Origin of the sequence: Microbacterium phyllosphaerae (assembly GCF_050628115.1) — a bacterium.
Lineage (GTDB): Bacteria > Actinomycetota > Actinomycetes > Actinomycetales > Microbacteriaceae > Microbacterium > Microbacterium phyllosphaerae_A.
Window position 1 is genome coordinate 2,312,464 of sequence record NZ_CP192502.1, and the last position, 111,563, is coordinate 2,424,026.

General features: G+C 68.4%; 110 protein-coding genes, 2 tRNA genes and 1 riboswitch (2 of these 113 only partly in view). Of the genes, 70 read left to right on the forward strand and 42 right to left on the reverse strand.

Annotated features, from left to right (window positions below):
- From ACQ4LY_RS10890 to ACQ4LY_RS10910, 5 genes are all read right to left on the reverse strand, one after another.
- On the reverse strand, positions 1–625 hold the 5' portion of the coding sequence (locus tag ACQ4LY_RS10890) for a sensor histidine kinase (RefSeq protein ID WP_431071355.1). It extends 1,070 nt beyond the left edge of the window; the window shows 625 of its 1,695 coding nt (coding positions 1–625); the start codon lies at positions 623–625; its stop codon lies off the left edge, out of view.
- Between the two features lie 56 nt (positions 626–681).
- Positions 682–1,368: a response regulator transcription factor gene (locus ACQ4LY_RS10895; RefSeq protein WP_042539813.1), complete on the reverse strand. Its 687-nt coding sequence runs from the start codon at positions 1,366–1,368 to the stop codon at positions 682–684.
- A gap of 100 nt (positions 1,369–1,468) precedes the next feature.
- On the reverse strand, positions 1,469–3,109 hold the full coding sequence (locus ACQ4LY_RS10900) for a DNA repair helicase XPB (protein ID WP_431071358.1): 1,641 nt from the start codon (positions 3,107–3,109) through the stop codon (positions 1,469–1,471).
- An 11-nt stretch (positions 3,110–3,120) separates the two neighbouring features.
- Positions 3,121–4,836, reverse strand: a complete 1,716-nt coding sequence (locus ACQ4LY_RS10905) for a helicase-associated domain-containing protein (RefSeq protein ID WP_431071360.1) — start codon at positions 4,834–4,836, stop codon at positions 3,121–3,123.
- Positions 4,837–4,846: 10 nt separating this feature from the next.
- Entirely contained in the window at positions 4,847–5,122 is a 276-nt protein-coding gene (locus ACQ4LY_RS10910; protein WP_341954928.1) for a multidrug ABC transporter ATPase, read from the reverse strand.
- Between the two features lie 139 nt (positions 5,123–5,261).
- Here ACQ4LY_RS10910 and ACQ4LY_RS10915 point away from each other — a divergent pair, with 139 nt between their 5' ends.
- Complete coding sequence (locus ACQ4LY_RS10915; protein ID WP_056312551.1) at positions 5,262–5,642, forward strand: cold-shock protein; 381 nt, start codon at positions 5,262–5,264, stop codon at positions 5,640–5,642.
- On the forward strand, positions 5,626–6,294 hold the full coding sequence (locus ACQ4LY_RS10920) for a DUF3027 domain-containing protein (RefSeq protein ID WP_431071363.1): 669 nt from the start codon (positions 5,626–5,628) through the stop codon (positions 6,292–6,294). Before ACQ4LY_RS10915 ends, ACQ4LY_RS10920 begins: the two co-directional genes overlap by 17 nt.
- Positions 6,295–6,371: 77 nt before the next feature.
- Here the strand turns inward: ACQ4LY_RS10920 and serC are convergent, their stop codons facing one another.
- Positions 6,372–7,484, reverse strand: coding sequence for a phosphoserine transaminase (gene serC / locus ACQ4LY_RS10925; RefSeq protein ID WP_431071365.1), 1,113 nt, complete (start codon positions 7,482–7,484; stop codon positions 6,372–6,374).
- Between the two features lie 99 nt (positions 7,485–7,583).
- Between serC and ACQ4LY_RS10930 the strand changes: the two genes are divergently transcribed.
- From ACQ4LY_RS10930 to ACQ4LY_RS10945, 4 genes are all read left to right on the forward strand, one after another.
- A complete protein-coding gene (locus tag ACQ4LY_RS10930; RefSeq protein ID WP_056312544.1) occupies positions 7,584–8,285 on the forward strand; it encodes a metal-dependent transcriptional regulator in 702 nt (233 codons plus the stop codon).
- 275 nt (positions 8,286–8,560) lie between these two features.
- Positions 8,561–9,376 (forward strand): M23 family metallopeptidase, encoded by an 816-nt coding sequence (locus tag ACQ4LY_RS10935; RefSeq protein ID WP_082488462.1) that lies wholly within the window; start codon positions 8,561–8,563, stop codon positions 9,374–9,376.
- 327 nt (positions 9,377–9,703) lie between these two features.
- On the forward strand, positions 9,704–10,201 hold the full coding sequence (locus ACQ4LY_RS10940) for an HNH endonuclease (RefSeq protein ID WP_056313609.1): 498 nt from the start codon (positions 9,704–9,706) through the stop codon (positions 10,199–10,201).
- Positions 10,202–10,236: 35 nt separating this feature from the next.
- A tRNA-Arg gene (locus ACQ4LY_RS10945) sits at positions 10,237–10,310 on the forward strand.
- Here ACQ4LY_RS10945 and ACQ4LY_RS10950 read toward each other — a convergent pair.
- On the reverse strand, positions 10,272–12,086 hold the full coding sequence (locus ACQ4LY_RS10950) for a 2-isopropylmalate synthase (protein ID WP_431075671.1): 1,815 nt from the start codon (positions 12,084–12,086) through the stop codon (positions 10,272–10,274). The genes ACQ4LY_RS10945 and ACQ4LY_RS10950 overlap by 39 nt on opposite strands.
- A 160-nt stretch (positions 12,087–12,246) precedes the next feature.
- Between ACQ4LY_RS10950 and ACQ4LY_RS10955 the strand changes: the two genes are divergently transcribed.
- Positions 12,247–12,915, forward strand: coding sequence for a FadR/GntR family transcriptional regulator (locus ACQ4LY_RS10955; protein WP_431071368.1), 669 nt, complete (start codon positions 12,247–12,249; stop codon positions 12,913–12,915).
- A gap of 16 nt (positions 12,916–12,931) precedes the next feature.
- On the opposite strand, the gene ACQ4LY_RS10960 is transcribed toward ACQ4LY_RS10955, so the two are convergent.
- From ACQ4LY_RS10960 to idi, 8 genes are read right to left on the reverse strand one after another with little or no spacing between them, the layout of a single operon-like run.
- Positions 12,932–15,118 (reverse strand): MMPL family transporter, encoded by a 2,187-nt coding sequence (locus ACQ4LY_RS10960; protein WP_431071370.1) that lies wholly within the window; start codon positions 15,116–15,118, stop codon positions 12,932–12,934.
- 45 nt (positions 15,119–15,163) lie between these two features.
- Positions 15,164–16,051, reverse strand: a complete 888-nt coding sequence (locus tag ACQ4LY_RS10965) for a prenyltransferase (RefSeq protein WP_431071372.1) — start codon at positions 16,049–16,051, stop codon at positions 15,164–15,166.
- On the reverse strand, positions 16,048–16,392 hold the full coding sequence (locus ACQ4LY_RS10970) for a lycopene cyclase domain-containing protein (protein WP_431071374.1): 345 nt from the start codon (positions 16,390–16,392) through the stop codon (positions 16,048–16,050). Before ACQ4LY_RS10970 ends, ACQ4LY_RS10965 begins: the two co-directional genes overlap by 4 nt.
- Positions 16,389–16,733 (reverse strand): lycopene cyclase domain-containing protein, encoded by a 345-nt coding sequence (locus tag ACQ4LY_RS10975; RefSeq protein WP_431075672.1) that lies wholly within the window; start codon positions 16,731–16,733, stop codon positions 16,389–16,391. The genes ACQ4LY_RS10970 and ACQ4LY_RS10975 overlap by 4 nt, the downstream gene beginning before the upstream one ends.
- Positions 16,733–18,334: a phytoene desaturase family protein gene (gene crtI, locus ACQ4LY_RS10980; RefSeq protein WP_431071376.1), complete on the reverse strand. Its 1,602-nt coding sequence runs from the start codon at positions 18,332–18,334 to the stop codon at positions 16,733–16,735. The genes ACQ4LY_RS10975 and crtI overlap by 1 nt, the downstream gene beginning before the upstream one ends.
- Positions 18,331–19,236, reverse strand: a complete 906-nt coding sequence (locus tag ACQ4LY_RS10985) for a phytoene/squalene synthase family protein (protein ID WP_431071378.1) — start codon at positions 19,234–19,236, stop codon at positions 18,331–18,333. Before ACQ4LY_RS10985 ends, crtI begins: the two co-directional genes overlap by 4 nt.
- Positions 19,233–20,318: a polyprenyl synthetase family protein gene (locus ACQ4LY_RS10990; RefSeq protein ID WP_431071381.1), complete on the reverse strand. Its 1,086-nt coding sequence runs from the start codon at positions 20,316–20,318 to the stop codon at positions 19,233–19,235. The genes ACQ4LY_RS10985 and ACQ4LY_RS10990 overlap by 4 nt, the downstream gene beginning before the upstream one ends.
- On the reverse strand, positions 20,315–20,836 hold the full coding sequence (gene idi, locus ACQ4LY_RS10995) for an isopentenyl-diphosphate Delta-isomerase (protein WP_431071383.1): 522 nt from the start codon (positions 20,834–20,836) through the stop codon (positions 20,315–20,317). Before idi ends, ACQ4LY_RS10990 begins: the two co-directional genes overlap by 4 nt.
- Before the next feature lie 76 nt (positions 20,837–20,912).
- Here idi and ACQ4LY_RS11000 point away from each other — a divergent pair, with 76 nt between their 5' ends.
- On the forward strand, positions 20,913–21,557 hold the full coding sequence (locus tag ACQ4LY_RS11000; RefSeq protein WP_431071385.1) for a MarR family winged helix-turn-helix transcriptional regulator: 645 nt from the start codon (positions 20,913–20,915) through the stop codon (positions 21,555–21,557).
- 1 nt (position 21,558) lies between these two features.
- Here the strand turns inward: ACQ4LY_RS11000 and ACQ4LY_RS11005 are convergent, their stop codons facing one another.
- From ACQ4LY_RS11005 to ACQ4LY_RS11015, 3 genes are all read right to left on the reverse strand, one after another.
- Positions 21,559–21,903, reverse strand: coding sequence for a histone-like nucleoid-structuring protein Lsr2 (locus ACQ4LY_RS11005; RefSeq protein WP_431071387.1), 345 nt, complete (start codon positions 21,901–21,903; stop codon positions 21,559–21,561).
- 61 nt (positions 21,904–21,964) lie between these two features.
- Positions 21,965–22,291 carry a DMT family transporter gene (locus tag ACQ4LY_RS11010; RefSeq protein WP_431071389.1) on the reverse strand — a complete coding sequence of 109 codons (327 nt, stop codon included), beginning with the start codon at positions 22,289–22,291 and terminating at the stop codon, positions 21,965–21,967.
- A 10-nt stretch (positions 22,292–22,301) separates the two neighbouring features.
- Positions 22,302–22,369: riboswitch (guanidine-III (ykkC-III) riboswitch) on the reverse strand.
- A 69-nt stretch (positions 22,370–22,438) separates the two neighbouring features.
- Positions 22,439–23,296: a LuxR C-terminal-related transcriptional regulator gene (locus tag ACQ4LY_RS11015; RefSeq protein ID WP_431071391.1), complete on the reverse strand. Its 858-nt coding sequence runs from the start codon at positions 23,294–23,296 to the stop codon at positions 22,439–22,441.
- 109 nt (positions 23,297–23,405) lie between these two features.
- Here ACQ4LY_RS11015 and ACQ4LY_RS11020 point away from each other — a divergent pair, with 109 nt between their 5' ends.
- Positions 23,406–23,753 carry a DUF485 domain-containing protein gene (locus tag ACQ4LY_RS11020; RefSeq protein WP_056312521.1) on the forward strand — a complete coding sequence of 116 codons (348 nt, stop codon included), beginning with the start codon at positions 23,406–23,408 and terminating at the stop codon, positions 23,751–23,753.
- Positions 23,750–25,387 carry a solute symporter family protein gene (locus ACQ4LY_RS11025; RefSeq protein ID WP_431071393.1) on the forward strand — a complete coding sequence of 546 codons (1,638 nt, stop codon included), beginning with the start codon at positions 23,750–23,752 and terminating at the stop codon, positions 25,385–25,387. Before ACQ4LY_RS11020 ends, ACQ4LY_RS11025 begins: the two co-directional genes overlap by 4 nt.
- A 91-nt stretch (positions 25,388–25,478) precedes the next feature.
- On the opposite strand, the gene ACQ4LY_RS11030 is transcribed toward ACQ4LY_RS11025, so the two are convergent.
- Entirely contained in the window at positions 25,479–25,994 is a 516-nt protein-coding gene (locus ACQ4LY_RS11030; RefSeq protein WP_431071395.1) for a methylated-DNA--[protein]-cysteine S-methyltransferase, read from the reverse strand.
- A gap of 199 nt (positions 25,995–26,193) precedes the next feature.
- Between ACQ4LY_RS11030 and ACQ4LY_RS11035 the strand changes: the two genes are divergently transcribed.
- The gene (locus ACQ4LY_RS11035) at positions 26,194–29,913 is read left to right on the forward strand and encodes an AAA family ATPase (RefSeq protein ID WP_431071397.1); all 3,720 of its coding nucleotides are present in this window, start codon (positions 26,194–26,196) and stop codon (positions 29,911–29,913) included.
- A 269-nt stretch (positions 29,914–30,182) separates the two neighbouring features.
- On the opposite strand, the gene mscL is transcribed toward ACQ4LY_RS11035, so the two are convergent.
- The 3 genes from mscL to ACQ4LY_RS11050 are packed head-to-tail and all read right to left on the reverse strand — an operon-like array spanning position 30,183 to position 31,518.
- Positions 30,183–30,605, reverse strand: a complete 423-nt coding sequence (gene mscL / locus ACQ4LY_RS11040; protein WP_431071399.1) for a large conductance mechanosensitive channel protein MscL — start codon at positions 30,603–30,605, stop codon at positions 30,183–30,185.
- Positions 30,606–30,631: 26 nt separating this feature from the next.
- Positions 30,632–30,904 (reverse strand): FmdB family zinc ribbon protein, encoded by a 273-nt coding sequence (locus ACQ4LY_RS11045; protein WP_431071401.1) that lies wholly within the window; start codon positions 30,902–30,904, stop codon positions 30,632–30,634.
- A 17-nt stretch (positions 30,905–30,921) separates the two neighbouring features.
- Positions 30,922–31,518, reverse strand: coding sequence for a 5-formyltetrahydrofolate cyclo-ligase (locus ACQ4LY_RS11050; protein WP_431071403.1), 597 nt, complete (start codon positions 31,516–31,518; stop codon positions 30,922–30,924).
- 40 nt (positions 31,519–31,558) lie between these two features.
- On the opposite strand from ACQ4LY_RS11050, the gene galU reads away from it, so the two are divergent.
- The 6 genes from galU (at position 31,559) to ACQ4LY_RS11080 (ending at position 36,991) form a co-directional block, all read left to right on the forward strand.
- Complete coding sequence (gene galU, locus ACQ4LY_RS11055; RefSeq protein WP_431071405.1) at positions 31,559–32,446, forward strand: UTP--glucose-1-phosphate uridylyltransferase GalU; 888 nt, start codon at positions 31,559–31,561, stop codon at positions 32,444–32,446.
- 45 nt (positions 32,447–32,491) lie between these two features.
- Positions 32,492–33,103 (forward strand): GNAT family N-acetyltransferase, encoded by a 612-nt coding sequence (locus ACQ4LY_RS11060; RefSeq protein ID WP_311244459.1) that lies wholly within the window; start codon positions 32,492–32,494, stop codon positions 33,101–33,103.
- Between the two features lie 78 nt (positions 33,104–33,181).
- Positions 33,182–34,027 carry a hypothetical protein gene (locus ACQ4LY_RS11065; protein WP_431071407.1) on the forward strand — a complete coding sequence of 282 codons (846 nt, stop codon included), beginning with the start codon at positions 33,182–33,184 and terminating at the stop codon, positions 34,025–34,027.
- Positions 34,028–34,076: 49 nt separating this feature from the next.
- Positions 34,077–34,149: transfer RNA gene (locus ACQ4LY_RS11070), tRNA-Ala, on the forward strand.
- A 215-nt stretch (positions 34,150–34,364) separates the two neighbouring features.
- Complete coding sequence (locus tag ACQ4LY_RS11075) at positions 34,365–35,330, forward strand: TIGR03885 family FMN-dependent LLM class oxidoreductase (RefSeq protein WP_431071409.1); 966 nt, start codon at positions 34,365–34,367, stop codon at positions 35,328–35,330.
- Complete coding sequence (locus tag ACQ4LY_RS11080; RefSeq protein WP_431071411.1) at positions 35,327–36,991, forward strand: alpha-amylase family protein; 1,665 nt, start codon at positions 35,327–35,329, stop codon at positions 36,989–36,991. Before ACQ4LY_RS11075 ends, ACQ4LY_RS11080 begins: the two co-directional genes overlap by 4 nt.
- A gap of 12 nt (positions 36,992–37,003) precedes the next feature.
- On the opposite strand, the gene ACQ4LY_RS11085 is transcribed toward ACQ4LY_RS11080, so the two are convergent.
- Entirely contained in the window at positions 37,004–37,909 is a 906-nt protein-coding gene (locus ACQ4LY_RS11085) for a PfkB family carbohydrate kinase (RefSeq protein ID WP_431071413.1), read from the reverse strand.
- A 117-nt stretch (positions 37,910–38,026) separates the two neighbouring features.
- Complete coding sequence (gene pgi, locus ACQ4LY_RS11090) at positions 38,027–39,706, reverse strand: glucose-6-phosphate isomerase (RefSeq protein WP_431071415.1); 1,680 nt, start codon at positions 39,704–39,706, stop codon at positions 38,027–38,029.
- Between the two features lie 72 nt (positions 39,707–39,778).
- Here pgi and ACQ4LY_RS11095 point away from each other — a divergent pair, with 72 nt between their 5' ends.
- Together ACQ4LY_RS11095 and ACQ4LY_RS11100 are read left to right on the forward strand one after the other, a co-directional pair.
- Positions 39,779–40,804 carry a hypothetical protein gene (locus ACQ4LY_RS11095; protein ID WP_431071417.1) on the forward strand — a complete coding sequence of 342 codons (1,026 nt, stop codon included), beginning with the start codon at positions 39,779–39,781 and terminating at the stop codon, positions 40,802–40,804.
- Between the two features lie 49 nt (positions 40,805–40,853).
- Positions 40,854–41,186: a hypothetical protein gene (locus ACQ4LY_RS11100; protein WP_431071419.1), complete on the forward strand. Its 333-nt coding sequence runs from the start codon at positions 40,854–40,856 to the stop codon at positions 41,184–41,186.
- Between the two features lies 1 nt (position 41,187).
- Here ACQ4LY_RS11100 and ACQ4LY_RS11105 read toward each other — a convergent pair whose 3' ends face one another.
- A complete protein-coding gene (locus tag ACQ4LY_RS11105) occupies positions 41,188–41,799 on the reverse strand; it encodes a flavodoxin family protein (protein ID WP_431071421.1) in 612 nt (203 codons plus the stop codon).
- A gap of 78 nt (positions 41,800–41,877) precedes the next feature.
- On the opposite strand from ACQ4LY_RS11105, the gene ACQ4LY_RS11110 reads away from it, so the two are divergent.
- On the forward strand, positions 41,878–42,108 hold the full coding sequence (locus ACQ4LY_RS11110) for a hypothetical protein (RefSeq protein ID WP_431071423.1): 231 nt from the start codon (positions 41,878–41,880) through the stop codon (positions 42,106–42,108).
- A gap of 21 nt (positions 42,109–42,129) precedes the next feature.
- Here the strand turns inward: ACQ4LY_RS11110 and ACQ4LY_RS11115 are convergent, their stop codons facing one another.
- The 3 genes from ACQ4LY_RS11115 to ACQ4LY_RS11125 are packed head-to-tail and all read right to left on the reverse strand — an operon-like array spanning position 42,130 to position 43,608.
- Complete coding sequence (locus ACQ4LY_RS11115) at positions 42,130–42,732, reverse strand: GNAT family N-acetyltransferase (protein WP_431071425.1); 603 nt, start codon at positions 42,730–42,732, stop codon at positions 42,130–42,132.
- A gap of 34 nt (positions 42,733–42,766) precedes the next feature.
- Entirely contained in the window at positions 42,767–43,207 is a 441-nt protein-coding gene (locus ACQ4LY_RS11120) for an ImmA/IrrE family metallo-endopeptidase (protein WP_431071427.1), read from the reverse strand.
- A 23-nt stretch (positions 43,208–43,230) separates the two neighbouring features.
- Positions 43,231–43,608, reverse strand: coding sequence for a helix-turn-helix domain-containing protein (locus tag ACQ4LY_RS11125; RefSeq protein ID WP_431071429.1), 378 nt, complete (start codon positions 43,606–43,608; stop codon positions 43,231–43,233).
- Positions 43,609–43,702: 94 nt separating this feature from the next.
- Here ACQ4LY_RS11125 and ACQ4LY_RS11130 point away from each other — a divergent pair, with 94 nt between their 5' ends.
- Genes ACQ4LY_RS11130 through ACQ4LY_RS11140 form a run of 3 tightly spaced genes read left to right on the forward strand, consistent with a single transcriptional unit; the run spans position 43,703 to position 45,345 of the window.
- The gene (locus ACQ4LY_RS11130; RefSeq protein ID WP_431071431.1) at positions 43,703–43,927 is read left to right on the forward strand and encodes a hypothetical protein; all 225 of its coding nucleotides are present in this window, start codon (positions 43,703–43,705) and stop codon (positions 43,925–43,927) included.
- Positions 43,928–43,978: 51 nt separating this feature from the next.
- Positions 43,979–44,908 (forward strand): aldo/keto reductase, encoded by a 930-nt coding sequence (locus ACQ4LY_RS11135; RefSeq protein WP_431071433.1) that lies wholly within the window; start codon positions 43,979–43,981, stop codon positions 44,906–44,908.
- Between the two features lie 38 nt (positions 44,909–44,946).
- Entirely contained in the window at positions 44,947–45,345 is a 399-nt protein-coding gene (locus ACQ4LY_RS11140) for a PLDc N-terminal domain-containing protein (RefSeq protein ID WP_431071435.1), read from the forward strand.
- Here the strand turns inward: ACQ4LY_RS11140 and ACQ4LY_RS11145 are convergent.
- Genes ACQ4LY_RS11145 through ACQ4LY_RS11155 form a run of 3 tightly spaced genes read right to left on the reverse strand, consistent with a single transcriptional unit; the run spans position 45,342 to position 47,593 of the window.
- Positions 45,342–46,268: an epimerase gene (locus ACQ4LY_RS11145; RefSeq protein WP_431075673.1), complete on the reverse strand. Its 927-nt coding sequence runs from the start codon at positions 46,266–46,268 to the stop codon at positions 45,342–45,344. The genes ACQ4LY_RS11140 and ACQ4LY_RS11145 overlap by 4 nt on opposite strands.
- Positions 46,269–46,324: 56 nt before the next feature.
- A complete protein-coding gene (locus ACQ4LY_RS11150; RefSeq protein ID WP_431071437.1) occupies positions 46,325–46,954 on the reverse strand; it encodes a DUF4166 domain-containing protein in 630 nt (209 codons plus the stop codon).
- A 9-nt stretch (positions 46,955–46,963) separates the two neighbouring features.
- Complete coding sequence (locus ACQ4LY_RS11155) at positions 46,964–47,593, reverse strand: TetR/AcrR family transcriptional regulator (RefSeq protein WP_431071439.1); 630 nt, start codon at positions 47,591–47,593, stop codon at positions 46,964–46,966.
- 110 nt (positions 47,594–47,703) lie between these two features.
- On the opposite strand from ACQ4LY_RS11155, the gene ACQ4LY_RS11160 reads away from it, so the two are divergent.
- Entirely contained in the window at positions 47,704–48,510 is an 807-nt protein-coding gene (locus tag ACQ4LY_RS11160) for a sugar phosphate isomerase/epimerase family protein (RefSeq protein WP_431071441.1), read from the forward strand.
- Positions 48,510–49,649, forward strand: a complete 1,140-nt coding sequence (locus ACQ4LY_RS11165) for a Gfo/Idh/MocA family protein (protein ID WP_431071443.1) — start codon at positions 48,510–48,512, stop codon at positions 49,647–49,649. Before ACQ4LY_RS11160 ends, ACQ4LY_RS11165 begins: the two co-directional genes overlap by 1 nt.
- Before the next feature lie 31 nt (positions 49,650–49,680).
- On the opposite strand, the gene ACQ4LY_RS11170 is transcribed toward ACQ4LY_RS11165, so the two are convergent.
- Positions 49,681–50,877 carry an ROK family protein gene (locus ACQ4LY_RS11170; RefSeq protein ID WP_431071445.1) on the reverse strand — a complete coding sequence of 399 codons (1,197 nt, stop codon included), beginning with the start codon at positions 50,875–50,877 and terminating at the stop codon, positions 49,681–49,683.
- 114 nt (positions 50,878–50,991) lie between these two features.
- Between ACQ4LY_RS11170 and ACQ4LY_RS11175 the strand changes: the two genes are divergently transcribed.
- The 8 genes from ACQ4LY_RS11175 to ACQ4LY_RS11210 all read left to right on the forward strand — a co-directional run bounded on the left by ACQ4LY_RS11175 (position 50,992) and on the right by ACQ4LY_RS11210 (position 59,260).
- Complete coding sequence (locus ACQ4LY_RS11175) at positions 50,992–52,101, forward strand: Gfo/Idh/MocA family protein (protein WP_431071447.1); 1,110 nt, start codon at positions 50,992–50,994, stop codon at positions 52,099–52,101.
- Positions 52,098–53,627, forward strand: coding sequence for a sugar ABC transporter ATP-binding protein (locus tag ACQ4LY_RS11180; protein WP_431071449.1), 1,530 nt, complete (start codon positions 52,098–52,100; stop codon positions 53,625–53,627). Before ACQ4LY_RS11175 ends, ACQ4LY_RS11180 begins: the two co-directional genes overlap by 4 nt.
- The gene (locus tag ACQ4LY_RS11185) at positions 53,624–54,706 is read left to right on the forward strand and encodes an ABC transporter permease (RefSeq protein ID WP_431071451.1); all 1,083 of its coding nucleotides are present in this window, start codon (positions 53,624–53,626) and stop codon (positions 54,704–54,706) included. Before ACQ4LY_RS11180 ends, ACQ4LY_RS11185 begins: the two co-directional genes overlap by 4 nt.
- Positions 54,703–55,770, forward strand: coding sequence for an ABC transporter permease (locus tag ACQ4LY_RS11190; protein WP_431071453.1), 1,068 nt, complete (start codon positions 54,703–54,705; stop codon positions 55,768–55,770). Before ACQ4LY_RS11185 ends, ACQ4LY_RS11190 begins: the two co-directional genes overlap by 4 nt.
- Positions 55,771–55,772: 2 nt before the next feature.
- Positions 55,773–56,981, forward strand: coding sequence for a substrate-binding domain-containing protein (locus ACQ4LY_RS11195; protein ID WP_056513624.1), 1,209 nt, complete (start codon positions 55,773–55,775; stop codon positions 56,979–56,981).
- 83 nt (positions 56,982–57,064) lie between these two features.
- Positions 57,065–57,916 (forward strand): sugar phosphate isomerase/epimerase family protein, encoded by an 852-nt coding sequence (locus ACQ4LY_RS11200; protein ID WP_431071455.1) that lies wholly within the window; start codon positions 57,065–57,067, stop codon positions 57,914–57,916.
- Positions 57,917–57,944: 28 nt separating this feature from the next.
- Positions 57,945–58,970 carry a sugar phosphate isomerase/epimerase family protein gene (locus tag ACQ4LY_RS11205; protein WP_431071457.1) on the forward strand — a complete coding sequence of 342 codons (1,026 nt, stop codon included), beginning with the start codon at positions 57,945–57,947 and terminating at the stop codon, positions 58,968–58,970.
- The gene (locus ACQ4LY_RS11210; protein ID WP_431071459.1) at positions 58,967–59,260 is read left to right on the forward strand and encodes a Dabb family protein; all 294 of its coding nucleotides are present in this window, start codon (positions 58,967–58,969) and stop codon (positions 59,258–59,260) included. Before ACQ4LY_RS11205 ends, ACQ4LY_RS11210 begins: the two co-directional genes overlap by 4 nt.
- A gap of 22 nt (positions 59,261–59,282) precedes the next feature.
- Here the strand turns inward: ACQ4LY_RS11210 and ACQ4LY_RS11215 are convergent, their stop codons facing one another.
- The 5 genes from ACQ4LY_RS11215 to ACQ4LY_RS11235 are packed head-to-tail and all read right to left on the reverse strand — an operon-like array spanning position 59,283 to position 64,344.
- Positions 59,283–60,266 carry an NYN domain-containing protein gene (locus tag ACQ4LY_RS11215; RefSeq protein WP_431071461.1) on the reverse strand — a complete coding sequence of 328 codons (984 nt, stop codon included), beginning with the start codon at positions 60,264–60,266 and terminating at the stop codon, positions 59,283–59,285.
- Complete coding sequence (locus tag ACQ4LY_RS11220) at positions 60,259–61,254, reverse strand: Gfo/Idh/MocA family protein (protein WP_431071463.1); 996 nt, start codon at positions 61,252–61,254, stop codon at positions 60,259–60,261. Before ACQ4LY_RS11220 ends, ACQ4LY_RS11215 begins: the two co-directional genes overlap by 8 nt.
- Positions 61,255–61,292: 38 nt before the next feature.
- A complete protein-coding gene (locus ACQ4LY_RS11225; protein WP_431071465.1) occupies positions 61,293–62,348 on the reverse strand; it encodes an LLM class flavin-dependent oxidoreductase in 1,056 nt (351 codons plus the stop codon).
- A gap of 14 nt (positions 62,349–62,362) precedes the next feature.
- Complete coding sequence (locus ACQ4LY_RS11230; protein ID WP_431071467.1) at positions 62,363–63,655, reverse strand: O-acetylhomoserine aminocarboxypropyltransferase/cysteine synthase family protein; 1,293 nt, start codon at positions 63,653–63,655, stop codon at positions 62,363–62,365.
- Positions 63,652–64,344, reverse strand: a complete 693-nt coding sequence (locus tag ACQ4LY_RS11235; RefSeq protein WP_431071470.1) for an alpha/beta hydrolase — start codon at positions 64,342–64,344, stop codon at positions 63,652–63,654. Before ACQ4LY_RS11235 ends, ACQ4LY_RS11230 begins: the two co-directional genes overlap by 4 nt.
- 119 nt (positions 64,345–64,463) lie before the next feature.
- Here ACQ4LY_RS11235 and ACQ4LY_RS11240 point away from each other — a divergent pair, with 119 nt between their 5' ends.
- From ACQ4LY_RS11240 to ACQ4LY_RS11300, 13 genes are all read left to right on the forward strand, one after another.
- On the forward strand, positions 64,464–65,876 hold the full coding sequence (locus tag ACQ4LY_RS11240) for an NtaA/DmoA family FMN-dependent monooxygenase (protein ID WP_431071472.1): 1,413 nt from the start codon (positions 64,464–64,466) through the stop codon (positions 65,874–65,876).
- A 167-nt stretch (positions 65,877–66,043) separates the two neighbouring features.
- A complete protein-coding gene (locus ACQ4LY_RS11245) occupies positions 66,044–67,678 on the forward strand; it encodes a TIGR04028 family ABC transporter substrate-binding protein (protein WP_431071474.1) in 1,635 nt (544 codons plus the stop codon).
- Positions 67,679–67,700: 22 nt separating this feature from the next.
- Positions 67,701–68,648 carry an ABC transporter permease gene (locus ACQ4LY_RS11250; protein ID WP_431071476.1) on the forward strand — a complete coding sequence of 316 codons (948 nt, stop codon included), beginning with the start codon at positions 67,701–67,703 and terminating at the stop codon, positions 68,646–68,648.
- Positions 68,645–69,538: an ABC transporter permease gene (locus tag ACQ4LY_RS11255; RefSeq protein WP_431071478.1), complete on the forward strand. Its 894-nt coding sequence runs from the start codon at positions 68,645–68,647 to the stop codon at positions 69,536–69,538. The genes ACQ4LY_RS11250 and ACQ4LY_RS11255 overlap by 4 nt, the downstream gene beginning before the upstream one ends.
- Positions 69,535–71,163: a dipeptide ABC transporter ATP-binding protein gene (locus ACQ4LY_RS11260; RefSeq protein WP_431071480.1), complete on the forward strand. Its 1,629-nt coding sequence runs from the start codon at positions 69,535–69,537 to the stop codon at positions 71,161–71,163. Before ACQ4LY_RS11255 ends, ACQ4LY_RS11260 begins: the two co-directional genes overlap by 4 nt.
- Positions 71,160–72,179, forward strand: a complete 1,020-nt coding sequence (locus ACQ4LY_RS11265; RefSeq protein ID WP_431071482.1) for a putative FMN-dependent luciferase-like monooxygenase — start codon at positions 71,160–71,162, stop codon at positions 72,177–72,179. The genes ACQ4LY_RS11260 and ACQ4LY_RS11265 overlap by 4 nt, the downstream gene beginning before the upstream one ends.
- A complete protein-coding gene (locus ACQ4LY_RS11270) occupies positions 72,176–72,796 on the forward strand; it encodes a CMD domain protein (protein WP_431071484.1) in 621 nt (206 codons plus the stop codon). Before ACQ4LY_RS11265 ends, ACQ4LY_RS11270 begins: the two co-directional genes overlap by 4 nt.
- A complete protein-coding gene (locus tag ACQ4LY_RS11275) occupies positions 72,793–73,389 on the forward strand; it encodes an alkylhydroperoxidase domain protein (protein WP_431071486.1) in 597 nt (198 codons plus the stop codon). Before ACQ4LY_RS11270 ends, ACQ4LY_RS11275 begins: the two co-directional genes overlap by 4 nt.
- A gap of 130 nt (positions 73,390–73,519) precedes the next feature.
- Positions 73,520–73,822, forward strand: a complete 303-nt coding sequence (locus tag ACQ4LY_RS11280; RefSeq protein WP_431071488.1) for a hypothetical protein — start codon at positions 73,520–73,522, stop codon at positions 73,820–73,822.
- Positions 73,822–75,099 (forward strand): putative T7SS-secreted protein, encoded by a 1,278-nt coding sequence (locus ACQ4LY_RS11285; protein ID WP_431071490.1) that lies wholly within the window; start codon positions 73,822–73,824, stop codon positions 75,097–75,099. Before ACQ4LY_RS11280 ends, ACQ4LY_RS11285 begins: the two co-directional genes overlap by 1 nt.
- A complete protein-coding gene (locus ACQ4LY_RS11290) occupies positions 75,096–75,581 on the forward strand; it encodes a hypothetical protein (protein ID WP_431071492.1) in 486 nt (161 codons plus the stop codon). The genes ACQ4LY_RS11285 and ACQ4LY_RS11290 overlap by 4 nt, the downstream gene beginning before the upstream one ends.
- On the forward strand, positions 75,578–76,063 hold the full coding sequence (locus ACQ4LY_RS11295) for a hypothetical protein (protein WP_431071494.1): 486 nt from the start codon (positions 75,578–75,580) through the stop codon (positions 76,061–76,063). The genes ACQ4LY_RS11290 and ACQ4LY_RS11295 overlap by 4 nt, the downstream gene beginning before the upstream one ends.
- Positions 76,060–76,344 (forward strand): WXG100 family type VII secretion target, encoded by a 285-nt coding sequence (locus ACQ4LY_RS11300; protein ID WP_431071496.1) that lies wholly within the window; start codon positions 76,060–76,062, stop codon positions 76,342–76,344. The genes ACQ4LY_RS11295 and ACQ4LY_RS11300 overlap by 4 nt, the downstream gene beginning before the upstream one ends.
- 4 nt (positions 76,345–76,348) lie before the next feature.
- Here the strand turns inward: ACQ4LY_RS11300 and ACQ4LY_RS11305 are convergent, their stop codons facing one another.
- On the reverse strand, positions 76,349–77,293 hold the full coding sequence (locus tag ACQ4LY_RS11305) for a quinone oxidoreductase family protein (RefSeq protein ID WP_431071498.1): 945 nt from the start codon (positions 77,291–77,293) through the stop codon (positions 76,349–76,351).
- Between the two features lie 9 nt (positions 77,294–77,302).
- Positions 77,303–81,205 carry an ATP-dependent RNA helicase HrpA gene (gene hrpA / locus ACQ4LY_RS11310; RefSeq protein WP_431071501.1) on the reverse strand — a complete coding sequence of 1,301 codons (3,903 nt, stop codon included), beginning with the start codon at positions 81,203–81,205 and terminating at the stop codon, positions 77,303–77,305.
- A gap of 25 nt (positions 81,206–81,230) precedes the next feature.
- Here hrpA and ACQ4LY_RS11315 point away from each other — a divergent pair, with 25 nt between their 5' ends.
- From ACQ4LY_RS11315 to ACQ4LY_RS11330, 4 genes are all read left to right on the forward strand, one after another.
- On the forward strand, positions 81,231–82,418 hold the full coding sequence (locus tag ACQ4LY_RS11315; protein WP_431071503.1) for a heparan-alpha-glucosaminide N-acetyltransferase domain-containing protein: 1,188 nt from the start codon (positions 81,231–81,233) through the stop codon (positions 82,416–82,418).
- 9 nt (positions 82,419–82,427) lie between these two features.
- Positions 82,428–83,264 (forward strand): aldo/keto reductase, encoded by an 837-nt coding sequence (locus ACQ4LY_RS11320; protein ID WP_431071505.1) that lies wholly within the window; start codon positions 82,428–82,430, stop codon positions 83,262–83,264.
- Positions 83,265–83,340: 76 nt separating this feature from the next.
- A complete protein-coding gene (msuE, locus tag ACQ4LY_RS11325) occupies positions 83,341–83,913 on the forward strand; it encodes an FMN reductase (protein WP_056313590.1) in 573 nt (190 codons plus the stop codon).
- Between the two features lie 18 nt (positions 83,914–83,931).
- Positions 83,932–85,749, forward strand: a complete 1,818-nt coding sequence (locus ACQ4LY_RS11330) for a thioredoxin domain-containing protein (RefSeq protein ID WP_431071507.1) — start codon at positions 83,932–83,934, stop codon at positions 85,747–85,749.
- A gap of 4 nt (positions 85,750–85,753) precedes the next feature.
- Here the strand turns inward: ACQ4LY_RS11330 and ACQ4LY_RS11335 are convergent, their stop codons facing one another.
- Positions 85,754–85,972, reverse strand: a complete 219-nt coding sequence (locus ACQ4LY_RS11335; protein ID WP_431071509.1) for a hypothetical protein — start codon at positions 85,970–85,972, stop codon at positions 85,754–85,756.
- 200 nt (positions 85,973–86,172) lie between these two features.
- Between ACQ4LY_RS11335 and hisC the strand changes: the two genes are divergently transcribed.
- Genes hisC through ACQ4LY_RS11350 form a run of 3 tightly spaced genes read left to right on the forward strand, consistent with a single transcriptional unit; the run spans position 86,173 to position 89,134 of the window.
- Positions 86,173–87,246, forward strand: coding sequence for a histidinol-phosphate transaminase (gene hisC, locus ACQ4LY_RS11340; RefSeq protein ID WP_431071511.1), 1,074 nt, complete (start codon positions 86,173–86,175; stop codon positions 87,244–87,246).
- The gene (locus ACQ4LY_RS11345; RefSeq protein ID WP_431071513.1) at positions 87,243–88,652 is read left to right on the forward strand and encodes an amino acid permease; all 1,410 of its coding nucleotides are present in this window, start codon (positions 87,243–87,245) and stop codon (positions 88,650–88,652) included. The genes hisC and ACQ4LY_RS11345 overlap by 4 nt, the downstream gene beginning before the upstream one ends.
- 2 nt (positions 88,653–88,654) lie before the next feature.
- Positions 88,655–89,134 (forward strand): Lrp/AsnC family transcriptional regulator, encoded by a 480-nt coding sequence (locus ACQ4LY_RS11350; RefSeq protein ID WP_431071516.1) that lies wholly within the window; start codon positions 88,655–88,657, stop codon positions 89,132–89,134.
- 14 nt (positions 89,135–89,148) lie between these two features.
- On the opposite strand, the gene ACQ4LY_RS11355 is transcribed toward ACQ4LY_RS11350, so the two are convergent.
- A complete protein-coding gene (locus tag ACQ4LY_RS11355) occupies positions 89,149–90,702 on the reverse strand; it encodes a dolichyl-phosphate-mannose--protein mannosyltransferase (protein ID WP_431071519.1) in 1,554 nt (517 codons plus the stop codon).
- Between the two features lie 48 nt (positions 90,703–90,750).
- Here ACQ4LY_RS11355 and rsmI point away from each other — a divergent pair, with 48 nt between their 5' ends.
- The 11 genes from rsmI (at position 90,751) to ACQ4LY_RS11410 (ending at position 104,355) form a co-directional block, all read left to right on the forward strand.
- Positions 90,751–91,572, forward strand: coding sequence for a 16S rRNA (cytidine(1402)-2'-O)-methyltransferase (gene rsmI, locus ACQ4LY_RS11360; protein ID WP_431071522.1), 822 nt, complete (start codon positions 90,751–90,753; stop codon positions 91,570–91,572).
- Entirely contained in the window at positions 91,569–92,177 is a 609-nt protein-coding gene (locus tag ACQ4LY_RS11365; protein WP_431071525.1) for a class I SAM-dependent methyltransferase, read from the forward strand. Before rsmI ends, ACQ4LY_RS11365 begins: the two co-directional genes overlap by 4 nt.
- A gap of 160 nt (positions 92,178–92,337) precedes the next feature.
- Complete coding sequence (locus ACQ4LY_RS11370) at positions 92,338–93,441, forward strand: LacI family DNA-binding transcriptional regulator (RefSeq protein WP_431071528.1); 1,104 nt, start codon at positions 92,338–92,340, stop codon at positions 93,439–93,441.
- Positions 93,442–93,770: 329 nt separating this feature from the next.
- Complete coding sequence (locus ACQ4LY_RS11375; protein WP_431071531.1) at positions 93,771–95,441, forward strand: ABC transporter substrate-binding protein; 1,671 nt, start codon at positions 93,771–93,773, stop codon at positions 95,439–95,441.
- Complete coding sequence (locus ACQ4LY_RS11380) at positions 95,438–96,418, forward strand: ABC transporter permease (protein WP_431071535.1); 981 nt, start codon at positions 95,438–95,440, stop codon at positions 96,416–96,418. The genes ACQ4LY_RS11375 and ACQ4LY_RS11380 overlap by 4 nt, the downstream gene beginning before the upstream one ends.
- Positions 96,415–97,329, forward strand: a complete 915-nt coding sequence (locus ACQ4LY_RS11385) for an ABC transporter permease (RefSeq protein WP_431071537.1) — start codon at positions 96,415–96,417, stop codon at positions 97,327–97,329. The genes ACQ4LY_RS11380 and ACQ4LY_RS11385 overlap by 4 nt, the downstream gene beginning before the upstream one ends.
- Entirely contained in the window at positions 97,326–99,050 is a 1,725-nt protein-coding gene (locus ACQ4LY_RS11390; RefSeq protein ID WP_431071539.1) for an ABC transporter ATP-binding protein, read from the forward strand. The genes ACQ4LY_RS11385 and ACQ4LY_RS11390 overlap by 4 nt, the downstream gene beginning before the upstream one ends.
- A gap of 32 nt (positions 99,051–99,082) precedes the next feature.
- Positions 99,083–100,252 carry a glycoside hydrolase family 1 protein gene (locus ACQ4LY_RS11395; RefSeq protein ID WP_431071541.1) on the forward strand — a complete coding sequence of 390 codons (1,170 nt, stop codon included), beginning with the start codon at positions 99,083–99,085 and terminating at the stop codon, positions 100,250–100,252.
- A 43-nt stretch (positions 100,253–100,295) separates the two neighbouring features.
- Positions 100,296–101,837, forward strand: coding sequence for a molybdopterin-dependent oxidoreductase (locus ACQ4LY_RS11400; protein WP_431071543.1), 1,542 nt, complete (start codon positions 100,296–100,298; stop codon positions 101,835–101,837).
- A gap of 38 nt (positions 101,838–101,875) precedes the next feature.
- Positions 101,876–103,468: a methionine--tRNA ligase gene (metG, locus tag ACQ4LY_RS11405; RefSeq protein ID WP_431071545.1), complete on the forward strand. Its 1,593-nt coding sequence runs from the start codon at positions 101,876–101,878 to the stop codon at positions 103,466–103,468.
- A gap of 2 nt (positions 103,469–103,470) precedes the next feature.
- On the forward strand, positions 103,471–104,355 hold the full coding sequence (locus ACQ4LY_RS11410; protein WP_431071548.1) for a TatD family hydrolase: 885 nt from the start codon (positions 103,471–103,473) through the stop codon (positions 104,353–104,355).
- On the opposite strand, the gene ACQ4LY_RS11415 is transcribed toward ACQ4LY_RS11410, so the two are convergent.
- The gene (locus tag ACQ4LY_RS11415) at positions 104,337–105,614 is read right to left on the reverse strand and encodes an MFS transporter (RefSeq protein ID WP_431071552.1); all 1,278 of its coding nucleotides are present in this window, start codon (positions 105,612–105,614) and stop codon (positions 104,337–104,339) included. The genes ACQ4LY_RS11410 and ACQ4LY_RS11415 overlap by 19 nt on opposite strands.
- A 73-nt stretch (positions 105,615–105,687) precedes the next feature.
- Between ACQ4LY_RS11415 and rsmA the strand changes: the two genes are divergently transcribed.
- The 6 genes from rsmA to mmsB form a co-directional block, all read left to right on the forward strand.
- Positions 105,688–106,557, forward strand: a complete 870-nt coding sequence (gene rsmA / locus ACQ4LY_RS11420) for a 16S rRNA (adenine(1518)-N(6)/adenine(1519)-N(6))-dimethyltransferase RsmA (RefSeq protein ID WP_056513500.1) — start codon at positions 105,688–105,690, stop codon at positions 106,555–106,557.
- 9 nt (positions 106,558–106,566) lie between these two features.
- Positions 106,567–107,634: an L-glyceraldehyde 3-phosphate reductase gene (gene mgrA, locus ACQ4LY_RS11425; protein WP_431071554.1), complete on the forward strand. Its 1,068-nt coding sequence runs from the start codon at positions 106,567–106,569 to the stop codon at positions 107,632–107,634.
- A gap of 13 nt (positions 107,635–107,647) precedes the next feature.
- Positions 107,648–108,580, forward strand: coding sequence for a 4-(cytidine 5'-diphospho)-2-C-methyl-D-erythritol kinase (locus tag ACQ4LY_RS11430; protein ID WP_431071557.1), 933 nt, complete (start codon positions 107,648–107,650; stop codon positions 108,578–108,580).
- Positions 108,581–108,704: 124 nt separating this feature from the next.
- A complete protein-coding gene (locus ACQ4LY_RS11435; RefSeq protein WP_431071559.1) occupies positions 108,705–109,718 on the forward strand; it encodes a LacI family DNA-binding transcriptional regulator in 1,014 nt (337 codons plus the stop codon).
- A 155-nt stretch (positions 109,719–109,873) separates the two neighbouring features.
- Entirely contained in the window at positions 109,874–111,394 is a 1,521-nt protein-coding gene (mmsA, locus tag ACQ4LY_RS11440; protein WP_431075674.1) for a multiple monosaccharide ABC transporter ATP-binding protein, read from the forward strand.
- Positions 111,391–111,563: the 5' portion of a multiple monosaccharide ABC transporter permease gene (mmsB, locus tag ACQ4LY_RS11445; RefSeq protein ID WP_431071562.1), read on the forward strand. 1,186 nt of this gene lie beyond the right edge of the window; 173 of the gene's 1,359 nt are visible here — the first part of the coding sequence; it begins with the start codon at positions 111,391–111,393; the stop codon falls past the right edge of the window. The genes mmsA and mmsB overlap by 4 nt, the downstream gene beginning before the upstream one ends.

The following is a 111,563-nucleotide window of genomic DNA, read 5'->3' on the forward strand; positions in this document are numbered from 1 at the left end:
CGACCTGTCCGAGCCGGCGGAAGGTGAGCGTGACGAGTCCTCTGGTCAACAGGGCCGCCAGGAGGATCGTGACGAGTGCGACCGTGATGTAGATCCCGAAGTACTGGCCGATGATGCGGTCCGCGTACTCCAGCGGCATCGCCACGATCTGGATGCGCAACGATCCGTCGCCCTCGCCGGGCACCCGCGCCACGGCCGCCCGGAAGCTCGTGCCCTTCGTGCCCTCCATCGTGAACGGGGTGTCCTCGTTGTTCTGCACTGCGAGCGGCGAATACGTCGAGGGGAACAGGGGAGCCCCGTTGGCGGAGTTGCCCGTGGTCGTCTGCAGCACACCCTCGGCGTCGTAGATCGCGACGAAGAAGTCCCTGGGCGAGTCGGTGGGGGTGTAGACGGTCTTGCCGTCCTCCACCGTCACCTCGAAATAGCGGTTGGCAAGATCGGCCGACACCAGAGCCGGGAGCTGGGAATCGATGTTGTCGATCAGCGAGTTGCGCAGGATGGGCACAGTGCCGAGCCCGGCGGCCAGGAGGCCGAGCGCGAGAACGGCGACAGTGACGCCCGTCACCTTCGCGCGCAGACTGATCGACCGCCACCAGCGGGTGACCCCGTCAGGCTTGTGTGCCATACGGACCTCCCGGGATACGGATGCTGTGCGGCGTCAGCGAACGGCGGTGAGCCGGACTACTTGCCGACCTTGAGCATGTAGCCGAAGCCGCGCTTCGTCTGGATCACGGACTCCTCGGTGTGCGGGTCGATCTTGCGGCGGAGGTACGAGATGTAGCTCTCGACGATGCCGGCGTCGCCGTTGAAGTCGTACTCCCAGACGTGGTCGAGGATCTGCGCCTTCGACAGCACCCGGTTCGGGTTGAGCATCAGGTAGCGCAGCAGCTTGAACTCCGTCGGGCTCAGCTCGATCGATTCCTTGCCCACGTGCACGTCGTGGGTGTCCTGGTCCATCGACAGCTCACCGGCGCGGATGATCGACTCCTCGTCGGCCTGCATCGTACGCCGCAGGATCGCCTGGGCACGAGCGACGATCTCGTCGAGGCTGAACGGCTTGGTGACGTAATCGTCGCCGCCGGCGTTGAGGCCCTCGATCTTGTCGTCGGTGCCGTCCTTCGCCGTGAGGAACAGGATCGGTGCGGTGAACCCGGCGCCGCGCAGGCGCTTGGTCACGCTGAAGCCGTTCATGTCGGGGAGCATGACGTCGAGGATGATGAGGTCGGGCTCCTCCTCCAGCACCGCCGAGATCGTGGCGGCGCCGTTGGCGACGGTCTTCACCTGGAACCCGGCGAAGCTGAGACCTGTGGAGAGCAGGTCGCGGATGTTGGGCTCGTCGTCGACGACCAGGATGCGCGCATCAGTCATGACCCCATTATGGTGACTTCGGCCATGCGGATGCTGATTATCCTTCGGAGCGGCGGTTTCGCCCACCGCGTACCCCGACTGCCTGACGCCCGGCGGGAGGTCAGGCAGCGATCGCGTCGGCATCCATGATCGTGTAGCTGTACCCCTGTTCGGCGAGGAAACGCTGGCGGTTCTGCGCGTAATCCTGGTCGATCGTGTCGCGCGCGACCAGCGTGTAGAAGCTCGCGGTGCGACCGGACTCCTTGGGGCGCAGGAGCCGTCCGAGTCGCTGCGCCTCCTCCTGGCGAGAGCCGAACGAACCGGAGACCTGGATCGCGACGGACGCCTCGGGGAGGTCGATCGAGAAGTTCGCGACCTTCGACACGACGAGCAGCGAGATCTCTCCCTCGCGGAAGGCGCGGTACAGCTCCTCGCGCTCGTCGATGGGCGTGGCACCGGTGATCTGCGGCGCGTTCAGCGACTGCGACAGTGACTCGAGCTGGTCGAGGTACTGACCGATCACGAGGATCCGCTCGTCCTTGTGCTTGGCGATGAGCTCGCGCACGGCGTCGATCTTCGCGGGGGCCGACGCGGCCAGGCGGTAGCGTTCGTCGTCGGTCGCGGCGGCGTACTCGAGCCGGTCGTCCGGTGGCAGATCGACCCGCACCTCGTAGCAGACGGCGGGGGAGATGAAGCCCTGAGCCTCGATCTGCTTCCAGGGCGCGTCGAAGCGCTTGGGGCCGATCAGGCTGAACACGTCGCCCTCCCGGCCGTCTTCGCGGACGAGGGTGGCGGTGAGGCCGATCCGTCGCCGTGCCTGCAGGTCGGCGGTCAGCTTGAACACGGGAGCGGGGAGCAGGTGCACCTCGTCGTAGACGATGAGACCCCAGTCGAGAGCGTCCAACAGGGCCAGGTGAGCGTACTCGCCCTTCCGCTTCGCCGTGAGGATCTGGTAGGTCGCGATCGTGACGGGCTTGACCTCCTTGGCCTGACCGGAGTACTCGCCGATCTCCTCGGCGGTGAGACTCGTGCGCTTGAGCAGCTCGTCGCGCCACTGGCGCGCGGAGACGGTGTTGGTCACGAGGATCAGAGTGGTCGTCTTCGTCGCCGCCATGGCGCCGGCTCCCACGATCGTCTTCCCTGCTCCACACGGCAGCACCACGACGCCAGACCCGTCTTTGGAGAACGCGTCGACGGCATCCTGCTGATACGGACGGATCGCCCAGCCGTCTTCCGCCAGCTCGATCTCGTGCGGGGTGCCAGGCGTGTATCCGGCGAGGTCCTCGGCGGGCCAGCCGATCTTCAGGAGCTCCTGTTTGATCTGGCCGCGTGCCCAGGCGTCGACGACGAACGTGTCGGGTGAAGGGTGACCGATCAGCAGCGGCTGGATGCGCTTGTTGTTCGCGACCTGGGCGAGCACTGCGGGGTCGGTCGAGCGCAGGATGAGGGTGCCCTCGTCGTCGCGCTCGATCACGAGACGTCCGTATCGGTTGACGGTCTCGCGAAGGTCGACGGCGACCGACGGGGGCACGGGGAAGCGCGACCAGCGGTCGAGCGTCTCGAGCATGTCCTCGGCGGTATGCCCGGCGGCGCGTGCGTTCCACAGGCCGAGTCGCGTGATGCGGTACGTGTGGATGTGCTCGGGTGCGCGCTCGAGCTCGGCGAAGATCGCCAGCTCGTGGCGGGCGCTCTCGGCATCGGAGTGGGCGACTTCGAGCAGCACGGTGCGATCGCTCTGGACGATCAGGGGTCCATCAGACATAGCTGTCCAGTTTACTGCGCGATCACGGTGGCGGCGCGGATGCTCGACACCGGCAGCGTGCGCTCGACGTCCGCCGCACGATCTCGCCCGCGAAGGCGGCCGCCGCCGAGGCCCGTCGCCTCGAGGATCAGCTCTCTCGTCGACCCGTCCGGCATGCCCACGCTCACGCGCAGCACCGCCTTCGCTCGCACGGCGGCTTCGAGCTCGCGGTCCAGCCACGCGGCATCCGCATCCGGGCCCTGATGAGAGCGCAGGGCGGCGATGAGCGGCGCGTAGTCGACCGCCGTCTCGGAGGCCGCCTCGATGACGGGGTTTCGCTCGCCGGTGATCGCGCTGCCGTCCTCGGCGACGAGCGTCGCCGGGTAGCGAGCATCCGTCAGCGCCCAGTACACGGTGTCGCGCCCGACGCGTGTCGAGAGCGCGGCGACGTGCTTCGCCAGCGCGAGCGGGCGCAGCCCCTGGTCGACCGCCATCGCCTCGATCAGATGCGGGTCGCTGCTCTCGATGCGGGTGCGTCCGGTCTCGGAGTCGGTGGACACCCGGACCAGTCCGTGTCGCTGCGTCGTCTGCGTGATGAGGTACCGCAGCGGCTGGGGGATGCCGGTGAGCGACAGGGACTCGAGGAACTCGATGATCGAGTCCTCGCTCTCCCCGGCGACGAGCGCATGGGCGATCGACTCGGGAGTGAAGCGGTAGGTGGACGCCTGTGCCGCGGATTCGCGGGCGGCGATCGTGCGCAGACGGACATCGAGTGCAGGGGCGAGCGGGCCGGGGGAGATCGCGCTCAGATCGTTCTGCAGGAAGATCCGATCGACCTCGCTCGGAAGAAGGTCAGTGAGCGGGGCGGAGTCGATGCTCCCGCCCTGCCGAAGCGATGCAGCCCATGCGGGCTCGCTGCCGTCGTCGGTGATCAGTCCGAGCAGGCGCGCACGCTCGAGAAGAGCCTCGCCGCGTTCGGGCCAGGCCGGATCCCAGGGGTGCGCCTGCGACCAGGTGGTCGGGGGGAGCCAGCCTTCATGGTCCGTGCGCACTCCTCGGGGAAGCGCGTCGCGGAACCCGGTCACCAGAGTGCTCCACCGATCGGCCACTGACGACCGGAGCCACTCCTCTGCGCGCGCCGTCGTGCGCAGACGTCGGCCGTCGGGTGCGACCAGGCCGGACTCGACGGCGATGGCGATGAGCGCATCGACGGATTCCGCGGCGACACCGGATTCGCCCAGCAGACGCTTCTCGCCGGCGCTGACAGTGCCCCCGGCGAGCAGAGCGAAGGGCTTCTCGCGTGCGAGGAGCAGCAGATCGGCGAGAGCGGCCACGGTCGTGAAAGCGCGCTCAGCCGCGTGAGCAGTGTCGGCCTCGTCGGCCGCCGGCGGTGGCGAGACGTCGAGCGGGGCCGGTGCAGCACGGTCGGCGAGAGCCGCGATCACCGGAGGGAAGGGGGTGCCGTCGGGCCGGAGAAGCGCGAGGCTCTTGAGGGTCTCACGCTGCGGCGTCGTCTCGACGGCGGTGTCGGCAGCTGCAGCTGCAGCCACCAGCGCCGTCGCCTCGTCGCGCGTGAGCGAGGGGAGGATGCGGGCGAGGGAACCCGGGTCGAGCAGTGCCTCGGCGGCGTCGAAGAAATCCTGCCACCCGGCATCCGGGCGTACCCGTCGGGCGGCGAAGAGCGAGGCCAGCTGCTCGTCGCTCGCCGCAGAGAGCCATTCGGCCAGCGGTCGGGCGTGCGTGCTCATGCCGGATGCCTCAGGGCCGCGATGCCGCGCGCCCCTTGCGGATGAAGCTCATGATCAGGAGCGCGATGATCATCACGAAGGCCACGGGCAGGCCCCAGTACGGGATCGCGGCGATGAACGGCCAGACGCCCGCACCGAAATCCTCCTGCTCCATGCCGACGGCGGTGCCGATGATGATCGCGAAGAAGCAGATGATGGATGCCGCGGCGAGTCCGAGTGCCGAGAACGCCAGGATGCGATCGATACGGCGAACGGGAACCTCAGGTTCGGGACTCTTGGTACTCATCACTCTCAGCCTACTCGCTGCGGCGCCGCGTGGTTCCGCACTCTGACCTACGGATTCCTCCGCCTGCGACCGGTAGGCTGGAGGTGGGCGCACACGTGCGTCCGATCCAGCTCCACACCGACTCAGCGAGGTTTCTCCCATGCCCACCGGCAAGGTCAGGTTCTACGACGAAGACAAGGGTTTCGGCTTCATCGCCACAGATGACGGCCAGGACGTCTTCCTGCACGCCTCAGCAATGCCAGCGGGCGCGGCTGTGAAGGCGGGTGCACGCGTGGAGTTCGGTGTCGCCGACGGCAAGCGCGGACTGCAGGCCCTGTCGGTGCGCGTGCTCGATGCGCCGCCGAGCCTCGCGAAGGCGAAGCGCAAGCCCGCCGACGACATGGCGATCATCGTCGAGGACCTCGTGAAGCTCCTCGACGGCATGGGCGGCGACCTTCGTCGCGGCCGTTACCCCTCTTCCGCTCAGGGCCGCAAGATCGCGGCAGTCCTGCGCAAGGTAGCCGATGACCTCGAGGCCTGAGGTGGACCAGCGTCTGATCGACGCCCACGATCTCGCGCTCGCCGCGCTGCACGAGATCACTCCGGCGTCGACCGTCGGACCCGCTGCCGGCTACCTCCCCGAGGAGGACGGGTCGGTGTCGCTGCGCTTCGAGAACCGCCTCCCCGGATATCCGGGCTGGTTCTGGACCGTCACGGTCGCCCGCGTCGACGACGAGGAGCCGACGGTCCTCGAGGTCGAGCTGCTTCCCGGTGACGGTGCGCTGCTCGCCCCCGAATGGGTGCCGTGGGCCGAGCGCCTCGCCGAATACCGCGCGCACCAGGTGGAGCTCGCCGAGCAGGCCGCCGCGGCTGCCGCTGACGATGTGGTCGTGGGCGACGCCGACGACCAGGAGGCCGACGAGGACGACGAGCTCGACGAGGAACTCGAAGAGGACGAAGATCTCGACGACGACGACGACGACGACGATGATGATGACGATGACGACGAGCTCGACGAGGCTGAACTCGCCGCGGAGCCGCGCGTGCTGCACGCGGGCGACCTCGACGGCGTCGACATCGATGAGCTCGACGACTCGGCAGTGGACGACGACTCCGAGGACGACGAGGATTCCGACGACGACTCCGACGACTCCGACGACTCCGACTCCGACGACTCCGACGACGAGGAATGACTCGCGGCTGACAGCGACGTGAAACAGAAGAGGGGCCGCGTGAGAACGCGGCCCCTCTTCTGTGCGATGACTCGGTGTCAGGCGCCGGCGTTCGCGAGCACGAAGTCGAGCGAACGCGTCAGCTGCCGCACGTCGTCGGGCTCGATCGAGACGAAGGTCGCGACGCGGAGCTGGTTGCGGCCGAGCTTTCGGTAGGGCTCCGTGTCGACGATGCCGTTGGCGCGCAGGGTCTTGGCGACGGCTGCGGCGTCGACGCTGTCGTCGAAGTCGATCGTGACGACCACGGGGGAGCGATGCGCGGGATCCGTCACGAACGGGGTCGCGACGGCCGACGCCGCAGCCCAGTCGTAGAGGATGCCGGAGGATTCCGCCGTGCGAGCGCCCGCCCAGGCGAGGCCGCCGTTCGACAGGATCCAGCTCAGCTGGCTGTCGAGCAGGTGGAGGGTCGTGAGCGCCGGTGTGTTCAGCGTCTGGTTGAGACGCGAGTTGTCGACGGCGTTCTTCAGGCTGAGGAACTCGGGGATGTACCGGTCGGAGGCGGCGATGCGCTCGATGCGGTCGATCGCGGCGGGCGACACTGCGGCGAACCAGAGGCCTCCGTCGGATCCGAGGTTCTTCTGGGGGGCGAAGTAGTAGACGTCGGCCAGCGCGGCGTCGAAGTCGATGCCGCCCGCGGCACTGGTCGCGTCGATGACCGTCAGCGCGCCATCTGCGGCGACGCGCTCGATGGGAGCCGCGACGCCGGTGGACGTCTCGTTGTGCGGCCAGGCGTAGACGTCGATGCCGTCGACGATCTCAGCCGCGGTGCGGGAACCCGGTTCGGACTTGCGCACGTCGGGTGCCTCGAGCCACGGAGCGGCGGCAGCAGCGGCGAACTTGCCGCCGAACTCGCCGAACACGAGGTTCTGGCTGCGCCGTTCGATCAGCCCGAATGCTGCGGCATCCCAGAATGCCGTAGATCCGCCGTTGCCGACGATGATCTCGTAGCCCTCGGGAAGGCGGAAGAGCGCGGCGAGCTGCTCGCGAACGCTGCCGACCAGGTTCTTGACCGGAGCCTGTCGGTGCGAGGTGCCGAGCAGAGTCGGTCCTGCGGCGAGCAGCGCATCGAGCTGCTCGGTGCGCACTTTCGAGGGACCGCAGCCGAAGCGGCCGTCAACGGGCAGGAGGTCACGGGGAATCTCGATCGCCATTCGTCGATTCTACGGCGTGACCCTGCGGTCGCTTCACCGCGTGACGCCCCGATGTCCGCGCGGGAATGTAGGCTTGCCTAAGAAGACCCGGAGGGCCACATGACGGACTTGATCGACACCACGGAGATGTATCTCCGCACCATCCTCGAACTCGAGGAGGAGAACATCGTGCCGCTGCGTGCACGCATCTCCGAGCGCCTCGGTCACTCGGGTCCCACGGTCTCGCAGACCGTCGGGCGCATGGAGCGCGACGGCCTCGTCGTCGTCTCCGAAGACCGCACGCTCGAGCTGACAGATGCCGGTCGCCGCAAGGCCGTCGACGTCATGCGCAAGCATCGGCTGGCCGAACGCCTGCTGTCCGACGTCATCGGTCTCGACTGGGCCTACGTGCACGAAGAGGCCTGCCGCTGGGAGCACGTCATGAGCGAGCAGGTCGAGCGTCGACTCGTCGAACTGCTCGGCCACCCGACCGAGTCGCCGTACGGCAACCCGATCCCCGGGCTCGACCAGCTGGGCGACACCCCCGCCCGCACGTTCGACGAGGGCGTCATCGGTCTCGTGCAGAAGCTGAACGCCGCCGGCGCTCCGATCGAGGGCACCGTCCGCCGACTCGCCGAACCCGCTCAGGTCGACCCCGAACTTCTCGAACAGCTTCGTGACGCAGGAGTCGTCCCCGGCGCCAAGGGTGACTACCGCTTCAACGAGGGCTATGTGCTGATCCAGATGGAGGGCAAGGAAGACGGGCTCGAGCTTCCGGTCGAACTCGCCTCGCACATCTTCCTCGTCGGCGAGCCCGCCTGATCTCGGTCGGCATTCCGGGCGAATCGCCCCAGAGATCCGCGTGATTCCGCCTCTCCGAGGATTGCCAGGTTCACAGGGTGACAGGATCGTTATCTTCCGGTAACCTCGGACAGGTCGTCGAAGAAGCCCGCTGACGACACCCGAGAGGATTCGCCTTCCAGGCTCGTCGCCCTCCCGGTCAGACCGCACAACGTACCCGAGCTACATGGTGCCCCGAGAGCAGAGTGCCGACGAGCCAGCGCTACCCGAGCGTGCAGGCGCAGGAGGATCAGGTTTTGGCAAAAGACATCGAATCGCCCGCGAAGACAACTGAAGATCGAGCAGTCGCCCGCCGCTCCCGTGGCAGGGTCGACGCACGCAAGGTCGTGAAGCCCCTGCGTTCGGTCGCCATCTTCGGGGCCGTCGGTGCTCTCGTCGCCGCCGTCGCTCTTCCTGCATATGCCGCGACGAAGCCCTCCGAGGCGACCGCGACGGTCCAGCAGCTCGCCGCCGTCGACGCGCAGTCGCTCGTCGTCGCCTCCGATGCGACTGCCGCTTCGCTCAGCCGTGGCACGTTCACCGCCACGACCCCCGACGAGATCGAGAAGAAGAAGGCAGAAGAGGCCGCCGCGGCGCGTGCCGCCGCTGCTGCCTCCGCGACGACGGCATCGTCCAGCAGCTTCAACATCGGCAACTACGCTCTCGTCTCGCCCGGTTCGGGCGAGGTCCGCTACCCGTTGCCTCAGGGTTCCTACAGCGTCAGCCGCACCGTCGGCGGAGCGCACCAGGGTGCCGACATGCTGGCCCCGGCCGGAACTCCGATCTACGCCGCCGCTGCGGGCGTCGTCCGCGCGTCGGCCGAGAGCATCGGCGGATACGGCGTGTGCGTCATGCTCGACAGCGTCGTCGGTGGTCAGCGCGTGCAGACCACCTACGGCCACATGATCTACGGCTCGCGTCAGGTTCAGGCGGGCGAGACCGTCGCCGCGGGCCAGCTCATCGGCTTCGTCGGCAGCACCGGACGTTCGACGGCGAACCACCTCCACTTCGAGGTGCACGTCAACGGCGGGCTCATGGAGCCGATCGCCTGGCTCGCCGCCAACGCCGGCTGAGTCCTCCACTCGCTGTTCTTTCTCGGACACGCCTTCCGGCGTTCATCCGCCGTTTGGCCTCCGCATGCTCCTGATGGGTTAGCCTGAACCCGTTGTCGCATAGTCGGGAGAAGCTGATGGAGCGAATACCGAACATCCGAACCATGGATGCCCTCGGTCGTCACGTCCTTCTGCATCGTCCGCAGGGAAGCCACGGTCTTGCCGTGCGCATGAGGCGCTGTCTGTAGACAGCGCCTTTTTTGCATCCCCGCGAACGCTTCCGTCCTGTGCGGCTTCGTGTGAGTCGAGAGTGCCGGGAAGCCGTCCCGGCGGATCGAGAGGATGACGATGCGCACACTTGTACTGAACGCAGGATACGAACCGCTCGCGATCGTGTCGTTCAAGAGAGCCCTGGTCCTGGTCATGAACGACAAGGCGACCGTGATCGAGCACATCGAGGATGACCCGGTCTGGGGCAGCCACGGAGTCTACGATCGCCCCGCCGTCATCGTCCTCTCGCGCTACGTCCGCATTCCCATCAGTCGTCGAGTGCCGGTGACGCGGCGGGGAGTCCTGCGTCGCGACAACCATCGCTGCGGATACTGCGGCAAAGCGGCCTCGACCATCGACCATGTGATGCCGCGTTCACGCGGGGGAGCGGACTCCTGGGAGAACCTGGTCGCCTGCTGCCTGCGTTGCAACAACACCAAGAGCGACCGCACGCCGCAGGAGATGCGGTGGGAGCTGCGGTTCGCACCTCGCCCTCCGCACGGCACCGCCTGGACGGTCCGCGGCATCGAACGCAGCGACCCTCGGTGGGAGCCGTACCTGGCACTCGCCGCATGAGCGGGGAGCGAGGGTTCCTCTAGAATGGAAACCTCGCCCCCGTAGCTCAGCAGGATAGAGCAGCCCTCTCCTAAAGGGCAGGTCGCTGGTTCGAATCCAGTCGAGGGCACACTTCCTCGATGAGTGTTGTCCGTCCGTTCCGGGACGCGGCCCTCATCACGGCATCGAAGGTGGAGTCCACAACCGACGTCGCTCGCCCCGCGGCCCACGCGGTGCCGTGGACGTCGCGATACTCGAGCAGGGCGAGCGCGTCCGCCGTGCTACCTCCGCCGATGCTCGTCTGGTGCAGGGACAGGACGTCGACGGAGATGCCGGATTCGGCGAGAACCGACACCAGGGCCGCCACGGGACCGGAGTCGATGACACGGTGGGTGTGAGTGTCCGGGCCCGACCGCAGGGTGAAGAGCATCTCGGAGCCGTCCAGCCGGTAATGCGCCAGGGTCGGCGTGTCACTCGGAGGAGCGGCCAGGTAGGTGCGCTCGAACAGCCTCCACAGGTCGGTCGCCGTCAGTTCGTCGCCGACGCTGTCCGCGTGGGCCTGCACCGTCCGCGCGAACTCGATCTGGAGCCGTCGAGGCAGCTCGATCCCGAACTCCCTCTCGAGAAGGTAGGCGATGCCGCCTTTGCCCGACTGCGAGTTCACTCTGATGACCGCGTCGTAGCTGCGGCCGATGTCGGCAGGGTCGATCGGCAGGTACGGCACGAGCCACTGCAGTTCGCGAGGATCCGTACCCAGCGCGTTCGCGCGAACATGGTGCTCGGCCAGTCCCTTGCGGATCGCATCCTGGTGCGTGCCGCTGAATGCGGTGTGCACGAGGTCGCCGACGTAGGGATGCCGCGGGTGCACCTCGATCCCGTTGCAGTACTCGACGGTACGGCGGATCTCGTCGATGTCCGAGAAGTCGATCATCGGATCGACGCCCTGCGCGTACAGGTTGAGAGCGAGGGTGGCGATGTCGACGTTCCCGGTGCGTTCTCCATTGCCGAAGACGCACCCCTCGACCCGCTGAGCCCCGGCGAGCATCGCGAGCTCGGCGCAGGCGACACCGGTGCCACGGTCGTTGTGGGGATGCACCGAGAGGATCACGCCATCACGTCTGGCGAGGTTCCGGTGCATGTACTCGATCTGGTCGGCATACACATTCGGTGTCGCGATCTCGACGGTCGCCGGCAGGTTGAGGATCACGGGACGCTCGGGAGTCGCATCCCAGAGGGAGGTCACGGCGTCGCAGACGTCGAGAACGTAGTCGGGTTCGGTCAGGTTGAAGACCTCCGGGGAGAACTGGAACCGGACGCCCGGGAGGTCATCGGCGAGTTCGAGCACATCCCTTCCCGCGGCGAGAATCAGATCCTTCAGATCCTCGCGACTCCTGCCGAGCACCACATCTCGCCAGGTGGGCGCGGTCGCCGTGTAGACGTGGATGACGACCGGGTTGCGGATGCCGCGCACCGATGCGATCGTGCGCTCGATCAGGTCGCGGCGGGCGGCCGTGAAGACGACGATGGTGACGTCCTCCGGGGCGAGATCCGATGCTGCCAGAAGTCGGACGAAGTCGTAGTCCGTCTGCGACGCCGATGGGTATCCGACCTCGATCTCCTTGTAGCCCATCGCGACGAGGAGCTCGAAGAAGCGGCGCTTGCGGGCGGGATCCATGGGTTCGGCGAGCGCCTGATTGCCGTCGCGGAGATCGACAGGCACCCAGAGCGGTGCGCTGATCAGCTGCCTGGACGGCCATTCCCGCTCGGCGAGCGGTACGGGAACGCGGTCGAACACCGAGGCGTAGCGGTGCGACGGCATCTGAGACCGTCGCTGACGGTTCCATGACGGTGACGAGTCGGGGACAGTGCCGGCAGGGGTGGAGAGAGTGGGGAACAGTGTGGACATCGGGGGCTCCTCGGGCGTCGGGGTGATGACCGGCGGCGCTTCCTGACCCACGACGGACAGCCGGTCGGCTAGGTCCCGTCGCGGCGCGGAAGAAGGAGGAGCGTGTTCATGCCTCCACCGTAGCAACTCCTCAGACAAGTTGACAAGTTAGGATGATCGCATGGGTCAGATCCAGCGCACGCCCCTCGCCGACCAGGCGGCGGACATCCTCTTGGCGCGCATCGGCGCGGGCGAGTGGCAGCTCGGGCACAAGCTCCCCGGTGAGACCACCCTCGCAGCTCAGCTGGGGGTCGGCCGGTCGACGGTTCGCGAAGCGATCCGTCAGCTGGCGGGCCGAGGAGTCCTCGCGACACGGCAGGGGTCGGGCGTGTTCGTCACGGCGCTCGAGGCGCCGGAGGACTGGGACGCTGTGCTCCGCCGCGCCGACATCATCGCCGTCATCGAGGCGCGCACTGCGATCGAGACGGAGGCTGCCGCGCTCGCCGCGACCCGTCGTACGACGACGGATCTCCGCGCGATCCGCCGCGCGCTCGATGGTCGCAGAGCCCACCCCTCGGGTGTCGAGGCGCATGTCGATGCGGACACCGCATTCCACCGCAGCATCGTCATCGCGGCCCACAACCCGATTCTGCTCGAGCTGTTCGACGGGTTCACTCCACGCCTGCGTCAGGCGATGGTCGAGATGCTCCGCCTCCGCCGCGACGACGGCGGCCAGGCAGACGACGACCGCCACGCGCTGCTCGCCGACGCCGTCGCGGCGCGTGATCCAGCGCGGGCGGCCGCGGAGAGCCGCAGCCACCTCGCCGACCTCGCGAAGACGCTCGGCTGACGTTCGCCGTCGACGTTCAGTCGCGACCGCGACGCCACAGCTTCGACGGCCACCAGATGACTCGACCCAGATCGTAGGCGAGAGCCGGCACCAGCAGCGAGCGCACCACGAATGTGTCGAGCAGCACGCCGAACGCGACGATGAACGCGAGCTGCACGAGGAACAGGATCGGGATCACCGAGAGCGCCGCGAAGGTCGCCGCGAGCACCAGCCCGGCCGAGGTGATGACACCACCCGTGATCGACAGTCCGCGCAGCACGCCCTCGCGGGTTCCGTGCTCGAGTGACTCCTCCCGCACCCTGGTCATCAGGAAGATGTTGTAGTCGATGCCCAGTGCCACGAGGAACACGAATCCGTAGAGCGGAACCGCGGGGTCGGCGCCCGGGAAGTCGAAGACGCCGTTGAAGACCAGCGCCGAGACGCCCATCGCCGTGCCGAACGACAGCACGGTGGTGAGGATCAGCAGCACCGGCGCGAGGATCGAGCGCAGCAGCAGCATCAGGATGAGCATGATCACGACGAGGATCACCGGGATGATCAGGTTGCGGTCATGGATGGAGGCGTCGTTCGTGTCGATCGCGGTCGCCGTGACGCCTCCGACGAGAGCGTCGAGGTCGTCGAGCTGGGTACGCAGGTCTCGAACGGTCACGGCTGCGGCATCGGAGTCTGCGGCATCCGTCAGCGTTCCCTGCAGCAGCACCTCGCCGTCGACGACGGTGGGCTCGGGGGCGGCTGTTCCGGGAGGGCCGACCGCTTCCAGTCCGTCCGCCGTGACCGTCGCCGAGCCACTCGGAGAATCTGCCGCCGTGACCGTCACCCCGTCGATGCCGTCGTCGGCGAGGAGGACATCCGCCGCATCCTGCAGCTCGTCCTCGGCGACCACCACATACACCGGGCTGCCGGAGCCGCCGGGGAAGTGCTCGCCGAGCGCGACCTGACCGTCCCGCGCCTCGGACGCGCCGAGCACCAGATCGGACTGCGGCACGCCGACGGCGTTGAGCTGCAGCACGCCGGCGGCTCCCGCGAGCAGCACCAGCGTCGTGACGACCCAGATGAGGCGAGGGCGCTTCGTGATCAGGTGCGCCAGCCGTGCCCACAGGCCGGTCTTGCGCATGCCGTGCTCTTCGGCCACGACCTCCGGCTCGAACTTCGGGCGTCGGGGCCAGAAGACCGCGCGCCCGAACAGCAGCAGCAGCGCGGGCAGCAGGGTGAGCGCTGCGAGCATCGCGAACACGATGCCGATCGCGGCCACCGGGCCGAGCGTGCTGTTCGACTTGAGGTCGCTGAGCAGCAGGCACAGGAGCCCTGCGATCACGGTTCCGCCAGAGGCCACGATCGGCTCGAAGGAGCCCTTCCAGGCCGCCAGCACGGCGGTGCCCTTGTCCTGGGCGACCCGCAGCTCTTCTCGGAACCTCGCGACGAAGAGCAGGGCGTAGTCCGTCGCCGCGCCGATCACCAGGATGAACAGGATGCCCTGGGTCTGACCGCTGAGCAGCAGGACCTCGAACTTCGCGAGCCACCACACGACCAGCAGTGCCACACAGAGCGCGAACAGGCTGGTCGAGAGCACGACGATGGGCAGCAGGAACGAGCGGTACACCAGCACGAGGATGACGAGGACGGCCAGGAGTGCGACGCCGAGCAGCAGGCCGTCGATACCGGCGAAGCCGGCGACGAGGTCGGCGCTGAAGCCTGCCGGACCCGTGATGTACACGGTGACGCCGTCGGGGGCGGCGTCACGCAGCTGGTCGCCCAGCGCGGAGATCGCATCGGCGAGTTCGGCGTCGCCCTCGATCGGGATGAACGCCTGGATAGCCTTGCCGTCGTCCGAGGTGAGCGCGGGGGACACGTCTTCGCTCACACCCTCCACCGAGGGGGCGTCCGCCACGGCATCCGAGATGGTCTCGATGTCGGACTCCGAGAGCTCGTCATCGGAGACGAACACGGCGATGGCAGGGATCGCGTCGCTGTCGTTGAACTCCCCGAGGAGTTTCTGCACCTGCGTCGCGTCGGCAGACTCCGGCAGGTAGCTGGTCTGGTCGTTCGACGACACCTCGTCGACCTTGCCGAAGAGGGGACCGCCGAGGCCTGCGCCCACCAGCCATACGAGGATCAGGACCACGGGGATGAGGACGCGGACCCAGGAGTGTCGACGCGTGCGTTCGCGGGTCGGCGGAATGGGCGCGTGCTCAGGGCTGGACATCAGGTTCCTCTCGGGGCGTGCAGATGGGGGATTCAAGCGGTGTGATCACGAGATCCAGGCGAGGATGAGGATCATCGTCGCGAGGAAGCCGGCGAAGTAGTTCAGTGCGATGAAGCGTCGCCATGCGCGGTTCGTGCCGCCGGACGTCTCATCGGTGACGTTCCACCAGGGGGCGGCGTTCACGATGTAGGGCACGGCGAGCAGGGCGCCCAGCGGCCCGGGCCAGGTGGTGAACAGCATGGCTGCCCCGGCGAGGGCCCAGAGAGCGATCGACAGTCGCACCGTGGATCGTGCGCCGATCACGGTGGCGATCGAGCCGATGCCACCTTCGCGGTCGGGGCCGATGTCCTGCACCGCGCCGAACGCATGTGCGGCCATGCCCCAGAGGAAGAAGGCGACGAGGACGATGACCGCGGTGGGGCTTACGGTCCCGGTGGCGAGCGTGAGCCCGACGATCGCGGGCGTCACGAAATGCAGACTCGAGGTCGTCGAGTCCAGGAACGGACGCTCCTTGAACCGCAGCCCGGGCGCCGAGTACGCGATCACCGCGAACACGCTGATCGCCAGCCAGACCCACGACGCCGGGTTGCCGACCACGACGAGGTAGACGAGGAACGGGATGTTCGTCGCCGCCGCAGCCCACAGGGTGGCTCGGTGGATGCGAGGCGAGAGGAGTGCGCCCTCGATGCCGCCCTTGCGCGGGTTGGCGAGGTCGGAGGCGTAGTCGAAGACGTCGTTGATGCCGTACATCGCGAGGTTGTACGGAACGAGGAAGTAGAGGGTCCCGATGATCAGCGTGAGGTCGATCTCGCGTGTGCTGAGCAGGTAGGCGGCCGCGAACGGGAAGGCCGTGTTGATCCAGCTGATGGGGCGCGACGACAGGACTATCTGAGCGACGTCGCGACCGACGGATCCGCGGGTGGGCGCGGTCACGAGGCATCCTCCGCGACGGGTCGACGGTCGACCTGCGCGCGGCGGCGGGCGCGGAGTGCGGCCCACAGGGCGGGCAGCAGGATGGCGCCGGCGATCGGATAGGCGAAGTCCTCGAGCGGGGCGAGACCGATGTGCAGGCCGAGGAGGTGCTCGGGGGAGTAGTGGAAGAGGCCCGTCGCGATCATCACGGTGTCGAAGACGGCGGTGAGGACGACGAGCACGACGATGGTCACCGCGATCCCGCCCGCGTGGGCGCGATGACGACCGGCGAGGACCGAGAGCACGATCGCCGCCACGATCGCCGCGCCGACGAACCATCCCGAGAGCTGCAGGTACGTCATGAGGGCTCCTCCACGCGGGAGCGGCGGCGGATGCTCGACAGGATGCGCACGGCCCCCGTGTAGACGACCATGGTGCACACGACGAGGAAGAGCAGGAACACCGGTTCCTCGATCGGCAACTCGGGCGCGAGCACGATGCCCGTCGCCACGGCGGCCTCACCGCGGAAGAAGATCCCCCCGGCGATTCCGGCGACATCCCAGATCAGGAAGAAGGCGAGTCCCGTCACCGTCACGACGGATGCCGAGACCGCGTCGCGCCAGAAGAAAAGCCGGAAGCGCCGGTCGAGCAGCAGCATGCAGCCGAGTGTCACGAGGAGGAGCGCCAGGTATACGAACCCCATCACGCGGTTCCGCTCTTCGCGGGGGCGACGCTCGCGACGTCGAGCGGTCCGGTCGAGTGATCGCCGCGGATCCGCTTCAGCACGATCTCCGCGCTGATGAGGCACATCGGCACTCCGACACCGGGCGCGGTGGTCGCGCCCGCGTAGTAGAGACCCGAGACCAGGCGCGAGGCGTTCTGCGCGCGGAACATGGCGCTCTGCGACAGGATGTGTGCGGGACCCAGCATTCCGCCCCGCCAGGAGTTGTAGTCGTCCTGGAAATCCGCAGGGCCCTTCGTCTCGCGGACGACTATTCGTTCGCGGAGGTCGGGGATGCCCGCCCACTGCGAGATCTGGTCGATCGCGTCATCCGCCGCCTGCTCGATCCGGGCCGAGCCTGCGCCATCGGATCCGCCGCCGCCGAGCTCGGTGTCGGCCGGGATGGGGACCAGCACGAAGAGGTTCTCATGCCCCTCCGGCGCGACAGTGTGATCGGTCGCGCTCGGACGGCAGACGTAGGTCGACGCGGGCGAGGGGATCACGGGCCGCTTGCCGAAGATGGCGTCGAAGTTGGCATCCCAGTCCTCCGTGAAGAAGAGGGAGTGATGCGGGAGCTCGGGGAGGGTGCCGCGGACGCCGAGCATCACGAGCACGGCACCGGGCCCGCTCGTGCGACGCTGCCACCACGTGTCGGGGTAGGTGCGCAGGTGCGGCGGGAGCAGCGCCGTCTCGGTGTGGTGCAGGTCGGCGCCGGAGACCACGATGTCGGCATCCGCGCGGTGCGCTGTTCCGTCGGCATCACGCCACTCCACACCCGTCACGGTCGGCGTGCCGGAGCGGATGCCGGTGCTGATCGCGGTGACGTCGGCATCCAGCACGATCCGCGCGCCCGCGCTCTCCGCCAGCTCGGCGATGCGCTCGACGACCCGCCAGAAGCCGCCCTGGGGATAGCTGACGCCTTCGTCGAGGTCGAGCGCGCTCATGAGGTGGTACATCGCGGGCGCTGTGCGCGGGTCGGTGCCGAGGAAGACCGCCGGGTATCCCAGCAGCTGCCGGATCATCGGATCGCGGAAACGCCGGGCGGCGAACGACTGCAGGCGCGTGCCGAGCAGCGTGAACAGCCGGGGGAGGGCTCGCAGCACCTCGGGTGTCATCAGTCCGCGTAGGCGGGTGAACGGGTTGTAGAGGAAGTACCGCTCCGCCATGACGCGTGCGTCGTGCGCCGAGTCGAGGTAGGCGTCCAGAGCTTTCGCAGCACCGGGCTCGCGTGACTCGAACAGGCGCGCCACCTCCGTACGCCCTGAGGGCACGGTGACGGACGGTGCGGGCCGGCCATCGGCGGCCGGCACCTGGAAGACCCGATACCCGGGGTCGAGGAGCGTCAGGTCGAGCTGTTCCTCGGTCGAGGTACCCATCATCGCGAAGAAGTGGTCGAAGACCTCGGGCATCAGGTACCACGACGGCCCGGAGTCGAAGCGGAAACCGTCGCGCTCGATGGTGCCCGCGCGTCCGCCGACCCTGCTGTTCTTCTCGTAGACGGTCACGTCGTGGCCGTCCCTGGCGAGAAGACCGGCGACAGCGAGACCGGCGACTCCGGCGCCGATCACGGCCACCCGGCTCATCGGTCCCGCTCCACGGCCGTCACGAGCACTGATCGTGCGGCGAGCACAGCCTTGATGGGATCGGGCACGCGAACCCTCCGCTCGTACAGGGTGGCCGACGGTGTCTTGGACACGCGTCGAGTCAACGACTCGAAGAGAGCCTGGGCGCTGCGCACGGCCGCGCGTGCATCCTTGGGCAGAAGGGGGATGGAGCGCCGGGCATCGTCGAGCTGCGTCGAGATCGTGCGCACCCAGGCATCTCGGTCGGCATCGGTGAGGCGGCCCGATTCTCCGAGATATCCGCGCTGCAGCCGCTCGGTGTCGTCGGCGAGATCGCGGAGGAAATTGACGTTCTGAAAGGCCGCGCCGAGCTGGCGGGCTCCATGCTCGAGGATCTCGTGCTCCTTGTCGGTGCGGGTCTCATCTCGCAGGAAGACCCGGAGGCACATCAGCCCCACCACTTCGGCGGAGCCGTAGACGTAACGCTCGTGCGCCTCGGCGTCGTAGGCGGTGAAGTCCGTCGCATCCGCGATGTCGGCGCCCATCGAGTCGAAGAACGGCTGGGTGAGGTCCTCGCCGATGCCGCACTCCCTCGCGGTCCGTGCGAACGCGTGCAGCACGAGGTCGGTGCTGTAGCCGACGCGCATCGAACGGTGGGTCTCGGCGACGTACGAGGCGAGCGCCTCGGTCTGCGCCGAGGCGTCGAGACCGGCCTGAGCGGCCACGCCGTCGACGATCTCATCGGCGATGCGGACCATGGCGTAGATGTTCCGCACATGCTGCCGGTGCCTCTGCCCGAGCAGGCGCGTCGCAAGCCCGAACGATGTGGAATAGGTGCGGATCACCTCGGTGGATGCGGTGTCGGCGGCCCGACTGAATCGCCCCAGACTCTCGTCCGCAGCGTCGCTCGATGGCGGGGTCATGACTGTCGGCCCTCGAGACGGGATGCGGAGACCAGAATCGTCCGCGCTGCGTCCCCGCTGATCTCACCGGACAGCTCCGCTTCGGAGAGCAGCGCGTAGACGGCATCCAGCTGGTCGCCGATCAGGCCGACCACGAATCGCTCCGCGCCGCACTCGCGGAGGAGGTCGCGGATCTCCGTGGCGTCGTTCAGGGTCAGGTCTGCCGACCCGAAGCGCCGCTCGATGCGGGGCCAGGCGCTCGTCGACCGGGCGAACGCGATGATCGCGGTCTCCTTGCCCTCGCGCAGGTCGGAGAACGCGTCCTTGCCGTGTGCTCGATGGTCGCCGAACACGCAGAGGAGGTCGTCCTGCAGCTGATAGGCCAGGCCCAGGTGGCGTCCGACGGCATGCAGCGTCTCTTCTGCTGACACCGAGCTTCCTGCGAGCAGCGCTGCCGCCCGCAGCGGCAGGGAGAACGAGTAGGTCGCCGTCTTGTAGACGCTCATGGTGAGCACGGTGTCGACGTTCGAGGCGATTATGCCGTGGCTCAGGGCGACGTCGGTGTGCTCGCCGGCGACGGTCTCGAGGATCGTCCGCTCGACCAGGTCGAGAAGGCGTCCTCGCGCATGCGCGGGCACATCCGCGCGGGCGAATCCCATGATCGCCGCCGAGAGCAGCAGGTCGCCCATGAGGATCGCGCTGGATCTGGCCCAGTGCAGCGAGTCCGCCTCCGTCGACCCAGGGCTTGCCGCGGCAAGCTCGCCGATCAGATTGGGGCGCTTGCGTCGGGTGAGGTCTCCGTCGATCACGTCGTCGTGCAGGAGGAAGGCATAGTGCAGCAGCTCGATGTGCGTCGCGATATCCACTGCGGCGATGCTCGGCTCGTCGCCGAGGTGGGGGACGAGGGCCCGATGGATGTCGAGGAGCAGCCGAGGTCGTACGAGCTTGCCGCCGAGCGCATGGTCTGCCGTCGCCCGCCAGAGGGCGGCGAACTCCGCGCCGTACGTCTCCGCGTTCTCGCAGTGAAGGGCGAAGCGCTGCCGCAGAATCTCTTCGACCCGCGTGCTCATCTCTTCTCGGATCGCCGTGGGGGCCACGGTCATACCGCCCCGAGCTCGCGCAGCCGGGGCAGCTGCTCCACCAGCCAGGGGCTGAATGCGAAGGGGGCGGCCGTGACCGCATCCGCGAACTCGGCCGGGTCGACCCACGCCCATTCGGAGACCTCGTCAGGGTCGGGGGAGAGAGGTCCGTCGGCGACTGCGACGTGCACCGGGCAGATCTCGTTCTCGACGATCCCGCTCGCGTCCACGGCCCGGTACCGGTAGTCGGGAAGCACGAGGGAGAGGTCCGTGATGCGGAGGCCGAGCTCATCGAGGGCTCGCCGGCGTACCGCGTCGGTCATGTCCTCGCCGGGGCGAGGGTGACCGCAGAAGCTGTTGGTCCAGACGCCGGGCCACGTGCGCTTCGCGAGTGCCCGACGCGTCACCAAGAGGAGGCCGTCTCGGTTGAGCACGTGGCATGAGAACGCCAGGTGCAGGGGGGTGTCCGTCGTGTGCACCGCGTCTTTCGCGATCACGCCGATCGCGACGCCATCCGAGGAAAGGAGGGTGACCTCATCCAACGGGGAACCTCCTCGATTTCGCTAGCTTAGCTAATAATCAACATAACATGAATCCAATGGTGTGTAGCATGATGGCATGGACAACGGATCTGGCGCCAGTCCCCGGGGGGCAGGGGCGTCGGACGTGCTCCCGAATCGGGGCTCGCACTCTCCCGACGGTCTCGCTCATGCGGCGATCTACGACGTCGAATCGAGTGATCCGCGCAGCGTGCTGATCGATCGATCAGGTGTCGCGGAGGAGGACCTGCGTCAGATCGCTCTGGTGATGGGAGCGCTCGGCGATCTGCGGGATGCCGAGCAGAAGCTGTCTCTCGCATCGCGGCGCTATATGCAGCTCAATGAGACCGACATGCGAGCGCTGCACTATCTGATCGTGTGCGCGAACAAGGGGGCGACGGCGACGCCCGGCGGCATCGCCACGCGCCTCGGCATCTCGACGGCATCGACCACCAAACTTCTCGACCGCCTCGAGAAGGGCGGGCACATCCGTCGTGCACCGCATCCGACCGATCGACGCGCGCTCGCGATCACGATCACGCCGGAGACGCGCCAGGCGGCGATGGAGACCGTCGGTCGTCAGCAGGCCAAGCGATTCTATTCGGCGGCCCGGTTGACTCCGGAAGAGCGTGACGTCGTCATCCGATTCCTGTCGGACATGACGCAGGAGATCACGCTCCGGGATGAGCCGTGGGCCCAGGCCGGAGCCGTGTCCTCCGAGTGAGTCAGTGCGCGGCGTTGTACGCCTCGACGACGGGTGCCGGAATGCGGCCCCGCTCGGACAGCGTGTAACCGTTGTCGTTCGCCCACGCGCGGATCGCTGCGACCTCGGGATTGCGCCCAGCACGCTTCCTCGGAGCCGCAGAACGCACCGCGCCCGACGAACCCGCCCGGCGTCCCGCCGAGATGTAGGGCTCGAATGCCTTGCGCAATTCTTCTGCGTGCGCGGTATTCAGATCGATCTCATACGACGCGCCGTTGAGCGAGAAATGAACCGTCTCGCCTTCGCCGACCTCGAGTACGGATCCGTCGATATCATCGACCAGCTGGTGCACAATTCTTCTCGCCATGGAAATGACATTACCGTGGCGAGAAGAATTGCGACACGTTATCCGAGATCGGGTCGCAGATTCATTCGTGACCGGGGTCGATCAGTTTCAGTCCGACGATGCATCCGACGAGTCCGAGCAGCAGCAGGATCCGCGGCCAAGAGATATCGCTGTCACCGGTCACCATCGCCCACACGACGGTGAGCGTGGCGCCGATGCCGACCCATACGGCATAAGCAGTCCCGGTGGAGATCTCGCGCATCGCGAAGGCGAGTCCGATCATCGAGAGGATCAGCCCGCCGACGAAGATGACGCTCGGCCAGAGTCTGGTGAGTCCCTCGGATTTGCCCAGGGCGGTGGCCCAGACGGCTTCGAGGACTCCGGATGCGATCAGCACGATCCACGACATGACGGTCCTTTCGGACCAGTCTTTTCGCTCACCGGGTACTGGTCTGCCTCGTCCGGGGCCGGGGTTCACCGACCAGTATCCATGCTAGCCACCCGGTCTGGGCAGTGACTGTGCAGCGGACGGCGCTCGGCTCGAGCTGCGGGCGGGTCAGGGAAGAAGGCCTGCGCGGCGGGCCTTCGTCACGGCGGCATGGCGGGTCGACGCATCGAGCTTCGACATGGCGGTGCCGAGGTACGCCTTGACCGTGCCCTCGCGCAGGCCGAGCTGGCCGGCGATCTCCGCGTTGGTCGCGCCGAGCGCCGCGCAGGCGAGCACATCGGTCTCCCGGCGTGAGAGGTGGACGGTCGGGATCGGTCCGGTCGACGGTGCGACGGCATCCTCCGCGAGCAGCACGAGTCGGCGCTCGACCTGGGCGATGCGCGCCCGCAGATCCGCGTCGTCCACCGAGGCCGCGATGCTGCGGAGCTCGGCGAAGCTCTCGCGCAGCTCCTCACGCTGGCGCGGAGCGACCGATTCGGAGCCGGGGGAGACCGAGCGCAGGCGCCGGTCCACCTCGTCGCGGATGCGCAACTCCTCTGCGACGGACTGGGCGACCTGCATCGCGGGGGCGGTCGTGACACCGCCGACGGGTGTTCTCTCCCATGCCCCGGCGTAGAGCACGCCGCGGGGGCGCCCGCTCACCACGATGGGCAGCGCCAGGAGGGTTCGGAGCCCCTCGCCGAGGACGAAGACGTCGTAGTCGTGGGTGATCTGCTGCGAGGAGCCGTAGTCGTTCGTCATGCGAGGGCGGAGCTCCATCATGGCCCGCCCGCCGAGCCCGCGCTCGGGCCTCACCCTGAGGCCGTCGAGGCTGTGGGTGCGATTGCCGACGATGCTCGTGACGCTGACGACGCCCTCATCGATCAGGCCCCCGAACGCGACGGGGAATCGGGTGCGCTGAGCGAGCTCGCGCACCGCTCTGGCGACGAGCTCTGTCTCGGATTCCATCCCTGTCGTCGTGCTCACGACTACCTACTTTCGGGGGTGACGGCCCTGTTCCCCGTTTCGTAGCGTCGACCCTACCATTCGCCCGGCACACGAGGGCGAGCCGTAGACCATGAGGCAAGGAGGCCCCATGACCGACCATTCACCTGCCGATCGGGCAGGAGCGATCGACTACATCGCCGTCGAGGAATCGCCGAGATTCCGAGAGTTGAAGAAGACCCAGCGTTCGTTCATCTTCCCGCTCGCGGCATTCTTCCTCATCTGGTATTTCGTCTATGTCCTGCTCGCCGCATTCGCGACGGATTTCATGTCGCAGCGGGTGTGGGGCGATATCACCGTCGGGCTCCTGATGGGGCTCGGCCAATTCGTCACGACGTTCGCGATCACGATGGGATACGTCGCTTTCGCCAATCGGAAGCTCGATCCGATCGCCACCGAGATCCGCGAAGAACTCGAGAAGGCGCAGGCTGACGCATGAACATCACGCATTTCGCCGCGGAGGAACTCGCGGTCGAGAGCAACCCCGTGCTCAACATCTCGATCTTCGTCGCGTTCGTCGCGGTGACGCTCTTCATCGTGATCCGGGCCAGCCGCAACAACAAGACCGCGGCCGACTACTACGCGGCCGGGCGTTCGTTCACCGGCCCGCAGAACGGCTTCGCCATCGCCGGTGACTATCTGTCCGCCGCGTCCTTTCTCGGTATCTGCGGGGCGATCGCGATCAACGGATACGACGGGTTCCTGTACTCGATCGGGTTCCTCGTGGCCTGGCTCGTGGCTCTGCTGCTCGTCGCCGAGCTCATGCGCAACACGGGCAAGTTCACGATGGCCGACGTGCTCTCGTTCCGTCTCAAGCAACGCCCGGTGCGCATGGCGGCGGCGATCACCACGCTCGCCGTCTGCTTCTTCTATCTGCTCGCGCAGATGGCGGGTGCCGGTGGCCTGGTGTCGCTGCTGCTCGGCATCGACGGCAGGATCGGTCAGTCGATCGTGATCGCGGTGGTCGGTGTGCTGATGATCGTCTACGTGCTCATCGGCGGCATGAAGGGCACGACCTGGGTGCAGATCGTGAAGGCGTTCCTGCTCATCGGCGGCGCCATTGCGATGACGATCTGGGTGCTCGCGATCAACGGGTTCAGCCTGAACACGCTGCTCGAGGCCGCGGTCGCCAACTCCGACAAGGGTGATGCGATCCTCGGACCGGGCCTGCAGTATGGTGCGAACCCCTGGGACTTCCTCTCGCTGGGCATGGCGCTCGTGCTCGGAACGGCCGGACTCCCGCACGTGCTCATGCGCTTCTACACGGTTCCGACGGCGAAGGAGGCTCGCCGCTCAGTGGTCTGGGCCATCTGGCTCATCGGCGGCTTCTACCTGCTGACCCTCGTGCTCGGCTACGGTGCCGGCGCGCTCGTGGGAGCCGACGTCATCGCGGCGGCCCCTGGGGGGCCGAACTCGGCGGCTCCCCTCCTCGCGCTGTACCTCGGAGGACCCGTGCTGCTGGGGTTCATCTCGGCTGTCGCGTTCGCGACGATCCTCGCCGTCGTGGCGGGACTCACGATCACGGCAGCGGCGTCGTTCGCGCATGACATCTACGCGAACGTGATCCAGAAGGGCAGGAAGGATGCAGCGGGCAACGCCGTCGAGCCCGACCCGAACGGCGAGGTGCGGGTCGCACGACGCACGGTCGTCGTGATCGGCATCCTGGCGATCGTCGGCGGCATCGGCGCGCAGGGGCAGAACATCGCCTTCCTCGTCGCACTGGCGTTCGCGGTCGCAGCGTCGGCGAATCTGCCCACCATCCTCTACTCGCTGTTCTGGCGCCGTTTCAACACCAGGGGCGCGGTGTGGAGCATGTACGGCGGGCTCGCTGCGGCGCTCATCCTGATCGTGCTCTCGCCGGTGTTCTCGGGGTCGCCGACATCGATGATCCCCGGGATCGACATCGTGCTCTGGCCGATGAACAACCCTGGCATCATCTCGATACCGCTCGGGTTCTTCCTCGGCTGGCTCGGCACGATGACGAGCCGGCAGAAGGAATCCCCGACGCTCGCCGCAGAGATGGAGGTGCGCTCGCTCACCGGCTTCGGTGCCGAGAAGGCGACGGATCACTGATCGGACGCCGAGCGCCCGGACCGTCTTCGACGGTGAGCAGCACGTGGACCCCGACGGCCTACTCGTCGGGGTCCACGTCGTCTGTCGGTGCTCAGCCGTGGGACTCGAGGTCGAGGAGGAACGTCTTCCGTTCGGGGTGGGCGCCGTACTGCCCGGGGCTTCCGTCGGACCTCACCACGCGATGCACCGGAACGATGACCGAGAACGGCGTGAGCCTGCAGGCCGTGCCGACCGCCCGCGCGGCGCCGGGGCGACCGGCGAGCACCGCGACCTCGCCGTAGCTGAGTGTCTGCCCCCACTCGATCGTGCTGATCGTCTGCAATGCGGCGCGGGCGAAGCCGGTGCTGAGGCGCCAGTCGAATCGCAGGTGCTCGTCGAAGCGCACCGGAGTGCCGTCGAAATAGTCGTCGAGGAGGTGCGCGAGCTCGTCGGCGGCGCCGGGGTCGGGCTCGGGAACGGAGTGCAGCTGACCCGAGACTTTCTCGAGGAGCCAGGGGACCGACGGGTCGTCGGATTCCGAGAGGTCGAATCGGACGATCCCCTCGTCGGAGAACACGGCGAGGGCGTCTCCGAAGGGGGTCGGTGCGAAGTCGTAGCGGAAGGTCATGTCTCAATACTGACCTCCGTGGCTGACCCACGAGGCGCGCGATCACGGTGCCGGGGGAGAGCCCGTCGCCACGTCTCGGCCGTGCAGGAGCAGTCCGCCGAGCATCCGCCGACCTCGGACAGCTGTCTGGCGGCCGGAAATACGGTGAAACCCGCCCGGGATACCGCTGTCGCGGCGAGGCGCGCTTAGTGTGTGAGGTGTGTGGCGACGTGAAGGCAAGGCTGCGGATGAGGCAGCGACCGATGCCTCAGCGACCCTGAGTGCGTCGCCCGAGCCCGTCGTCGGCTTCGGGATCGCCCACGCCGCAGAGGCCGAGCGCACTCGTCTGCGCGCCGAAGCCGCCGACCTCGGCGGATCCTCACCCCTCGTGACGTTCCGCGACACGGTCGAATCGGGCATCGACATCTCCAAGGCGCACCCGGGCAGCCTTCCCCAGTTCATCACCGGAAAATCCACCCTCCTGTCGAACCTCTTCCGCGACGAGGTCGGTCTTCGGACGGCTCGGCTCGCGGCCGAGCGGATCACGGCGAAGAACACGGAGCTCCGCACGGTTCGCGGCATCGAGGCCGTGCATCTCGCCGTCGGCGTCGCGGGATGGCGCATCGGCGGCGCTGACTTCGCGGCTCCTGTGCTGCTCCGCCCTCTCGCGATCCGTCGCCACCACACCGACTTCGAGCTCAAGCTGCAAGGGGCCTTCGAGGTCAACCCCGAGCTGGTGCGCATCGCCCGCGAGCACTTCGGGATCACGATCGATGCCGCAGCGCTCGCCGCGCTCGCCTACGACGGCGGGATCTTCAAGCCGCAGCCCGTGATCGACAGCCTCCGAGCGACCACGCGATCGATCGACACCTTCACCGTGCTGCCCAGGCTCGTGGTCTCGACGTTCGCGGACGTGGGCGGTGCGATGGCGCGCGACGGCGGCAGCCTCGATCACATCGTGCTCAATGCTCTCGCCGGGCATGTGGGCGACCGCGAGCAGGTCTCGGCGCGCAGACCGGAACCGCACCACACCGGTCCGGACGACCGTGCGCCCGCATCCGACAACCTCCTGCTGGACGCGGATGCCGAGCAGGAGGCGCTGCTCGCCAAGATCGCCGCCGGACATTCCCTCACGGTCGCGACGCTCCCCGGCACCGGCGGCACGCAGACCGTGATCAACGCGCTCGGCGAACTGGTGCGCAACGGCAAGCGCGTTCTCGTCGTGTCGGCGAGGCGGTCGACGCTCGACGGAGTGCGGCATCGTCTGGCCGGCATCGGGCTCGACAGCCTGGCCGTGTCGCCCGCGAGCGTCCGCCGCGACCTCGTGCGCGCGATCGGACGCAACGAGAAGGCCACTGCACCGAAGGTGAGCGACGTCGATGACGCGCTGGTGCGCCTGCGCACGGTGCTGCGCGACTATCGTCAGGCGCTCACGGCTCCCGTCGCGGGAACCGCCTCGTCCGTCCTCGACGCCACGCGTCATCTCACCAGGCTCGCGTCGCTGCCCACACCGCCGTCGACCACTGCGCGGCTGAGCATCGAGACCCTGCGCCGCCTGGCCGACGACCGGTCCTCCGCAGCGGCGGCCCTCGCGTACGCGGCTCGTCTCGGCGAGTTCCGCTTCGGCCCGAACGACTCGCCCTGGTACGGCGTCACGTTCTCGAGCACCGAGGCTGCCAAGTCCGCTCATCAGCTCGCCGGACGACTGCACTCCGACAGTGTCCCTGCACTGCTCGAGCGGGGTTACGCCCTCATCGCGCAGACCCACATGCGTCCGTTCTCGACCATCGATGAGCTCGGAGAGTACCTGCGACTGCTGCAGGGCATCCGCGACTCCCTCGATCGCTTCAGCCCGACGGTGTTCGAACGTCCTCTGGGCGAGCTGATCCAGGCGCACGGCTCCCGACGCGACGCACCCAACATGTCGGGTGCGAACCGACGACGTCTTCGTCGTCTCGCCAAGGAGTACGTACGCCCCGGCGTGCACGTCACCGAGATGCACGAGTCCCTGCTCCGCATCCAGGCGCAGCGCACGCAGTGGCAGCGCTGCGTCGAGGCGGGCGTAGCGCCCGAGGTCCCGCTCGGACTCGCCGACGTCTACGCCTCCTGGCAGCGGGTGACGGCGGAACTCGCCGAGCTCGATGTCGCACTCGGTCGCCGGGAGCCGCTCTCGACCCTCCCCGTCGAGCGACTCGTGCGAACGCTGGCAGGACTCGCCGCCAAATCCGACGTCTTCGACAACCTCGTCGAGCGCGCGCAGCTGCGCGACCGCCTCGCCGATCTGGGGCTCGAACCGCTGCTCGCGGAGCTCTCCGTACGCCATGTCTCCGAGGCGCGCGTGGGTGACGAGCTGGAATTCGCCTGGTGGCAGACGCTGCTCGAGCGCGCCCTGCAGGATGACCGCGCCCTTCTGGGCGCGAACACGGCGGTGGTCGACCGACTCGAACGCGACTTCCGACTCGTCGACGAGGCGCACGCGGCGATGGCAGGCCCGCTGCTCGCCTGGCAGCTCGCGAACCAGTGGAAGATCGCGATCGTCGACGAACCGCAGGAGTCGCAGAACCTGCGCCGCGCGCTGAAGCAGCCGGCCACCACGACCGCTGAGATCGTGAGCGCCGCGCCCACTCTCGTCGACGTGCTGGCGCCCGTGTGGATCTCGTCGCCCTATCTCGTGCCGCACATCCCCGATTCGGTCGAGTTCGATGCGGTGCTCCTCGTCGACGCGGCCGCGATCAACCTCGCCGAGGCTGCACCGGCCATCCGCCGCGCGCGCCAGATCGTCGCATTCGGCGACCCGGTCACGCAGCTCCCCACACCGTTCCACGTCGCCGTCGACCCCGGCGCCGAGTGGGAGCACGAGGTTCCCTTCGACACGGTCTCGGTATTCGAGCGGCTGTCGGAGCTGCTCCCGGTGATGACCCTCACGCGCAGCTATCGCGCCGGCGGCGAGGATCTCGCCGAGCTCATCAACGATGCGTTCTACGGCGGCGAGATCGTCTCCCTTCCGTGGGCAGGATCGTATCTGGGCCGCGGCAGCCTCACCGTCGACTACGTCGAAGGCGGAACCGGAGCCCCCGACCCCGTCTCAGGAGCGGTGGAGAGCCCGGATGCCGAGGTCGCCCGCGTCGTCACCCTGGTCGTCGAGCACGCCGTGCACCGCCCCGACGAGTCGCTCATGGTCGTCACCGCCAGCAGGCGTCACGCCGAGCGTGTGCGTGCCGCCGTCACGTCGGCGTTCGCCGGCCGTTCCGACGTCGCAGACTTCGTCGGACGCGACACCGCCGAACCCTTCGCGGTGCTGACTCTCGAAGAGTCCGTCGCCGAGAGCCGCGACCGTGTGATCTTCTCTCTCGGATTCGGTCTCACCAAGCACGGCCGCGTCCTCAGCGACTTCGGCGACCTGTCGACGCCCGACGGCGAGCGGCTGCTCACGGTCGGCATGACGAGAGCGCGCCGCTCGATGGTCATCGTGTCGTCGATCAGGCCGTCCTCGTTCGACGACGGTCGCCTCGAGTTCGGTGCAGCCACGCTGATGTCGATCCTCGGCGGCCTGGCCTCCCGGGGGCGCGAGGCGCGCCTCGAGGATCTCGCCGATCCGCTCACCCTCGCTCTGGCGCGCGAGCTGCGACGCCTGGGCGCAGCTGTGGACGTCGACTACCGCGGCCTTCTGCCGCTCGTCGCCCAGCACAAGGGCAAGGCAGTCGTGATCGAGTCCGACCCCGAGTCGCGAGGTGAGTCTCTGCGGGAGACGTTGCGCCTGCGCCCGCATGTTCTGCGCCGCCTCGGCTGGCACTACGTCCGTGTGCACGCCTTCGACCTCTACAGCGATCCGGTGACCGCGGCCGCCCGCATCGCTGAGGTCCTCGGCATCTCGGCATCCGCCGTCCGCGCCGAGAACGACACACAGCCGATCGATCTCATCGATCCGCAGAATGACTGATCAGCCCGACCCGAGTGCTCCGCGGCAGAAGGTCGTGCGGGTTCCGGGATCTCGCCGCGCGCGGCTGACGCCCGTCCCGGGCACGGACACCGACCCGGAGGCGGCAGCGACTCAGAAGCCGATCACATCGGCCCCGCGCGCGCCGAAGGGACCCAAGGGGCCCAACGACGACCGGCTGATGCAGGACGTCCCGCCGCACTACTGAGGCTGACACGACGAAGCGCACGGCCCCGATGGGACCGTGCGCTTCGTGTGGAATGCGGTGAGCGTCAGTGGCGGGCGTTCTGGGCGAGCAGGTCGCGGATCTCGACGAGCAGCTCGGCCTCGGTCGCGGCGGCCGGCTCCTCAGCGGGCTCTTCTGCGGCGGTGCCCTTGCGAGCCTCGACCCGTGCCTTGAACGTGTTCATCGGCAGGACGAAGACGAAGTAGACGACCGCGGCGACGGCGAGGAAGCTGATGATCGCCGAGATCAGGTCGCCGATCGGGAACGTGACGTCGTCGCCGTAGATGTTCGTGACGGTCCAGCCGAACTCGCCTGTGGCGTCGGCCTGGAAGAACAGAGCGACGAGGGGGGTGATGATGCTGTTCACGACGGCGGTGACGATAGCGGTGAAGGCGGTGCCGATGACGACCGCGACAGCCAGGTCGATGATGTTGCCGCGGAGGATGAAGTCCTTGAAACCTTTGAGCATGGGAACCTCCGGAGGTCCGTTGTGTGTCAGGAAGAGGTGGCGCTCGACGCGGGCGCCGGGGTGGCGCTCTTCGTCGGCTCCGACTTCGATGATGCCGGGGTGGATGCCGATGCACCGGACCCTGCCCGCGAGTCGGTGCGATAGAAGCCGGATCCGTTGAACGTCACGCCGATGGATCCGTACTGCTTGCGCAGCTCTCCGCCGCACTCGGGGCAGACGGTCAGAGCGTCGTCGGAGAAGCTCTGCACGGCATCGAAGGCGTGGCCGCAGGAACGGCAGGCATAGGCATAGGTGGGCATTGCGGTCCTCGCGGGGGTCAGCGTCGCGACTGCGACAGGAGAAGGGTCTGCGTGGGGGTCACGACGCCGGTGACCGGCTGGTCGTGGACCTCCCGCGGAAGGAAGTCGAGTACCTCGGAATCATAGATGACCGCGTAGACGGGCGGGCACTTCTCCATGGATCCGATGGTCTTGTCGAAGTAGCCGCGGCCCCAGCCCATGCGCATTCCCGTGCGGTCGACGGCTGCGGCGGGGATGACCATCAGGTCGACGTCGTTGACGGCGATCGGACCGAGCACCTCGCCGGTCGGCTCGGGGAGTCCGAACAGGCCCTCGGCGACGTCGTCATCGTCGGTCGCGACGGCCCAGTCGAGCAGGCCGTCCGCGCGCGTGACGGGAAGGAGCACGCGGATGCCGCGGCGTACGGCGCCGGTCACGAACTCGCGTGTGCCCGGTTCTGTCGTCGTGGAGAGGAAGCACGAGATCGACTGCGCTCCGAGCGATTCGACGAGGTCGTCCAGGCGCTGCGCGATGGCGGCTGCGGCGTTCTCGCGCTGCGAGTCGCTGAGCAGTTGCCGGCGTTCGCGGAGCTCGGCACGCAGCGCGCGCTTCTCATGCTCGACGTCGTGGGACATGCCTCCGAGTCTACGGCGGCATCCCGGCTAGGCTATGACGATGGGAACCAAGAAGATGAAGGCTGTCATTCCCGCCGCAGGACTGGGGACGCGATTCCTGCCGGCGACGAAGGCGATGCCGAAGGAGATGCTGCCGGTCGTAGACAAGCCGGCGATCCAGTATGTGGTCGAAGAAGCCGCGAGCGCCGGGATCGAGGACATCCTCGTCATCATCGGCCGCAACAAGAACGCCATCTCGAACCACTTCGACTCGGTGCCCGAGCTCGAAGTGAAGCTCATGGAGAAGGGCGACACCGGCCGTCTCGAGCGCGTCGTGCGATCGAGCGATCTCGCCGACATCCACTTCGTCCGCCAGGGTGAGCCCAAGGGTCTCGGCCACGCCGTGCTGCGGGCACGCACTCACGTCGGCGACAGCTCGTTCGCCGTGCTCCTCGGTGACGACCTCATCGACGAGCGCGACCCGCTGCTGACCGCCATGATCGCGGAGCATGAGCGCAGCGGTGCCGCAGTCATCGCCCTCATGGAGGTCGATCCCGCGAACATCCACATGTACGGCGCCGCCGCCGTCGAGGAGATCGAGGGCTCCGACTCCGTGCGCGTGACGGGTCTCGTCGAGAAGCCCGCGCAGGAGGATGCGCCCTCGAACCTCGCGATCATCGGCCGCTACGTCCTGCCCGCATCGATCTTCGACGTCCTCGAGCGCACCGAACCGGGCAAGGGTGGCGAGATCCAGCTGACGGACGCCCTGCAGGAGCTGGCGACCAGGCCCGAGGGCCCCGGCGTCGTCGGCGTGATCTTCCGCGGACGCCGCTACGACACCGGCGACCGCGTCGACTACATCAAGGCGATCGTCCAGCTCGCCTCCGACCGCGAAGACCTCGGCCCCGAGCTGCGGCCGTGGCTGAAGGAGTTCGCGGAACGCCTCTAGGCGTCGTCGCGGCGTCGGAGCGCTCGGATGGATCAGGCGACGGGAATGAGGCACGGTCCGATCGAGCTGCGTCTCGTGCGGTCTCGCGATGCCAGGCCGCTGCAGCACGAGCTGCTGAGCAACCGCTCGTGGCTGCAGCCGTGGGAGGCCACCGTCCCGTACGGATCGGTCTCGTTCGACATGCGGCTCAGCATCCGCCGTCTGCTCCAGCAGTATCGCGACGGCCAGGGCTATCCCTTCGTCATGGAATACGACGGAGAAGTCGCCGGGCAGCTCAACGTCTGGGGAGTCTCCCGAGGGTCGCTCTGCTCGGCGACGATCGGCTACTGGGTGAGCGAGCGATTCGCCGGCAAGGGCATCACGCCGACGGCGGTCGCGCTCGCGACCGATGCATGCTTCACCGAGTACGCGCTGCATCGGATGGAGATCTGCATCCGACCCGAGAACGCGGCGAGTCTGCGCGTGGTGCAGAAGCTCGGCTTCCGCTATGAAGGGCTTCGTCGGCGCTACATCCACATCGACGGGGACTGGCGCGATCACTACGCGTTCGCTCTCACGCGGGAGGATGTTCCCCAGGGTGTGCTGGCGCGATGGCTCAACGGCCAGGTACCTCCGGATGCCGCGACGATCCCTCCATCGGACCGACTCGCAATCTGAGGGCGCGACGCCGAACTCGTCGCGACACACGCCCGGACTGAGCCGCGTGAACAGCGATGTTCCCGTACCGTTGTCGACATGGACGGGCCGGTGCTGAGCGGGGGAGTGATAGTCCTCGTCGCCGTGCTCCTGTGGATGCTCTATCTGCTGCCCTCGTGGCGCGGTCGTTTTCAGTACGATGCCGCCGAGCGCAACGCCGTCCGTCTGAACCAGGCTCTGCGTGTGCTGGCCGAGACCAGCGAGACGCCCGGCGAGGTGCGCCTCGAACTGAACGCTCGAACGGCTCTCGCCCAGCAGAAGCTCGCGAAGCGGGTGCAGTCCGAGAAAGAGGCCGCCGAGCTCACGCTTCTCCGCGAGGAACTCGCGGCCGCCCGGGCCGATCCGGTCGTCCGCCAGGCGCGTGCGCGCCGACGGGTGCGCATCGTCTCGACCTCTGCGCTTCTCCTGGGCCTCGCGCTCACGGGGCTCGGTGTGTGGCAGGTCGTCGCGACCCAGGCTCAACTTCTTCTCTGGATCGGTGGCGCGACAGTACTGGCTGCCGGATTCGCTCTTCAGCGCATGGCGTCGGTCGCTGCGCGCGCCGCTCGCCGTTCGGTCGCTCCCATCGAGCAGCCCGTCGCCCGCGTCGAACCGAAGCTGCACGATCAGGGTCGTGCCACCTGGACGCCGCGCCCGCTTCCCGAGCCGTTGGTCTCGGTCGCGGGGTCGCGCGCGCAGGTCGCGCGGGCCGAGATGGATGCCCAGGAAGAGCGTCGTACAGCCGCTCGCCTCGCGGAGCTGCGCGTACGCGCCGAGCGGATGGCGCCGGAGACGCCCGTACAGATCCCGGCAGCCGCATCGCCGTTCTCGAAGATGGGCTATGTCGACGACGCCGAGATCGAGGCGCATGTGCGCGACCTGCTCGCGAAGCGCGCAGCCGGCTGATCTCAGCGGCACGGGCACCTCTTCCGGCGTGATAGCGTAGAAGACGTCAGGGCCTATGGCGCAGTTGGTAGCGCGCCTCGTTCGCATCGAGGAGGTCAGGGGTTCGAATCCCCTTAGGTCCACAGACGAAGAAGCCCCTCTGAGCGCAAGCACGGAGGGGCTTTCTTCGTCTAAACCGCTGAGTGATTCGGGGAGTCACCGTAGCGAAGCGAGGATGGCGGAGCCTCCTGAGGTCCGCAGACGCACGATTCCATCTGGTGGGCGCGTGCATCTTCGCAGGCGGCGCATACCGTGTCCACCTCTACCGAAGATCGCCGTCGGTTGGAAGACTCGATGCATGGTGTTCATCGGATTCCACGCATCGCACGAGCAGATCGCCCCGAGCGAGCTCCTGGATGCCGTGATCGGCGCCGAGCGTGCGGGATTCGATGGGGCGATGTGCTCGGATCACCTCGCTCCGTGGTCTCCGGTACAAGGTCACTCTGGCTTCGCGTTGAGTTGGATCGCGGCTGCGCTCGCCCGAACCGACTTCTCGATCGGCATGGTGAACGCCCCAGGTCAGCGATATCACCCGGTGATGATCGCGCAGGCGTTCGCGACCCTTGCAGAGATGTTCCCGGGGCGGTTCTGGGCTGCGATGGGAAGCGGCGAAGCTCTCAACGAGCATGTGACGCGAGACGGCTGGCCCGCCAAACACGTCCGAAATGAGCGTCTTCGTGAGAGCGTCGATGTGATCCGCCGTCTCATGGCCGGTGAGGAGGTCGATCACGACGGCCTGGTTCGCGTCCACCGCGCGAGAGTATGGAGCCTGCCGGCAGAACCGCCTCCGCTGTTCGCGACCGCGGTGAGCGCCGAGACCGCTGCGTGGACCGCATCGTGGGCGCAGGGTCTTGCGACTGTCGCTCAGGAGCCGGACTCGCTGCGACGCGTCGTCGACGCCTACCGGTCGGCGGGAGGCGCGGGCCCGTGCATCCTGCAGGTGCATCTCAGCTTGGCGAAGAGCGACGGAGCGGCGTTCGCCATCGCCCGCGAGCAGTGGAGGAACGGTCTGCTCTCCCCGCCGGTCACATGGGATCTCGAACAGCCGGAGGACTTCGTCGCCGCCGCCGAGGGCCTCGACGAGGAACCGTTGCGCAAGGCCGTGCTGATCGACCATGACGCCTCCTCGTTGGCCGCTCGCATCGCGGACCTCGCCGAGATCGGTTTCGAGCGTGTGTATCTCCACCATGTGGGCACCGACCAGTCACAGTTCCTCGACGCCGCGGCGAACGAGCTCATCCCGGCTCTGAAGGAGCGACTGTGAGGATCACCGACACGAGCGACCTCTGGTGGAAGACCGCAGTTGTCTACTGCCTCGACGTCGAGACGTTCCTCGACTCGAACGGCGACGGCGTGGGCGATCTGCAAGGACTCGCCCAGCGGATCGACTACCTCTCGCAGTTGGGTGTCACGTGCCTGTGGCTGATGCCGTTCTACCCGACCCCGGATCGTGACGACGGATACGACGTCAGCGACTTCTACGGCGTCGATCCGCGCCTGGGGAACCACGGTGACCTCGTCGAGGTGATCCGCACCGCCCGCGATCGGGGGATGCGGGTGATCGTCGATCTGGTGATCAATCACACCTCCGACCGGCACCCGTGGTTCCTCGCCGCCAAGCGCAGCGTCGACTCTCCCTTCAGGGACTTCTACGTGTGGCGCACGGAGGCCCCTCCGAAAGGGCAGAAGAACCCCGTCTTCCCCGGCCAGGCGGACGGTATCTGGGGCAAGGACGAGAAGTCCGGACAGTGGTACCAGCACAGCTTCTACGAGCACCAGCCCGATCTGAACATCGCCAACCCCAGAGTGCGGGATGAGATCGCGAAGGTGATCGGGTTCTGGCTTCAGCTGGGCATCTCGGGATTCCGGGTCGACGCCGTGCCGTTCCTCCTCGAGATCCCCGAGGGTCCTGAGATTCCCGAGCCGCACGATCTGCTGCGCGACATCCGCCGCTTCCTTCAGCGTCGATCCAGTGAAGCCATTCTGCTCGGTGAGGTGAATCTTCCCTACGAGACTCAGACGCAGTACTTCGGAGGCGAGGACGGCGACGAGCTCACCATGCAGTTCGATTTCGTGGGGATGCAGTCGCTGTATCTGTCTCTGGCGCGCAAGGATCCTGCCCCGCTGATCGCCGCACTGCGCGCACGGCCCGCACTCGGCTCAGAGGTTCAGTGGGCCAACTTCCTGCGCAACCACGATGAGCTGACCCTCGACAAGCTCAGCGACAGCGAACGGCAGGAGGTGTTCGACGCGTTCGCGCCGGACGAGCGACAGCGGGTGTTCGGTCGGGGCATCACCCGGCGTCTCCCGCCGATGCTCGACGGAGATCCGCGCCGTATCCGGATGGCCTACAGCCTGCTGTTCACTCTGCCAGGCACGCCGGTGCTGTTCTACGGCGAGGAGATCGGCATGGGGGAGAACATCGAGATCCCCGGTCGCGAAGCGGTGCGGACGCCGATGCAGTGGTCCGCGGACCGCAACGGAGGTTTCTCCGACGTGCCGCCGAGCCGACTCGTCAGCCGTCCGCCCTCCGATGGGTACGCGCCGGAGCATGTCAACGTCGCCGCCCAGCTCGAGGACAGCGGATCGCTGCTGCACTTCATCCGCGCTCTCACCGCGCGGTATCGCATCTCTCCGGAGCTGGGGTGGGGCACCCTCCAGGTGATCGATCAGTCTGTCGACTCGCTTCTCGTGCACTCGTTGTCGGCTGACGTCGGACGTGTGATCGCCGTGCACAACTTCGCAGAGGTGCCCGTGACCACGGCGTTCCGGGTGAAGGACGAGCCGGAGGGCACGACCCTCCTCGACCTGCTCGAACCGTTGCATCTTCCGCTGGACCCCACGGGGATGGTCGAGTTGGAGGTCCCTGCGTACGGCTACCGCTGGCTTCGCGTATCGCGGCCCGGAGACGGTCGCGTGATCTAGAGACTGACCGGGTCAGGCTTCGACGAGGTTCCGAAGATCCGGCCGCCCACCCAGACGGGTGACCGTGGAGGCCGCGCAGCGTGCGGCCAGGTCAGCTGCCCGCTCGACGCTCCGGCCACGGCCGAGTCCTCGCACCAAGCCGACGAAGAACGCATCGCCCGCACCGGTCCGGTCCCTGACCGCCTCAGCATCGTCGTGCGGACGGAGCGTCGTGCCGTCACGCCATCCGACCAGGTCACCTGCGCCGGCCACTTCCACCGCCACCACCGATGGTCCGCGAGCCAGAAGGGCGCGACAGGCCTCCTGCCCAGAGGGCATGGAGTTCACAGGGAACCCGACGAGCAGCTCGGTCTCGGCGGCGTCAGCGCGCAGGATGTCGGATGCCGCGAGCAGTTCATCGGTGCTCTCCGAGCCGGGAGCGCCGTCGAGAGCGACGATCAGGTCATTCCGGTGCGCGAGTGCCGCGGCTGCCGTCAGCGCCTCACCCGGCTGCTGCGCCTGCAGGCATACCGCCTCTGCACGCTGCGCGACGCCGGCGGCGGCATCGACGTCTTCCACGGTGAGCAGAGATGCCGACGGCGCGTGCTCGAGCAGCATCCTCCTCGCCGCTGCGTCGACGACATCGATCAGGGTCGCCGTAGCCCCGCGCCGCGACACCCCGCACACGTCGATGCCGTCACGCCGCAGAAGATCGAGAAGCTTCGCGCCGGTCGAATCGTCTCCGACGACGCCCACCGCCGCCACCTCGGCGCCCAACTGGCTCAAGCCGACGGCTTGATTCGCGCCTTTCCCTCCGAGCAACCAACGGAGCTCCGCGACCGTGGTCGAATCGTCCGGAGAGGGCAGGTCTCCGACCTGGACTGCGAGGTCCTGCGCGATCTGGCCGAAGACGACGACACGATCGAATCTCTTCCTCATGTGCCCCTCACCTGTCGGTCCGCGCTCTGACGTTCTTCGCTCACACCGCCAGGCTGACTCAGGAGATCTCGACCGGGCCAGCCTCTTGACCGGTACAGGGCGACGGGGTTATGCCGCTCAGTCGCGGTTCGCCCGGTAATACTCGAGCAGAGCCTTGGTCGAGGCGTCCTGCGCGTCGATCGCCGACTCATCGCCGCCGATCGCGGGGGCGATCTGCATGGCGAGCTGCTTACCGAGCTCCACACCCCACTGGTCGAAAGAGTTGATGCCCCAGATCGTGCCCTGGGTGAATGTGATGTGCTCGTAGAGGGCGATGAGCTGGCCGAGCACCTGCGGGGTCAGCGCGGGGGCGAAGATCGACGTCGTCGGGCGGTTGCCGGCGAACGTGCGCGCGGCGACGAGCGCACCCGTGGTTCCCTCGGCCTCGACCTCTTCGGCGCTCTTGCCGAACGCGAGCGCCTTCGTCTGGGCGAGGAAGTTCGCGAGGAAGAGCTCGTGCACGTCCTGGCCGCCGTCGGTGAGCGGGTACGCGGGGTTCACGAAGGCGATGAAGTCGGCGGGGATGAGCCGGGTGCCCTGGTGGATGAGCTGATAGAACGCGTGCTGACCGTTGGTGCCGGGCTCGCCCCAGAACACCTCGCCCGTGTCGGTCGTGACGGGCGTACCGTCCCAGCGGACGGACTTGCCGTTCGACTCCATCGTGAGCTGCTGCAGGTACGCGGGGAACCGGCTCAGCTGCTGCGCGTACGGCAGCACGGCATGCGTCTGTGCGCCATGGAAGTTCACGTACCAGACATTGAGCAGGCCCATCAGCACGGGCACATTGCGTTCGAGCGGCGTGGTGCGCACATGCTCGTCGACGGCATGGAACCCGGCCAGGAGGCCGCGGAAGGCGTCGGGGCCGAGGGTGACCGCGAGCGACAGTCCGATCGCGGAGTCGACTGAGTACCGACCACCCACCCAGTCCCAGAACCCGAACGCGTTGGCCGGATCGATGCCGAACGCGGCGACCTTGTCGAGGGCGGTCGACACGGCCACGAAGTGGTGCGCGACGGCGTCCGTGCGGGCGTCGTCATCGTCGGAGATGGCACCGGATGCTGCGAGGCCAGCCCACAGCCAGTCGCGCGCCAGGCGGGCGTTGGTGAGTGTCTCGAGAGTGGTGAAGGTCTTCGACGCGACGATGAAGAGCGTGGTCTCGGGGTCGAGATCCGCGGTCTTCTGGGCGAGGTCGGTGGGGTCGATGTTCGACACGAATCGTGCCTCGATGCCGGCATTCGCATAGGGCTTCAGCGCCTCGTAGACCATCACGGGGCCGAGGTCGGAGCCGCCGATGCCGATGTTGACGACGTGGGTGACCTTCTTGCCGGTGATGCCGAGCCACTCGCCGGTGCGGACCCGCGTCGCGAACGCGCTCAGTGCGTCGAGCACCGCCTGCACGTCGGCATCCACGTTCTGGCCGTCGACGACCAGCGAGGGGGAGGATGTTGCCGGGCGGCGGAGCGCCGTGTGCAACACTGCGCGGTCCTCGGAGGTGTTGAGGTGCGCTCCCTCGAGCATCGCCGTGTAGCGCTCGGCCACGCCGGTCTGCTCCGCGAGCCGCAGCAGTGCTGCGAGGACCTCATCGGTGACGAGGTTCTTCGACAGGTCGACGTGGAGATCGGCGAGCGGGAAGGAGAATCGCTCGGCGCGGTCGGCGTCGGCGGCGAACCACCCGCGCAGGTCGGCGTCGAACGACTCGCGCAGCGCGGCGAGCTCGGACCAGGCGGGAGTGTGTGTCGGATCAACAGGAGCGGTCATGGATCCACGGTACTGCGGCGGGCGACCCGATGAGCCCGGGATGACGCACGGGCTCGCTCTAGGATTGCTGCGATGACCGACACGGCCCCCGAGACCACCGCAGACCGGCGGATCAGGGCGACCGTCACCCGCCGATTCGTGCGGGATCCGCTGATCGTCGGGCTCATCCTGCTGGCCGCTGCGATCATCTGGACGCTCGCGGGCGATGAGCTGGGCTTCTTCTCGTTCCTCCTGATGCTGATCGGAGGGTGGAGCCTCGCATTCTCCTTCGTGAACGCGACCACGGAGATGCGACCCGTGCGCAACGGCGTCGTGCTGGAGCTCGGCGTGGCAGCGGTGCTGACGGCGCTCATGCTCTTCGTGATCGAGTTCGGCGGCAGGGAGCTGTTCGACCGGCTTCCCGAGGGCGCGCGAGCGGTGATCGTGGTGCTGCAGATCGCGGCGGCTCCCGCCACAGGATGGATCTGGCTCGGGCTCCTCTCACGGATCACCGGTCTGTTCCGGCGTCGCGACACGGCGAAGCGGCCGACGCCCGTGCCACCCGAATGGCAGCGGGAGGACGGCGGCGACGGATCACACGTCGAGTTCCCGGCGCTCGACCTGCGGATGCGCTCGCTCACCCTCGGGATCATCGGGGTCGTCGTGGTCGTCGGCCTTGCGGGAACCGCACTGCTGATCGCATTCGACGATGCGGTGATGACCATGGGCCCCCGGGTCGTGATCCTCGTGATGGGCGTGGTCGTCGGGCTTCCGGTGTACCTCCTGCTCAGGGCGGGCCTGCGCCGCCGGACGCTCTGGTGCAGGCTCGCGTTCGGCAACGATGAGCTGCGGATCCGCGCCGGCTCGTCGAGCCATCGGATCCCCTTCTCGGAGCTTCAGACGCTCATCTGGCGGATGCGCAGCGACTACGCCCGGGTGGAAGTCCGAGGTGCCGGCGCCGACCTCTCGCTCATCGTCGGCCTCGCGAAGCCTCCGACGGGCCGCACTGCCCAGCTGCCCCCGTTGCCTCGACGCGTGTTCCGCCGTCTCGAGCTCGCGGGACTCGCCGTGGAGCGCTCTCGTCGTGACGAGGTCGTGGTGTTCCGCCGCGCGGAGTGATCGCGCACTCGTGCACGCGGGAGCGCGCGCACGAGGTACGGTTTCTTTCATGGGAAGACTGCGGTATGACGGCACATCGGAGCCGATACTGATCGACGACGAGACGCTCGCACACCTCAAGGTCATCGTCGGAACGAAGCTGCGCCGTCAGGAGAGCTTCATGATGACCTGGCACCCGCGGGAGGGCGGCGACACCGGTCGCCTGACCGTGTGGATCCACCCGGCCATCCCGCTGCAGTTCCTCTTCACATCAGCGGAGTCGCTGTCCGTCGAGAAGCATCGCATCGAGGAGATGATGCGCTCCCTCAATGCGACCGGTGAGCTCGTGATCGACGACTACGTCGAACCCGCCGTCGCCAGCGGGCGCAAGCCACACGCCTGAGTCACCCGGCCGGGTACCCGTCGGCCTTGAGGAGTCGGGCGAGCTGCGCCGCGTTGCGGGCGGCCGTGGCTGTGGCCTGAGCGACCTTCTCCGGCGTCTCGTCGAGATCCTTGTAGTCCACGGTCTGCATCGCCTCGCCGTTCCAGTACACCGACCCCTGCGCGGGCACCGAGTAGCCGATGTCGTTCAGCGACTGGAACAGGATCGCGGCGATGTGGTGCGCGCCGTCCTCGTTGCCGACGATCCCGGCGATCGCGACCTTGTCGAACAGGATCGGCCTGCCTGCGTCGTCCGTCTCGCTCAGCTCGGCGTCGAGCCGCTCGAGCACGCGCTGAGCGATGCTCGAGTGCTGCCCCATCCAGGTCGGGGTGAGGAACACGAGGATGTCGGCGGCATGCACCTTCTCGCGCAACGTCGGCCACTGGTCGTCGCCGCCCATGTCGGCCTCGACACCCGGGCTGATCACGTGATCGACGGCTCTCACGATCTCTCCCGAGACTCCGTGCTCGCGGAGGGCTGCGAGCACCTGCGAACCGAGCAGATCGGTGCTCGAGTCCGAAGGTGAGGGCTTGAGGGTGCAGGAGATGGCCAAGGCAGTCAGTTGTGCGGTCATGTCTGCACGAAACCACCATCGGCGAGGATCCCCCAGGGGGTTCCGTCGCCGGGGCGACTGCGCTAGGCGGTATCCTGGATGACGGCCGTTACGACAGGAGACACCGTGATCCTCAGCTTCATCTTCTTCATGATCCTCTTCCTCGGAGGCATCTGGCTCATGGGGTTCGCTCAGTCGATGGAGGACTTCCAGGCGATCGTCTTCGTCGCAGGGCTCCTCATCACCAGCCTGTCTCTGGCATTCATGATGCGTCAGCGCGGGTCGGCCACCCGCCGCACGGACAACTGGTCGGGCAACCCCACCGAGTAGTCGGCATCGCCCGCAAGGCCGTCAACCGCGCTTGGCGAGTCTCATCTGGAGGTTGGCCTTCACCGCGGGCCACTCGGGCTCGATGATCGAGAACTCGACGCTGTCGCGCAGCGCGCCGTTGCGGTAGCGGCTCATCGCGCGCATGACGCCGTCCTGCTTCGCGCCGAGCCGTTCGATCGCGGCGCGCGACTGGAAGTTCACCCATTGCGTGGTCAGCCCCACTCGGAAGACCCCGAGCTCCTCGAATGCGTGACCGAGCAGGAGGAGCTTGGACTCCGCATTCGTCCCGGTGCCGTGCGCGGAGGGGCGATTCCAGGTGTACCCGATGTGCAGCCGCGGAGCATCGTCGTCGATGTCGTAGTACGACGTCAGGCCGAGGATGCGGCCGGACGAGTCGAACGCGGTGAAGGGGATCATCCCCCCGCTGTCGACGAGGCCGATACGGCGATCGATCTCGGCGGCGAGTCCCTCGGGTGAGGGGACGGACGTGTACCAGGCGTTCTTCCACAGGTCGCCTTCGAGCAGGGCATCGAGGAGCCCGTCGTGGTGGGAGACCTCGAGCGGGCGGAGCTCGACGAGGCGTCCGGTGAGGGTGATCGGGGCCGGAGTGGTGCGGAACGTCATGCTGCCATTCAACCAGCGGCGAGTCCGGGAAGCGTCAGGGGCTCGGCAGGCGATGCTCCCATTGGCCCCTGCCCATCCTCGCCGCGACGTAGGTGGTCTCTCCCACCCGTCGGAGCAGTCGCTGGTAGGCGATCACGATCTCGATCGTCACGCCCAGGTCGAAGGCGAGGCTCGCGGGGTGCGGCCCTCGGGCCTGCTCTGCCGCGGCATATGCTGCGGGCGTGATCAGCAGCCGCGCAGCCCACTCGTCGGCGCGGCGCTCCTGGCGCTCGCGTACGACGTCATCCGCCGTCGTGATATGGCCGAGCACCGCGTGAGCGAGCTCATGCGCGAGCACGCTGCAGGTCGCCCGTAGGCTCAGTCCTGGATTCAGCCGGATCGTGGCGGTGCGAGGCTCGTAGCCGCCGTATGTGCGCCCGGATCGCTCGACCAGGTGCAGCCCGTTCTCTTCGAGCAGGCGGAGGAGGTTCTCCATGAGGCCTCCTCGTCGTGGGGTCGTCAGTCGTAGAGATCGTCGGTGTCGTCGTCGTGCGCGAGGGGCGAATCGAATGCCACCTCTGCTTCATCTTCGCGTCGGCCGCGGACATCGGTGCGGGGGCGCAGAGGAGTGACCGTCGCGGTGTGCATCCCGCCTTCGGCGCGCAGTCGTTCCTCGGCGCGGTTGAGGACGAGGTGCGGCTCGAGATCGAGGGACGCGCTGACGGCGTAGAGGACCGGGATGGGGATGGCGCGTTTGCCGGTGACGTAGTTGTCGAGGGCGCTGCGGGCGATGCCGATCTCTCGCGCCATCGCCGCGATGCTGCTGCCTGCGGCGCCGATCTCGCCGCGGAGCTGGCGCCCGACGGCCGCGTTGAACTGCTCGCCAGGTGTCTTCACGTGAGTCACGATAGCACCGGGATGAAGCCAAGATGCCGTCATATTGGCGCCCGAATCTCTTGCTCCGCATCATGCGTGGCGATACTGTCTACGGGTGACGACAGATCTGCGACGAGCGGTGGCACTGACCGTGAGATCCGAAATCGTGGGTGCGGGCCGAACCGTCCCGTGGCTCGCGGAGGAGACCGGGATCGCCGTGCATGTGCTGCAGAAGCAGCTGGCGATGCAGCTCGACTTCACGGTCACGGACCTGGCCGAGATCGCCGGCGCTCTCTCGATCGACGTCGCGCGGCTCGTGCCGCGTTCTGTGGATCTCTGAGGCATCGCGCGCACCTCGCGCCTGGAGACGTGATCGCACTAGCGTGGGGATATGAAGACCGTCCCGTTCGGATCCGCCACCGCCCCCGCCGTCGTCGCCGGAATGATGCGCATCGATGACAAGGATGCCGCGCAGATCCGCGAGCTGTACCACACCGCCCGTTCTGCGGGCATCGACTTCTTCGACCACGCCGACATCTACGGCGGGAGCATGCACTTCTGCGAGGCCCGCTTCGCCGACGCGCTGGAGCTGAGTGCGGCCGAGCGCGATGAGATCGTGCTGCAGACCAAGTGCGGCATCAATCCCGCGGAGGGGTCGTTCGACTTCTCGTACGAGCACATCGTCCGCCAGGTCGAGGGTTCGCTGACGGCATTGCGCACCGATCACATCGACGTCCTGCTGCTGCACCGTCCGGATGCCCTCGTCGAGCCGGAGGAGGTCGCCAGGGCGTTCGACGAGCTCGAAGCCGCGGGCAAGGTGCGCTCGTTCGGCGTCTCGAACCACACGCCCCGGCAGATCGATCTGCTCCGCACGGCCGTGACGCAGCCGCTGATCGCGAATCAGCTGCAGCTGTCGATCACCCACGCGCCGATCATTGCCCAGCCCGTCGCCGCCAACATGGTGGGCGAGGATCAGAGCATCGTCCGCGACGGTGGCGGCATCGTCGAGTACTGCCGCATCAACGGCATCACGGTCCAGGCGTGGTCGCCGTTCCAGGGCGGGTTCTTCACCGGCGTCTTCCTCGGCAACCCCGAGTACGCCGAGCTCAATGCGGTGCTCGACCGTCTCGCCGCGTCGTACGGGGTCGCGCCGATCGCGATCGCGACGGCCTGGATCACGCGACACCCCGCCAAGATGCAGGTCGTGCTGGGAACGACGACGCCCGAGCGGGTGCGCGATGCCGCGGCAGGAGCTGACATCGAGCTCACTCGCGCCGAGTGGTACGAGCTGTTCCGGGCGGCAGGGCACCTGCTGCCGTAGGCCGGGCGCGACGCGCGCTCGTCGTCTACCCTGAACTCATGCCGTTCCTGTTCTCGATCCTCGTCATCGCGCTGATGGTCGGCGCGCTCGTGGACATCATCAAGCGCGACGACGCGCAGGTGAGGTTCCTGCCCAAGATGGTGTGGATCATCATCGTCATCCTGCTGCCCCTGATCGGCAGCCTGCTGTGGTTCGCGATCGGACGGGAGTACTCGGAGGCGGGCCTGCGCATCCCGCGGATGCGTCCGGCAGCCCGGCCGACGACGCGACAGCCGGACCCGCGACCCGCTGCCGCTCCGGTCGACACCCGGAGCACCGAGCAGCAGATCGCCGACCTCGACCGTGAGATCGAAGAGTGGCGTCTGCGTCAGGAGATCGAGAAGCGCCGCCGCGAGGGCGGAGAGTCGCCCGCGGGGTCGGAGCCTGCAGCGGGCTAGGCGGCCGCCGCGACGTCGAAGGACTCTCGAATGGCGTCCTCGAGCTTCGGGTAGGCGAACTCGAACCCGGCGAGTGTGAGCTTCTCGGGGATCACCCACCGGCTCTTCAGGATCAGCTCGGTCTCGGTGCGGATGCCGATGGCGCCGAGCTCGAGCATCCAGCGAGGCATCGGCGGTCCGAAACCCACACCGAGCACTCGGCGCACGGTGGCCATGAACTCCGCATTGTCGGACGGATTCGGAGAGGCAGCATTGACCGGCCCCTCGAGAGACGGGGTCGCCTCGAGGAAGTCGATGATTCGTGCGACATCCTCGACGTGCACCCAGCTGAACCGCTGCGCTCCGCGCCGGGCACCGGGGAGGTGTCCCGTGCCGGCGGCCCGACGCGCGCGGCTCACGGGCCACGGGCCGTCGTGCTGGGCGCCGCCGAGACCGAGGCGGGCCAGGTTCTTCAGGGGACCGAGAACGCCTCCGTGCCCGAGCACGATGGCGCTGCGCAGTGCGACCCGGCGGGTCTGCGGCAGGTCATCGGCGAACAGCGCGCGTTCCCAGGCCTTGGCGACCTCGACCGAGAACCCGGTGCCGAGGTCGCCGGACGACTCGGTCATCGGGCGGTCCTCCGCATGGCGGTAGATCGTCGCGGTCGACGAGTTCACCCACAGGGGTGGCGGGGCCGACGCCTTCGCGATCGCGGAGCTCAGCGACGACGTGGTGTCGAGCCTCGAGCGGAAGATGGCCGCGCGGTTGTCGGGGGTGTACCGGCAGTTCACGCTCTTGCCGGCGAGGCCGATGACCAGCGAAGAGCCGTCCACGGCGCGGTCGATCGCATCCTGGTCGCCCCACGCGATGTCGGCACCCGACCGTGAGATCGTGATCACCTCGCGCCCTGCCGCACGCAGGCGCGGAATGAGGTACTGGCCCATGAACCCGGTGGATCCGCCGATCACGACGGGGCCTTCGGGGGAGGGGATGGCATCCGTCACGGGGTCTCGCTCTCGATCGCGTATTCGAAGAATCCGGTGTACTCGTACACGCGACCGAGCAGGGGCGCATCGATCGTCATGTTCACATGGTGCCGCTCGCGGTCCTCATCCCAGCGCTCGACGAGTCCGATGCGCGGACGCAGGAACCCCGGGGCGGCGATGCGGAGACGTCCGAACCGCATCCCGACCCGACGGATCGTGAGCACGACGGCGCCCTCGCGGACGTCGATGTCGAAGGTCGTGACGACCGTGCGGTGCGGGCCGATCTCATTGCGCAGGACCCGGTTCGCCCCGAGGGAGACGATGTCGGGCATGACCCACGTTCGTCCGGGGAGTTCGAAGTGCCGGACGGCCACGGCCGTCCCGTCGATCGTGCGGTTCTCGATCCGGAACGGGACGTCCTGCTCCCATCCGGCGAAGGCGACGCCGAGGGCCTCCGCGATGCGGAACACGGGCCACAGCCACCGATGCCGCGAACCCGCACTCGTGAACTCGCCGGTGCCGACCCCGACGTGACCGTCGGGGATGGTGCGGAAGTACCATGCCGTCTTCGGATGGAGTTCGGAGATGCGCTCGCCGAGAGCCCGTTCGTAGGGCGATCCCTGTGCGGTGTCCGCTGCTGTCACCTCTTCACCCTACCGAGCGGCCGGGCGCAGCAGCCGGTCGAGCAGAGCGAGCGCCTCCTGCTGGGGCGCCGAGTCGTCGAGCAGCCACTGCGTCTGCAGGCCGTCGGACGCTGCGACGATGAGCGCGGCGACGGCGTCGGCATCCATATCGTCCCGCATCAGCCCACGCTCCTGCTGATGACGGATGACGTCGGCCATATCCGTGCGCAGGCGGGCGAAGCGGGTCGTGGCGAATTCTCGCGCGGCGGGGTGCCCCTCTTCGAGTGCGGCGGCGACCAGCGTCGAGTACAGCTGCACGAGGCCGGGGATCTCGCGGTTGGTACGAGCGGATTCGAGCATGCGAGAGGTGGGGGTGGCGTCATCGGGGAGCGTGTCCGGCTGCTGTCGCCCGGGGGCCGTGCTCTCCTGGTAGACCGCCACCAGCAGCTCCTCCAGCGAGCCGAAGTAGTGGGTGAGGGCGGAGTGCGTGACACCGACGGCGCTCGCGATCGCGCGCAGGCTCGTGCGGTCGGCGCCCCGCGCGGCGAACACCTCGATCGCCCGGTCCAGGATCTCCTGGCGTCGGGCGATCCCCTTCGCGTACGCGCCGCGCGGACGGGAGCGCTCCTCGTCGGCGGTGGCGGGGAGGTCGTCGGTCATGGGACGAGTGTAGCGAAATGAAAACTTCCGCGCGGAGGTATTTGGTGATAGCGTGCTCGGACAGACGGGTCGATGCGCCCGCACGTCGCCGAAGACTGAAGGAGAGACCAGTGACGATCCAGACTTCCATCCAGCTGTTCACGATCAAGGACCAGCTGGAGGCCGACCTCGAAGGCTCCCTGAAAGAGGTCGCCGCCCGGGGATTCACCGCCGTCGAGCCGTATGACTTCGTGCGTCGCGCGCAGCCGATGGCCGATGCTCTGCAGAGCGCGGGCCTCACCGCGCCCTCGGGCCACGCGTTCCTCGCCTCGCAGTCGTTCGTGAACCCCGACGGCAGCGGCACCACGCTTCCCGTTCCGTCTCCGGCCGAGGTGTTCGCCGCGGCCAAGGTGCTCGGCATGGGCACGGTCATCGATCCGTACACCGAGCCCGCCCGCTGGGAGTCGATCGAGCAGATCGAGGAGACGGCCCGGCTGCTCAACGAGGCTGCGGCCGTCGGCGCGAGCGTCGGCGTGCGCGTCGGCTACCACAACCACGCGCATGAGCTCGAGGCCGTGTTCGACGGCGTCACCGGACTCGAAGTGCTCGCGGGCCTGCTCGACGAGCGCGTCGTGCTCGAGGTAGACCTGTACTGGGTGGCCCGCGGAGGTGTCGACCCCACAGCGCTGCTGCAGCGTCTCGGCGACCGCGTCATCGCGGTGCACGCCAAGGACGGAACGCTCGACCCGGCTCTTCTCGCCGCCTATCCGCCGGCCGACCAGGTGCCTGCGGGTGAGGGCACGGTCCCGCTCGTCGAGGCCATCGCCGCGGCTCCGGCCCTCGAGCTCGCGATCGTCGAGTTCGACCACTACGAGGGCGACCTGTGGGCCGCCGTCGAGCGCAGCCGAATCTACCTCGACGAGAAGGTGGCCGGCTGATGGCCGTCGGCAACGGACCCGTCGGCGTCGGCATCATCGGCGCGGGCAACATCAGTGACCAGTACCTGTCGAACCTCACCACGTTCCCCGATGTGCGGGTGCTCGCCATCGGCGACCTGCTCGTGGACCGCGCGAAAGCGCAGGCCGAGAAGTACGGCGTCGCGCGTGCGGGTGGCGTCGAGGCGGTGCTGAACGACCCCGAGATCGACATCGTCGTGAACCTGACGATCCCGGCCGTCCACGTCGAGGTGTCCGAGGCGATCATCGCCGCGGGCAAGCACGTCTGGACCGAGAAGCCGATCGGCGTGAGCCGTGACGAGTCGCTGCGTCTGCTGCAGAAGGCGGATGCCGCGGGGCTTCGCGTCGGCGTCGCGCCCGACACCGTCCTCGGACCCGGCGTGCAGACCGCGAAGCGAGCGATCGCACGCGGCGACATCGGTCGACCGCTCTTCGCCCAGACCACCTTCCAGTGGCAGGGGCCGGAGATCTTCCACCCGAACCCCGCGTTCCTGTATGCCAAGGGCGCAGGGCCGCTGCTCGACATGGGGCCGTACTACGTGTCGGCGCTCGTACACGTGTTCGGTCCCGTCGCGGCCGTCGCCGCCCTCGGGCTGCAGGGCACACCGACGCGCACGGTGCAGGTCGGCGAGCTTGCCGGTCAGGAGTTCCCCGTCGAGATCCCGTCGACGTTGAGCGTGCTCATGGACTTCGAGCAGGGCGGACAGGCGCAGAGCCTGTACAGCACCGATTCGCCCCTGTTGCGCCAGGGCATCGTCGAGATCACCGGCACCGAGGGCACGATCGTGATCCCCGACCCGAACACGTTCGGCGGGCCGATCACGATCACGCGTCCGCTGTCGCGGGTCTTCGTGCCGCCGGAGCCGACCGTGCAGGACGTCGTCGACGTCGAGCAGGAGGGTGTGCTCTCGGGTCGCGGCGTCGGGCTGCTCGACATGGCGCGCTCGATCGCTGCGGGCCGTCCGCACGTCGCCACCGGCGAGTTCGGGTACCACGTGCTCGACACCCTGCTGTCGATCGAGGAGGCGGCGGAGTCGCGCAGCTTCGTGAAGGTCGAGAGCACACTCGACGAGGTCGGCGCGATCGACGCCGACTTCGATCCGTTCGAGTCGACTCTCTGAGAAACGTCGGTGTGGCGGCGGGGAAGCGCGGTCAGCGCGTCCGCGCCGCCACATGACGGTCGACGTTTGCGGGGGAGAGCACCTCGCGGGCGACCATGATCGCTGCGCCGAGCACGGCCGCACGGTCACCGGCCTGCGACTGCACGATCGCGAGATGCTGGGTCGCGAGGGGGATCGAGCGCCGGTAGACCACCTCGCGAACGCCCGCCAGAAGGTGCTCGCCGGCCCGGGCGATGCTGCCGCCCAGCACGATGATCGACGGGTTGAGCAGGTTGACGACGGTGGCGAGGACCTCGCCCACATCGCGACCCGCCTGTCGCGTCGCCTCGATGGCCGCGGCATTGCCGGCGCGGACGAGGTCGACGACATCGGCAGGGCCGCTCGCCTCGTACCCGTCAGCATGCAAGGCCGTCGCCAGTGCCGCGCCGCTGGCGAGAGCCTCGAGGTCGCGCTCGTCGCCGGGCTCCCTGGCTGAGCCGGATCCGCTCGGAACCTGCACGTGCCCCATGTCGCCCGCCGAGCCCTGGGCGCCCCGCTGCAGCTGGCCGCCCGCGATGATCCCCGCGCCGATGCCGGTCGACACCTTGACGAAGATCAGATCGTCGACGTGCGGCCAGGTCGTGGCGTGCTCGCCGAGCGCGAGGATGTTGACGTCGTTGTCGACGAGCACCGGTACGTCGAAGGTGCGCTGCACGTAGCCGGGGACGTCGAAGCGGTCCCACCCGGGCATGATCGGCGGATTGGTCGGTCGCCCCGTCGAGTGCTCGACCGGACCCGGAACCCCGATCCCGATGCCGAACAGCGAGATTCCGTCGCTTGCGGGGGTATCGAGAAGGGCCGCGCCGTCGGCGAGGATCACATCGAGCAGTCTCTCGGGGCCATCGCCGATGTCGATCGTGCGTGTGCGCGAATCGAGGATCACTCCGGCGAGGTCGGCCACCGCGACGGTCGCGTGCGTGGCGCCGAGGTCGACCGCCAGCACCACTCCGGCGCGGGAGTTGAAGGCCAGTCGGGCGGGCGGGCGTCCGCCGGTCGAGACCGCCTCTCCTGCCGGGCGCAGCAGGCCGGCGGCCAGCAGCGCGTCCACTCGCAACGCCACCGTGGAGCGCGCGAGGCCGGTGAGGGCGGCGAGCTCGGCCTTGGTGCGGGCGGTGCCGTCGCGGAGGATCTGGAAGATCTCTCCGGCACCGGGATTCGCCGCCGCGGCGGGGCGAAGTGCGTCAACCATTGCGTCAGTAAACCACAGCACTTACGAGCACCCTCGATTGACTTCCGATTCGTTACAAATAACTTTTGACAGACCTCTAGCAAAAGTCCGCGATGCTGTGCAAGACTCGCCGGCATGACAACGGATGTCACAGACACCGGTCTCGGAACGATCCGAGCCGGCATCCTCGGCGGAGGATTCATGGCCCGCGTGCATCGCACCGCGGCCCGCGACGCCGGCGGCGAGCTCCGCGCCGTCGCCACACGCTCCGCATCGGGAAGCAGGCAGGCAGCCGACGAGCTCGGAGCCGGTCGCGCCGAGACCGATGCGGCCGCACTGCTGGATGCCGACGACATCGATGTCGTGCACATCTGCACCCCGAACGTCACCCATGCCGACCTCGCCCTCCGCGCGCTCGACGCCGGCAAGCACGTCGTCTGCGAGAAGCCGTTGGCGACGAGCGCCGACGATGCGAAGCGGCTCGTAGACCTCGCGGCGGAACGCGGTCGGGTCGCCGCCGTGCCGTTCGTCTACCGGTACCACCCGATGGTGCGTGAGGCGCGGGCTCGCGTCGCTCAGGGGGACATCGGTGAACTCCTCACGCTCGACTGCTCGTACCTGCAGGACTGGATGCTGTTCCCGACCGACGACGACTGGCGGGTGCGATCGGCCACAGGCGGTGCCTCCAGGGCGTTCGCCGACATCGGCTCGCACCTGTGCGACCTGATCGAGTTCGTGATCGGCGAGCGCATCCGGTCTCTGAGCGCGCGGACCCGTCGCGTGTTCGACGAGCGGGCAGGGCAGACGGTGGACACCGAGGACATCGTCGCGATCCTCGTCGAGACGGGATCGGGAGCGCTCGGCACGCTGCTCATCTCGCAGATGGCCGCAGGGCGCAAGAACGCGCTGACGCTCGAGCTGCACGGATCGCTGCAGAGCCTGCGCTTCGAGCAGGAGCGTCCGGAGGAGCTGTGGATCGGGATGCGGCAGGAATCACGTGTCCTGCTGCGCGACCCCGCCACGGCTGCCCCCGATTCGGTCCGTCTGCAGCGCGTCCCCTCCGGGCACGCGATGGGCTATCAGGACGCGTTCAACGGATTCATCGCCGACGTGTACGCGGCGATCGGCGGCGCGCACCCGACGGGTCTTCCGACATTCGAAGACGGATATCGATCCGCCGTGCTGACCGAGGCCGTCCTCGCCTCTGCGGCCACGGACGGTCGCTGGACGGAGGTGGCGGCATGACCGCAGCGGTCGACACGCAGGCAGTGCTGGAGGTCTCCGGCATCCGCAAGTCGTTCTTCGGCGTCGAGGTGCTGAAGGGCATCGACTTCGACGTGCGTCCCGGTGAGGTGCATGGTCTGGTCGGTGAGAACGGAGCGGGCAAGTCCACGCTCATGAAGATCATCGCCGGAGTCCAGCCGGCTGACGAGGGCGTCGTGCGATACCGGGGCGACGAGGTGCACCACACGCATCCTCGGCAGGCGATGGACGACGGGATCGTCACCGTCTTCCAGGAGTTCACGCTGCTTCCCGAGCGCACGGTCGCGCAGAACGTGTACCTCGGGCGCGAGCCCCGCCGCGGCGGTTTCGTCGACCGCAGGGCCATGGTCACCCGGACTGCGGAGCTTCTCGCGGATCTCGGCGTCTCGTTCATCGACCCGCAGGCGCGTGTCGGCTCGCTGACGGTCGCCGAGCAGCAGATCGTCGAGATCGTGAAGGCACTGTCGTTCGATGCGCGGGTCATCTCGATGGACGAGCCGACGGCGGCGCTCAGCGACCGGGAGGTCGAGCTGCTGTACGCGATCATCCGTCGGCTCACCTCTCGCGGTGTCGCGGTGATCTACGTCTCGCATCGGCTGAAGGAGATCTTCGACCTGTGCGACCGCATCACGATCCTCAAGGACGGCGCGCTCGTGTCGACCGATGCGACGTCGGATCTGACCACCGACGAGCTCGTGCGCCGCATGGTGGGCCGCTCGATCCAGTCGTACTTCCCGGATGCCGTCGACGGCACGGTCATCGGCGAACCGCGGCTCGAGCTCGAGGGCTGCGGCAATGCCTTCGTCGACGAGGTCTCGCTCACGCTCCGCGCGGGGGAGATCGTCGGGATCGCCGGGCTGCAGGGATCAGGACGCACCGAGCTCGTGGAGGGCATCTTCGGGATCGACCCGTTCGTCCGGGGCAGCATGCGGGTCGACGGCGCATCCACTCGGATCACGAGTGCGCGCGGGGCGGTGCGGGCAGGACTCGCACTCGTCTCGGAAGACCGCAAGGCACAGGGTCTGGCGCTGGGACAGTCGGTGCTCGACAACTCTCTGCTCGTCATCCGGAGCGTGTTCTCCGCTCGCACATCGCCCTCTCGTCGTGAGGTTCCCGGGGTGCTCAGCTCGCTCGAGATCAGCTCGCGCGGCCTCGACCAGGAGGTGCGCTTCCTCTCGGGCGGCAACCAGCAGAAGGTCGTGCTCGCGAAGTGGCTGCTCACGCAGCCGCAGATCGTGCTCTTCGACGAGCCGACCCGCGGTATCGACGTCGGTGCGAAGTACGCGGTCTACCAGCTCATGCGAGATCTCGCGGCACAGGGCAAGGCCGTGCTGATGGTCTCGAGCGAGCTCCCCGAGGTGATCGGCATGAGCGACCGGATCCTGGTCATGCACGACGGCGAGCTCGTCGCCGAGCTGCCGGCGGGGTCCGCCGAGCACGAGATCCTCGGGGCCGCGACCGGAGCGATCCACCCGCATGATGAGGCCACCGACGGAGGTGCACGATGAAGCGCATACGGATCGACTCGACGGTGATCGTCCTCGGCATCCTCGTCCTCGCCCTGATCGTCGGCGCGATCCTCGTCGCAACCGTCGGACGCAACTTCTTCAGCGCGGGCAACATCCGCGACATCCTCACCGGGATGAGCGTGCTCGGACTCGTCGCGATCGGTCAGACGCTCGTGGTGCTCGGCGCCTCGCTCGACCTGTCGGTCACGTACGTGATCAGCCTCTCGAGCCTGTTGGCCGCCACGATCATGAACGGGAGCCCTGGCAACATCCCCGCCGCGGTCGCGGTCACCCTGCTCGTCTGCGCCGGGATCGGCCTCGTCAACGGACTCATCGTCACGGTGCTCAAGGTCAACGGCTTCATCGCCACCCTCGGCGTCGGGCTGATCCTGCAGGGCATCCTCAACACCAACTTCGAGGGCTCGTCAGGCAACGTGCCGTGGGAGTTCCAGCTGATCGGCGCCACGGGCGTCGGTCCGATCCCCGTCTCGACCATCATCATGATCGCGCTCGCCGCGGTCGTGTGGTTCCTGCTGAACCGCACCCGCACCGGTGCCCACCTGTACGCGGTGGGCGGGGATCCTGAGATCGCCCGGCTGTCAGGGGTGCGCACGCGCCCACCGCTGATCGCGGCTCATGTGCTGTGCTCCGTCTTCGCCGGACTCGCAGGATTGCTGCTCGCCAGCAGGCTCGGTGTCGGCAGCCCGACTGTCGGCCAGCAGGGCGGTTACGCGCTGCTGTCGATCGCGGCCGTCGTGCTCGGCGGCACGCTGCTGCTCGGTGGCCGCGGCTCGATCTGGGGCGCGATCGGCGGTGTCGCGATCCTCGCGGTGGTCGACAGCGTGATGAGCGTCATGCAGGTGAACCCGTTCTTGAAGGACGTGGTGCGCGGCGTCGTGATCGTCGCAGCCGTGGCGGTCTACAGCCGACGAGCGATCGTTCGTCGCCGCCCGCGATTCGGTCCGGGCGGCACGAGAACCGGGGGAGACGATGCCGCCAAGGCGGCCGAGCCTGAGATGGCGGCCGCCGCCTCAGAACTCGCCGATACGAGCACCGCTGCGGAAGGAGGACGCCCATGAACGCGCTGCGCACACTCGTGAGTCCCCGCGGCGCGGTGTTCCTGCTGCTCGGGATTCTGCTCGTCGCCGTCACCATCCTCAACCCGAGCTTCGCGGAGCCCGGCCAGTTCATGCGCTTCATCCAGCGGGTGGCTCCGATCGCGATCGTCGCGATCGGTCAGTACTTCGTCATCATCGCCGGAGAGTTCGACCTGTCACAGGGATCGCTGATCACTGCGCAGGTGATCATCGCGGGCAACCTCGTCGGGCAGGACGACTCGCGCACCATCCCGGTGCTGCTGCTCATGGTCGTCTTCGGCGCCGTGGTCGGACTCGTCAACGGCGTGATCACGACGCTGCTCAAGGTGCCGTCCTTCATCGTCACTCTCGGCATGATGCTCGCTCTCCTGGGCGGCGTCATGTGGTGGACGGGGGGAGCCGCCACAGGCAATCCCGCCGACAGCTTCCGCGAGATCGGCCGCGGCGGCATCCGCGATGTGCCGTTCCTCGAGTTCATCCCCTGGGCGGTGTTCATCCTGATCGGCTGGCTCGCCCTCGGCATCTGGATCACGAAGCGGCCGCTCGGCAAGCTGCTCATCGCAGTCGGCGACAACGCCACGGCGGTCGACTTCGCCGGCGCCCGCAGCGCCTGGGTCACGACGCGCGCGTTCATGATCTCGTCGCTCTCCGCCACCCTCTCGGCGGTACTGCTCGTGGGCTATGCGGGCGTGCACCCGTCGGTCGGCCGCGGCTACGAGTTCGTCGCGATCACGGCCGTCGTCCTCGGTGGCGTCGTGCTCGGCGGAGGCCGGGGCTGGATCGTCGCCGCCGCTGCGGGAGCCTTCGCGCTCGAAGCCCTGTTCATGCTGCTGAACATCGCCGGCGTTCCCTCGACACTGCGCGACGCCGTGCAGGGAGTCATCATCATCGCCGCCGTCGCCTACTCCGCGGTCGCGTTCCGCGCCCGGCGCAGACGAGGGCCGCACAACCCTCCCGAGCTCGGGCCCTCGGAGACCGCAGGAACCGCAGAACCCGTATCCACCGCAACAACCCGCACCATCCACACAGAAACCAGAGGAGATTAGCAATGCGACGATCAATGAGGATCGCCACCGCAGGGGTGGCTCTCTTCGGCCTCATCGCGCTCGCCGGGTGTACGACAGACCCGTCCGTGGCGCCGGCCGAATCCGACAGTCCCGACGAGTCCGCCGAGACCACCGAGTGGTTCGACCAGGAGCTCTTCGACAAGCAGATGGAAGAGCGTGGCGTCGAGCCCCAGGGTCCGGCCGATGAGCCGTACCTCCAGCACATCAACGCCGAGATGGTCGACACGTCCGCGTTCGCGAGCGAGGGGGCCAAGAAGGCCTGCTTCGCGAACGCGTCGATCTCGAACCCGTGGCGCCAGACCGGCTGGATCACGATGAACGAGCAGCTCAAGTCGCTGCAGGAGGCCGGAGCGATCAGCGAGATGGAGACCCGCGATGCGCAGGACTCCGATGACACGCAGATCGCCGACATCGACTACTTCATCGCCGAGGGCGGCTGCGACGTCTTCCTCATCTCGCCGAACAGCACTGCGGCGATGACCCCGGCCGTCGAGCGGGCGTGCGAGACAGGCAAGCCGGTGATCGTGTTCGACCGCGGAGTGAACACCGACTGCCCTGTCACGTTCATCCACCCCATCGGCGGATTCGCGTGGGGCATCGACACCGCCGAGTTCCTCATCGACAACCTCGAAGAGGGCGACAAGGTCGTGGCGCTGCGCATCCTCCCCGGTGTCGACGTGCTCGAACACCGGTGGGCTGCCGCCGAGAAGCTCTTCGACGAGGCGGGCATCGAGGCCGTGGACTACTTCACCGGTGCCGACCCCGCCGAGATCAAGAGCATCATCAGCGACGAGCTCGCCAAGGGCGACGTGCAGGGCATCTGGATGGATGCCGGTGACGGCGCGGTCGCGGCGATCGAGGCATTCGAGGATGCCGGTGCCGACTACCCGGTGATGACCGGCGAGGACGAGATGAGCTTCCTGCGCAAGTGGAAGGAGACGGGTCTCACGGGTCTCGCGCCGGTGTACTCGAACTTCCAGTGGCGCACGCCGCTGCTCGCCGCGCAGATGGTCTTCGCGGGTGAAGAGGTGCCGAAGGAGTGGGTGCTGCCGCAGAAGCCGATCACCGAGGCGGAGCTCGACGACTACCTCGAGGCGAATGACGGAATGCCCGACGGGCACTACGCCAAGTTCGGCGGGGAGAACCTTCCCGGTTACCCGACGGTCTGGCAGGAACGTCAGATCCCGTAACCCGCAGTGACGCTCCCACCCTTCCCTCCGCACGTCCGCAGATGGGAGGGTGGGAGCACACGCGTCATCCCCGAAGGAGCAGGATGCCTCGCACGATCGCCGTCAACACGTGGGTGTGGACCTCTCCACTCACCGATGCGACGCTCGAGCCGCTCGCGCGGAAGGCTGCGGAGATGGGCTACCAGGCTCTGGAGCTGCCGCTCGAGAACGTCGGAGACTGGGATCCCGGGCGCACGCGTGAGGTCCTGAACGGACTCGACCTCGGCGCGATCGTCGTCGGGGCCATGGGCCACGGCCGATCGCTGCTCGCGCGAGCGGGAGACGTGGCCTGGACGCAGGACTACCTGCGATCGTGCATCGACGCGGCCGACACGCTCGGGTCGGACGTCGTCGCCGGCCCGTTCTACGCACCGACCGGAGTGACGTGGCGGATGACGCCCGACGAACGCGCGGAGGTCGTGCGCGAACTGCGAGTGAATCTCCGCCCAGTGGCCGAGGAGGCCGCGTCCAGGGGCATCGTGCTGGCGATCGAGCCGCTCAATCGGTATGAGACCAGCGTGCTGAACACGGTCGAGCAGAGCCTGGATGCGCTCCAACCTCTGCTGGGCGCAGGTGTCGGGCTCGCCCTCGACACCTACCACCTCAACATCGAGGAGAAGCGGCCTGCCGACGCCGTCCGAGCCGCGGGCTCGTCGATCGCTCACGTGCAGGTCTGCGGCAGCGATCGGGGAGCGGTCGGCGACGACCACACCGACTGGCCGGAGCTGCTGAGGGCTCTCGATGATGCGGGCTACCGCGGACCGCTCGGACTCGAGAGCTTCACCGGCGAGAACGCGACGATCGCGGTCGCCGCATCCGTCTGGCGTCCTCTCGCACCGAGTCAGGACGAACTCGCCCGCCGCAGCATCCATGCGCTCAGGGCCCTCGGCGCCTGAGACCGTCACGCGATACGAAGGAGTGTCCATGACCACCCATCCCGTCACGCTGTTCACCGGACAGTGGGCCGACCTGCCGTTCGAGGAGGTGGCTCGGCTCGCGGCCGACTGGGGCTACGACGGTCTCGAGGTCGCGGCCTCGGGCGATCACCTCGATCTGCGGCGGGCCGACGAGGACGACGCCTACGTCGCCTCCCGACTCGAGATCCTCGACCGTCATGGACTGAAGATCTTCGCGATCTCGAACCACCTCGCCGGTCAAGCGGTCTGCGATGCGCCGATCGACTTCCGTCATCAGGCGATCCTGCGCGACTACGTGTGGGGAGACGGCGATGCCGAGGGCGTGCGCACTCGTGCAGCGGAAGACATGAAGCGGGCGGCGCGGGTGGCACGCAAGCTCGGCATCGACACGGTCGTCGGGTTCACCGGTTCATCGATCTGGCCCTATGTGGCCATGTTCCCACCGGTGCCGGCAGCCGTCATCGAGGGCGGGTTCGACGACTTCGCCGCTCGCTGGAATCCGATCCTCGACGTGTTCGACGGTGAGGGTGTGCGCTTCGCCCACGAGGTGCATCCGGGGGAGATCGCCTACGACTACTGGTCGTCGGTGCGGGCGCTGGATGCGATCGATCACCGCGGGGCGTTCGGCTTCAACTGGGACCCCTCGCACATGATGTGGCAGAACATCGACCCGGTCGGGTTCATCGTAGACTTCGCCGATCGGATCTACCACGTGGACTGCAAGGACACCCGGATGCGCCCGCACAACGGTCGTGCCGGGGTGCTCGGCTCGCACCTGCCGTGGGGCGACCCGCGCCGCGGCTGGGACTTCGTCTCGACAGGTCACGGCGACGTGCCGTGGGAAGACGCGTTCCGAGCGCTCGAGGCGATCGGCTACACAGGACCCATCTCGATCGAGTGGGAGGATGCCGGAATGGATCGCCTGCACGGAGCACCCGAGGCCCTCCACCACGTGCGGTCGCTGCTGTGGCCCGCGCCCACGGCATCCTTCGATGCCGCCTTCAGCAACCAGGAGACCGGAGCCACCCCATGACCATCCTGCACACCGTCGTCTTCCGTCTGATCCACGAGGCGGGTTCGGCAGAGGAACGCGAGTTCCTGGCCACCGGTCGGGCGGTGCTCACATCGATCCCCGGGGTCGAGGACTTCACGATCCGCAGGCAGGTGAGTCCGAAGAGCGACCTGGAGCACCAGTTCTCGATGATGTTCCGGGACATCAGTACCTACCGGGCGTACAACGAGCACCCCGCGCACACCGCCTTCGTGTCGGAGCGGTGGGTGCCGGAAGTCGCGGCGTTCCAGGAGTACGACTTCGAGGAGTGAGCGGCGCGAGCCGTGCCCTCGGTCAGGAGGCCGAGTCGCGCAGCTTCACCAGGCGTTCGTGCCCGGTCTCTTCGAGCTCGGCGATGTTCTCGCGCGACTTCAGGAAGTCCGAGAACGACCGGTATCCGAGAGCCTTCTCGCTGAACGACGGATCCATGCGTCGCATGTGGGTCTTCACGGCCGAGCTGTGCAGCCACTCGTCGGCGTCGGTCTTGTCGTGGCCGAGTCGCAGCGCCCGCTGCAGCAGCTCGGTCGCCTCGCCCTGCTCGGTACCGTCGCCCTGCTCGTCGATCTTCGCCGACGCCGCAGCCGCGGCCTTCGCCTTGGTGGTCTTGGCCGGCTGCCTGGACTTGGTCTTCACCGCAGGCTCAGGCTCAGGCTCGGCGATCGGCTCTGGGATCTCGACGGCCGCGGGGGCGGGGGCCGTGGCCTTGGTCGGTCGTACGACGCCGGGAAGCGAGTCGTAGGCCTCGAACTCGTCGCACGCGGCGGCCAGCGACTTGGCGGTGGAACCGGCGACGCCGACGCCGATGACGTAGCGGCCCAGGCGCTTGCAGCGCTGCGCGAGAGGCACGTAGTCGCTGTCTCCGGCGACGATCACGACGTGCGTGAGGTCCGGCAGACGGAACATGTCCTCGACGGCATCGACGGCCAGACGGATGTCGGCGCCGTTCTTGGCGTAGGCCGCGGCGGGGAACAGCTGCACGAGGTCGACCGCACGTGCGACGAGCTGCGAGCGGTACACCGCGTTCACCGGAGACGACCAGTCGGCGTAGGCGCGGGTGAGCACGAGTGTGCCGAATGAGGCGGCGTAGTCGATGATCGCCCCGACCTCGATCATCGCGCGGGAGAGCCGTTCGGTGACCTCGGGATCGGAGGGGTTCTCGGTGATGCGCTGGCGGTCCTTGCCGTAGGCGTTGCGCCCGTGCACCCGGTCGTACCAGGAGATGACGATGTTGTCGAAGTCGAGATAGACGGCGACGCGCGCGTCGTGTGCCTCAGCCATTGTGTGCTCCTTCGCCCGGGTACCGCACACCGATCTGGGCGCGGATCTCGTCGAGGGTGCCCATGATGGCGACACTCTCGGCGATCGGCAGTATGTCGCCCTCGAGCAGGCCCTCGCCCACGAGACGCTCGGCGGCATGCGCCTGGTACTCCATGCCCCGGCCCGCGACGTCGGAGGAGTACTCCTCGGTCACGGTGCCGTCGGGGAGGACCACGCGGAACGTCGTCGGGGCGTACCAGACCTGATCGATGTCGATACGGGCCTTCGTGCCGATGATGCTCGCAGCGTTCGGGCCGGCAGCGCGCGACGACGACAGGGTGGTCGAGATCGCGCCTCCCTCGTGCGTCATGATCGTCGCGACCTCGGCATCGGCGCCGGTCTCGATCAGGCGCGCGACCGACTGGATGCCGGTCGGCGCGCCGAGGATGTCCCACACGAACGAGATCGGGTAGATCCCGAGGTCGAGCAGCGCGCCGCCGCCGAGCTCGAGCGCATTCAGGCGGTGCGCGGGGTCGGTGGGCAGGAGCTGTGTGTGGTCGGCGCTCACGGCACGGATCTCGCCGAGCGTGCCGGCGGCGATGATCTCGCGGATCCGGACCATGTGCGGCAGATACCGCGTCCACATCGCCTCCATCGCGAGGAGCCCTCGCTCGGCCGCCAGGCGTTGCAGGTCTTCCGCTTCGCCCCTGTTGAGGGTGAAGGCCTTCTCGACGAGCACGTGCTTGCCGGCCTCGAGCGCCAGGCGGGCGCCCTCGTGGTGCATGGGGTGCGGCGTGGAGACGTAGATGATGTCGACGTCGGGATCGGCGACGAGCGCTTCGTACGACGGGTGCGCGTGCGCGATGTCGAAGCGGGCCGCGAACGCATCGGCCGAGTCCTGCGAGCGAGAGCCGACGGCGACGAGATCGAGCCCGGCGGTGCGCAGATCGGATGCGAACGCGCCGGCGATGCCGCCGGTCGCGAGGATTCCCCAACGAAGACCAGTCATGGTCTCAGCGTAGAGGGTGCGGCAGACAGCCGGGACGATCAGGCGAGAGCGGCGAGCGTGCGCTGCGGCACGAGAGGGAAGACCTGCTCGGCGATCCGCTCGAGCTCCTCGTCGAGCGGCGACGCCTGGATCAGCAGCAGCGTGATCCCGGCATCCGCATAGTCGTGGATGCGCTCGGCGACCTGCTCGGCCGTGCCGACGAGGTTCGGGCGCAGCCCCCTCGTGCCGACCGAGTACTCACGACGAGTGAGCTCGAGCGACAGCTTCGAGTGGCGTTGGAATTCCTCGAACGACGCGTAGCCGGGGGAGTCGGGGTCGATGGTGGTGATGCGGTCGAGTTCGCGCTGCGCCTCGGCCTCGGTGTCTCGGACGATCACATACGCCGGCATGCCGAACTCGGCGATCGGGCGGTCGTGCAGTCGCTCGGAGCGCGCGTTCATGTCGGTCACATTGGCGCGAACCTCGTCGAGGGTGCCCCCATGCATGACGTAGGCGTCGGCGAAGCCGGCGATCGACTCACGCCCCGCCTCGCTCTCGCCACCGGCGAAGATCACGGGGTGACTCGACGGCTTCGGCTCGACGATCGTCCCGTCGAGGGCGTAGTGCGAACCCTGGAACGAGTACGGCGTCTGCTCCCAGAGGCCGTTCAGCACCGTCACGAACTCCTCGGCCTGCACGTAGCGTTCGTCGTGGGTCGTGAACCGGCCGCCGAACTGGCGGGCCTCCTCAGCCCACCACGCGGCGACGACGTTGAGGGAGACGCGACCCGGGGCGATCTGATCCAGCGTCCCGACGGTCTTCGCGAGCACGGCCGGGAGATGGAAGCCGGGGCGCACGGCGGTCATGACGCGCAGGTGCTCGGTGACGGCGAGAATGCCGGCCGAGAGCGACCAGGCCTCGAGGCTCGGTGCGTCGGTGCCCTTGCGATCATTGAGGTAGAGCTCAGGCACGAGCGTGGTGTGGAACCCGAGGCGATCGGCCTTCACCGACACCTCGCGGATGTACTCCCACGTGGCAGCCATGCGGCCCTCGTCGGTGACGTTGCGCAGGAATCCGCCGTAGACAGGGGTCCAGTAGCCGAGATCGATCGCCATGAGGGCTCCTTGGGTCAGACCAGCGCGAGCGCGTGGTCGAGGTCGGCGATGAGATCGCCCGGGTCTTCGAGCCCTGCCGACAGCCGTATCGTCGTGAGCGAGATGCCTGCGGCGGCCCGCTGCTCGGCGGTGAGGTGCGAATGCGTCATGGACGCCGGGTGGTTCACCAGGCTCCGCGCGTCGCCGATGTTCGCCACGAGACGGATGACCCGCAGGGAGTCGATCACACGCGCGACGCTGCCCTGGGTTTCGGCGTCCAGCGGGACGGCGAGGTCGAACGAGAAGACCGAGGGGCCACCTCGCGGCAGGTAGCGCTGGGCGAGCGGATGCCAGCGGTTGCCCTGGAGCCCGGGGTGGTGCACTGTCGCGACCGCCGGATGCCGCTGCAGGTGCTCCGCGAGCGCGAGCGCTGTGGCGGTCTGCCGCGCCACGCGCAGGTCGAGGGTCTCGACGCCCTGCAGGATCTGCCAGGCATTGAACGGCGAGAGCGAGGGACCGAGATCGTGCACGTACTTCGACTTCACGAGCGCCGCGAACGCCTGACCTCTGCCGAAGCGCTCCCACAGGGTGAAGTCCCCGACGCGCGCGTAGGGCTCGGTGAAATGCGGCCAGCGTGCGGGCTCGCTGCCGAAGTCGAAGGTGCCCTGGTCGACGACCACACCGCCGAGAGACGTGCCGTGGCCACTGAGGAACTTGGTCGCGGAGTGCACGACGAAGTCCGCGCCGTGCTCACCCGGTCGCACCAGATACGGGGTGCCGACGGTGTTGTCGATCACGAGGGGTACACCGGCCTCGTGCGCGATGTCCGCGACGGCGCGGATGTCGAGGACCTGGGCGATCGGGTTCGCGATGGACTCGGCGAACAGCACGCGCGTCTCGGGCCGGATCGCCGCGCGCCAGGCATCCGGGTCATCCTGGTCGACGAAGGTCACCGGGATGCCGAAGTCGTCGAAGGTCTCCTGCAGCAGATCGACCGTGCCGCCGTAGAGCTGCGTGGCGGCGACGATGTGACCACCGCGGCCCACGAGCGCGAGCAGGGTCACGGCGACCGCCGCCTGCCCTGACGCCACGGCCACCGCCGACACCCCGCCCTCGAGTGCGGCGATGCGCTCTTCGAGGATCTGCTGGGTCGGGCTCGCGTTGCGGCTGTACAGATTGCCGGCGGTGCGCAGCGCGAACAGGTCCGCGGCGTCGGCGAGCGAGGCGAACTCGTACGCGGCCGTCTGATAGATCGGGGGGACGGCGCTGTTCTGCGGGGTTCCCGGGATGTATCCCGCCTGGATCTGACGAGTGGAGAACTCGGTCATGCGGTCGCCACCGCCGCCGTCTCGTGGGTGCGCACGATCGCGGCGTGCACGTCACCGCCGCGCAGACGCTCGAGCCACTGCACGAGCGCCGCCGCGACGCTGCGGTGCGACTGGTCGTTGAGCGCGTCGTGCAGGCCAGCGACGGTCTCGACGATCTCGAGGTCGGGAACCGCGCGCAGCGCGTGGATCACCTGGGGCAGTGGCGACACGGCGTCGGCGCCGCCGTGCACGGCGAGCACCGGGACCTCGATCGCCGCGAGGTCTGCGGGTGCCGGGAGCGGCTCGGCCGGAGTGACATCGACGGAGCTGGCCTCGGTGGCCAGCACGCCCAGGTGCAGCGGGCACGCTGTGCGCTCCTCGGCGGACGGCAGGTCGAGCTCGGCATCCACCAGGGTTCCGGCGACGACCGCCGCCTCGACGGGTGCGCCCTGCGCCACGAGTCGGAGCACGGCGGATGCTCCGGCATCCGACCCGAGGAGCACCCGTGGGGTGTCGGTGACCTCCGAGAGCCAGGCGCTCGCGGCATCGGCGTCCTCTTCGAAGACGGCGACGAGGTAGCCGTCCGAGCTCAGACGGCGGCCGAAGCGCTCGTACACGCCCGCGCGCTCGCCGCGTCCGGTGACGAGGGCGAGCGTGCCGCGGACGCGGGCGGGAGGCGTCCAGAGTGCGGGGGAGGAGGTCGTGGTCATGCCCCCATCCTCCGATCGGCCACCGACACGCACCGAGGATGTGTCGCCGTGTTGCGCTCCGTTTCGCTGCGCTTCCTCAGCGGTTGGCGGGCGGATCCAGCCGCTCATACTTTCGGGGCATGACCGAACCCCTCATCATCGGCGCCATGGTGCGCACTCTCGGCGCGTACCCGTCGGGTTGGCGTCAGCCGGGTGCGCACCGCGACCCCTCTGCGGATGCCGACATCCTCCGTCATATCGCGCGCGAGGGCGAGGATGCGGGGCTCGACTACCTGTTCTTCGGCGACTGGCTGGCGACGGGACCGGATCTCGAGTTCCGCGACCCGTATCTGCTGGCGCGCATCGACCCGGTGAGTGCGGTGCTCTTCCTCGCGGGGGTCACCTCGCGGATCGGACTGATCGCCACCGTGAACACGACCTATGCCGATCCCTATGCGACAGCGCGCTCGCTCGCCTCGCTCGACGTGCTCACCGGGGGCCGCGCCGGCGTGAATCTCGTCACGGGCGCAGAGCCGCGCGCGGCGGGAAACCACGGCCGCGATGCGCACGCCGACAACGAGACCCGATACGACCGCGCTGAGGAGTTCGTCACGGCGCTGCGTCGCCTGTGGGACTCGTGGAGCGATGACGCCTGGATCGCGGATGCCGAGCGCGGCGTGCTGATCGACCCCGAGGGCCTTCGCGGCGCCGACCTGCAGGGCGCGCACGTGCGGGTCTCCGGACCGTTGAACGTCGCCCGCCCGCCTCAGGGCCAGATCCCCATCGTGCACGCGGGCACTTCTCCGCGCTCTCGTGCGCTCGCGGCGACCGAGGCCGACCTGGCGCTGATCGCCGCCCCGAACATCGCGGATGCGATCGCCACCCGTCGCGACCTGCGCGAGATCGCGGCAGCCGCCGGGCGCTCGCCCGACACGCTGAAGGTGATCGCTCCGGTGCTGCCCGTCGTCGCGGACTCAGACGCCGCAGCCCATCGCATCGTCGAGCGCCTGCTCGCTCTCGTGCCTCTCGCGGAGGGGCATCAGCCAGCGCGCACCGCATTCCCGCAGAACCGGTCCGTCGCGGCGCTCGCCGACGCGCTCGGGGTTGCTGCGGACGATCCGCTGCGCGTGGCAGGCCTCGATCAGGCCGTGTCCGCGGACGACGCGTCTCGGCTGGGCGATGCCGGCGCGGCACTGCTCGACAGGCTCGCCCGAATCGCCGGCGTACGCGTCGCGGGGCGGGGAGCCGGCGGTTCGCTGACCTGGCGTCATCTGGTCGCCGCGCACGCGGTGCCCGCCGCCTTCGTCGTCGGCGACGCCTCGACGATCGCAGACCACTTCGAGGCCTGGCGCGACGAGGGTGCGGCCGACGGATTCAACGTGCTCTCGGCGTTCCAGCCGGCGCAGTTCGAGGCCTTCACCCGACTGGCCGCTCCCGAGCTGCGTCGGCGGGGACTCCTCGGCCGAGCCGATGACGGCGCCAGACCGACGCTCAGAGAGCGACTCGGGGTCGGCACCCGAGACGGCGCCGCATCATCCCTCGCCGCACTCTGAACCGCCTCATCCGTTACGCCGCGTTGCGCCGGGTGACCGGGCATGACGCCTCGTGACAGGTCACGTCCGCGCATGACGACTCCATTCGCGACCCGGGGCCCGGAGTCCCTAGCGTGACCTTCACCCGCACACCACGAACCTCAGCATCCTTTCTCAGGAGGACCCGCATGACCCGCCGTCTCATCCGCGCAGCAGCCGTCGCGCTCCCGCTCGTCCTCGCAGCGGGCCTCGCCTCCTGCGCATCGTCGCCCGCTCCGTCCGACACGTCGGCCGCGGCCGGCGATCCCATCACCGGGGGCACTCTGACGTACCTGGAGCACCAGACGTTCACGAACCTGTACCCGCCGCAGGCGGGCTTCTACCCGAATGGCGGTGTGGTCAACAACATCACCGCGCGCCTCACCTGGCAGAACCCCGACTCGCTCGAGATCGAGCCGTGGATCGCATCCGACTGGACGGTGAACGACGACGCCACCGAGTACACCTTCAACTTGAAGCCGGATGTCACGTTCTCCGATGGCACGCCGCTGGATGCCGCCGCGGTCGCGAAGAACTTCGACACCTACGGTCTCGGCGACGCCGAGCGCGGCCTGACCGTCTCGGAGGCGATCAACAACTACGCCTCCAGCGAGGTCGTCGACGAGGACACCGTCACGTTCCGCTTCGCAGCTCCCGCCCCCGGCTTCCTGCAGGCGACGTCGACGATCAACTCCGGACTCCTCTCACCCGACACCCTCGACGGCACGATCGAGGACTTCGGCGCGGGCAACGCCGAGGCGATCATCGGCGCGGGGCCCTTCACCGTCACCGACGAGAAGCTCGGCACCGAGTTCACCCTGACCGCCCGCGAGGACTACGCCTGGGCTCCGGAGAGCGCCGAGAACCAGGGTCGTCCGTACCTCGACGCCGTGCACGTGCTCGTGACCCCCGAGGACTCCGTGCGCATCGGCTCGCTGCTCGCAGGTCAGGCCGACTACGTGCGCTACGTGCAGGCCTTCGACGAGGACCGCGTCGAGAGCTCCGGCTTCACCCTCTATGCGCCGCAGACCCGCGGAGTGAACAACTCCATCTCGCTGCGCCCCGAGAACCCGCTGCTCACCGACATCCGGGTCCGCCAGGCGCTGGTCGCCGCTGTGGATGCGCAGGAGGTCGTCGACACCCTGTTCACCGAGAACTACCCGGTCGCGACGTCGGTGCTGTCGCAGGAGGCCCTCGGCTATAAGGACGAGTCGGAGCACTACGCCTACGACCCCGACAAGGCCGAGAAGCTGCTCGACGAGGCCGGCTGGGAGCCCGGTTCCGACGGCATCCGCGAGAAGGACGGCGAGCGGCTGTCCATCACCGTCTACGAGGCCGCCCCGCAGCCGCTCTCGAAGCAGACCCTCGAGCTCGTCGCCCAGCAGCTCGCCAAGGTGGGCGTCGAGCTCACGGTGAAGCCGGCCGACGCCGGCTCCTACGCGGCAGACACCCGCGACCCGCTCAAGACCGGCTTCTACCACTCGATGGTCGGCCGCGCGGACTTCGACGTGATCAAGAGCCAGTACTACACGAAGAACCGTGACGCGCTGATCTCGAACGACGCCGAGCTCGATGCGCTGCTCGACGCCGTGGCCTCCGAGCCCGACACCGAGAAGCGGGTCGAGGCCTCGCAGGCCGTGCAGGACTACATCGCCGAGCAGGCGTACGTCATCCCGCTGTTCGAGGAGCCGCAGGTCTACGGCGCCGCCACCTACGTGCACGGTGTGGACTTCGAGTCGGTCGGTCGCCCCACCTTCGCGGGCGTCTGGCTCGCCGAGCACTGAGCCTGACTGACTCGGTGCACTGATGAGCTTCGTCCTCCGACGAGCCGGGCAGGCCGCGATCGTTCTGATCGCGGCCTTCACGGCCACCTTCTTCCTGCTGCAGATGCTGCCGGGCGATGCGATCCTGATCAAGTTCTCCGACCCCAGCCTCGGGCTGTCGCCGGAACAGCTCGACGGGATCCGCGCCACATACGGCACCGACCTGCCCTGGTGGCAGCAGTACGTGCACGCGGGGCTCGGGTTCGCGGCGGGCGACTTCGGATACTCGACGCAGTTCGGCACCCCGGTGCTGACCATGCTCGCCGAGGCGCTGCCGTCGACCCTGCTGCTGGCGTCGCTCGGACTCGTGGTGGCGCTGCTGATCGCGGTGCTCGTCGCAGGGCTCTCCTCTCTCGCCCGGTTCGCATGGTTGCGCAACGGCATCCGGCAGGTACCGGGTCTGTTCGTCGCCGTGCCGGTGTTCTGGCTCGGCATCCTGCTGATCCAGGTCTTCTCCTTCGGCCTCGGCTGGGTGCCGATCGTCGGCGCCGACCCGGTCGCGGGGCTCATCCTGCCCGTGCTCACTCTGGCCGTGCCCATCTCGGCACCGCTCGCACAGGTGCTGGTGCGGGCGATCGATCAGGTGCAGGCGCAGCCCTTCATCACGGTCGTCCGGGCCAAGGGTGCGCCGCCGGCATGGGTTCTCACCCGCTCGGTCGCGCGCAATGCCGCGCTGCCCACACTGACGATCGCCGGTGTGCTGTTCGGCGAGCTGGTCGGCGGCGCGGTCGTCACGGAGACCGTGTTCGGCCGCACCGGCATCGGCCGGCTCACCGAGCAGGCGGTGTCGAATCAGGACATCCCCGTGCTGCAGGGTGTGGTGCTGCTGTCCGCCCTCGGCTTCGTCCTCATCAGCTTCGCCGTCGACCTCGTCACCCCGCTGATCGATCCCCGCCAGCGCGCCCTCTCGAAGGCAGGAGTCTCGGCATGACCGTCGCCGCCATCGCCGCATCGACCGATCCCGCTGTCGAGCCCCCGGAGCAGGATGCCGCCGCATCCGCCCCGAGCAGGCGGGCCCGCGGTCTGCGTTCCCGGCCCTGGGGTCTCTACCTCGCGATCGTCGTCGTCGCGCTCGCAGTGCTCTGGGCGCTGATCCCCGGGGCGTTCGCGCCCGGCGATCCGCTCACCGGGACCCCCGCCGACAAGCTGCTGCCGCCGAGCGCTGCACACCTCTTCGGCACCGACACCCTCGGCCGCGATCTGTTCGGTCGCGTCGTCCACGGCGCGGTGCACTCGCTCTCCGGCGCTCTCATCGCCGTCACGGTCGGCCTCGCGCTCGGCACCCTCCTCGGAGCGGTCGCCGGCGCGATCGGAGGCGTCGTCGACGACATCCTGATGCGCGTGGTCGACGTGCTGCTCGCCATCCCCGGTCTGCTGCTGTCGCTGTCGGTCATCATCCTGCTCGGGTTCGGAACCGTGAACGCGGCGATCGCGGTGGGCCTCGGCAGCGTGGCCGCCTTCGCCCGTCTGATGAGGTCGGAGGTCGCACGCGTGCGGCGCAGCGAGTACGTCGAGGCGGCATACGGCAGCGGCGGGACCTTCCTCACCGTCCTCCGTCGCCACGTGCTCCCGAACTCGCTCACGCCCATCGTCGCGCTCGCGGCGCTGCAGTTCGGCACCGCGATCCTGGCGATCTCGACGCTGGGGTTCCTCGGTTACGGCGCTCCGCCGCCCACTCCGGAGTGGGGCCTGCTCATCGCGGAGGGCCGCAACTACACGGCCACCGCCTGGTGGCTGACAGCACTGCCCGGTCTTGTCGTGGTCGCGGTCGTGCTCAGTGCCAACCGCATCTCGCACCGCATCGGAAGGAACTCGCGATGACCGTTTTCGCCGTCGACGACCTCAGAGTCTCGTACGCCACACGCACCGGTCAGCGCGAGGTCGTGCACGGAGTGTCGTTCGAGATCGCCGAGGGTGAGGCACTGGCGCTCGTGGGGGAGTCCGGCTCGGGCAAGTCCACGACCGCGCACGCGCTGCTCGGCCTGCTGCCCGCCGGCGGTCGGGTCGAGGGCGGCACCGTGCGCCTCGGCGACCTCGACATCTCGGGGTGGACGGATCGCTCGCTGCGGAGCATCCGCGGGCCCGAGATCGGTCTCGTCCCGCAGGACCCGGTGACGTCGCTCGACCCCGTGCGCCCGATCGGCGCTCAGGTCGAGGAGGTGCTGAAGCTGCACGGGCACCGCGACCGTCGTGCGCGTCGGGCACGGGTGATCGAGCTGCTCGATCGCGTCGGCATCGACGACCCCGATCTGCGCGTGCGCCAGTATCCGCACGAGCTCTCCGGCGGCATGCGGCAGCGGGTGCTCATCGCATCGGCGATCGCGCTGCGACCCCGACTGCTGATCGCCGACGAGCCGACCAGCGCGCTGGATGCCACGGTGCAGCGAAAGGTGCTCGACCTGCTCGACGAACTGCGCCGCGACGAGGGGACGAGCATCCTGCTGGTCACCCATGACCTCGGTGTCGCCGCAGACCGTGCGCAGCGCCTGGTCGTGCTCAAAGACGGACGCATCGTCGAGCAGGGGGCGAGCGAGACCGTTCTCGCGGCGCCGTCGGACGCGTACACGAAGCAGCTGCTCGCCGACGCGCCGGCGTTCATCACGGGATTCCGCAGGCCCGAGGCTCCGCCGTTCCTGCGAGATGCGGCGGCAGTGGCCGCCGAGAACCCGTTCGCGATCACCGCCACAGACCTCGTCAAGGAGTTCAGGGTCGCCGGGCGCGAGCGTTTCCGTGCAGTCGACGACGTCTCGTTCCGCGTCCGCCGGGGTACGACGCACGCGCTGGTGGGGGAGTCAGGGTCGGGCAAGACCACCACCGCGCGTCTGATCACGCGGTTCCACCAGCCGGACGCCGGGGCCATCGAGATCGACGGCGAAGACGTGACCGGGCTGTCGGGTCAGAAGCTGCGGGCGCTGCGCCGCCGCATCCAGCTGGTCTACCAGAACCCGTTCGCGTCCCTGGACCCGCGGCAGCAGATCGTCGACATCATCTCCGAGCCGCTGCAGAACTTCGGCGTCGGCTCGCGTGCCGAGCGCAAGGACAGGGCGCTCGCGCTGATCGACCGGGTGTCGTTGGCGAGCGACGTCGCCACGCGCACCCCTCGCGAACTCTCGGGCGGTCAGCGCCAGCGTGTGGCGATCGCCAGGGCGCTGGCGATCGACCCCGAGATCGTCGTGCTCGACGAGGCGGTCTCGGCCCTCGATGTGACGGTGCAGGCCCGCATCCTCGAACTGCTCACCTCGCTGCAGGCAGAGCTCGGTCTGACCTACCTGTTCATCTCGCACGATCTCGCGGTCGTGCGCAGGATCAGCCACACGGTCTCGGTCATGCGCCGCGGCCGCATCGTCGAGGAGGGCAACACCGAGGAGCTCTTCCACGCCCCGCAGCATGAATACACCAGGGAGCTGCTCGCAGCCGTCCCCGGACGAACGGAGCAGCCCTCATGACCGCACCCACGATCGCCTTCTTCACGCGACTGCTCGACGACGCGGCACCCGCCGAGCGGTACGCGCTGGCCGGAGAGCAGATCCGGCACGCCGAGCGATACGGCGTCGGACGCGCCTGGGTCGCCCAGCATCACTTCCGTGCGGCCGAGGGTGGCCTCCCGTCCCCTCTCGTGTTCCTCGCCCATGTCGCGGCGCAGACGTCACACATCCGCCTCGGCACCGGCGTGATCACGCTGCCGCTGGAGGATGCGGTGCGCGTCGCCGAGGATGCGGTCGTCGCCGACCTTCTCGCAGACGGACGCATCGACCTGGGTCTGGGCAGCGGCGGCACACCCTCGTCGTTCGGCCCGTTCGGCGAGGACGTGCGCGACAAGGCGCCGACCTACGACCGCAAGCTCCACCTGCTGCTCGACGCGCTCTCGGGGCGCGACATCGGCGCCGAGAACACCCTCTATCCGGATGCCGGCACGCTCGCCGACCGCATCTGGCAGGCGACGTTCTCGGCACCGGGCGGCCATCGGGCCGGCATCCACGGGCACGGCCTGCTGCTCTCCCGCACCCAGCCGCGGTCGACGGATGCTCTGCACGCACCGCTCTCGGCGCTGCAGGATCCCATCATCGACGCGTACCTCGAGGCGCTGCCCGATGGCGTCGCCCCTCGTGTGACCGCCTCGCGCACCGTGTTCGTCGCGGACGACCGGGCCGAGGCACTGCGCTTCGCGGAGGTCGGACTGCGCCGTGCCGCCGAGGGATTCCGACGTCAGGGGCAGACGATCCCCGGCGACGACCTCGGCGAGCTGATAGTCGCACTCGACACCCATCTCGGCACCCCCGAGCAGGTCGCCGAATCGCTCGCCGCCGACGCGACCCTGGCGAGGGCCACCGAGGTGGCGTTCCAGGTGCACTCCGTCGACGCGCCGCACGAACACGTGCTGCGCTCGATCGAGCTCTTCGCCGAGCAGGTTGCCCCGGCCCTCGGCTACACCCTCACCGACACCATCAAGGAGAAGGCATGACCACCGACATCGTCGATCAGATCGTAGGGGTGACGCCCGAGCTGGATGCTCTGCGGCGTCGTCGCCCCGTCACCAGGGAGCAGCTGCAGGCGAGCTTCGACGCGCTCTTCGCGCCGGTGTCGACGGAGGAGGTGTCGCAGGCCGAGCGCGAGCTGATCGCCGCATTCGCCACGCGCCTCGCCGGCGACACGGACGCGACGGGCACGTTCTACGCAGACCGGGCCTTGGCGGTGGATCCGCAGCGCGCGACCGTCGTGATCGCCGAGGCGACGGACGCCGCGGTGTCCGGACCCTTCGGCTCGTACACCGAAGCGGGCCTGCAGGACGAGAACACCGAGGGCGAGCGCTACACGCCGTCGCCCGAGGTCGCGGAGGTGCTCGGCGAGCGTCTCGCCGCCGCCCTCGCGCACACGCACCTGCTCGTGTTCCGTCCGCGCGAATCCGCAGCCGCCGACATTCAGCGACTGGTGGATGCGGGGTGGTCGACCGACGGCATCGTCACCCTCTCGCAGCTCGTCTCGTTCCTCGCGTTCCAGCAGCGCGTCGTCACCGGCCTGAGGGTTCTCGCAGCCGCCGGCATCGCCGCGGCATCCGACTCCGAGGAGGAGGCAGCATGACCGAGCGTCTGCACGACGATTCACCGCACCCCGAGGCCTTCACCCGCGCCGAGGTCGGCTGGACGCCTCATCTTCCCCCTCTTGCTGAGGCGGAGCTGACCGAGCGCCATTACGACGGGCTCGTCGACGCCTCGCGCGCGAAGAACGACTACTTCCGGCTGCTGGCGCGCGACCCCGAGGTGCTCAAGGCGCGCACGCTCGTCGATAGGGACATTTTCTACAACGCCAAGGAGGGGCTTCCGCGTGCCGAGCGCGAGCTCTCGGCGACCGCTGCGTCACGCCGCAACGGCTGCGTGTTCTGTGCGTCGGTGCACGCGCGCTTCGCGGCGCACCACAGCAAGCGGGTCGACGACGTCGACCGCCTGCTCGATGAGGGAGTGGATGCCGACCTCGGCGAGCGGTGGAACGCTGTGGTCGCCGCTTCCGTCGCCCTGACCGACACCCCGAGTGCCTTCGGGCCTGCCGAGGTCGCCCGTCTGCGCGCCGCGGGACTCGACGACCTCGAAGTGGCCGACGTGATCCACGGTGCGGCGTTCTTCAACTGGGCGAACCGCCTGATGCTCTCGATCGGCCGCCCGGTCGCTCCTGTCTAGACCCGCGCGAATTCTGCGCCAGCCCCCTTCTGCCGTCCCGCGGCCGGAGGGGGCTGATGGTTTGCGCGAGAGTATCGGCATACTGCGCATAGTAGTCATATGACGACGTATAGCTTGCTAGCGTCGACGCATGACGACTGGGGGCGGAACGTTCTACGACGTCGACACCGACGTGTTGAGGGCGATGGCGTCCAAGGCGCGGCGCATCGTCGGCGTGCTGGGTCCTTCGGAGGTGATGAAGCCCGGTGATGCCGGGCACGAGTGGGTGGTCGCGGCGGCGGCAGGTTTCAGCACCGCGTGGTCCGTCGGGCTGTCTGCTCGCGTGACCGACACCGACGATTTCGCGGACAGGTTGGGCACGACCGCACGGGTCTTCGATGAGGGCACCGATGCGGCGAAGGCCGAGGTCGACGCGCTGATCTGGGACGACTGATGGAGCTGGGGCAGTCCCAGTCCGCGACCGATCTCGTGCCGGGTGCGGTGTCCGACGTGCGCGCAGCCGCGGAAGCGTGGAAGGCGCGCAGCACAGAGGCGACCCGGGTGCGCGATGACCTCGCCACGTTGGACGACGACGGCACGTGGAAAGGCGCCGCCTATGACGCCTATCTCGAACGGTTCGAGCGCCAGCTTCTGCACTGGAAGCGTGCGAGCGAGTGGCTCCGGGCGGGGGCCTGCGCACTGTTCACGTGGGCCGACGCGTTGCAGTGGGCTCAGGACGAGGCCGACCGTGCCATCACTCTGTGGAACGAGGCAGAGCAGCAGGCTGCTGCGGCGCTGACCGCGCATCGCGCGCACGTGCGGGAGCTGCGCGTCGGGCAGGGGCTGCGGCATCCCGAGGCCGACGTGCCCTTCGTCGACCCGGCAGGTCCTGCGCACGAGCAGGCGCGTGAGGTTCTGTTCACCGCCCGGGCGACTCTCGAGGTCTATGCGCGGGACTGCGCGATCCGTGTGGACGAGGCCGCGGCTGCGGCTCGCATGCCGTTGACCGACGCGGAGGCCGCCAGGCAGACACAGCACGCGATGACCGAGGTGGTCTTCACCCTCGCCGTCGTCCAGCCGTTCCAGGCGACCATGGACATGCTCGCGATCTCGGCCCAGACGCTCTGGGAACACCCGGACATTATCCTCGAGCTCCTCGGCGGCGCTGCGACGTTCCTCGGCGGTGCCGCTCTAGCGGCCGGAGGCGGGGCCATCACCGTCACCGGCGTCGGTGCCCTGGCCGGTTCTCCCGCCCTCGTCGTCGCCGGAGTAGGAGTGGCAGGTGCAGGCGCGACGATGATGGGCGACGCCGCCGGGCGCTGGTTCAACGAATCGCAAAGCACCCGTGGCATCGACCGCGGCGACGGGCGAGACGAAGCCGGTACCTTCGCCCAAGGGCAGGAGGTCAAGCTCTGGGATGTGAAAGAGAAGGCCGAGCTGGATAAGTTCGCGAGGGAAAACGACGCGGATGTGATCCGGACCAAAATCAAGGTTGACTATGAGAACTCCCCGCAGAACGGTCGAAAGTACGACGGCCTGGTGAAGAACAACGACGGGACGAATACCTACACTGGTATCGAAGTCAAGTCGGGCAGCGCGGTCGATCGATACGGACCCAGCAACACGCAATGGCAGTTCGATCAAGCGGTGAGGAATGGCACTCCCGCCCGCGGGAAGCTCGATGGCGAGGACATCGTCGTCACCCGTGTAGAGACGAGGTTCGTACCGTGAGTATTCGAGAGACGCATGGCGAGAAGAGTCCGTCTGGCCTGTGGGGATTCGTCACAGATGGGTATCGCCCGATCTCGGATCAGCTGCGGCTCATGCTGAGCAATCTGGACGGCGTTGAGAAGCTCACGTACATCATCTGGAGGGCGACCGACCCCGGCAAGGGATTCGTCACTCCCGCTGACGTCGGCGACTCCTTCATGCAGGCCGGAGGCTCAGCCGACGCGATGACCGTCGAAGTGCGGCTCCCCGGCCCCGACGGTGAGTCGCACCTGTACACGGTCGGACGGCCGGAGCCCGCAGACGGCACGACCACCCTCATTCCCATCAGCCAAGACCGCGCGGTCCGAGTCTTCTCCAACGAGGTCTTCACCGCCGACGAAGCCGCAGTGATCTTCTACACGTACTACCTGACCGATGCCGTCTCGCAGCCGTATGTGCTTCGCGAGCTGGATCTCTCGAACGAACTCTCGGAGGAACGATGACTCTCTATGGACCCTTCGTCCAGGCCGCGAACGACGGCCGAATCGGCTGGCTGGCGGATGAGCATCTCACGATCCCGGAGCGACTCCAACGCACGCTGGAGTGGCTGGACGCTCACACGGACTACACGTACTCGATCTGGCGGGGCGCTGACCCCACAAGGGCCGACGGCTACCTCGAACCCGCGAACGGTTCCTTCATGCAGGCCGCGGGCTCGGCTGAAGCGATGACGGTGGAGGTGCGACTTCCCGGCCCCGACGGGGAGCACCATCTGTATACGGTCGGCAGGCCCGAGTCGGCACACGGCACCACCACCCTCATCCCGATGAGCGACACACGCGCGGTGCGAGTGTTCTCGAATGAGGTCTTCACGGCCGAGGAAGCAGCGGCGGTCTTCTACATGTTCTACCTCACCGAAGCCGTCTCACAGCCCTATGTCCTGCGCGAGCTCGACCTCACACAGGACCTTTCGGAACTGCGATGAGGGTCTCGGTCCGACATGACGCAGTCGCCGAGACTGTCGCGCGGCTCGCGCTCACCGTGAAGGCGTTCGAGCAGGAACTCGACACCCTCGATTCTGAGGTCGCACGGCTGAAGTCCGGGTGGGACGGGCAGGCACAACGAGCCCACGACCAGGCACAACGGGAGTGGTCCGTGTCGATCGCGAGCATGAAGGCGCTGCTGGCGGAGGCCACGCGCCGGCTGATCACCGCGAACTCCATCTCGATGGCCACCGCCTCGACGGCCGCTCGAGTCTGGTCCTGAAGCTCTACGGGATCAGGACGATCTTCCCCGAGGCGGCTCCGGACTCCATGAGCTCATGTGACTGCGCGGCTTCGGCGAGAGGGAGCTCGGGACCGAGCTCGATCGTGAAGTCACCCGCCGCGAGCAGCTCGACGGTCGCCTGGAGGGCTTCGGCTCGCCACGCGAGCTCCTGATCGGTCAGCGGCACGGGGGAGCCGCCCGAGAAAGCACGGATGCCGAACGATGCGGCGTCGGGACCGCGAACGATCGTCGCGATGCGGTCGCGGTCGGCGACCAGGGCGAGCGACGTGTCGATGGCCTCGTCGGTGCCTGCGCAGTCGAGAGCGACGGTGACGTCGCCAGGAGCCGCCTCGCGCACGCGCTCGAGCAGCCCCTCGCCGTAGGCGACCGGGATCGCACCGAGTTCACGCAGCTGATCGTGGCGGGCGGGGCTGGCGGTGGCGACCACGGTGGCGCCCCAGGCGACGGCGAACTGCACGGCCGCCTGCCCGACCGATCCGGAGCCGCCGTGCACGAGCAGCACGTCGCCCTTCGTGACGCCGAGCGAGCGAAGCGCCTGGTACGCCGTTCCCGCGGGGATGCCGATGCCCGCGCCCTCCGCAGCCGTGACCGAATCGGGGAGGGCGACGAGCTTGTCGACCGACACGGCGAGCAGGCTCGAGTAGGTGCCGACCGTGTCGCGGATCGCCACGCGGTCGCCGACGGCGAAGGCATCGACGTCGTCGCCGAGGGATTCGATCACACCGGCGCCGTCGAAGCCCACGCCGCGCGGTTCGGTGATGGGCGGCGACGGGCGCTTGGCCGAGCGGAGCTTCGCATCGATCGGGTTGACGCCTGCGGCTTCGATGCGCACCACCGCCTCGCCGCTCAGGGCGATCGGATCGGGGGTCTCGATCAGATGCAGCACGTCAGGGGAACCGAACTCTGTGTAGACGATCGCGCGAGCCATGCCTTCAGGCTACCCCCGTGCGGACAGCACCTTCATGATGCGCTGCGGGGAGACCGGCTGAGCAGTGCCGAGACGCTGCGCGAACACGCTCACGCGATACTCCTCGAGCAGCCAGCGCGTCTCGACGAGCGCGGGTGGTGCATCCGGAGCGAGCGGGATCGTGCCCCCGGCATCCTCGAACACCTTCGCCATACGCTCGAACTCGCTCATGCGGGTGCGGTCCTTGCCGGGTTCGCTCGCCAGCGTCTTCAGGCGGTCGAGCATCCCGTCGAGGTAGCGCGGGAAGTGAGCGAGCCGGTCGACGCCCGCCGACGAGACGAACCCCGGGTGCAGCAGGCCCGAGAGCTGCGTGCGAACGTCGTTGAGGGGGCCGAGCAGCGCGAGTGAGTTCTGCGACTTGATGCCGCGCTCGACATCACGCGTCTTGGTGAGGATGCGGGCGACGAGTGACACGCAGGCGAACAGCTCGTCGACGAGGGAAGCAGACACGGTGTCACGCACGCGCATGAACTCGGCCTCGGTGCGGATGATGCCGCCGGGGTGCGCCCGGTCGATCAGGTTCTGCACGACGGCTGCGCGACAGTCCTCGATGAGCGCTGCGGCCGATTGGTACGGCGACGCGGCGAGTGCGAGCTTCTCCTGGCTCGTGAGGTGCTGCTGCACGTAGGACGACGGCGAGGGCACGCCGAGCAGCACGAGGCGCAGCACGCCGGCACGGGTGGCCGCGACCGCCGCATCGGCCGTGGACTCCACACGCACCGAGACGGTCTTGCCCTGATCGACGATCGCCGGGTAGCCGCGGACGACACCGCCGGCGACGCGCGTGTCGAGCACGTCGGGCAGGTCGCCGAAGATCCAGGTGGTGAGGCCGTCCTTCTCGATCGAGGCGGCGACGGCAGCGGGCTGCGGTCCCTTCGAGGGGCCGGGGCGGCGGGGCGGCGCCGCGATCGATCGGGCCACGCTGCTGCGCGCCCGATCGGCGAGCTCGGCCTGCAGCGCGCTGAGGTCGCGGTTCGATCCCGCGACGCGCCCGCGCTCGTCGACGGCACGGAAGTTCATGCGCAGATGCGCAGGCACCCGGTCGTCCTCGAAGTCGGACGCAGAGACGAGCTGGTTCGCGAGCGGCTGGATCAGGCGGGCGAGTGCGTCCTTGAGCGTGCGGCCGGGCAGCCCTCCGTGCGATTCCGGACCTTCTCCCGTGAGTTCGGCGCCGAACTTGTCGGCCCAGTCGGCCGCGGGGACGACGTGACGGCGGATCGCCTTCGGCAGGGCGCGCAGCAGACCCGTGACGAGTTCCGCTCGGAGCCCCGGCACCTGCCAGTCGAAGCCCCGATCCTCGATCTGCGCGAGCAGGGGGAGCGGGATCACGACGCTCACACCGTCGTCTGCAGCGCCCGGTTCGAAGCGGTACGCGAGCCCGAGCACCTGATCGCCCTGGGTCCACCTGGTGGGGAACTCGTTCTGGTCGGCGCGGCTGTCGTCGTCGAGAAGGTCGGCCTCGCGCATCACGAGCAGCTTCGGAGTGGTGGCGAGCTGCTCGCGCCACCACTTCTCGAACGAGCGCACGTCGAAGACGTCGGACGGGATGCGCTCGTCGTAGAAGCGGAAGACCGCCTCGTCGCCCGCGAGGATGTCGCGGCGGCGCTCCCTCTCCTCGAGCTTCTCGAGGCGCTTGCGCAACTCGGCGTTGCTGCGCCAGAACGCGCTCACGCGCTTGTCGATGCGCATCGGGTCCCATTCGCCCTCGACCAGCGCGTGCCGGAGGAACAGCTCGCGTGAGGCCGGGCGGTCGATCCGGGCGAACTGCACACGGCGGCGTGGGATGATCTCGACGCCGAACAGTGTCACCTTCTCGTACGCGACGGCAGCCCCTGCATCCTTCGACCAGTGCGGCTCGGTGACCTGGCGCTTCGCGAGGTCGCCCGCGAGGGTCTCGGCCCAGGCCGGATCGATCGCCGCGACAGTGCGTGCGTAGGTGCGGGAGGTCTCGACGATCTCGGCGGCCATGACCGCCGGCGGGCTCTTCTTGCGCAGAGCCGAACCGGGGAAGATCGAGAAGCGGATGCCGCGGGCGCCGCGATACTCGGCCTGACGGCGCTTCGCATCCTTCGGCGGGGTCTTGCTCTGGCCGCGGCTGGGCGTGTTCCGCTCGTCGAGGATGCCGATCTGCGACAGGAGGCCTGCGAGCAGGGCGCGGTGGATCGAATCCGGATCCGCGGTGCCGGAGCCTCCGGCATCCTTCTCCCTGATGAGCGATCGCAGCTGGCGGTGCACGTCGAACCACTCGCGCACTCGGACGTAGTTGAGGTGCTCGGAGCGGCAGAGGCGTCGGAAGGCGCTCGAGCCGAGCTCGCGCTGCTGCTCCCTGAGGTGATTCCAGAGGTTGAGGATCGAGAGGAAGTCGCTCGTCGGGTCGGCGAAGCGCGCATGCATCCGGTCCGCCTCGTCGCGCACGCTCTGTGGGGCATCCTGCGACGGACGTTCGCGCACGTCCTGGATCGACATCCCCGCCACGATCGCGAGCACGTCGCGCGTGACGTTCGACGAACCCGATGCGGTACGCCCCGCCTCGATGAGCATGCGGGCGAAGCGGGGGTCGATGGGGATCCGCGAGATGTCGCGGCCGATGCGGGTGAGGCGCGGAGAGTCGCCGCTGCCGGTCACCGCGCCGAGTTCGGTGAGCAGATCGACGGCCGCCTTCACGCCGCGGGAATCGGGCGGGGTGAGGAACGGGAACGCCGTGATGTCGCCGAAGCCGAGCGACAGCATCTGCAGGATGACCGACGCGAGAGAGGTGCGCAGGATCTCGGGTTCGGTGAACTCCGCCCGCTTGTCGAAGTCCTCTTCGCTGTACAGGCGGATCGCGATGCCGTCGCTCGTGCGACCTGCGCGGCCCGAGCGCTGGTTCGCCGAGGCTTGCGAGATCGCCTCGATCGGCAGCCGCTGCACCTTCGAGCGACTGCTGTAGCGCGAGATGCGTGCGGTGCCGGTGTCGATCACGTAGCGGATTCCCGGCACCGTGAGGCTCGTCTCGGCGACGTTCGTGGCGAGCACCACGCGGCGGCGCACACCGGCGACCCGGCTCTTCTCGAACACCCGATGCTGTTCGGCGGCCGACAGGCGCCCGTAGAGCGGCAGCACTTCGGTGGGGGAGCGGTCCTTCGAATACGCGCCGCGCACGGCATCCGCCGCATCCCGGATCTCGGCTTCGCCGGGGAGGAACACCAGCACGTCGCCCGGCTCTTCCCTGTCGAGCTCGCGCAGCGCCGCGACGATCGCGGTGACCTCGTCGGACTCCTCGGTCTCCTCCGTCTGCGCGCGGTAGCGGATCTCGACAGGATAGGTGCGTCCGGACACCTCGATGACCGGTGCGGGCTCGCCCTGTGGTGTGGCGAAGTGCCTCGCGAAGCTCTCGGGGTCGATCGTCGCCGACGTGATGATGACCTTGAGGTCGGGGCGCTCCGGGAGGATGCGCACGAGATACCCGAGCAGGAAGTCGACGTTGAGCGAGCGCTCGTGTGCCTCGTCGATGATGATCGTGTCGTACCGGCGGAGCAGCCGATCGCGGTGGATCTCGTTCAGCAGGATGCCGTCGGTCATCAGCGCGACGCGTGTCTCGTCGGACACCTTGTCGGTGAAGCGCACCTTGTAGCCGACGAGGGTGCCGAGCTCGACCTGCAGCTCCTCGGCCACGCGTTCGGCAATCGTGCGGGCGGCGAGCCGGCGGGGTTGGGTGTGCGCGATGCGCTCCCGGCCGAGGTCGAGGCAGATCTTCGGCAGCTGGGTGGTCTTGCCCGACCCCGTGGCACCGGCCACGATGACGACCTGGTTGTCGCGGATGGCGTCGGCGATCTCGTCCTTGGCGGCGCTGACGGGCAGCTCGGGAGGATAGATGATCACGGGGGACGACATGGCACTCCCATCGTACGATTCATCCGTGAGCACTGTGTCGACGCCCCTTCCCGCAACGCGGTGGTTCCACGAGTTCGGGCGGGCTCCCCGCATCCTCGGTCTCGACATCGCGAGAGGGCTCGCGATCCTCGGAATGGCAGGGGCGCACATCGGCGAGACCGAGGCGTTCGACCCGCTCGACCTGTCGACCTGGACGGACCTCGTGCACGGACGCTCATCGATCCTGTTCGCGGTGCTTGCGGGCATCTCGATCGCGCTGATGACGGGGCGAAGCACCCCGCTCGCCCCCGAGCGCATGCCGACGATCCGTCTGCAGCTCGTCGGACGCGGAGCGGTGATCTTCGTGATCGGACTGGCGCTCGAGATGCTGAACACCCCGATCGCGGTGATCCTCACCCTGTACGGACTGCTCTACGTCGCCGTCATCCCGTTCCTGCGGTGGCAGCCGTGGAAGCTGCTGATCACCGCTGGCATCCTCGCGCTCGCGGCGCCGACGCTGCTGGCGCTGCTCGCCGCTCTGACCCTCAACCCCTACGGCGCCGGCATCAGCCTCGTGCTCTACGGCTCGTATCCGATCACCGCGTGGCTCGCCTTCGTGCTCGCGGGCATGGCCCTCGGGCGTCTGCACGTCGAGAAGCTCGAGACCGCCGCCATCACCTTCGGCGTGGGCGTCGGCCTCATGATCACCGGCTACGGACTCGGCCTCGTCGGAGCGGTCGCGGGGATCACCGGTTCGTCCTCGAAGGGCGGGTGGGCGTCGGGTTCGGGAGCGGCATCGGGATGGAGCACCTACCCGGATGCGCTCGCCGCTGCGGATCCGCTGGGGGCGGTGCTCCGAGCGATCTTCGGAGTCGATCCGCACTCCGGCGGCACGGCAGAGATCCTCGGCTCCGGCGGCTTCGCCCTGTGCATCGTCGCGCTGTGCGTGCTGCTCAGCCGTCCGCTGCGATGGGCACTGCTGCCTCTGGGCGCTCTCGGATCCATGCCGCTGACGGCATACAGCGTGCACGTGCTCTCGGTCGCCCTGATCGGGGGTCCTGGCGGGTTCTTCTCGAGCAATGCCTTCTGGGCGGCGACGGCGATCTGCCTGCTCCTCGCCACCACCCTGTGGTCGATCCTGTTCGGTCGCGGCCCACTCGAACGGCTGGTGGGCAGGGCCGCACAGAAGATGGCTTCGGTCCCGGGGCGGCCGCCTGTCATCACAGGGTCGTAGGGTGGGATCATGACGATTCCTGCACTCGAACTGAATGACGGCCACTCCATCCCGCAGCTCGGCTACGGGGTGTTCAAGGTTCCGGCCGACGAGACCGAGCGGGCCGTGAGCGAGGCGCTCGAGATCGGCTACCGCCACATCGACACCGCAGCCATCTACGGCAACGAAGAGGGTGTCGGCGCGGCCATCGCCGCATCCGGCATCGCCCGCGACGAGCTGTTCATCACCACCAAGCTCTGGAACGACCGTCACCACGACGACGAGCCGAACGCGGCGATCGCCGAGAGCCTCGAGAAGCTCGGCCTCGACGCGGTCGACCTGTACCTCGTACACTGGCCGACCCCCGCGAAGGACGACTACGTGCACGCCTTCGCCAAGCTCATCGAGCTGCGAGAGGCCGGTCTCACGCGCAGCATCGGCGTCTCGAACTTCCTCGTGCCGCACCTCGAGCGCGTGGTCTCCGAGACGGGCGTGACCCCCGCCGTCAACCAGATCGAGCTGCACCCGGCCTATCAGCAGCGCGACGTCGTCTCCTGGGCGACTGAGCACGGCATCCGCATCGAGTCGTGGGGTCCGCTCGGACAGGGCAAGTACGACCTGTTCGGCACTCCCGCGATCGCCGAGGCCGCGGCCGCCCACGGCGTGACCCCCGCGCAGGCAGTGCTCCGCTGGCACCTGCAGAAGGGCTTCATCGTCTTCCCGAAGTCGGTGCGTGCCGAGCGCCTGCGCGAGAACCTCGACGTGTTCGGCTTCGAGCTGACTGATGCCGAGATCGCATCGATCGACGCCCTCGACCCGCTCGACGGCTCGGGCCGCGTCGGCTCGCACCCGAACGACGTGAACTGAGACGCCCCGCTTCAGCAGATGACGCCCCGTGTCGCTCCTCGCGACACGGGGCGTCGTCGTGAGTAGCGTCAACGGCATGACAGCTCCCTATCGCGTCGTCGCCGTGTCCGGCTCTCTGCACGAGCCCAGCAAGACCACGGCGCTCGTCCGTGCGATCGCCGCGGCAGTCGCCGAGCGTGCCGAGGTCGAGATCGAGGTCATCGAGCTCACCGACATCGGTCCTTCGCTCGCGGGTGCACTGCGCCGCGATCATCTTCCGGCGAACGTCGAAGAGAAGCTCCTGGCCATCGAGGCGGCAGACCTGCTGATCGTCGGCAGCCCCGTCTATCGGGCCTCGTTCACGGGCCTGTTCAAGCATCTGTTCGACTTCGTCGGTCAGTACGAGCTCGTCGGCAAACCGGTGCTGCTCGCGGCGACCGGCGGCGGCGAGCGTCACGCGCTGATCATCGAGCACCAGCTGCGGCCGCTGTTCGCCTTCTTCCAGGCGCTGACCCTGCCGCTCGGCGTCTACGCCAGCGACACGGACTTCGACGGCTACGTGATCGCGTCTGACGTGCTGCATTCGCGCATCGCCCTGGCGGCCGAACGGGCATTGCCCCTCGTCGGCTATGCGGCGTCACGGCCGGCGGAGCAGCTCCTCGTCTCCTGATCGGCGTAGCGTGAGCCCATGACCAACAGGCTCGCCGACACGCTCAGCCCCTACCTGCGGGCACACGCCGACAACCCCGTCGACTGGTACCCATGGGGGCCCGAGGCCTTCGCCGAAGCGCAGCGCCGCGACGTGCCGCTGCTGATCTCCATCGGCTACTCGACCTGTCACTGGTGCCATGTGATGGCTCGGGAATCGTTCGCCGACCCGGCGACCGCTGCGCTGATCAACCGCGACTTCGTGGCGATCAAGGTCGATCGCGAGGAGCACCCAGACGTCGACGGCGCCTACATGGCCGCAGCGTCGGCGTTCACGCAGAACCTCGGCTGGCCGTTGACGGTCTTCACGACGCCCCGCGGACGCACCTTCTACGCCGGCACGTACTGGCCGCCTGAGGCACGGCAGCCGATGCCCGCTTTCCGCGATGTGCTCGCCGCGGTGCAGGAGGCATGGACTCTGCGCCGCGCGCAGGCCGAGGAGTCGGCCGATGCGGTGACCGAGGCGCTCGCCAGAGCGGCGTCATCGACGCCCTCCGATCTGCCGGATGCTGCGGCCCTCGCCGCGGCCGTCGGCACCATCGCCCAGCGCGAGGACACGCTGTTCGGCGGGTTCGGCGGTGCGCCGAAGTTCCCGGTGGCGACGACCCTGGGGCTGCTGCAGACACCGCTGGTGCGGCGGGAGGCTCCGGATGCCGCGGCCGCGGCCGGTCGGGCACTCGCCGCGATGTCGGCATCCGATCTGCGCGACGTCGACGGCGGCTTCTTCCGCTACGCGACGCAGCGCGACTGGACCGTGCCGCACTACGAGCGGATGCTGACCGACAACGCTCAGCTGCTGCTCGTCGCGCTGGATGCGGGGGACGAGCCGACCGCACGGGGTGTCGCGGCGTTCCTCGTGGGCACTCTGCGCCGCGAAGGCGGCGGTTTCGGCGCCGCTCAGGATTCGGAGTCGTGGATCGACGGTCAGCGCAGCGAAGGCGGGTACTACCTGCGGCCGGCGTCGGAACGGGCGGGGCTCGAGCCGCCGGCCGTCGACGGCAAGGTCATCACGGGCTGGAACGGGCTGGCCATCACCGCCCTCGCCCGGGCGGGGGCCGCGCTCGCGGAGAGTTCGTGGGTGCAGGCCGCGGTCGATGCCGCCGAGTGCGTGCTCCGGGTCAATCGGGATTCGACGGGAGCCCTCGTCCGCGCGTCCCTCGACGGTGTCCCCTCGGGTGCGGTGGCGACCACGGCCGATGTCGCGCTCCTGGCCGAGGGGCTGTTCGCTCTCGCCGCGGCGACCGGCGAAGCGGCCTGGGCCGTCGAGGCGCGTGAGCTGCTGGACACGGCGATCGAGGGGCTCGACGGCGATCCGCTGCTCGCGGCACACGGGATCGCCGCGTCGCCCGACCAGACCGACGGAGATCTGCCGTCGGATGCCGCGGCCGTCGCGATCGCGGCGCTCTCGGCATGGCGGTTCGGCGCGGGGGACCGGTATCGAGAGGCGGCCGTCGAACGGGTGCGCGCACATGCCGCTCAGGCCGTGTCGCAGCCGTTCGCGCACGGCAGCCTGCTGCGCGTGGCGGCGGGTCTCGTCGATCCGCCGAGGCAGATCGTGGTCGTCACCGAGGCGCCGGAGGGCGCACTCGCGTCTGCAGCGCGCACGGCGGACGCCGACGTGATCGTGATAGTGACGCCTGCGCAGGCGAGGAGATTCGCTGACGCCGGCTTCGAGCTGTTCGAGGGCAAGGATGGTTTCGACGGCAGCGGGAGCAGAGGCGAGCAGGCGTTCGACTGCCGCTCGTTCGTGTGTCGGCTCCCGGTGAGCGACCCCGCTGACCTTCTCCCCGCACGGTGAGTCGTCAGCGCGCGTTGCGCGGGTGCTGCCGTGCGGTGCGCTCGTTGCCGCGGCGGTAGTTCCCGGTCAGGCGGGCCATCAGCAGCTGCGGATCGCCCTGCGCCACCTCCGCGAGGAACTCACTCGCCCTCGCCCCGCGCAGCACGGCAGCGCTGACCCCGTGATGTCGGATGACCGCGTCGTCACCGCGCACCGCGAACTCGAAACCTGACGGGCTGCCCATGCTGCGATCGTAGACCGCCCGCCGCACCGCGTAGGCTGTGCAGTCTGCTCAGCGGTTCGGGGATCGCACCCCGCCGGTTGCGCGCGTTGCGCACCGGATGCTGCACCGATTGCCCACCCTTCGATTTCCGGTCTAGTGTTGCGCGACAGCAGGCGCCGCCACCAGGGGTGCCGCTGGATCACAGCAAGGATGCTCTGAGAATGCCCCTCCCCACCCGTGCCGGCCTCGACGCCGTGCCCGCCTACCGCCAGGGGCGCTCCGCGCCCGCCGGTGCCTCGAAGCTCTCGTCCAACGAGTCGCCGCACCCGCCCCTCCCGTCGGTCGTCGAAGCCGTGCAGCAGCGCCTCGCCACGATCCACCGCTATCCCGACATGAGCGCCGCGGCGCTTCGCACACGCCTGGCCGAGCGCTACGACGTCGACCCGACCATCGTCACCGTGGGCGCGGGTTCGGTCGAGCTCGCCGCCCAGCTCATCCATGCGGTCGCGGGCGACGGTGACGAGGTGATGTTCGCCTGGCGCTCATTCGAGGCCTACCCGTCGCTGGTGCGCATCGCCGGAGCGACTCCGGTCGCGGTGCCGCTGCGCAGCGACCACGCGCACGACCTCGACGCGATGCTCGCCGCGATCACTCCCCGGACGCGCCTGATCTTCGTCTGCAACCCGAACAACCCGACCGGGACGGTCGTCGGCACCGCCGAGCTCGAGGCCTTCGTCGCCGCGGTGCCGCACGATGTGCTGGTCGTGATCGACGAGGCCTACGTGCACTTCGACCGCACCGAGTCGCACGGCGCGGGCATCGAGCTGTTCCGCCGGCATCCCCACGTCGCGGTGCTGCACACCTTCTCGAAGGCCTACGGACTCGCAGGTCTGCGCATCGGCTACGCGCTCGCGCCCGTCGAGGTCGCCGAGAACCAGCGCAAGGTCGCCGTGCCGTTCGGGGTGACCGACCTCGCGCAGACGGCAGCGATCGCGTCGCTCGACGCCGAGGACGAGCTCGCCGTGCGCATCGACGAGGTCGTCGTACAGCGTGATCGACTGCACTCGCTGCTCGTCGCGGCGGGGTGGCCGGCCGTCGCATCGCAGGCGAACTTCGTGTGGGTGCCTGCCGGCGACAGCACCGACGAACTCGAGCTCCTGCTCCGCAAGGGCGGCGTGATCACGCGAGCCTTCCCCGGCGAGGGCGTGCGCATCTCCTCGGGCTCGGGAGAAGACATCGACCGCGTGCAGGCCGCGCTCCGCACCCAGACCGCTCCGCAGGAGGAACGCGCATGACCGAGGTCCCCACCACCACGACCACCACCAAAGGCCTGCACCCGGGACTGACCCGTCGCCAGATCTCGATGATGGGGCTCGGCGGTGCGATCGGTGCCGGTCTCTTCGTGGGCTCGGGGCAGGCCATCAGCATCGCCGGTCCTGCCGTGCTCATCTCGTACCTCGTCGCCGGCGGCATCGTGGTGCTGGTCATGGCGATGCTCGCCGAGATGGTCGCCGCACGCCCGAGCTCCGGGGCGTTCAGCTCTTATGCCCAGAAGGCGATGGGACGCAGCGCCGGCAGCGCGGTCGGTTGGCTCTACTGGATCCAGCTCGTCGTCGTGATCGCGGCTGAGGCGACGGGCGCCGGAGGCATCATCTCGGCCTGGGTCCCCGGCATCCCCGCGTGGGCGTGGGTGCTCGTCTTCGTGGTGGCGCTGACCGCGGTGAACCTCTTCGGGGTGCGCAACTACGGCACGTTCGAGTTCTGGTTCGCCGCGATCAAGGTCGCCGCGATCATCGTGTTCCTCGTCGTCGGCGTGTGCGCCATCGTCGGCTTCATCCCCGGGGTGGCGGCGACCGGCATCGGCAACCTCGTCGACAACGGCGGCTTCGCCCCGAACGGCATGACGGGCGTCGCGGCCGCTCTCCTGATCGTGGTCTTCGCGTTCGGCGGCACCGAGGTGGTCGCGATCGCGGCTGCCGAGTCCGACGACCCCGCGCGCAACATCCGCCGCATCGTGCGCGAGGTGCTCGTGCGCATCCTGATCTTCTACGTCGGCTCGATCTTCGTGATCGTGTCTGTGCTGCCGTGGAACGACCCGGCCGTCAAGGACGGCCCCTTCTCGGCCGTGCTCGACACGCTGCAGCTGCCGGGCGTCGGGCTCGTGATGGATCTCATCGTGGTGATCGCGCTGCTGTCGGCCATGAACGCGAACATCTACGGAGCGTCGCGCATGGCGTACTCGCTCGGCGAACGGGGCCTCGCTCCTCTCGCGGCGACGCGCACCACCCGCAACGGCGTCCCCGTGGTGGCCGTCCTCGCCTCCGTCGCATTCGGCTTCATCACGGTGGGCCTCAACTGGGCGTTCCCCGACGTGGTGCTCCCGGCGCTCCTCAACGTCGTCGGGTCGACGCTGCTGGTCATCTGGACCGCGACCGCGGTGTCGCAGATCATCCTCCGCCGCAGAGCCGACCGTGACGGTGAGCGGCTGCCGATGCGCATGTGGGGCTTCCCCTGGCTGTCGTGGCTGTGCCTGGCGCTGCTCGTCGGCGTCGTCGCGCTCACGATGATCGACGATGCCGCACGCGTGCAGCTGCTCCTGACCATCGGCCTCACCGCGGTCCTGCTGATCGTCGCCCGGCTGACGCGCGACGTCTCGCGGCCTGGCGTCGCCAGGGAACGCGGGGGAGTGGTCGAGGACTGACCGTGCGCATCGATCGCCTCGACGCCGAGCTCATCCGGATGCTCACAGAGTCGCCGCAGCTGCCGATCCTGGAGTGTGCGCGCCGGCTCGGCATCGCCCGCGGCACGGCGACCAGCCGTCTCGCCCGTCTGCACGAAGGCGGCGTGATCGAGGCGATCGTGCCGCGGGTCGACCCTGCCGGCTTCGGCTACGGGGTCGTGGCGTTCTGCCTCGTCGAGATCGACCAGAAGGTCGGTCATGACGAGGTCGCCGCAGCCCTCGCCGATGCGGTGCCCGAGATCGTCGACATGCACACCGTGACCGGGGCCAGCGACATGCAGCTGCGGCTGGCCGCGCGCGACGCGACGCAGCTGCAGGAGGTGCTCGACCGCGTCGCACTCGTGCCGGGCGTCTCGCGCACGGCGTCGTCGATCGCGATGCGCACGCATCTGTCCGGCCGCGTGCTGCCACTGGTCGAGCATGTCGCGGGCGAGGTCGACTGAGGTCGACCGGGACGTCAGATCCAGCCCGGCATCCAGTTGTGCAGGAGCCAGAAGTCGTAGGGCACGCTCATGCCGGTCCACACGGGATAGAAGAAGGCGGAGACCAGCAGCACGACGGCGAGGAAGATCATCACCGTACGCTCGCCCGACTGCCGCCGGTGCAGGGGATCCTCCCGCCGCCCGGCGATCTGACGCAGCACGACGGCGAGCCCGATCACGAGGAACGGCGCCATCGCGACCGTGTAGAACTGGAAGATCGTGCGCTCGGGGAACAGCAGCCAGGGTACGTAGGTCGCGGCCAGCCCGACCAGCGGGAACGTGAACGCCGCGCCGACAGGCCGGCGATCGATCCACCCCCGCACGAGCCGGTAGATCAGGTACACGGCCGCCGCGACTCCCGCGTACCAGATGAGCGGATTCGGGATCGTCGAGATCACGGCGATGCAGTGATCGACGCCGCAGGGCGCCGGGTCCGTGCCCACCCACACCGCGGTAGGTCGCAGCAGCAGCGGCCACTCCCAGGCGGGGCTCGCGTAGGGGTGGCCTTTGACCAGGCCGACATGGAAGTTCAGGATCGCCTCGTGGTAGTTCCACAGGGCGATCAGGGGGTTCGGGTCGCTCTGGCGTGCATAGCCGCCGGAGGTCACCAACCAGCCGGTCCAGCTGGCCAGGTACACCCCGAGCGCGGGGAACACGAGCAGCACGAAAGACACCGGGCCCTGGCGGAACGCCGCGGCGGTCGGCCACAGCACGACGCCCGCGCGGCGCCTCGCGAGAGCGTCCGTCACCACCACGTAGAGCCCGAAGGCGGCGAGGGCGTAGAGGCCCGACCACTTGACGGCGCAGGCTGCGCCGAGAGCGAGGCCCGCAGCGATCAGCCACGGGCGACGCCACAGCACCGGCCCCCACATCGGGTCGGGGGAGTCGGGGTCAGGGCGCTCGAGCAGCGGGATCGCGCGGTCGCGGTCGTACAGGATGAACAGCGCGCCGAGCAGCAGGAAGAAGGTCAGGGGGCCGTCGAGCAGTGCGGTGCGACTCATCACGATGCTGAGACCGTCGATCGCCAGCAGCGTTCCGGCGACCGTCGCCACGACGATGGATCCGGTCAGACGCCGGGCGACCAGATACACGAGCAGTACGGTGGCGGTGCCGAGCAGGGCTGTCGCGATCCGCCATCCGACGGTATTGTCGGGGCCGCCTACGGCCATTCCGAGTGCGATCAGCCATTTGCCCAGCGGCGGGTGCACGATGAACGCGCCGACGTCCGACAGCGGCAGCTGCTGCAGGGTGATGAAAGCCTCGTTGGCGTCCTTGCCCCACGTGCCCTCGTAACCCAGGGTCCACAGCGACCACGCGTCCTTGACGTAGTACGTCTCGTCGAACGCGAGCTGGTGCGGATGGCCGAGGTTCACCAGGCGCAGCACCGCGGCCAGCGAGGTGACGACGAGCGGCGCGAACCAGCGCATCATCCGACCCCAGTCGGGGTCTCGCAGGATGCGGTCGCGCAGCTGGCCGTAGCGCGTCAGCCGCTCCTCGGGAGGAGGCAGCAGAGGCACGGGCGCGGTCACCGCTCCAGCCTAGACAACCCGCCTGTGGTCGCCGCCTAAGCTGGGCGGGTGATCATCCTCGCCGCAACACCGATCGGAAACCTCGGGGATGTCTCGCGTCGCCTCGTCGAGGTGCTGGAGAACGCCGAGGTGGTCGTCGCGGAGGACACGCGCACCACCGGACGTCTGTTGCAGGCGCTGCAGATCGCCAATCGGCCGCGACTGATCGCCCTGCACGACCACAACGAGAAGCAGAAGGCCGCCGAGCTCGCCGCGCTCGCCGTCGAGACCGACGTCGTCGTCGTCAGCGATGCCGGGATGCCGGCGATCAGCGACCCCGGCTACGGACTCGTCGCCGAGGCCGTCGCGCTGGGCGTGACCGTGACGGCGATCCCCGGACCGAGCGCGGTGCTGATGGCGCTCTCGATCTCGGGGCTGCCGACCGACCGCTTCACGTTCGAGGGATTCCTGCCCCGAAAGCCCGGGGAACGGCGGTCGACCCTGCGAGCGCTCGCCGCAGAGCCCCGCACCATGATCTTCTTCGAATCGCCCGCGCGCCTCGCCTCGTCGCTCGCCGACATGGGGGCCGCTTTCGGCGGCGACCGACGCATCGCCGTCTGCCGCGAGCTCACCAAGTTCTACGAGGAGGTGCGTCGCGGCACGTCGTCGGAGCTCGTCGAGTGGGCGACCGCCGGGGTCAAGGGTGAGATCGTCGTCGTGGTCGAAGGTGCGCCCCACCGCGAGGCCTCGGCAGAAGACGCGCTGGCTCAGGTCCAGCGGCTGGTGGCATCCGGAGTACGCCTCAAGGAGGCGTGCGCCGAAGTCGCCGCGGCCACGGGCCTGTCGTCGCGCGACCTGTATCAGGCGGCGCTCGCGGCCCGCAGTCGATGACCGACGCCGCCATCGGCGCTGCCTACGACTCGAGGGCGGCGGAGTACGTCGCGCTGGCAGGGGCGATCGAGCAGATGGATGCTCGGGATGCGGCGGCCATAGCGGCCTGGCGTGACGGCACCCGGGGGCCGCTGCTGGACGCAGGATGCGGACCGGGCCACTGGACGGAGTTCCTGTCGCGCGGAGGTCGTGATGCGCGCGGCATCGACCTGTCTGCCGAGTTCATCGCGACCGCGCGGATGCGTCACTCCGGCATCGCCTTCGAGGTGGGGACATTCCGCGACCTGCCGTTCGACAGTGGATCGTTCGGCGGCATCCTCGCCTGGTACTCGCTGATCCACACACCTCCGGCCGACCTGCCTGAGATCCTCGCCGAGTTCGGTCGCGTGCTCGCCCCTGGCAGCAGCATCCTGATCGGGTTCTTCGACGGTGAACCGCGCGAGCGTTTCGCGCATGCGGTCGCCCCGGCATACTTCTGGTCTGCCGATGCCCTCTCCGACCTTCTCGTCGATGCGGGCTTCACGATCGTGTCGACCGAGACCCGCGGCCGCGAACCCGCTGAGATCAGCGCCCGCCCCCACGGCTCGCTCGTCGCCGTTCGCTGAATCCGACTCGTAGCCGAGCGCTCCGCAAGTCCGATTGCGCTTCACAAGTCCGGATCCGCGGCTTTCGGCCTTCGCAGGCGCACATGGCCTTGCGAAGCGCGCAGGCGGTGACTCGCTCGGCGGGTAGCCTGGTGCACACGCAACCGGAGGAGGACCGAGCGTGAGCAAGAAGGCGACCGTCTACGACGTCGCGGAGCGCGCCGGGGTCTCGATCGCCACGGTCTCACGTGTGCTGCGTCAGCCGGATGCCGTGCGCCCGGCCACCCGTGAGCGCGTGCTCGACACGGTCTCCGAGCTCGGCTACGTGCCCAGCGGCAGCGCGCGCGGGTTGGCCGAACGCCGCACCGGCGTGCTGGGGCTGTACTTCCCGGGTTTCGACGCATCGGAGGACGCGCCGGTGCTCGATGTGCTCGCCGACGAGCAGGCCGACGCGCCGCCGTTCACGGTCGAGCAGGCGTCGGCGGATGCCGACGCGCCGCATCCGACCATGCTGTTCCTCGACGAGGTGCTGCGCGGCGCCGAGCTCGAGGCGTGGAAGCAGGGCTTCGTGCTCATGATCGGCGTCGGCCGTGACGATCCGACCCGGGAGACCGTGCGCGACATCGCGGGCCGGGTCGACGGGCTGATGGTGCTGGCGCAGAGCGTGCCGGACGACGTGCTCGCTCGACTCGCCCAGCGGATTCCGGTGGTCGTGCTCTCTGGCCCCGCGCGGGGCGACAGGTACGACCATGTGACGGTCAGCAACGCCGAGGCCATGACCGAGCTCACCCGCCTCGTGCTCGCACAGGCCGACCCCGGGAGGATCGCCTTCCTCGGCGGGCCGGAGGACTCGCCCGACGGCGCGCAGCGGTGGGACGGCTTCGCCACCGCCGTCGCCGAGGCGGGGCTCGCTATCGACGATGTGACGGTGCTTCGCGGCGACTTCACCCGCGCCTCGGGGCATGCCGCCGCCGAGCAGCTCATCGCCCACGGAGCGCCGTCCGTGCTGGTCGCGGCCAACGACCAGATGGCTCTCGGGGCGATCGAGGCGTTCAGTTCGGCCGGCATCCGCGTGCCTGACGACGTGAGGGTCACCGGTTTCGACGGGCTCGAGGCGGCCGCGCTCGCGCGCCCCACGCTCACGACCGTTCGCCAGCCGATGATCGACCTCGGTCGCGCCGCCGTGCAGTTGCTCGCACGGCGGCTCGAGCAGCCGGATGCCGATCCGATGACCGTGCGTCTGCCCCTGCAGATCCTCGTCCGTGAGAGCTCGCAGCGCCCCTGACTCCGCAGGGGAGGCAGAGCCTGGCGGCGGCGACGGCCGCGGTGCGATCGGTCGACCTCAGGATGCTGGCGGGCATGACGGATGCCGAGCAGCGAGCGGCGTTCGGGGCGCTCCGGAGCATGGCGCGCTCATTGAGGGGCAGTCCCGAATAGTCCGAGTTTGGCACCGCTCCCATCCCTGTCGCTGAGGGGGATGGCGCTGCCCGACAGCATTGTCAAGGGGTTGCAGTCGCAAAATGTATGCGCTTACAATCGCTCATGCGGCTTCGGCCGTGGGGCGCCCCGACCCCCGGGACCCCCTTCATGACACAGACGACATGAGGTGGCAGTGTGGCGAAGACGCACATGCTCCGGCGCTGGCGGAGAGCCGCGATCGTGGGACTGGCGGCAGCAGCCGTCGTGCTCAGCGGTTGCAGCATCCAGATCAGTTCGCAGCCCGATCCATCGATCGGCGACGACACGATGCTCATCAACGCGGACAAGGGGAACCCGTTCTTCACGCGGAACTTCAACCCGTATCTGACCAACACGCGCACTGCGTCGCGGTGGATCTACGAGCCGCTGATCCTGGTGAACCCGCTCGACGGAACCCAGAACCCGTGGCTGGCGAGCGAATGGTCGCAGCCCGACGCCCGCACGATCGTGATGACGATCCGCGATGACGTCGAGTGGAGCGACGGTGAGAAGCTGACGCCCGATGACGTGGCGTTCACGTTCCAGCTGCTCAAGGACAACCCCTCGCTCGACATCAAGGGCGCCTGGCAGCACCTCGAGACCGTCGAGGTCGACGGCGATGACGTCATCATGCACCTGCAGACCGATGACGCGCCGTCGCTGCCGATCCTCGGTCAGACCATGATCGTGCCGGAGCACCTCTGGTCGGATGTGAAGGATCCTGGCACCTATCGCAACGAGAACCCGGTCGGCACCGGGCCGTTCGTGCTCGGTAACTACAACGACCAGCAGTACTCGGTGGACAAGAACCCCGACTACTGGCAGGCCGACAAGATCGAGATCGAGCACATCATCCTGCCGTCCACGAACTCCCAGCTCGACACCGTCACACGCGGCTACGACTGGGCCTACTCGTTCATCTCCGATGTCGAGGGCACGTGGGGCGCTGCAAGCGACGACAACGCCTGGTGGTTCCCGCCTGGTGGCGTGATCGCGCTGATGCCGAACCTCGAGGTCGCGCCGTTCGACGACGTGAACGTGCGCCGAGGAATCGCCCTCTCGCTCGATCGCGAGGAGATCGCCGAGACCGCATCCGAGGGGTACATGGAGCCCGCAGGGCAGACCGGGCTCGTCCTTCCCAACCAGGAGGAGTTCCTCGACCCGAGCATCCCCGATGGGGGCATGATCACCCAGGACACGGATGCCGCACTCGCCGCATTCGCCGAGGCGGGATACACGCTCGACGGCGATCGGCTCGTGGGGGCCGATGGAAAGCAGCTCGAGTTCGCGTTGACCACAGCCAACGGCTTCTCCGACTGGACCCGCGCGGCGCAGACCGTGCAGAGCCAGCTGGCGAAGGTCGGCGTCAAGGTGACGCTCAAGCTCCCTCAGCCGGCCGGCTACCAGAGCGCCATCAGCAACGGCGACTTCGAGATGGCCATCGGCGGCATGGGCAACGGCGACGTCTACCAGGCATACAACAACCTGCTCTCGAGCGAGTTCTACGTGCCGTCCGGGTCCGGCGAACCCACCGCGAACAACTTCGAGCGGTACCGCTCGGACGAAGCCGACGCGCTGCTCAAGGAATACCGCGAGACCGTCGACCCCGCGCGCCAGACCGAGATCGTGAAGGAGCTGCAGGCCATCGTCTACGAGGAGATGCCGGTCATCGGCCTCTACTACGGCGGCATCTGGGGCCTGTTCAACGATTCCAAGTTCACCGGATGGCCCTCAGAGGACGACCCGTACATGATCCCGCAGAACTACGACTCGGCGCCGCTGGGCATCTTCACCCGGCTCGAGCGCGTGAAGGAGGATGACCGATGAAGTACGTCCTCCAGAAGATCGGCCTGTTCGTGCTCACGCTGTGGGCCGCCATCACGCTGAACTTCTTCCTTCCGCGCCTCATGCCCGGCTCGCCGGCCGACGCCGCGATCGCCAAGCTCTCGCAGAACGGTCCGGTCTCGGATGCGACGAGGGCAGCGATCGAGGCCCAGCTCGGCGTGCCGACCGGCTCGATCTGGGACCAGTACGTCGCCTACCTCGGTCAGGTCGCCCGACTCGACTTCGGTGTCTCGTACACGTTCTACCCTCAGACGGTGTCGAGCATGGTCTCGACCGCGCTGCCGTACACGATCGGCCTCGTCGGCATCGTCACGATCCTCGCGTTCGTGATCGGCACCCTGATCGGGACCGCCGCCGCCTGGCGCCGCGGCACCTGGCTGGACTCGCTGCCGACGCTGACCGGATCATTCCTCAGCACCTTCCCGTACTTCTGGACGGCGCTGCTGCTGCTGTTCTTCTTCGGGTACGTGCTGCACTGGTTCCCGACGACCGGCGCCTACTCGGCGACCACCACGCCGGGCTTCACCTGGGACTTCTTCATCGACCTCGTGCAGCATGCGATCCTCCCGGCGGTGACGATCCTGTTGACGTCGCTCGGTGGATGGATCATCGGCATGCGCAACGCGATGATCAACACGCTGGGTGATGACTACGTGACCTTCGCCGAGGCGAACGGGCTGCACGGTCGCACGATCGCCCTCCGCTACGCCGCACGAAACGCGATCCTGCCGAACCTCACCGGCTTCGGGCTCACGCTCGGCGGCGTGGTCGGCGGATCGATCCTCGTGGAGCAGGTCTTCGGCTATCCGGGTATCGGATATCTGCTCTTCAACGCCGTGATCGGGCAGGACTACCCGCTCATGCAGGCGCTCTTCCTGATGATCACCGTGAGCGTGCTCATCGCCAACTTCCTCGTCGACATCCTGTACGGCGTGCTGGATCCAAGGACCCGCCGATGACCTCCACCATGAATGTCAAGGTTCCCTCCGACCGGATCGCGGCTCCCAGCCCGTGGCGCTCGTTCGCCCGGATGGTGGGCACCCTCTGGTCCAACGGCAAGGCTCGCCTCGGCCTCATCATCCTCGGGCTGTTCGTGCTCGTCGCCGTGTTCGCACCGCTGCTCGCGCCCTACGGCCCGAAGGACAACACGTTCGAGCGCAACGCCGATGCATCGACCGCACACTGGCTCGGCACGACGGCCGCGGGCGAAGACGTCCTGAGTCAGCTGATCTACGGCTCGCAGATCAGCCTGCTTGTCGGCATGGCCGCCGGCATCCTCTCGACGATCGTCGCGGTGCTGATCGGCCTCAGCTGGGGCTACATGCGCGGTTTCGCGGGCGAGGTGGTCGGCTTCATCGTCAACCTCTTCCTCGTGATCCCCGGGCTCCCGCTCATGATCGTGATCGCCGCCTACCTGCAGAACGGCGGCATCCTGATGATCATCGCGGTCATCGTCGTCACCGGCTGGGCGTGGGGTGCGCGTGTGCTGCGCAGCCAGACCCAGTCGCTCCGGGGCAACGACTTCGTCACGTCGGCGCAGTTCTCGGGCGACAGCCGGGCGCGCATCGTGTTCCGCGAGATCCTGCCGAACATGACCTCGATCATCGCGGGCACGCTCTTCGGGGCGGCGACCGCGGCGATCCTCGCCGAGGCGGGCCTCGAGTTCCTCGGGCTCGGCGACTCGAGCATCGTCAGCTGGGGCACCATGCTCTACTGGGCGCAGAACTCGAACTCGCTGCTCACCGGGCAGTGGCTGCTGCTGTTCGCTCCCGGACTCTGCATCGCCCTGCTCGCTCTGAGCCTGACACTGATCAACTTCGGCGTGGACGGCATCTCCAATCCGCGCCTGCGAGAGGGGAAGGGCCGATGAGCGCCATGGAAGCGAACACCCCCACGGATGACGTGCTGCTGGACGTCCAGGGTCTGTCCGTCGAGTACGCCTCGCCCGGCACGAAGCCGGTCACCGCAGTCGAGAACGTGTCGTTCACGCTGCGCCGCGGCGAGTTCGTCGGTCTCGTCGGCGAGTCGGGTTCAGGCAAGTCGACTCTCGGCTTCGCGCTGACACGGCTGCAGAAACCGCCGGCGCGGATCAGTGAGGGGCGGATCCTCTTCGACGGCCGCGACATCCGTGAGCTGAACGCCGAGGAGCTACGTCGTCAGCGCCAGGGCGGGTTCGCGATGGTGCTGCAGTCCGGCATGAACGCACTGAACCCGGTCCGAACGATCGGCAACCACTTCCGAGACATCTTCGCGGCTCACGGGCACGTCTCCAAGGAGAGCCGGGATGCCAGGGCGCGCGAGCTGGTCGGCAAGGTCGGTCTCGACCCCGTGGTGCTCTCGCGCTACCCGGGTGAGCTCTCCGGCGGCATGCGCCAGCGCGCCTCGATCGCGCTCGCTCTGTCGCTCGAGCCGCAGTTGATGGTGTTCGACGAGCCGACGACGGCTCTCGACGTGCTCGTGCAGCACGCCGTGATGGACACGATCAAGGACCTGCAGCGCTCCGAGCACTTCACCGCGATCCTCATCAGCCACGATCTGGGCATCGTGCTCGAGGCGACCGATCGCGTGATGGTGATGCACGAGGGACGGATCGTCGAAGACGCGCCGAGCCTCGACATCCTGCGCCGTCCGCAGGACGAGTACACGCGGATGCTGCTCAGCCACTACGCCGACCCCAGGGCCGAGTCGATCTCCATCCCCGGGTTCGTGGACCTCGGCACTCGGCGCCGCGAGGGGCACTCGCGCACCGACCTCACCGAGACCCTCCCCACGGTGTCGCAGCGCGACACCCGACGGGCCGATGCCGCGATCGTGGTCGAGGGCGTGTCGAAGCGCTACCCGGCGCCGCGTCGCGGGGAGAGGCCGGTCGTCGCCGTCGACGACGTGTCGTTCCGGCTGGAACCCGGCGAGGCGCTGGCTCTCGTCGGCGCCTCAGGATCGGGCAAGTCGACGATCGCGAAGCTCATCACCGGAGTCGAGAAGCCGACCGAGGGCACCGTGCGCTTCGGAGACGTCGACGTCGCGACGCTGCGGCGCACGGGTCTGCGCGACCTGCGCAAGGACGTGCAGATGGTGTTCCAGGACCCGTACGCGGCGCTGAACCCGCTGCACACGGTGGAGTACGCGCTGAGTCGACCGATCCGCAACTACACGCCCCTGCGCGGTGAGGAGGCCAGGGCCCGCGTGCTCGAGCTCCTCGAGACCGTGGGGCTGACACCTGTCGAGCAGTTCGCGGCCAAGCTGCCGCATCAGCTGTCGGGTGGCCAGCGCCAGCGCGTCGTCATCGCCCGGGCGCTCGCGAGCGACCCGCAGGTTTTGATCGCCGACGAGCCCGTGTCGATGCTCGACGTGTCGCTGCGTGCCGGGGTGCTCGCGCTGCTCGAGGACCTGCGTGAGAGATGGGGCATCAGCATGCTCTACATCACGCACGATCTGCTCAGCGCGCGCCTCGTCACCGAGAACATCCTCGTGCTCAACAGCGGCCGCGTCGTCGAACGCGGCGAAACCTCGCAGGTGCTTCAGCATCCGGAGGACGAATACACCGTGCAGCTGCTCGACGCCGTGCCGAATCCGGCACGCGCCGAACGCTGACCGAAGACCATCGCAAGACGAAAGGAGCACTCGTGCTCACATTCCCTGACGGCTTTCTCTGGGGCGCTGCGACCGCAGCCCATCAGGTGGAGGGGAACAACACGACCAGCAACTGGTGGGCCATGGAGCATGCTCCTGGCTCTCCGATGGTCGAGCCCTCGGGCGACGCCGCCGACCACTTCCACCGCTACCCGGAGGACATGCGTCTGCTGGCGGACGCCGGTCTGAACTCGTACCGCTTCTCGATGGAGTGGGCCCGCATCGAGCCCGAGCGCGGCTTCGTGTCTCGTGCGATGCTGGACCACTACCGCCGCATGATCGACACTGCGCGCGAGAACGGACTCGACCCGACGGTGACCCTGATGCACTTCACCGTGCCGCAGTGGTTCCAGAAGGACGGCTTCTGGCGCGCGGCCGACGCGGTCGACCTGTTCTCGCGCTACGTCGAGACGGTGCTCCCGATCCTCGAGGGCGTGACCTACGTCTGCACGATCAACGAGCCGAACATCGCGGCGATGCTCGCCGGGGGAGAGGATGCGGCCAACCTCGTCGCGTTCGGTCTGCCGAACCCCGACCTGGCGGTCGCCGACACGCTGCTCGACGCGCACCACCGCGCCTCCGAGATCCTGCACTCCGTCTCGGGCGTGCAGGCCGGATGGACGATCGCGACGCAGGCCTTCCACTCCACGGGTGAGCCGGGGGCCGACGAGATGCTCGCCGAGTACGGCGACCCTCGCGATCACTGGTACCTCGACCAGGCGGCCGGCGACGACTTCGTCGGCGTGCAGGCGTACACGCGCACCTTCATCGGTCCCGAGGGACCCCGGCCCGTCGCGGACGACGTCGAGACGACGCTCACGGGGTGGGAGTTCTTCCCCGAGGCGCTCGAGATGGGCGTGCGCAGTGCGTGGGAGCGCAGCGGCGGCGTGCCGGTGCTCGTGACCGAGAACGGCATCGCGACCGGCGACGACACCAGGCGCATCGCCTACACGCAGGGCGCTCTCGAGGGGCTGCACCGGGCGATCTCCGACGGCATCGAGGTCAAGGCGTACCAGCACTGGAGCGCGCTCGACAACTACGAGTGGGCCAGCGGATTCCGCCCGACCTTCGGTCTGATCGGCTTCGACCACCAGACGTTCGAGCGCTCCCCGAAGCCCTCGCTCGCCTGGCTCGGCGAGGTCGCACGTCGCAACGGGCTCTGAGCCGGACGACCCCGGGGCACTGCCCCGGGGTTACCCTCGGATCATGAGCCATGCAACCCGTACGACGCGCGGTGACAGGCTCCGATCGGCGGCCGCCGGGCTGAGCGCGGCGGTCGCCGCGGTCGGCCTGGCAGAGCTCGTGGCGGCGGTGGTCGAGCCGAGCGCGAGTCCGTTCGCGGTGATCGGCAGCGGTCTGATCGATCTCGCGCCCAGTTGGGCGAAGGATGCGGCCATCGCGCTGTTCGGCACGGGCGACAAGGTGGCGCTGATCACCGGCATCGCCGTGGTGCTCGTGGGCATCGCGGCGCTCGCGGGCATCCTGGAGTCCCGCCGGGCGGGTGTGGGGTCTGCGATCCTCGGCGCTCTCGGCGTGCTCGCCCTGGTGGCGGCGATGATCCGCCCGGGCGCGGGCCCGTTCGCCTGGCTCCCCGGACTCGTCGCCGGAGTCACCGCGGTGGTCGCTCTCCGGTTGCTCATGCGCACCGTGCATCCGGTTCCGTATCTGCGCGCCGAGCACGAGGAGCGCCGGCGGTTCCTGCTCTGGACCGCAGGGGTGGCCGCCGCGGGAGTCGCGGCGCTCGTCATCGGCACCGCCGCACGCGGTGCCACCCGCTCGATCGAGGCGGTGCGCACCATGCTCCGGCTGCCTGAGCCGACGACGGCCGCTCCCGCCGTGCCTGCCGCCGCCGAGCTGGACATCCCCGGTCTCGCCTCGGTCGTCACCTCGAACAGCGAGTTCTACCGCATCGACACCGCGCTGATCGTCCCGCGGATCGACCCGGCCGACTGGTCTCTGCGCATCCACGGGATGGTCGAGCGCGAGGTGGTGATCTCGTGGGATGAGCTGCTGACCCTGCCGATGACCGAGTCGCACGTGACGCTCGCGTGCGTGTCGAACGAGGTCGGCGGCGATCTGATCGGCAATGCCCGCTGGCTGGGCCACCCGATCCGCGAACTGCTCGCCCGCGCGGGAGTCGACTCGGATGCCGACATGGTGCTGTCCCGGTCGTCCGACGGGTTCACGGCGTCGACGCCGATCGAGGCGCTCACCGACGACCGCGATGCTCTGCTCGCCGTCGGGATGAACGGCGATCCGCTGCCGATCGAGCACGGCTTCCCGGTGCGCATGGTGGTGCCTGGGCTCTACGGCTACGTGTCGGCGACGAAGTGGGTGACTGAGTTGGAGGTCACGCGGTTCGATCGGGCCTCGGCGTACTGGACCGACCGCGGGTGGTCCGAGCGCGGTCCGGTCAAGCTGCAGTCGCGCATCGACGTGCCGAGTCGGGGCCAGCGCGTCGATGCGGGCGACGCCGTGATCGCCGGGATGGCCTGGCAGCAGCACGTGGGCGTCGACGGCGTGGAGGTGCGGGTCGACGAGGGCCCATGGCGCCGTGCCGAGCTCGCTGCCGCGATCTCGGCCGACACCTGGGTGCAGTGGCGGCTGGACTGGGCGGCCACGAGCGGCGCGCACACGATCGAGTGTCGCGCGCTCAGCGCCGACGGCGAGACGCAGACGTCGGATCCGGCCGATGTCGTGCCCGACGGCGCCCAGGGGTGGCACCGCATCGAGGTGTCGGTCGTCTGAGCGTAACGACCCCCTGCATCCCACCTAGAATTGTCCCCATGCCCGCAGGCGAATCGTTCTACATCACCACGCCCATCTACTACCCCTCCGATGTGCCTCACATCGGCCACGGGTACACCTCGGTGGCTGTCGACGCGCTCGCGCGCTGGCACCGTCAGGGCGGCGATGACACGTGGATGCTCACGGGAACCGACGAGCACGGCCAGAAGATGCTCCGCGCGGCGGCGGCGAACAACGTCACCCCGCAGGAGTGGGTCGACAAGCTCGTCACCGAGGCATGGTTCCCGCTGCTGAAGACCCTCGACGTGGCGAACGACGACTTCATCCGTACCACGCAGGAGCGCCACGAGACCAACGTGCAGACGTTCTTCCAGCGTCTCTACGACCGCGGCTACATCTACGCGGGCGAGTACGAGGCGCTGTATTGCGTGGGCTGTGAGGAATTCAAGCCCGAGTCCGAGATCGTCGACGGCACCGGCCCCTTCGAGGGCCTGAAGGTCTGCGCGATCCACTCGAAGCCGCTCGAGCTGCTGCAGGAGAAGAACTACTTCTTCAAGCTGAGCGAGTTCCAAGACCGCCTGCTCGAGCTCTACAAGACCCAGCCCGACTTCGTGCGCCCCGATTCGGCGCGCAACGAGGTCGTCTCGTTCGTGAGCCAGGGTCTGAAAGACCTCTCGATCTCGCGCTCGACGTTCGATTGGGGCATCCCGCTGCCGTGGGACGAGTCGCACGTCATCTACGTGTGGGTCGACGCGCTGCTCAACTACGCCACGGCCGTCGGCTACGGCTCCGACCAGGAGACGTTCGACCGTCGCTGGCCGGCGTACCACGTGGTCGGAAAAGACATCCTCCGCTTCCACGCCGTCATCTGGCCCGCGCTGCTGATGGCCGCGGGCCTCGACGTGCCCAAGGGCGTGTTCGCGCACGGCTGGCTGCTGGTCGGCGGCGAGAAGATGTCGAAGTCGAAGCTCACCGGCATCGCGCCGACCGAGATCACCGACGTCTTCGGCTCCGACGCCTACCGCTTCTACTTCCTGTCGGCGATCGCGTTCGGTCAGGACGGCTCGTTCTCGTGGGAGGACCTGTCTGCCCGCTATCAGGCCGAGCTCGCGAACGGCTTCGGCAACCTGGCTTCACGAACGACGGCGATGATCGAGAAGTACTTCGAGGGCGTCGTGCCGCCGCCTGCCGAGTACACCGAGAAGGATCTCGCGATCCAGAAGATCGTGGCGGATGCCGCATCGAACGCGGATGCCGCGATCGAGCAGTTCCGCATCGACGAGGCCATCTCGTCGATCTGGACGATCGTCGACGCCCTCAACGGGTACATCACCGCGAACGAGCCGTGGGCCCTGGCCAAGCAGTCGAACAACGGAGACGAGGCTCAGCGCGGTCGCCTCGGCACCGTGCTGTACACGTGCGCCGAGGGCCTGCGCGCCCTCGCGGTGCTGCTCTCGCCGGTCATGCCGCAGTCGACCGAGAAGCTGTGGGTCGCCCTCGGTGCCGCCGAGAGCCTCGGACGCCTGCAGGACCAGCCGATCCGCGAGGCGGGATCGTGGGGCGTGCTGCGCCCGGGCACGAGCGTCAACGGTCTCGCGCCGCTGTTCCCGCGCGTGGAGTCCACCGCCTGAGCATGACGTACGTGCAGCAGCGAGACGGCGACGGCCGCAAGGACCTCCGGTACCCGGCGGCACCCGAGCCGCTCTCCGTGCCGGTCTACGACAACCACGCGCACCTCGAGATCCTCGACGGCGATGAGCCGCTGTCGTTGACCGAGCAACTCGACCGCGCAGCGGCCGTGGGCATCGCGGGCGTCGTGCAGGCCTCGGGCGACCTCGAGTCGTCCCGCTGGGCCGTCGAGGCCGCGGCCTCCGACCCCCGTGTGCTCGCGGCCGTCGCGATCCACCCGAACGACGCACCCGCGTATGCCGAGCAGGGGCGTCTCGGTGGTGTCGGTCTCGATGAGGCGATCGCCGTGATCGACGAGCTCGCGGCGCATCCGCGCACCCGGGCGATCGGTGAGACCGGCCTCGACTTCTTCCGCACCGAGCCTGAGCGCCGCGCACCGCAGTTCAAGTCGTTCGAGGCGCACATCGCACTCGCCAAGAAGCACGGCATCGCGATGCAGATCCACGACCGTGACGCGCATGACGCGGTGCTCGAGACGCTGACCCGCGTCGGCGCTCCGGAGAAGACGGTGTTCCACTGCTTCTCGGGCGACGATGCGATGGCGAGGATCTGCGCCGAGGCCGGGTACCACCTGTCCTTCGCCGGCAACGTCACGTTCAAGAACGCGCAGAACCTGCGGGATGCCCTTAAGGTGACGCCGCTCGATCGCATCCTCGTCGAGACAGATGCCCCGTTCCTCACTCCGACGCCGCTGCGCGGTCGGCCCAACGCCCCCTACCTCGTGCCGATCACGGTGCGGTTCATGGCGGCGGAGCTCGGCATCGAGGTCGACGAGCTGTCGGCGCAGATCGCCGCCAACACCCTGCGGGTCTACGGCTCGTTCGACTGAATCTCGATCGCCTGCGTGTCGGAGACCGGCTTCGCCGAGACGATCTGCGAGATCGGCTTCCAGACCAGCAGCAGCGTGAGGGCTGCGCCGACGAATGCGAACCACCAGGGAGCCGTGAGACCCCAGACCTGGGCGATCACCCCACCGAGGGCCTGGCCGATCACCATGCCGCCGAACACCCCGACCATGTTGACGGATGCGACGCGGCCCTGCAGCTCGGCCGGCACCAGGCGCTGACGCACGGTGGTCGAGATCGTGCCCCAGACGAAGGCATAGGCGCCGAACACGAACATGATCACGAGCGCCACCCATCCGGCCGTCGTGAGGGCGAAGGCCAGGTGCATCAGCACCTCGAGCGACAGCACCACGCGCATCAGGGTGGCGAACGACACGTGGCGTTCGAGCCACCCGAAGCAGAGCGTGGCGAGGATGCCGCCCGCGGCGGATGCCGTGGTCAGCGCTCCGTACCCGATGGCACCCATGTTCAGGTGCTCGGTGGCGTAGAGCACGAGCACGCCCCAGGGGGCCGCCCATGTCACGTTGAAGACGAGGATGATGAGCACGAGCATCCGCACCGGCGGGTTCTGCCACAGCCAGCGGAGTCCCTCGCCGATGTCGGTGTGGACGTGCGACTTCACGCCCTCGCCTGCGGCCCGGGGAGGCACGGGCGTCCGCGCCATGCGCGAGATCAGGACGACTGCGAGGAGGACGCAGAGGATCTCGAGCAGGAAGGGCCAGGCGGTGCCCGCGGCGAAGAGGAACGCGCCGAGCGGAGGGCCGGCGAACTGATTCGCGACCAGGTACCCCGCCTGGAGTCGCGCGTTGCCGATGCCGAGGTCGGCAGGCTTCACGAGCATCGGCAACAGCGTGCTGCCTGCCGTGTCGACGAACACCTCGGCGGTTCCGTAGAGGAAGGCCACCGCGAGCACGATCCAGATGTTGGCCGTGCCCGTCAGCAGGAAGACGCAGAGGCCGGCGAGCACGACGGCCCGCGCGGAGTTGGCGAACATCACCAGGCGACGGCGGTCGAACCGGTCGGCGATCGCTCCCGCATGCAGGCCGAACAGCAGCCACGGCAGGAACTGCAGGATGGCGCCGGCCGCGACGAGGATCGGCGACGACGTCATCGACGCGATGAGCAGGGGAGCGGCTGCGAGAGCGACACCGTCGCCGACGTTGCTCGTCCACGATGACGCGAGCAGCCAGCGGAAGTCCCTGCCCATGCGCCGAGGAGCGATCAGTTCACCGAGGGAGGGCATCACAGAAGACTACTGGCCGGTACGGACACTGATGGCGGCTACGAAGGAGAGGGCGGTGGGGGACAATGGAGCAATGACAGTCACCCTGCTCGGCGCCACCGAGATCCGCCGACTCGCCGCCGAGCTCGATGTCACCCCGACCAAGAAGCTCGGACAGAACTTCGTCGTCGACGCGAACACGGTCCGCAAGATCGTGCACGCCGCCCGCGTGCAGCCGGGGGAGCGGGTCGTCGAGGTCGGGCCGGGGCTCGGCTCGCTCACGCTCGCGATCCTCGAGGCCGGGGCATCCGTCACCGCCGTCGAGATCGATCACCGTCTCGCCGCCAGGCTGTCGCAGACCGTCGTCGAGCACGGGGTGCCGGCCGAGATGCTCACGGTCGTCGATGCCGACGCGCTGCGCATCACCGAGCTGCCAGGGGAGCCGACCGTGCTCGTGGCCAACCTCCCCTACAACGTCTCGGTCCCCGTGCTGCTGCACTTCCTCGAGAACTTCTCCTATCTGAAGCGCGGGGTCGTGATGGTGCAGGCCGAGGTCGCCGAGCGCATCGCGGCCAAGCCCGGCTCCAAGATCTACGGAACCCCGAGCGTCAAGGCAGCCTGGTACGGCGAGTGGAAGCTGTCGGGCACAGTGTCGCGTCAGGTCTTCTGGCCGGTGCCCAACGTCGACAGCCTCCTCGTCGGCTTCGACCGGTCGGAGGGCGAGCGCGGCACGGAAGACGAACGCCGACTCACCTTCAAGATCGTGGATGCCGCCTTCAACCAGCGCCGCAAGATGCTGCGTCAGGCGCTGTCCGACCTCTTCGGCAGCTCGGCCGCGGCATCCGAGATCCTGATCGCGGCAGGAGTCGCGCCGACCGCTCGTGGCGAGGACCTCACGGTCGATGACTATCACCGTATTGCGCGGCACGTCGCTCAGATCGAAGACGCCGTCGTCACCGACTAATCTGGCACCGTGACCGACTCTCCCCGCTTCCGTCCGAACATCCCCGAGCTGCACAGGCCGTACGCAGCCGACGAGAGCCGCTACCAGCAGTTCGAGTACCGCCAGGTGGGCACCTCCGGCCTGTTCCTGCCGCCGATCTCGCTCGGGCTGTGGTGGAACTTCGGAGACAACATCCCGCTCGACAACCAGCGTGCGCTGCTGCGTCACGCGTTCGATCGCGGCATCACGCACTTCGACCTCGCGAACAACTACGGTCCGCCCTACGGCTCGGCCGAGAAGAACTTCGGGCGCATCTTCGCCGAGGACTTCCGCCCCTACCGTGATGAGCTGATCATCTCGTCGAAGGCCGGCTGGGACATGTGGCCCGGACCCTACGGTGACTTCGCGAGCCGCAAGTACATCCTCGCGAGCGCCGATCAGTCGCTGACCCGCACGGGCCTCGACTACGTCGACATCTTCTACTCGCACCGTGCCGACCCGGTGACGCCGGTCGCCGAGACGGTCGCGGCGCTCGACACGCTCGTGCGCCAGGGCAAGGCTCTCTACGTCGGCATCTCGTCGTACAGCGCCGAGCGCACGGCCGAGGCGGTCGCCGTCGCCACCGAGCTCGGTACGCCGCTCGTGATCCATCAGCCCGCGTACTCGATCCTCAACCGCTGGGTGGAGGACGGTCTCACCGAGACCCTCGAGCAGGCAGGAGTCGGCGCGATCGCGTTCACGCCGCTCGCCCAGGGGCTGCTCACCGACAAGTACCTCGGCGACGGCACCGCGGCGCGGGCACAGAAGCGCGGGTCGCTTCCCGAGGCTCCGCTGTCGGATGCCGCGGTCGAGACGCTCCGGTCGCTGAACGAGATCGCGAAGGAGCGTGGGCAGTCGCTCGCGCAGCTGGCGATCCAGTGGACACTGCGCAACCCCGTGGTCGCCTCCGCGCTGGTCGGAGCGTCGCGCCCCGAGCAGCTCGATGAGAACATCGCTGCGGTGAACGGCCCCGCCTTCACCGCTGAGCAGCTCACCCGCATCGACGATGCCGCAGGCTCCATCGACGTCGACCTGTGGGCGTCGTCCACGGAGCTGTGACGGGAACACCCAGATGAGCTTCGCCGCCCCCGTCGACTCGGTCCACGTCCGCGCTCCGGGAAAGATCAACGTCTACCTCGGTGTGGGTGGTCGTCACGACGACGGCTACCACGCGCTCGCGACGGTGTTCCAGGCGGTGTCCCTGTACGAAGATGTGATCGCCAGGCACGCCGACGGCTTCTCTATCACGGTGTCGGGTGTCGACGACCCCGACTCCGTGCCGCTGGATGACCGGAACCTCGCCATGCGGGCAGCGAAGCTCCTCGCCACGGCGGCGGAGTACGACGGAGGTGTCGCGCTCGAGATCCGCAAGAGCGTGCCGGTCGCCGGCGGCATGGGCGGCGGGTCTGCGGATGCGGCCGCGGCCCTCGTCGCATGCGACGCCCTGTGGGGCACAGGCTTCTCGACGGCTCGCCTGCATGAGCTCGGCGCTCGACTGGGCGCCGACGTGCCGTTCGCGCTCCACGGCGGCACCGCGGTCGGCACCGGTCGGGGCGACCAGCTGAACCCGGCGCTCGCCCGTGGCCGCTTCGACTGGGTGCTCGTCCAGAGCGACGAGGGGCTTTCGACGCCGGTGGTCTACGCCCGGCTCGACGCCCTCCGCGAAGACGAGGGCGCTCTCGCCGACGATCCGCCCCTCTCGCTGGAGGTCCCGGCCCCGGTGCTCCAGGCGCTGCGCTCGGGGGATCCGGAGCTGCTGGCTGAGAGCATCTACAACGATCTGCAGGAGGCCGCTCTGTACGAGCGCCCTGAGCTGGAGACGACGATCCTGCGCGGCATCCACGCAGGGGCACTGCAGGGGATCGTGTCGGGTTCGGGTCCCACGGTCGCTCTGCTGTGCGCGAGCCCCGAGGGTGCGCAGACGGTGCAGTCGCTGCTGCGCGAGCACGGCCTCGAGTCGCTGCATGTGCACGGCCCCGTGCAGGGCGCCCGCATCATCTCCTGAGCGGTCGCGGCACCCGCGCGGCGCCCGCTCCACACCCGCTCGGCACCGGCTCGGCGTGCGCTCGGCGTGTCTGGCATACATAATGTAGAGACGATGTGACCGTGCACATACAAGGAGGTCTGTGATGTCGACGGCCTCCGAGCGTGCCCGCATGCCCAGCATCCGCGACGTCGCGCGCCTCGCAGGCGTGTCGCATCAGACCGTCTCTCGGGTGCTGAACGACCACCCGAGCATCCGCCCCGAGACCAAGGCCAAGGTGCTCGACGCCATCGCTGTGCTCGACTACCGCCCGAACCTCGCGGCCAGGGCGTTGGTGACGAGCAAGTCCAACATGCTCGGCATTCTCGCGGCGACGGTCGGAGAGTTCGGCCCCACCTCATCGATCGTCGGCATCGAGGATGCGGCGCGCGAGGAGGGGTACTCGGTCTCGACGCTGAACCTCTCGGCCACGACTCCCGAAGCCATCGGCAGTGCGCTCAGGCAACTCGCCCGAGAGCAGGTCGACGGCATCGTGGTGCTGGCACCGCAGGTGCGGGCGTTCCATGTGCTTCGCGGAATGGCGGTCGAGATCCCGTTCGTGTCGCTGCAGACGGCGTCGGGTTCCGACGGCGTGAGCCTCTCGGCCGACCAGGTCGCCGGTGCGCGCAAGGCCACCGAGCATCTGATCGGTCTCGGGCACAGCGACATCATCCACATCGCCGGACCGCAGGATTGGATCGAGGCGGAGTCGCGCATGCGCGGCTACCTGGATGCCCTGCGCGAGGCCGATCTGCCGACCTTCCCGCCCATCCGCGGGGACTGGACGGCGGACTTCGGCTACTTCGCGGGGCAGGAGCTCTCGCGCAGACGTGACTTCACAGCGGTGTTCGTCGCGAACGACCAGATGGCGATCGGGCTGCTGCACGGATTCAGGGACGCGGGCATCCGCGTGCCGGAGGATGTGAGCGTCGTCGGGTTCGACGACATTCCGGTGGCGGCCCATGTCGCGCCCACGCTGAGCACCGTGCATCAGGACTTCCCTGAGCTCGGGCGCCGGGCCGTGCGCCTGCTCCTGGCGCAGATCCGCGGAGAGCAGGCGCCCCAGTTCGGGCCGCTGCAGACGACTCTGCGCACCAGGGAATCCTCGGCCGCTCGATAAAGCCACAATTTCGCTCGTGGTCTTGACACCGCCTGAGCGAGCGTAGACTATGTAAACCAATGTGAACGGTCACATCGTATGTGGCCGCCCGTCGCGAGGAAGATCTTGTGAGCACCACAGCAACGTTGCCGGTCGTGTCAGGCCCCATCCTGGAGATGCGTAGCATCACCAAGGAGTTCCCGGGGGTCAAGGCGCTGTCCGATGTGTCCATCACCGTCCGCGCAGGAGAGATCCATGCGATCTGCGGGGAGAACGGCGCCGGGAAGTCGACCCTGATGAAGGTCCTCTCCGGCGTCTACCCCTACGGCACCTATGAGGGCGAGATCCTGCTCTACGGTGAGGAGCAGCGCTACCGCGACATCGCGTCCAGCGAGCAGGCCGGTATCGCGATCATCCACCAGGAGCTCGCACTCATCCCCGAGCTCTCGATCACCGAGAACATCTTCCTCGGCAACGAGATCCGCCGCTTCGGCCGGATCGACTGGAGGGCGCAGCGTCAGCGCACGATCGAGCTGCTCGCTCGTGTCGGGCTGCGGGAGGACCCCGACGTGCCTGTCAAGACGCTCGGTGTCGGCAAGCAGCAGCTGATCGAGATCGCGAAGGCGCTCAACAAGGACGTCAAGCTCCTCATCCTCGACGAGCCCACCGCAGCGCTGAACGAGAACGACTCGCAGCACCTGCTTGATCTGATCCTCGGGCTGAAGGCCAAGGGCATCGCGTCGATCATGATCAGCCACAAGCTCAACGAGATCGAGCAGATCGCCGATGAGATCACGATCATCCGCGACGGCCGCACGGTCGAGACCCTCGACATCTCGCGCGGCGAGATCAATGAAGACCGCATCATCCGCGGCATGGTCGGTCGCTCGCTCGAAAGCCGCTACCCCGACCGCACCCCCGAGATCGGCGAGGTGTTCTTCGAGGTCAAGGACTGGTGGGTGCAGCACCCGACGGTCTCCGAGCGCATGGTCGTCAAGGGTTCGAGCATCAACGTGCGTCGTGGTGAGGTCGTCGGTATCGCCGGGCTCATGGGCGCGGGCCGCACCGAGTTCATGATGAGCCTGTTCGGGCGCTCCTACGGCACGTTCCTGGGCGGTCAGGTCGTCAAAGACGGGCAGGAGATCTCGATGCCCGATGTCTCCTCCGCCATCAAGCACGGGCTCGCCTACGTGAGCGAGGACCGAAAGGTGCTCGGCCTCAACCTGCTCGACACCATCAAGCGCTCGGTCGTGGCGGCGAAGCTGTCGAAGATCGCCCGCCGCGGCGTGGTCGACGAGCGCCAGGAGTTCTCGATCGCCGAGCAGTACCGCAACGCGCTGCGCATCAAGGCGCCCAGCGTCGAGGAGGGGGTCGGAAAGCTGTCCGGCGGCAACCAGCAGAAGGTCGTGCTGGCGCGGTGGATGTTCACCGACCCCGACCTGCTGATCCTCGACGAGCCGACCCGCGGCATCGACGTCGGCGCCAAGTACGAGATCTACGCGATCATCAACGAGCTCGCCTCCCAGGGCAAGGGCGTCATCGTCATCTCGAGCGAGCTTCCCGAACTCCTCGGAATCTCCGACCGCATCTACACCGTCTTCGAAGGTCGGGTCACCGACTGCATCCCGGCCGACCAGGCGACACCCGAGGCCCTCATGCGCAGCATGACCTCCGCGAACCAGAAAGCATCCGCATGACCACCGACCTCACGACAACGAAGCGTGGCTTCCATTTCGGCGACATCCGAAAGATGTTCGGAAGCAACGGCACCTCGTCGCTGCGCCAGTTCGGCATCCTGGGCAGCCTCATCGTCATCATCGTCCTCTTCGAGATCCTGACGCTTCTGCGCAACGGTCCGAACGGTGC

Coding starts and splice junctions, on each gene's coding strand:
- ACQ4LY_RS10895 (WP_042539813.1), bottom strand. CDS start 1,368: ATGACTGATGCGCGCATCCTGGTCGTCGACGACGAGCCCAACATCCGC.
- ACQ4LY_RS10900 (WP_431071358.1), bottom strand. CDS start 3,109: ATGTCTGATGGACCCCTGATCGTCCAGAGCGATCGCACCGTGCTGCTC.
- ACQ4LY_RS10905 (WP_431071360.1), bottom strand. CDS start 4,836: ATGAGCACGCACGCCCGACCGCTGGCCGAATGGCTCTCTGCGGCGAGC.
- ACQ4LY_RS10910 (WP_341954928.1), bottom strand. CDS start 5,122: ATGAGTACCAAGAGTCCCGAACCTGAGGTTCCCGTTCGCCGTATCGAT.
- ACQ4LY_RS10915 (WP_056312551.1), top strand. CDS start 5,262: ATGCCCACCGGCAAGGTCAGGTTCTACGACGAAGACAAGGGTTTCGGC.
- ACQ4LY_RS10920 (WP_431071363.1), top strand. CDS start 5,626: ATGACCTCGAGGCCTGAGGTGGACCAGCGTCTGATCGACGCCCACGAT.
- serC (WP_431071365.1), bottom strand. CDS start 7,484: ATGGCGATCGAGATTCCCCGTGACCTCCTGCCCGTTGACGGCCGCTTC.
- ACQ4LY_RS10930 (WP_056312544.1), top strand. CDS start 7,584: ATGACGGACTTGATCGACACCACGGAGATGTATCTCCGCACCATCCTC.
- ACQ4LY_RS10940 (WP_056313609.1), top strand. CDS start 9,704: ATGCGCACACTTGTACTGAACGCAGGATACGAACCGCTCGCGATCGTG.
- ACQ4LY_RS10950 (WP_431075671.1), bottom strand. CDS start 12,086: ATGTCCACACTGTTCCCCACTCTCTCCACCCCTGCCGGCACTGTCCCC.
- ACQ4LY_RS10955 (WP_431071368.1), top strand. CDS start 12,247: ATGGGTCAGATCCAGCGCACGCCCCTCGCCGACCAGGCGGCGGACATC.
- ACQ4LY_RS10960 (WP_431071370.1), bottom strand. CDS start 15,118: ATGTCCAGCCCTGAGCACGCGCCCATTCCGCCGACCCGCGAACGCACG.
- ACQ4LY_RS10970 (WP_431071374.1), bottom strand. CDS start 16,392: ATGACGTACCTGCAGCTCTCGGGATGGTTCGTCGGCGCGGCGATCGTG.
- ACQ4LY_RS10975 (WP_431075672.1), bottom strand. CDS start 16,733: ATGGGGTTCGTATACCTGGCGCTCCTCCTCGTGACACTCGGCTGCATG.
- crtI (WP_431071376.1), bottom strand. CDS start 18,334: ATGAGCCGGGTGGCCGTGATCGGCGCCGGAGTCGCCGGTCTCGCTGTC.
- ACQ4LY_RS10985 (WP_431071378.1), bottom strand. CDS start 19,236: ATGACCCCGCCATCGAGCGACGCTGCGGACGAGAGTCTGGGGCGATTC.
- ACQ4LY_RS10990 (WP_431071381.1), bottom strand. CDS start 20,318: ATGACCGTGGCCCCCACGGCGATCCGAGAAGAGATGAGCACGCGGGTC.
- ACQ4LY_RS11000 (WP_431071385.1), top strand. CDS start 20,913: ATGGACAACGGATCTGGCGCCAGTCCCCGGGGGGCAGGGGCGTCGGAC.
- ACQ4LY_RS11005 (WP_431071387.1), bottom strand. CDS start 21,903: ATGGCGAGAAGAATTGTGCACCAGCTGGTCGATGATATCGACGGATCC.
- ACQ4LY_RS11010 (WP_431071389.1), bottom strand. CDS start 22,291: ATGTCGTGGATCGTGCTGATCGCATCCGGAGTCCTCGAAGCCGTCTGG.
- ACQ4LY_RS11020 (WP_056312521.1), top strand. CDS start 23,406: ATGACCGACCATTCACCTGCCGATCGGGCAGGAGCGATCGACTACATC.
- ACQ4LY_RS11025 (WP_431071393.1), top strand. CDS start 23,750: ATGAACATCACGCATTTCGCCGCGGAGGAACTCGCGGTCGAGAGCAAC.
- ACQ4LY_RS11030 (WP_431071395.1), bottom strand. CDS start 25,994: ATGACCTTCCGCTACGACTTCGCACCGACCCCCTTCGGAGACGCCCTC.
- mscL (WP_431071399.1), bottom strand. CDS start 30,605: ATGCTCAAAGGTTTCAAGGACTTCATCCTCCGCGGCAACATCATCGAC.
- ACQ4LY_RS11045 (WP_431071401.1), bottom strand. CDS start 30,904: ATGCCCACCTATGCCTATGCCTGCCGTTCCTGCGGCCACGCCTTCGAT.
- ACQ4LY_RS11050 (WP_431071403.1), bottom strand. CDS start 31,518: ATGTCCCACGACGTCGAGCATGAGAAGCGCGCGCTGCGTGCCGAGCTC.
- galU (WP_431071405.1), top strand. CDS start 31,559: ATGGGAACCAAGAAGATGAAGGCTGTCATTCCCGCCGCAGGACTGGGG.
- ACQ4LY_RS11060 (WP_311244459.1), top strand. CDS start 32,492: ATGAGGCACGGTCCGATCGAGCTGCGTCTCGTGCGGTCTCGCGATGCC.
- ACQ4LY_RS11065 (WP_431071407.1), top strand. CDS start 33,182: ATGGACGGGCCGGTGCTGAGCGGGGGAGTGATAGTCCTCGTCGCCGTG.
- ACQ4LY_RS11075 (WP_431071409.1), top strand. CDS start 34,365: ATGGTGTTCATCGGATTCCACGCATCGCACGAGCAGATCGCCCCGAGC.
- ACQ4LY_RS11085 (WP_431071413.1), bottom strand. CDS start 37,909: ATGAGGAAGAGATTCGATCGTGTCGTCGTCTTCGGCCAGATCGCGCAG.
- pgi (WP_431071415.1), bottom strand. CDS start 39,706: ATGACCGCTCCTGTTGATCCGACACACACTCCCGCCTGGTCCGAGCTC.
- ACQ4LY_RS11095 (WP_431071417.1), top strand. CDS start 39,779: ATGACCGACACGGCCCCCGAGACCACCGCAGACCGGCGGATCAGGGCG.
- ACQ4LY_RS11100 (WP_431071419.1), top strand. CDS start 40,854: ATGGGAAGACTGCGGTATGACGGCACATCGGAGCCGATACTGATCGAC.
- ACQ4LY_RS11105 (WP_431071421.1), bottom strand. CDS start 41,799: ATGACCGCACAACTGACTGCCTTGGCCATCTCCTGCACCCTCAAGCCC.
- ACQ4LY_RS11110 (WP_431071423.1), top strand. CDS start 41,878: ATGACGGCCGTTACGACAGGAGACACCGTGATCCTCAGCTTCATCTTC.
- ACQ4LY_RS11115 (WP_431071425.1), bottom strand. CDS start 42,732: ATGACGTTCCGCACCACTCCGGCCCCGATCACCCTCACCGGACGCCTC.
- ACQ4LY_RS11120 (WP_431071427.1), bottom strand. CDS start 43,207: ATGGAGAACCTCCTCCGCCTGCTCGAAGAGAACGGGCTGCACCTGGTC.
- ACQ4LY_RS11135 (WP_431071433.1), top strand. CDS start 43,979: ATGAAGACCGTCCCGTTCGGATCCGCCACCGCCCCCGCCGTCGTCGCC.
- ACQ4LY_RS11140 (WP_431071435.1), top strand. CDS start 44,947: ATGCCGTTCCTGTTCTCGATCCTCGTCATCGCGCTGATGGTCGGCGCG.
- ACQ4LY_RS11145 (WP_431075673.1), bottom strand. CDS start 46,268: ATGGGCCAGTACCTCATTCCGCGCCTGCGTGCGGCAGGGCGCGAGGTG.
- ACQ4LY_RS11155 (WP_431071439.1), bottom strand. CDS start 47,593: ATGACCGACGACCTCCCCGCCACCGCCGACGAGGAGCGCTCCCGTCCG.
- ACQ4LY_RS11165 (WP_431071443.1), top strand. CDS start 48,510: ATGGCCGTCGGCAACGGACCCGTCGGCGTCGGCATCATCGGCGCGGGC.
- ACQ4LY_RS11170 (WP_431071445.1), bottom strand. CDS start 50,877: ATGGTTGACGCACTTCGCCCCGCCGCGGCGGCGAATCCCGGTGCCGGA.
- ACQ4LY_RS11175 (WP_431071447.1), top strand. CDS start 50,992: ATGACAACGGATGTCACAGACACCGGTCTCGGAACGATCCGAGCCGGC.
- ACQ4LY_RS11180 (WP_431071449.1), top strand. CDS start 52,098: ATGACCGCAGCGGTCGACACGCAGGCAGTGCTGGAGGTCTCCGGCATC.
- ACQ4LY_RS11185 (WP_431071451.1), top strand. CDS start 53,624: ATGAAGCGCATACGGATCGACTCGACGGTGATCGTCCTCGGCATCCTC.
- ACQ4LY_RS11190 (WP_431071453.1), top strand. CDS start 54,703: ATGAACGCGCTGCGCACACTCGTGAGTCCCCGCGGCGCGGTGTTCCTG.
- ACQ4LY_RS11195 (WP_056513624.1), top strand. CDS start 55,773: ATGCGACGATCAATGAGGATCGCCACCGCAGGGGTGGCTCTCTTCGGC.
- ACQ4LY_RS11200 (WP_431071455.1), top strand. CDS start 57,065: ATGCCTCGCACGATCGCCGTCAACACGTGGGTGTGGACCTCTCCACTC.
- ACQ4LY_RS11205 (WP_431071457.1), top strand. CDS start 57,945: ATGACCACCCATCCCGTCACGCTGTTCACCGGACAGTGGGCCGACCTG.
- ACQ4LY_RS11210 (WP_431071459.1), top strand. CDS start 58,967: ATGACCATCCTGCACACCGTCGTCTTCCGTCTGATCCACGAGGCGGGT.
- ACQ4LY_RS11215 (WP_431071461.1), bottom strand. CDS start 60,266: ATGGCTGAGGCACACGACGCGCGCGTCGCCGTCTATCTCGACTTCGAC.
- ACQ4LY_RS11220 (WP_431071463.1), bottom strand. CDS start 61,254: ATGACTGGTCTTCGTTGGGGAATCCTCGCGACCGGCGGCATCGCCGGC.
- ACQ4LY_RS11225 (WP_431071465.1), bottom strand. CDS start 62,348: ATGGCGATCGATCTCGGCTACTGGACCCCTGTCTACGGCGGATTCCTG.
- ACQ4LY_RS11230 (WP_431071467.1), bottom strand. CDS start 63,655: ATGACCGAGTTCTCCACTCGTCAGATCCAGGCGGGATACATCCCGGGA.
- ACQ4LY_RS11235 (WP_431071470.1), bottom strand. CDS start 64,344: ATGACCACGACCTCCTCCCCCGCACTCTGGACGCCTCCCGCCCGCGTC.
- ACQ4LY_RS11240 (WP_431071472.1), top strand. CDS start 64,464: ATGACCGAACCCCTCATCATCGGCGCCATGGTGCGCACTCTCGGCGCG.
- ACQ4LY_RS11245 (WP_431071474.1), top strand. CDS start 66,044: ATGACCCGCCGTCTCATCCGCGCAGCAGCCGTCGCGCTCCCGCTCGTC.
- ACQ4LY_RS11250 (WP_431071476.1), top strand. CDS start 67,701: ATGAGCTTCGTCCTCCGACGAGCCGGGCAGGCCGCGATCGTTCTGATC.
- ACQ4LY_RS11255 (WP_431071478.1), top strand. CDS start 68,645: ATGACCGTCGCCGCCATCGCCGCATCGACCGATCCCGCTGTCGAGCCC.
- ACQ4LY_RS11260 (WP_431071480.1), top strand. CDS start 69,535: ATGACCGTTTTCGCCGTCGACGACCTCAGAGTCTCGTACGCCACACGC.
- ACQ4LY_RS11265 (WP_431071482.1), top strand. CDS start 71,160: ATGACCGCACCCACGATCGCCTTCTTCACGCGACTGCTCGACGACGCG.
- ACQ4LY_RS11270 (WP_431071484.1), top strand. CDS start 72,176: ATGACCACCGACATCGTCGATCAGATCGTAGGGGTGACGCCCGAGCTG.
- ACQ4LY_RS11275 (WP_431071486.1), top strand. CDS start 72,793: ATGACCGAGCGTCTGCACGACGATTCACCGCACCCCGAGGCCTTCACC.
- ACQ4LY_RS11280 (WP_431071488.1), top strand. CDS start 73,520: ATGACGACTGGGGGCGGAACGTTCTACGACGTCGACACCGACGTGTTG.
- ACQ4LY_RS11285 (WP_431071490.1), top strand. CDS start 73,822: ATGGAGCTGGGGCAGTCCCAGTCCGCGACCGATCTCGTGCCGGGTGCG.
- ACQ4LY_RS11295 (WP_431071494.1), top strand. CDS start 75,578: ATGACTCTCTATGGACCCTTCGTCCAGGCCGCGAACGACGGCCGAATC.
- ACQ4LY_RS11300 (WP_431071496.1), top strand. CDS start 76,060: ATGAGGGTCTCGGTCCGACATGACGCAGTCGCCGAGACTGTCGCGCGG.
- ACQ4LY_RS11305 (WP_431071498.1), bottom strand. CDS start 77,293: ATGGCTCGCGCGATCGTCTACACAGAGTTCGGTTCCCCTGACGTGCTG.
- hrpA (WP_431071501.1), bottom strand. CDS start 81,205: ATGTCGTCCCCCGTGATCATCTATCCTCCCGAGCTGCCCGTCAGCGCC.
- ACQ4LY_RS11320 (WP_431071505.1), top strand. CDS start 82,428: ATGACGATTCCTGCACTCGAACTGAATGACGGCCACTCCATCCCGCAG.
- msuE (WP_056313590.1), top strand. CDS start 83,341: ATGACAGCTCCCTATCGCGTCGTCGCCGTGTCCGGCTCTCTGCACGAG.
- ACQ4LY_RS11330 (WP_431071507.1), top strand. CDS start 83,932: ATGACCAACAGGCTCGCCGACACGCTCAGCCCCTACCTGCGGGCACAC.
- ACQ4LY_RS11335 (WP_431071509.1), bottom strand. CDS start 85,972: ATGGGCAGCCCGTCAGGTTTCGAGTTCGCGGTGCGCGGTGACGACGCG.
- hisC (WP_431071511.1), top strand. CDS start 86,173: ATGCCCCTCCCCACCCGTGCCGGCCTCGACGCCGTGCCCGCCTACCGC.
- ACQ4LY_RS11345 (WP_431071513.1), top strand. CDS start 87,243: ATGACCGAGGTCCCCACCACCACGACCACCACCAAAGGCCTGCACCCG.
- ACQ4LY_RS11365 (WP_431071525.1), top strand. CDS start 91,569: ATGACCGACGCCGCCATCGGCGCTGCCTACGACTCGAGGGCGGCGGAG.
- ACQ4LY_RS11380 (WP_431071535.1), top strand. CDS start 95,438: ATGAAGTACGTCCTCCAGAAGATCGGCCTGTTCGTGCTCACGCTGTGG.
- ACQ4LY_RS11385 (WP_431071537.1), top strand. CDS start 96,415: ATGACCTCCACCATGAATGTCAAGGTTCCCTCCGACCGGATCGCGGCT.
- ACQ4LY_RS11390 (WP_431071539.1), top strand. CDS start 97,326: ATGAGCGCCATGGAAGCGAACACCCCCACGGATGACGTGCTGCTGGAC.
- ACQ4LY_RS11400 (WP_431071543.1), top strand. CDS start 100,296: ATGAGCCATGCAACCCGTACGACGCGCGGTGACAGGCTCCGATCGGCG.
- metG (WP_431071545.1), top strand. CDS start 101,876: ATGCCCGCAGGCGAATCGTTCTACATCACCACGCCCATCTACTACCCC.
- ACQ4LY_RS11410 (WP_431071548.1), top strand. CDS start 103,471: ATGACGTACGTGCAGCAGCGAGACGGCGACGGCCGCAAGGACCTCCGG.
- ACQ4LY_RS11415 (WP_431071552.1), bottom strand. CDS start 105,614: ATGCCCTCCCTCGGTGAACTGATCGCTCCTCGGCGCATGGGCAGGGAC.
- rsmA (WP_056513500.1), top strand. CDS start 105,688: ATGACAGTCACCCTGCTCGGCGCCACCGAGATCCGCCGACTCGCCGCC.
- ACQ4LY_RS11430 (WP_431071557.1), top strand. CDS start 107,648: ATGAGCTTCGCCGCCCCCGTCGACTCGGTCCACGTCCGCGCTCCGGGA.
- ACQ4LY_RS11435 (WP_431071559.1), top strand. CDS start 108,705: ATGTCGACGGCCTCCGAGCGTGCCCGCATGCCCAGCATCCGCGACGTC.
- mmsA (WP_431075674.1), top strand. CDS start 109,874: ATGCGTAGCATCACCAAGGAGTTCCCGGGGGTCAAGGCGCTGTCCGAT.